This is a genomic window from Brevibacterium casei CIP 102111, from assembly GCF_900169275.1.
Classification (GTDB): Bacteria; Actinomycetota; Actinomycetes; order Actinomycetales; family Brevibacteriaceae; genus Brevibacterium; species Brevibacterium casei.
Genome location: NZ_FXZC01000004.1, coordinates 1 through 113,837, shown reverse-complemented (window position 1 = coordinate 113,837; position 113,837 = coordinate 1). Strand labels below are relative to the sequence as shown.

General features: G+C 69.0%; 99 protein-coding genes and 1 tRNA gene (1 of these 100 running past the window's edge). 41 read left to right on the top strand and 59 right to left on the bottom strand.

Going from position 1 to position 113,837, the window contains the following annotated elements; all coding sequences use genetic code 11:
- A protein-coding gene (gene paaZ, locus BC102111_RS10370; RefSeq protein WP_101624268.1) for a phenylacetic acid degradation bifunctional protein PaaZ crosses the window boundary here: on the bottom strand, positions 1 to 1,991 show its 5' portion. The gene continues 43 nt to the left of window position 1, outside the view; the window shows 1,991 of its 2,034 coding nt (coding positions 1–1,991); its start codon is at positions 1,989 to 1,991; its stop codon lies off the left edge, out of view.
- 227 nt (positions 1,992 to 2,218) lie between these two features.
- A complete protein-coding gene (locus BC102111_RS10365; RefSeq protein ID WP_101624267.1) occupies positions 2,219 to 2,749 on the bottom strand; it encodes a P-loop nucleotide/nucleoside kinase family protein in 531 nt (176 codons plus the stop codon).
- 331 nt (positions 2,750 to 3,080) lie between these two features.
- On the opposite strand from BC102111_RS10365, the gene BC102111_RS10360 reads away from it, so the two are divergent.
- The 3 genes from BC102111_RS10360 to BC102111_RS10350 all read left to right on the top strand — a co-directional run bounded on the left by BC102111_RS10360 (position 3,081) and on the right by BC102111_RS10350 (position 6,278).
- Positions 3,081 to 4,421 carry an MFS transporter gene (locus BC102111_RS10360; RefSeq protein ID WP_101624266.1) on the top strand — a complete coding sequence of 447 codons (1,341 nt, stop codon included), beginning with the start codon at positions 3,081 to 3,083 and terminating at the stop codon, positions 4,419 to 4,421.
- A gap of 121 nt (positions 4,422 to 4,542) precedes the next feature.
- Positions 4,543 to 5,268, top strand: a complete 726-nt coding sequence (locus BC102111_RS10355; RefSeq protein ID WP_101624265.1) for a class I SAM-dependent DNA methyltransferase — start codon at positions 4,543 to 4,545, stop codon at positions 5,266 to 5,268.
- Positions 5,265 to 6,278, top strand: coding sequence for a serine/threonine dehydratase (locus BC102111_RS10350; RefSeq protein ID WP_101624264.1), 1,014 nt, complete (start codon positions 5,265 to 5,267; stop codon positions 6,276 to 6,278). Before BC102111_RS10355 ends, BC102111_RS10350 begins: the two co-directional genes overlap by 4 nt.
- On the opposite strand, the gene BC102111_RS10345 is transcribed toward BC102111_RS10350, so the two are convergent.
- From BC102111_RS10345 to BC102111_RS10325, 5 genes are all read right to left on the bottom strand, one after another.
- Complete coding sequence (locus BC102111_RS10345) at positions 6,271 to 6,684, bottom strand: NUDIX domain-containing protein (RefSeq protein WP_101624263.1); 414 nt, start codon at positions 6,682 to 6,684, stop codon at positions 6,271 to 6,273. The genes BC102111_RS10350 and BC102111_RS10345 overlap by 8 nt on opposite strands.
- Positions 6,681 to 6,875, bottom strand: a complete 195-nt coding sequence (locus BC102111_RS10340) for a hypothetical protein (RefSeq protein ID WP_101624262.1) — start codon at positions 6,873 to 6,875, stop codon at positions 6,681 to 6,683. Before BC102111_RS10340 ends, BC102111_RS10345 begins: the two co-directional genes overlap by 4 nt.
- 101 nt (positions 6,876 to 6,976) lie before the next feature.
- Positions 6,977 to 7,159: a hypothetical protein gene (locus tag BC102111_RS10335; protein WP_009379686.1), complete on the bottom strand. Its 183-nt coding sequence runs from the start codon at positions 7,157 to 7,159 to the stop codon at positions 6,977 to 6,979.
- A gap of 182 nt (positions 7,160 to 7,341) precedes the next feature.
- The gene (locus BC102111_RS10330) at positions 7,342 to 8,157 is read right to left on the bottom strand and encodes an ABC transporter ATP-binding protein (protein WP_101624261.1); all 816 of its coding nucleotides are present in this window, start codon (positions 8,155 to 8,157) and stop codon (positions 7,342 to 7,344) included.
- 193 nt (positions 8,158 to 8,350) lie between these two features.
- Positions 8,351 to 8,932: a dihydrofolate reductase family protein gene (locus BC102111_RS10325; protein WP_101624260.1), complete on the bottom strand. Its 582-nt coding sequence runs from the start codon at positions 8,930 to 8,932 to the stop codon at positions 8,351 to 8,353.
- Positions 8,933 to 9,111: 179 nt separating this feature from the next.
- Here BC102111_RS10325 and BC102111_RS10320 point away from each other — a divergent pair, with 179 nt between their 5' ends.
- Positions 9,112 to 10,056, top strand: a complete 945-nt coding sequence (locus BC102111_RS10320; RefSeq protein ID WP_101624259.1) for an IclR family transcriptional regulator — start codon at positions 9,112 to 9,114, stop codon at positions 10,054 to 10,056.
- 137 nt (positions 10,057 to 10,193) lie between these two features.
- On the opposite strand, the gene BC102111_RS10315 is transcribed toward BC102111_RS10320, so the two are convergent.
- Entirely contained in the window at positions 10,194 to 10,448 is a 255-nt protein-coding gene (locus tag BC102111_RS10315; protein ID WP_101624258.1) for a glutaredoxin family protein, read from the bottom strand.
- 251 nt (positions 10,449 to 10,699) lie between these two features.
- Between BC102111_RS10315 and BC102111_RS10310 the strand changes: the two genes are divergently transcribed.
- Positions 10,700 to 11,272 carry a TetR/AcrR family transcriptional regulator gene (locus BC102111_RS10310; protein WP_231882139.1) on the top strand — a complete coding sequence of 191 codons (573 nt, stop codon included), beginning with the start codon at positions 10,700 to 10,702 and terminating at the stop codon, positions 11,270 to 11,272.
- Positions 11,269 to 12,651, top strand: a complete 1,383-nt coding sequence (locus BC102111_RS10305; RefSeq protein ID WP_101624257.1) for an MFS transporter — start codon at positions 11,269 to 11,271, stop codon at positions 12,649 to 12,651. The genes BC102111_RS10310 and BC102111_RS10305 overlap by 4 nt, the downstream gene beginning before the upstream one ends.
- Positions 12,652 to 12,805: 154 nt before the next feature.
- Here BC102111_RS10305 and purU read toward each other — a convergent pair whose 3' ends face one another.
- From purU to BC102111_RS10280, 5 genes are read right to left on the bottom strand one after another with little or no spacing between them, the layout of a single operon-like run.
- Entirely contained in the window at positions 12,806 to 13,651 is an 846-nt protein-coding gene (gene purU, locus BC102111_RS10300) for a formyltetrahydrofolate deformylase (protein WP_009379701.1), read from the bottom strand.
- Between the two features lie 2 nt (positions 13,652 to 13,653).
- On the bottom strand, positions 13,654 to 14,406 hold the full coding sequence (locus BC102111_RS10295) for a sarcosine oxidase subunit gamma (RefSeq protein WP_308297885.1): 753 nt from the start codon (positions 14,404 to 14,406) through the stop codon (positions 13,654 to 13,656).
- Between the two features lie 10 nt (positions 14,407 to 14,416).
- Positions 14,417 to 17,341 (bottom strand): glycine cleavage T C-terminal barrel domain-containing protein, encoded by a 2,925-nt coding sequence (locus BC102111_RS10290; RefSeq protein WP_180960617.1) that lies wholly within the window; start codon positions 17,339 to 17,341, stop codon positions 14,417 to 14,419.
- Positions 17,338 to 17,634, bottom strand: coding sequence for a sarcosine oxidase subunit delta (locus BC102111_RS10285; protein ID WP_101624255.1), 297 nt, complete (start codon positions 17,632 to 17,634; stop codon positions 17,338 to 17,340). Before BC102111_RS10285 ends, BC102111_RS10290 begins: the two co-directional genes overlap by 4 nt.
- A 19-nt stretch (positions 17,635 to 17,653) precedes the next feature.
- A complete protein-coding gene (locus BC102111_RS10280) occupies positions 17,654 to 18,871 on the bottom strand; it encodes a sarcosine oxidase subunit beta family protein (RefSeq protein ID WP_063248741.1) in 1,218 nt (405 codons plus the stop codon).
- A gap of 162 nt (positions 18,872 to 19,033) precedes the next feature.
- Here BC102111_RS10280 and BC102111_RS10275 point away from each other — a divergent pair, with 162 nt between their 5' ends.
- On the top strand, positions 19,034 to 19,696 hold the full coding sequence (locus BC102111_RS10275) for a GntR family transcriptional regulator (RefSeq protein ID WP_095376644.1): 663 nt from the start codon (positions 19,034 to 19,036) through the stop codon (positions 19,694 to 19,696).
- A gap of 67 nt (positions 19,697 to 19,763) precedes the next feature.
- Here BC102111_RS10275 and BC102111_RS10270 read toward each other — a convergent pair whose 3' ends face one another.
- On the bottom strand, positions 19,764 to 20,342 hold the full coding sequence (locus tag BC102111_RS10270) for a TetR family transcriptional regulator (RefSeq protein ID WP_131248212.1): 579 nt from the start codon (positions 20,340 to 20,342) through the stop codon (positions 19,764 to 19,766).
- Between the two features lie 84 nt (positions 20,343 to 20,426).
- Here BC102111_RS10270 and BC102111_RS10265 point away from each other — a divergent pair, with 84 nt between their 5' ends.
- Positions 20,427 to 21,404, top strand: coding sequence for an alpha/beta hydrolase (locus tag BC102111_RS10265; RefSeq protein ID WP_095376593.1), 978 nt, complete (start codon positions 20,427 to 20,429; stop codon positions 21,402 to 21,404).
- A gap of 195 nt (positions 21,405 to 21,599) precedes the next feature.
- Here the strand turns inward: BC102111_RS10265 and BC102111_RS10260 are convergent, their stop codons facing one another.
- From BC102111_RS10260 to BC102111_RS10250, 3 genes are read right to left on the bottom strand one after another with little or no spacing between them, the layout of a single operon-like run.
- The gene (locus tag BC102111_RS10260) at positions 21,600 to 24,407 is read right to left on the bottom strand and encodes a cytochrome b/b6 domain-containing protein (RefSeq protein ID WP_095376594.1); all 2,808 of its coding nucleotides are present in this window, start codon (positions 24,405 to 24,407) and stop codon (positions 21,600 to 21,602) included.
- 1 nt (position 24,408) lies between these two features.
- A complete protein-coding gene (locus BC102111_RS10255) occupies positions 24,409 to 25,395 on the bottom strand; it encodes an electron transfer flavoprotein subunit alpha/FixB family protein (RefSeq protein ID WP_009379716.1) in 987 nt (328 codons plus the stop codon).
- Positions 25,396 to 25,406: 11 nt separating this feature from the next.
- The gene (locus BC102111_RS10250; protein WP_009379718.1) at positions 25,407 to 26,183 is read right to left on the bottom strand and encodes an electron transfer flavoprotein subunit beta/FixA family protein; all 777 of its coding nucleotides are present in this window, start codon (positions 26,181 to 26,183) and stop codon (positions 25,407 to 25,409) included.
- A gap of 328 nt (positions 26,184 to 26,511) precedes the next feature.
- Between BC102111_RS10250 and BC102111_RS10245 the strand changes: the two genes are divergently transcribed.
- Entirely contained in the window at positions 26,512 to 26,970 is a 459-nt protein-coding gene (locus BC102111_RS10245) for an Lrp/AsnC family transcriptional regulator (protein WP_101624254.1), read from the top strand.
- Positions 26,971 to 27,360: 390 nt separating this feature from the next.
- Here the strand turns inward: BC102111_RS10245 and BC102111_RS10240 are convergent, their stop codons facing one another.
- Positions 27,361 to 28,095: a TetR/AcrR family transcriptional regulator gene (locus BC102111_RS10240; RefSeq protein WP_101624253.1), complete on the bottom strand. Its 735-nt coding sequence runs from the start codon at positions 28,093 to 28,095 to the stop codon at positions 27,361 to 27,363.
- Between the two features lie 231 nt (positions 28,096 to 28,326).
- Here BC102111_RS10240 and BC102111_RS10235 point away from each other — a divergent pair, with 231 nt between their 5' ends.
- The 4 genes from BC102111_RS10235 (at position 28,327) to BC102111_RS10220 (ending at position 32,689) form a co-directional block, all read left to right on the top strand.
- Positions 28,327 to 28,836, top strand: a complete 510-nt coding sequence (locus tag BC102111_RS10235) for a YqeB family protein (RefSeq protein ID WP_009379724.1) — start codon at positions 28,327 to 28,329, stop codon at positions 28,834 to 28,836.
- 168 nt (positions 28,837 to 29,004) lie between these two features.
- On the top strand, positions 29,005 to 30,108 hold the full coding sequence (pdhA, locus tag BC102111_RS10230; RefSeq protein ID WP_101624252.1) for a pyruvate dehydrogenase (acetyl-transferring) E1 component subunit alpha: 1,104 nt from the start codon (positions 29,005 to 29,007) through the stop codon (positions 30,106 to 30,108).
- Positions 30,105 to 31,130, top strand: a complete 1,026-nt coding sequence (locus BC102111_RS10225) for an alpha-ketoacid dehydrogenase subunit beta (RefSeq protein WP_095376595.1) — start codon at positions 30,105 to 30,107, stop codon at positions 31,128 to 31,130. The genes pdhA and BC102111_RS10225 overlap by 4 nt, the downstream gene beginning before the upstream one ends.
- Entirely contained in the window at positions 31,130 to 32,689 is a 1,560-nt protein-coding gene (locus tag BC102111_RS10220; RefSeq protein WP_101624251.1) for a dihydrolipoamide acetyltransferase family protein, read from the top strand. The genes BC102111_RS10225 and BC102111_RS10220 overlap by 1 nt, the downstream gene beginning before the upstream one ends.
- A gap of 178 nt (positions 32,690 to 32,867) precedes the next feature.
- Here the strand turns inward: BC102111_RS10220 and BC102111_RS10215 are convergent, their stop codons facing one another.
- The 8 genes from BC102111_RS10215 to BC102111_RS10180 all read right to left on the bottom strand — a co-directional run bounded on the left by BC102111_RS10215 (position 32,868) and on the right by BC102111_RS10180 (position 45,294).
- Entirely contained in the window at positions 32,868 to 34,907 is a 2,040-nt protein-coding gene (locus BC102111_RS10215; protein WP_101624250.1) for a heavy metal translocating P-type ATPase, read from the bottom strand.
- A gap of 137 nt (positions 34,908 to 35,044) precedes the next feature.
- Positions 35,045 to 36,250 (bottom strand): acyl-CoA dehydrogenase family protein, encoded by a 1,206-nt coding sequence (locus tag BC102111_RS10210; protein WP_101624249.1) that lies wholly within the window; start codon positions 36,248 to 36,250, stop codon positions 35,045 to 35,047.
- Positions 36,247 to 37,557 (bottom strand): beta-ketoacyl-[acyl-carrier-protein] synthase family protein, encoded by a 1,311-nt coding sequence (locus BC102111_RS10205; protein WP_101624248.1) that lies wholly within the window; start codon positions 37,555 to 37,557, stop codon positions 36,247 to 36,249. The genes BC102111_RS10210 and BC102111_RS10205 overlap by 4 nt, the downstream gene beginning before the upstream one ends.
- Positions 37,554 to 39,149, bottom strand: coding sequence for a class I adenylate-forming enzyme family protein (locus BC102111_RS10200; protein WP_101624247.1), 1,596 nt, complete (start codon positions 39,147 to 39,149; stop codon positions 37,554 to 37,556). The genes BC102111_RS10205 and BC102111_RS10200 overlap by 4 nt, the downstream gene beginning before the upstream one ends.
- Positions 39,149 to 39,643, bottom strand: a complete 495-nt coding sequence (locus BC102111_RS10195; protein WP_095376599.1) for a monovalent cation/H(+) antiporter subunit G — start codon at positions 39,641 to 39,643, stop codon at positions 39,149 to 39,151. Before BC102111_RS10195 ends, BC102111_RS10200 begins: the two co-directional genes overlap by 1 nt.
- A 396-nt stretch (positions 39,644 to 40,039) precedes the next feature.
- Positions 40,040 to 41,434: an NAD-dependent succinate-semialdehyde dehydrogenase gene (locus BC102111_RS10190; RefSeq protein WP_095376600.1), complete on the bottom strand. Its 1,395-nt coding sequence runs from the start codon at positions 41,432 to 41,434 to the stop codon at positions 40,040 to 40,042.
- A 336-nt stretch (positions 41,435 to 41,770) separates the two neighbouring features.
- A complete protein-coding gene (locus tag BC102111_RS10185; protein ID WP_095376601.1) occupies positions 41,771 to 44,221 on the bottom strand; it encodes a thiamine pyrophosphate-binding protein in 2,451 nt (816 codons plus the stop codon).
- A gap of 26 nt (positions 44,222 to 44,247) precedes the next feature.
- Positions 44,248 to 45,294 (bottom strand): 1-aminocyclopropane-1-carboxylate deaminase, encoded by a 1,047-nt coding sequence (locus BC102111_RS10180; RefSeq protein WP_095376602.1) that lies wholly within the window; start codon positions 45,292 to 45,294, stop codon positions 44,248 to 44,250.
- A gap of 268 nt (positions 45,295 to 45,562) precedes the next feature.
- Between BC102111_RS10180 and BC102111_RS10175 the strand changes: the two genes are divergently transcribed.
- From BC102111_RS10175 to BC102111_RS10155, 5 genes are all read left to right on the top strand, one after another.
- Positions 45,563 to 46,204, top strand: a complete 642-nt coding sequence (locus tag BC102111_RS10175; RefSeq protein WP_095376603.1) for a GntR family transcriptional regulator — start codon at positions 45,563 to 45,565, stop codon at positions 46,202 to 46,204.
- Between the two features lie 14 nt (positions 46,205 to 46,218).
- A complete protein-coding gene (locus BC102111_RS10170; RefSeq protein ID WP_232252531.1) occupies positions 46,219 to 46,734 on the top strand; it encodes a tetratricopeptide repeat protein in 516 nt (171 codons plus the stop codon).
- A 238-nt stretch (positions 46,735 to 46,972) separates the two neighbouring features.
- Positions 46,973 to 47,587 (top strand): DUF6230 family protein, encoded by a 615-nt coding sequence (locus tag BC102111_RS10165; protein WP_101624246.1) that lies wholly within the window; start codon positions 46,973 to 46,975, stop codon positions 47,585 to 47,587.
- Positions 47,588 to 47,691: 104 nt separating this feature from the next.
- Complete coding sequence (locus tag BC102111_RS17880) at positions 47,692 to 48,084, top strand: DUF6114 domain-containing protein (RefSeq protein WP_219618474.1); 393 nt, start codon at positions 47,692 to 47,694, stop codon at positions 48,082 to 48,084.
- Complete coding sequence (locus BC102111_RS10155; protein ID WP_063248758.1) at positions 48,081 to 48,809, top strand: hypothetical protein; 729 nt, start codon at positions 48,081 to 48,083, stop codon at positions 48,807 to 48,809. Before BC102111_RS17880 ends, BC102111_RS10155 begins: the two co-directional genes overlap by 4 nt.
- 42 nt (positions 48,810 to 48,851) lie before the next feature.
- On the opposite strand, the gene BC102111_RS10150 is transcribed toward BC102111_RS10155, so the two are convergent.
- From BC102111_RS10150 to eat, 7 genes are all read right to left on the bottom strand, one after another.
- A complete protein-coding gene (locus tag BC102111_RS10150) occupies positions 48,852 to 50,534 on the bottom strand; it encodes an alanine/glycine:cation symporter family protein (protein ID WP_232252530.1) in 1,683 nt (560 codons plus the stop codon).
- Positions 50,535 to 50,609: 75 nt separating this feature from the next.
- Complete coding sequence (locus tag BC102111_RS10145) at positions 50,610 to 51,368, bottom strand: type 1 glutamine amidotransferase (RefSeq protein ID WP_009379763.1); 759 nt, start codon at positions 51,366 to 51,368, stop codon at positions 50,610 to 50,612.
- 111 nt (positions 51,369 to 51,479) lie between these two features.
- Positions 51,480 to 52,256 (bottom strand): 3-oxoacyl-ACP reductase, encoded by a 777-nt coding sequence (locus tag BC102111_RS10140; RefSeq protein ID WP_101624244.1) that lies wholly within the window; start codon positions 52,254 to 52,256, stop codon positions 51,480 to 51,482.
- A gap of 103 nt (positions 52,257 to 52,359) precedes the next feature.
- Complete coding sequence (locus BC102111_RS10135) at positions 52,360 to 53,727, bottom strand: aldehyde dehydrogenase family protein (protein WP_101624475.1); 1,368 nt, start codon at positions 53,725 to 53,727, stop codon at positions 52,360 to 52,362.
- Positions 53,728 to 53,741: 14 nt separating this feature from the next.
- On the bottom strand, positions 53,742 to 54,530 hold the full coding sequence (locus BC102111_RS10130; protein WP_101624243.1) for a gamma-glutamyl-gamma-aminobutyrate hydrolase family protein: 789 nt from the start codon (positions 54,528 to 54,530) through the stop codon (positions 53,742 to 53,744).
- Positions 54,511 to 55,995, bottom strand: a complete 1,485-nt coding sequence (locus tag BC102111_RS10125) for a glutamine synthetase family protein (RefSeq protein ID WP_101624242.1) — start codon at positions 55,993 to 55,995, stop codon at positions 54,511 to 54,513. The genes BC102111_RS10130 and BC102111_RS10125 overlap by 20 nt, the downstream gene beginning before the upstream one ends.
- A 92-nt stretch (positions 55,996 to 56,087) precedes the next feature.
- The gene (gene eat / locus BC102111_RS10120; RefSeq protein ID WP_101624241.1) at positions 56,088 to 57,524 is read right to left on the bottom strand and encodes an ethanolamine permease; all 1,437 of its coding nucleotides are present in this window, start codon (positions 57,522 to 57,524) and stop codon (positions 56,088 to 56,090) included.
- Positions 57,525 to 57,676: 152 nt separating this feature from the next.
- Between eat and BC102111_RS10115 the strand changes: the two genes are divergently transcribed.
- The gene (locus BC102111_RS10115) at positions 57,677 to 58,453 is read left to right on the top strand and encodes a FadR/GntR family transcriptional regulator (RefSeq protein ID WP_232252529.1); all 777 of its coding nucleotides are present in this window, start codon (positions 57,677 to 57,679) and stop codon (positions 58,451 to 58,453) included.
- 7 nt (positions 58,454 to 58,460) lie between these two features.
- Here the strand turns inward: BC102111_RS10115 and BC102111_RS10110 are convergent, their stop codons facing one another.
- The gene (locus BC102111_RS10110) at positions 58,461 to 59,882 is read right to left on the bottom strand and encodes an 8-oxoguanine deaminase (protein ID WP_101624239.1); all 1,422 of its coding nucleotides are present in this window, start codon (positions 59,880 to 59,882) and stop codon (positions 58,461 to 58,463) included.
- A gap of 489 nt (positions 59,883 to 60,371) precedes the next feature.
- Here BC102111_RS10110 and BC102111_RS10105 point away from each other — a divergent pair, with 489 nt between their 5' ends.
- Positions 60,372 to 61,982, top strand: coding sequence for a nucleobase:cation symporter-2 family protein (locus BC102111_RS10105; protein WP_009379791.1), 1,611 nt, complete (start codon positions 60,372 to 60,374; stop codon positions 61,980 to 61,982).
- Between the two features lie 193 nt (positions 61,983 to 62,175).
- Here BC102111_RS10105 and BC102111_RS10100 read toward each other — a convergent pair whose 3' ends face one another.
- From BC102111_RS10100 to BC102111_RS10090, 3 genes are all read right to left on the bottom strand, one after another.
- On the bottom strand, positions 62,176 to 64,509 hold the full coding sequence (locus BC102111_RS10100) for an HNH endonuclease signature motif containing protein (protein WP_101624238.1): 2,334 nt from the start codon (positions 64,507 to 64,509) through the stop codon (positions 62,176 to 62,178).
- 441 nt (positions 64,510 to 64,950) lie between these two features.
- Positions 64,951 to 65,634 carry an HAD family hydrolase gene (locus BC102111_RS10095; protein WP_009379795.1) on the bottom strand — a complete coding sequence of 228 codons (684 nt, stop codon included), beginning with the start codon at positions 65,632 to 65,634 and terminating at the stop codon, positions 64,951 to 64,953.
- 374 nt (positions 65,635 to 66,008) lie between these two features.
- Positions 66,009 to 66,749, bottom strand: a complete 741-nt coding sequence (locus BC102111_RS10090; RefSeq protein ID WP_101624237.1) for a M50 family metallopeptidase — start codon at positions 66,747 to 66,749, stop codon at positions 66,009 to 66,011.
- 284 nt (positions 66,750 to 67,033) lie between these two features.
- On the opposite strand from BC102111_RS10090, the gene BC102111_RS10085 reads away from it, so the two are divergent.
- Positions 67,034 to 67,966 (top strand): PhzF family phenazine biosynthesis protein, encoded by a 933-nt coding sequence (locus BC102111_RS10085; protein WP_101624236.1) that lies wholly within the window; start codon positions 67,034 to 67,036, stop codon positions 67,964 to 67,966.
- Positions 67,967 to 67,976: 10 nt separating this feature from the next.
- On the top strand, positions 67,977 to 68,927 hold the full coding sequence (locus BC102111_RS10080; RefSeq protein ID WP_101624235.1) for a methyltransferase family protein: 951 nt from the start codon (positions 67,977 to 67,979) through the stop codon (positions 68,925 to 68,927).
- A gap of 13 nt (positions 68,928 to 68,940) precedes the next feature.
- On the opposite strand, the gene BC102111_RS10075 is transcribed toward BC102111_RS10080, so the two are convergent.
- A complete protein-coding gene (locus BC102111_RS10075; RefSeq protein ID WP_063248769.1) occupies positions 68,941 to 69,315 on the bottom strand; it encodes a VOC family protein in 375 nt (124 codons plus the stop codon).
- 100 nt (positions 69,316 to 69,415) lie between these two features.
- Here BC102111_RS10075 and BC102111_RS10070 point away from each other — a divergent pair, with 100 nt between their 5' ends.
- Complete coding sequence (locus tag BC102111_RS10070) at positions 69,416 to 69,862, top strand: MarR family winged helix-turn-helix transcriptional regulator (RefSeq protein WP_063248770.1); 447 nt, start codon at positions 69,416 to 69,418, stop codon at positions 69,860 to 69,862.
- Between the two features lie 25 nt (positions 69,863 to 69,887).
- On the opposite strand, the gene BC102111_RS10065 is transcribed toward BC102111_RS10070, so the two are convergent.
- Positions 69,888 to 70,355 carry a VanZ family protein gene (locus tag BC102111_RS10065; protein ID WP_205772186.1) on the bottom strand — a complete coding sequence of 156 codons (468 nt, stop codon included), beginning with the start codon at positions 70,353 to 70,355 and terminating at the stop codon, positions 69,888 to 69,890.
- A 91-nt stretch (positions 70,356 to 70,446) separates the two neighbouring features.
- On the bottom strand, positions 70,447 to 71,004 hold the full coding sequence (locus tag BC102111_RS10060; RefSeq protein ID WP_063248772.1) for a TetR/AcrR family transcriptional regulator: 558 nt from the start codon (positions 71,002 to 71,004) through the stop codon (positions 70,447 to 70,449).
- A gap of 199 nt (positions 71,005 to 71,203) precedes the next feature.
- Between BC102111_RS10060 and BC102111_RS10055 the strand changes: the two genes are divergently transcribed.
- Positions 71,204 to 71,656 carry an anthrone oxygenase family protein gene (locus BC102111_RS10055; protein ID WP_179952601.1) on the top strand — a complete coding sequence of 151 codons (453 nt, stop codon included), beginning with the start codon at positions 71,204 to 71,206 and terminating at the stop codon, positions 71,654 to 71,656.
- A 49-nt stretch (positions 71,657 to 71,705) separates the two neighbouring features.
- Here BC102111_RS10055 and BC102111_RS10050 read toward each other — a convergent pair whose 3' ends face one another.
- From BC102111_RS10050 to BC102111_RS10030, 5 genes are all read right to left on the bottom strand, one after another.
- A complete protein-coding gene (locus tag BC102111_RS10050; RefSeq protein ID WP_063248773.1) occupies positions 71,706 to 72,791 on the bottom strand; it encodes an NAD(P)-dependent alcohol dehydrogenase in 1,086 nt (361 codons plus the stop codon).
- Between the two features lie 94 nt (positions 72,792 to 72,885).
- On the bottom strand, positions 72,886 to 74,709 hold the full coding sequence (locus BC102111_RS10045) for a bifunctional 3'-5' exonuclease/DNA polymerase (protein ID WP_063248774.1): 1,824 nt from the start codon (positions 74,707 to 74,709) through the stop codon (positions 72,886 to 72,888).
- A 41-nt stretch (positions 74,710 to 74,750) separates the two neighbouring features.
- Entirely contained in the window at positions 74,751 to 75,980 is a 1,230-nt protein-coding gene (locus BC102111_RS10040; RefSeq protein ID WP_101624234.1) for a hypothetical protein, read from the bottom strand.
- Between the two features lie 116 nt (positions 75,981 to 76,096).
- Positions 76,097 to 76,567, bottom strand: coding sequence for an anthrone oxygenase family protein (locus tag BC102111_RS10035; RefSeq protein WP_063248776.1), 471 nt, complete (start codon positions 76,565 to 76,567; stop codon positions 76,097 to 76,099).
- On the bottom strand, positions 76,564 to 77,457 hold the full coding sequence (locus BC102111_RS10030; RefSeq protein WP_009379811.1) for an NmrA family NAD(P)-binding protein: 894 nt from the start codon (positions 77,455 to 77,457) through the stop codon (positions 76,564 to 76,566). The genes BC102111_RS10035 and BC102111_RS10030 overlap by 4 nt, the downstream gene beginning before the upstream one ends.
- Positions 77,458 to 77,660: 203 nt before the next feature.
- Between BC102111_RS10030 and BC102111_RS10025 the strand changes: the two genes are divergently transcribed.
- Positions 77,661 to 78,692, top strand: a complete 1,032-nt coding sequence (locus BC102111_RS10025) for an AraC family transcriptional regulator (protein WP_009379812.1) — start codon at positions 77,661 to 77,663, stop codon at positions 78,690 to 78,692.
- A gap of 116 nt (positions 78,693 to 78,808) precedes the next feature.
- Entirely contained in the window at positions 78,809 to 79,627 is an 819-nt protein-coding gene (locus BC102111_RS10020; protein ID WP_063248777.1) for a zinc metalloprotease, read from the top strand.
- Between the two features lie 107 nt (positions 79,628 to 79,734).
- On the opposite strand, the gene BC102111_RS10015 is transcribed toward BC102111_RS10020, so the two are convergent.
- A tRNA-Leu gene (locus BC102111_RS10015) sits at positions 79,735 to 79,821 on the bottom strand.
- 473 nt (positions 79,822 to 80,294) lie between these two features.
- Between BC102111_RS10015 and BC102111_RS10010 the strand changes: the two genes are divergently transcribed.
- The 7 genes from BC102111_RS10010 (at position 80,295) to pknB (ending at position 89,927) form a co-directional block, all read left to right on the top strand.
- A complete protein-coding gene (locus tag BC102111_RS10010; protein ID WP_009379815.1) occupies positions 80,295 to 81,137 on the top strand; it encodes an FHA domain-containing protein in 843 nt (280 codons plus the stop codon).
- A complete protein-coding gene (locus tag BC102111_RS10005; RefSeq protein WP_009379817.1) occupies positions 81,134 to 81,649 on the top strand; it encodes an FHA domain-containing protein FhaB/FipA in 516 nt (171 codons plus the stop codon). Before BC102111_RS10010 ends, BC102111_RS10005 begins: the two co-directional genes overlap by 4 nt.
- Entirely contained in the window at positions 81,646 to 83,100 is a 1,455-nt protein-coding gene (locus BC102111_RS10000; protein WP_009379819.1) for a protein phosphatase 2C domain-containing protein, read from the top strand. Before BC102111_RS10005 ends, BC102111_RS10000 begins: the two co-directional genes overlap by 4 nt.
- Positions 83,097 to 84,647 carry an FtsW/RodA/SpoVE family cell cycle protein gene (locus BC102111_RS09995; protein WP_009379820.1) on the top strand — a complete coding sequence of 517 codons (1,551 nt, stop codon included), beginning with the start codon at positions 83,097 to 83,099 and terminating at the stop codon, positions 84,645 to 84,647. Before BC102111_RS10000 ends, BC102111_RS09995 begins: the two co-directional genes overlap by 4 nt.
- On the top strand, positions 84,644 to 86,113 hold the full coding sequence (locus BC102111_RS09990) for a peptidoglycan D,D-transpeptidase FtsI family protein (RefSeq protein WP_009379822.1): 1,470 nt from the start codon (positions 84,644 to 84,646) through the stop codon (positions 86,111 to 86,113). The genes BC102111_RS09995 and BC102111_RS09990 overlap by 4 nt, the downstream gene beginning before the upstream one ends.
- Positions 86,110 to 87,900, top strand: a complete 1,791-nt coding sequence (locus tag BC102111_RS09985; RefSeq protein ID WP_101624233.1) for a protein kinase domain-containing protein — start codon at positions 86,110 to 86,112, stop codon at positions 87,898 to 87,900. Before BC102111_RS09990 ends, BC102111_RS09985 begins: the two co-directional genes overlap by 4 nt.
- An 83-nt stretch (positions 87,901 to 87,983) precedes the next feature.
- The gene (pknB, locus tag BC102111_RS09980; RefSeq protein ID WP_101624232.1) at positions 87,984 to 89,927 is read left to right on the top strand and encodes a Stk1 family PASTA domain-containing Ser/Thr kinase; all 1,944 of its coding nucleotides are present in this window, start codon (positions 87,984 to 87,986) and stop codon (positions 89,925 to 89,927) included.
- Between the two features lie 3 nt (positions 89,928 to 89,930).
- Here pknB and BC102111_RS09975 read toward each other — a convergent pair whose 3' ends face one another.
- From BC102111_RS09975 to BC102111_RS09960, 4 genes are read right to left on the bottom strand one after another with little or no spacing between them, the layout of a single operon-like run.
- A complete protein-coding gene (locus tag BC102111_RS09975) occupies positions 89,931 to 90,443 on the bottom strand; it encodes a GyrI-like domain-containing protein (protein WP_009379827.1) in 513 nt (170 codons plus the stop codon).
- Positions 90,444 to 90,501: 58 nt separating this feature from the next.
- Positions 90,502 to 91,188 carry an anthranilate synthase component II gene (locus BC102111_RS09970; RefSeq protein WP_101624231.1) on the bottom strand — a complete coding sequence of 229 codons (687 nt, stop codon included), beginning with the start codon at positions 91,186 to 91,188 and terminating at the stop codon, positions 90,502 to 90,504.
- Complete coding sequence (locus BC102111_RS17790) at positions 91,188 to 91,355, bottom strand: hypothetical protein (RefSeq protein ID WP_040342208.1); 168 nt, start codon at positions 91,353 to 91,355, stop codon at positions 91,188 to 91,190. The genes BC102111_RS09970 and BC102111_RS17790 overlap by 1 nt, the downstream gene beginning before the upstream one ends.
- Before the next feature lies 1 nt (position 91,356).
- Positions 91,357 to 92,496 (bottom strand): class E sortase, encoded by a 1,140-nt coding sequence (locus BC102111_RS09960; RefSeq protein ID WP_101624230.1) that lies wholly within the window; start codon positions 92,494 to 92,496, stop codon positions 91,357 to 91,359.
- Between the two features lie 420 nt (positions 92,497 to 92,916).
- Here BC102111_RS09960 and BC102111_RS09955 point away from each other — a divergent pair, with 420 nt between their 5' ends.
- Positions 92,917 to 93,564, top strand: coding sequence for a cell division protein CrgA (locus BC102111_RS09955; protein WP_101624229.1), 648 nt, complete (start codon positions 92,917 to 92,919; stop codon positions 93,562 to 93,564).
- Positions 93,565 to 93,858: 294 nt separating this feature from the next.
- On the opposite strand, the gene BC102111_RS09950 is transcribed toward BC102111_RS09955, so the two are convergent.
- Together BC102111_RS09950 and BC102111_RS09945 are read right to left on the bottom strand one after the other, a co-directional pair.
- Complete coding sequence (locus BC102111_RS09950) at positions 93,859 to 94,566, bottom strand: rhomboid family intramembrane serine protease (protein ID WP_227006994.1); 708 nt, start codon at positions 94,564 to 94,566, stop codon at positions 93,859 to 93,861.
- A 19-nt stretch (positions 94,567 to 94,585) separates the two neighbouring features.
- Complete coding sequence (locus BC102111_RS09945; RefSeq protein WP_009379838.1) at positions 94,586 to 95,128, bottom strand: peptidylprolyl isomerase; 543 nt, start codon at positions 95,126 to 95,128, stop codon at positions 94,586 to 94,588.
- A 174-nt stretch (positions 95,129 to 95,302) separates the two neighbouring features.
- On the opposite strand from BC102111_RS09945, the gene BC102111_RS09940 reads away from it, so the two are divergent.
- On the top strand, positions 95,303 to 96,046 hold the full coding sequence (locus BC102111_RS09940; RefSeq protein ID WP_227006995.1) for a hypothetical protein: 744 nt from the start codon (positions 95,303 to 95,305) through the stop codon (positions 96,044 to 96,046).
- A gap of 110 nt (positions 96,047 to 96,156) precedes the next feature.
- Here the strand turns inward: BC102111_RS09940 and BC102111_RS09935 are convergent, their stop codons facing one another.
- From BC102111_RS09935 to argS, 3 genes are all read right to left on the bottom strand, one after another.
- The gene (locus BC102111_RS09935) at positions 96,157 to 97,524 is read right to left on the bottom strand and encodes an FAD-binding oxidoreductase (RefSeq protein WP_101624227.1); all 1,368 of its coding nucleotides are present in this window, start codon (positions 97,522 to 97,524) and stop codon (positions 96,157 to 96,159) included.
- A 104-nt stretch (positions 97,525 to 97,628) separates the two neighbouring features.
- Positions 97,629 to 98,888: an MFS transporter gene (locus BC102111_RS09930; RefSeq protein WP_308297884.1), complete on the bottom strand. Its 1,260-nt coding sequence runs from the start codon at positions 98,886 to 98,888 to the stop codon at positions 97,629 to 97,631.
- Entirely contained in the window at positions 98,885 to 100,615 is a 1,731-nt protein-coding gene (gene argS / locus BC102111_RS09925) for an arginine--tRNA ligase (protein ID WP_101624226.1), read from the bottom strand. Before argS ends, BC102111_RS09930 begins: the two co-directional genes overlap by 4 nt.
- Positions 100,616 to 100,692: 77 nt before the next feature.
- Between argS and BC102111_RS09920 the strand changes: the two genes are divergently transcribed.
- On the top strand, positions 100,693 to 103,977 hold the full coding sequence (locus BC102111_RS09920; protein ID WP_101624225.1) for a S41 family peptidase: 3,285 nt from the start codon (positions 100,693 to 100,695) through the stop codon (positions 103,975 to 103,977).
- 41 nt (positions 103,978 to 104,018) lie between these two features.
- On the opposite strand, the gene BC102111_RS09915 is transcribed toward BC102111_RS09920, so the two are convergent.
- The 3 genes from BC102111_RS09915 to BC102111_RS09905 are packed head-to-tail and all read right to left on the bottom strand — an operon-like array spanning position 104,019 to position 106,504.
- Positions 104,019 to 104,636 carry a hypothetical protein gene (locus BC102111_RS09915; RefSeq protein ID WP_009379850.1) on the bottom strand — a complete coding sequence of 206 codons (618 nt, stop codon included), beginning with the start codon at positions 104,634 to 104,636 and terminating at the stop codon, positions 104,019 to 104,021.
- 2 nt (positions 104,637 to 104,638) lie between these two features.
- Positions 104,639 to 105,424 carry a pyrimidine reductase family protein gene (locus BC102111_RS09910; RefSeq protein ID WP_101624224.1) on the bottom strand — a complete coding sequence of 262 codons (786 nt, stop codon included), beginning with the start codon at positions 105,422 to 105,424 and terminating at the stop codon, positions 104,639 to 104,641.
- Between the two features lie 42 nt (positions 105,425 to 105,466).
- Positions 105,467 to 106,504: a Dyp-type peroxidase gene (locus BC102111_RS09905; RefSeq protein WP_101624223.1), complete on the bottom strand. Its 1,038-nt coding sequence runs from the start codon at positions 106,502 to 106,504 to the stop codon at positions 105,467 to 105,469.
- 449 nt (positions 106,505 to 106,953) lie between these two features.
- Between BC102111_RS09905 and BC102111_RS09900 the strand changes: the two genes are divergently transcribed.
- Together BC102111_RS09900 and BC102111_RS09895 are read left to right on the top strand one after the other, a co-directional pair.
- Complete coding sequence (locus BC102111_RS09900) at positions 106,954 to 107,319, top strand: DUF488 domain-containing protein (protein ID WP_009379853.1); 366 nt, start codon at positions 106,954 to 106,956, stop codon at positions 107,317 to 107,319.
- Positions 107,320 to 107,346: 27 nt separating this feature from the next.
- Positions 107,347 to 107,700, top strand: coding sequence for a VOC family protein (locus BC102111_RS09895; protein ID WP_009379854.1), 354 nt, complete (start codon positions 107,347 to 107,349; stop codon positions 107,698 to 107,700).
- 61 nt (positions 107,701 to 107,761) lie between these two features.
- Here BC102111_RS09895 and BC102111_RS09890 read toward each other — a convergent pair whose 3' ends face one another.
- Positions 107,762 to 107,971 (bottom strand): DUF5808 domain-containing protein, encoded by a 210-nt coding sequence (locus BC102111_RS09890; RefSeq protein WP_009379855.1) that lies wholly within the window; start codon positions 107,969 to 107,971, stop codon positions 107,762 to 107,764.
- Between the two features lie 306 nt (positions 107,972 to 108,277).
- Between BC102111_RS09890 and BC102111_RS09885 the strand changes: the two genes are divergently transcribed.
- The 3 genes from BC102111_RS09885 (at position 108,278) to BC102111_RS09875 (ending at position 113,729) form a co-directional block, all read left to right on the top strand.
- On the top strand, positions 108,278 to 108,880 hold the full coding sequence (locus BC102111_RS09885) for a TetR/AcrR family transcriptional regulator (protein WP_009379856.1): 603 nt from the start codon (positions 108,278 to 108,280) through the stop codon (positions 108,878 to 108,880).
- 141 nt (positions 108,881 to 109,021) lie between these two features.
- Entirely contained in the window at positions 109,022 to 110,374 is a 1,353-nt protein-coding gene (locus BC102111_RS09880) for a Cmx/CmrA family chloramphenicol efflux MFS transporter (RefSeq protein WP_101624222.1), read from the top strand.
- Between the two features lie 577 nt (positions 110,375 to 110,951).
- A complete protein-coding gene (locus BC102111_RS09875) occupies positions 110,952 to 113,729 on the top strand; it encodes an HNH endonuclease signature motif containing protein (protein WP_101624221.1) in 2,778 nt (925 codons plus the stop codon).
- Positions 113,730 to 113,837: the final 108 nt, after the last annotated feature.

Here is a 113,837-nt window from a genome sequence, read left to right as displayed (position 1 = left end):
GGTTCGCCGTCCTGATTGACGACCTCGGCGTCCCAGCGGACCTCGCCGTACTCGTCGGTCTCGCGCGGGGTGATGCGCTTCGCAGTGAGCGTCACCTTGAGCTTGTCCCCTGGTGAGACGGGCGTGACGAAGCGCAGCCCCTCGAGGCCGTAGTTCGCGAGCACCGGCCCGGGATCCGGCTGGACGAAGAGTCCCGCGGCGAAGGAGACGATGAGGTACCCGTGGGCGACGCGGCCGGGGAAGAACGGGTTCGCCGCTGCCGCCTCCTCGTCGGTGTGGGCGTAGAACGTGTCGCCGGTGAACTCGGCGAAGTGCGCGATGTCCTCGAGGGTGACCTCGCGCCACTCCGACTCCAGGGCATCCCCGATCTTGAGATCGGCCAGAGACTTCGTGAACGGATGCTCGCCGAGGTGGCGCTCGGCTCCCGCGACCCACTCCCCGCCGATCGCGGTGAGCATGTCCGGAGAGGCCTGGATCGCGGTGCGCTGCATGAAGTGTGTGATGCCCCGCAGCCCGCCCATCTCCTCGCCGCCTCCGGCCCGGCCGGGACCGCCGTGGACGAGGGTGGGCAGCGGGGAGCCGTGCCCCGTCGACTCGTCGGCGTCGTCGCGGTCGAGGACGAGGATGCGCCCGTGCCAGGGAGCGACGGCGCGGACGAACTCCGCGGCGAACGCCGGGTCGTGGGTGACGACCGAGCCGACGAGGGACCCGCGCCCGCGAGCGGCGAGGTCGACCGCCTCGGCGAGGGTGGAGTACGTGATGAGTGTGGTCACGGGACCGAAGGCCTCGACGTCGTGGACGGCGTCGACCCACGGATCGTCGGCCTGGAGGACGGTCGGGGCGACGAACGCCCCACCGAGGGAGGACGCGAGATCGTCCGAGGCCTCGCGGCCGCCGGTGAGGAGGTGGGCACCGCCGGCGATGATCTCATCGACGGCGTCGAGGACGTCATCACGCTGCTTCGTCGAGATGACCGGGCCGAGTCGGGTCGACTTCTCCCGCGGGTCGCCAGCGGTCACGGTCGCGAGCTTCGCGGTCAGGGCCTCCCCGACGGCCTCGGCGTGCTCGGCGGGAACGAAGGTGCGCCGGATCGCGGTGCACTTCTGACCGGCCTTGACGGTCATCTCGGCGACGACGCCGTCGACGAAGAGGTCGAACTCGGGCGTGCCGGGGGCGGCATCGGGACCGAGGAGGGAGAAGTTGAGGGAGTCCGCCTCGGCGAAGAAGCGGGTGCCGCGTTCGGTCACGCAGTCAAGGGACGCGAGTCGGCGGGCGGTGCCGGCTGACCCGGTGAAGGCGATCGTGTCCTGCTCGGCGAGCAGATCGAAGAGCGGGGTGATATCGCCGGTGACGAGCTGGATCGCGCCTTCGGGCAGGAGTCCGGAGGCGAGCATGTCGGCGACGACGGCGCGGGTGAGGTGCGCGGAGTCGGTGGCGGGCTTGACGACGACGGGGACGCCGGCGACGAACATCGGGGCGAACTTCTCGAGCATGCCCCACACGGGGAAGTTGAAGGCGTTGATCTGCAGGGCGAGGCCCTGCCGGGAGGTGAGGATGTGGCGGCCGACGAAGGTGCCGTTCTTCGACAGGCGCTCGACCCCGCCGTCGAGGAGGACGGTCGAGTTCGGCATCTGCCGCCTCGCGACGCCGGAGTACGTGAAGAGGGTGCCGATGCCGCCTTCGATGTCGACGAAGGCGTCGCGCTTCGTCGTGCCCGTGGTGAAGGAGATCTCGTGGTAGTCCTTCGCCCGTTCCATGAGGTACGCGCCGAGCTGCTTGAGGATGACCCCGCGCTGGTGGAACGTCAGCTTCCCGAGCTCCCGGCCCCCGACCTCACGGGCGAAGTCGGCAACCGCGGTGAAGTCGATGCCGGCCGAGGAGACGCGGTGGAGGAGGTCCCCGGTCGTCGAGTCGCGGACGTCGCGCGCGTCGGCGGCCTCGCTCGGGGTGTGCCAGGCACCGGCCGCGTAGGAGCTGAGGGTCTCGGTCATGGGGGGCCTCCCGTTGTCGGTTGGTCGCTCGAAGCCGCTCAGCCTCGTCGCCGCTGTCCTGCTGCGGCCCGGACGCATCCGGGCTCGCCGATCAGTCCATATACTAACCAATTGGTCGGTAATTGTCATCGGGTGCTGAGGGCGGTTGCACCCGCCTGCCACGACGCCATCACGACCCTGATCCGCGGAATGCCATCGCAGAGCTTCCAATGCGACGACAATGGGCCCTACGCCACGGGAATCCCAAGCGCGTCTCGCACCTGCGCGAGCACCTCGGGACCCGACACTGCATCGGAAGTGCTGCTCGTGTCGACTCGCACGATCGGACCCAACGCGAGCGGAGCGCTGCGTCGCCACAGATCCACGTCGTTCGGATCGTCTTCGTGGATGCCGTGGCGGTCGCGGTTCTCGTACCGCTCGACGGCCTCGTCGACCGGAGCATCGCACCACACCTCGACCACCGTCTCAGCTCCGGCGACCCTCAGCCCGTCCCTGACGGTCTCGAGATCGCGCTCACGGGCCCAGAACGACTCGACCACCACCGTGTCGTCGACCAGGGCGGCCAGTCGCCATGTCACCGTGTTCGCCAGCTCATGGACCGGTCCCCTGGGGAAGCGGTAGTCAACGGAATCGACGAGGCGTTCGAGCACTTCGTCCACGGACAGGAACGGAACACCTGCCGCCTCGGCGAGTTCGGCACCAAGCGTTGACTTGCCCGATGCGGGGATCCCATTCACCAGGATCACTGCTGTTGCCATTGTCCATCCTCTCCACTGCCCGCGGTCACACTCTCGGTGACGGTCCCGGTCACGACAACCCTACGGAGCGAACGCAGGAAAACTGCGCATTCGACCGTCTGCAATCGGCGCGCCCCGCCAGTGGCGCGGGTCACCCTCGTCGGCTATGATCAAGCGCATTAACTGACCAAACAGTCACCAAAGGTCGACCCGAGGACACACGGCGGGCACAGCCGCCCGCCGGAGAGCACCCACCCAAGCTCGCTGGAGAGCACAGCCGCTCCCCGCACAGCACCCGCACTCGCCCCAGCGTCGACCTGACGGACTTCGGATTTCGACGGAGAGATCAGCCATGTCCACCGCCTCACCCACGTCCTCGACGATCACGCGCGAGGAGCGCAAAGTCCTTGCGGGCACCCTCGTCGGCACCACGATCGAGTGGTATGACTTCTTCATCTACGCCCAGGCAGCGGGCCTCATCCTCTCGGTGCAGTACTTCGGCCCGCTCGCCGCAGACAACCCGGCGCTCGGCCAGATCATGGCGTGGGCGTCGCTGGGCATCTCATTCCTCTTCCGACCGCTCGGCGCGATCATCGCCGGCCACCTCGGTGATCGGATCGGGCGCAAGCGGATGCTCGTCCTCACGCTCATCCTCATGGGGGCGGCGACCTCGCTCATCGGCCTGCTGCCGACCTACGCGGCCATCGGCGTGGCCGCGCCGATCCTCCTCACCCTGCTGCGCATCCTCCAGGGCTTCTCGGCCGGCGGCGAATGGGGCGGCGCGGCACTGCTCTCCGTCGAACACGCCCCCGACGACAAACGCGGCATCTTCGGGGCCTACCCGCAGATCGGCGTCCCCGTGGGCATGATCCTCGCGACCGGCGTCATCTGGATCCTCACCACCGTGCTCACTCCGGAGCAGTTCGCGAGCTTCGGCTGGAGGATCCCGTTCCTCTTCTCCGTCGTCCTCGTCATCGTGGGCTACTACATCCGCAAGCAGGTCGAGGAGAGCCCGGTCTTCGCCGAGCTCGCCGAACGCCGCGCCGAGTCCTCGGCTCCGCTGGGCACCCTGTTCCGGAAGAACACGAAGGAGGTCGTGCTCGCCGCGGTCATCTTCATCGGCAACAACGCCGTCGGCTACATGATCATCGCGTTCTTCGCCGCGTACGCCTCCCGTCCCCTCGCCGAGGGCGGCATGGTCGGCCTCGACCGCGCCCCCGTGCTGCTCGCGACGACGCTCGCGAGCTTCGGCTGGCTGATCTTCACGATGTGGGGCGGGGCGCTCTCCGACCGACTCGGTCGCGTCCGCACCTTCCAGATCGGCTACATCCTCCTCATCCTCTGGCTCATCCCGACGTTCCTCATGATCGATTCCAAGAGCATCTGGATGTACGGCATCGGCATCTTCGTCCTCACCGTCGGCATGGGGCTCAGCTACGGCCCGATGTCGGCGATGTACGCGGAGATGTTCCCGCCGCAGGTCCGCTACTCTGGAGTGTCGATCGGGTATGCGCTCGGCGCGATCCTCGGCGGGGCGTTCGCCCCGACCATCGCCGAGACCCTGCTCGCGAAGACCGGCAACTCCCTGTCGATCGCGATCTACCTCATCATCGTCTGCGTCATCTCCCTCATCGGCGTCAGCCTCGTCAAGGAGACGAAGGGAAACCCCCTCGGCGTGCCCAAGCACCACTGAGTCATTGGACTCATCCCCTCGCCGAGGCGGCCGACCGTAACCGCGCAGCCTCGGTGAGGGTGATCGCCCACCTCGCCGAGGCGGGCAGGCGTCGTCACGCCCCCTTTGCTAGCCTGAGCGCATGGTCGACAGCGATGTCTGGACACGTGAGCAGGCGCAGAACTACGACGATGCCGAGGATCCGATGTTCGCCCCGGCGCTCCTCGCGGCGACGACGGCCTTCCTCGCCGAGGCGGCGGCCTGGGGAAGCGCCGTCGAGTTCGCGATCGGGACCGGGCGGGTCGCGATCCCCCTGCGCGAGCGCGGAGTCCCGGTCACCGGCATCGAGCTCTCGGAGCCGATGGCCGAACGCCTCCGGCAGAAGGCGCCCGGCATCCCGGTGACGATCGGCGACATGACGACGACGCGCGTGTCCGAAGGGAACTCGCTCGTCTACCTCGTCTACAACACGATCGGCAATCTCGTCACCCAGGACGCGCAGGTCGCCTGCTTCGCCAACGCCGCCTCCCATCTGCGTCCGGGCGGACGCTTCGTCGTCGAGAACACCGTCCCGCCCCTGCGACGGCTGCCGCCGGGCCAGACCGCTGTCCCCTTCGACGTCACCGACGAGCACGTCGGCTTCGACACCCTCGACCCCGTCACGCAGCGGGCGACCTCGCACCATCTCACGAGGGACGGCGCAACCTTCCGCTATTCGCCGCACCATTTCCGCTACGTGTGGCCCTCCGAACTCGACCTCATGGCCCGCCTCGCCGGACTCGAACCCGAAGGGCGCTTCGCCGACTGGGAGAGGACGCCGTTCACCGCCGAGAGCCCCTCACACGTCTCCGTCTGGAGGAAGCCGTGACGCACCCTGACCCGCTCACCTACCCCGACATCGAAGCGGCCGCCGAACGGATCACCGGTCGCGTCCGCCCCCTCGCGGTCGCCTCGGCGCAGCCAGGACGCCGCCCGCACGCGGAGACGGACACGGGCGCGACGTGGGTCGCTCCCCCGACGAGCGACCCCGAGGCCTCGGGTCTCTACTTCGCGCTCGAGTTCATGCAGTACACGGGGACGTTCAAGGCGCGCGGGGCGCAGAACTTCATCCGCGCCCACCTCGCCGAGGGGACGTTCCCCGATGCGGGCGTGACGATCGCCTCCGGCGGGAACGCGGGGCTCGCCTGCGCATGGGCCGCTGCGGAGGCCGGGGTCCCGGCGACGGTGTTCGTCCCCGCGAACGCCCCGACCGTCAAGGTCGATCGGCTGCGCTCGTACGGTGCCGAGGTCCGGCAGGTCGGAGCCGAGTACGCCGAGGCGGCGCTGGCGTGTGCGGAGTTCGCGGAGTCCTCGGGGGCTCTGTCCTCGCACGCATACGACTACCCGCTCATCGCCGCAGGGGCGGGGACCGTGTTCACGGAGCTGCTCGCGCAGGTGCCCGATCTCGACACCGTCGTCGTCTCCGTCGGCGGGGGCGGACTCTTCGCGGGTGTCGCGACGGCGGCGACGTTCCACGGGGTGCGAACGGTCGCCGTCGAACCCGTCGGCAGCCGCGCCTTCAATGCCGGACTCGAGGCCGGCCAGCCCGTCGACGTCGCCGTCGACTCGGTGGCGGCGGATTCCCTCGGGGCGCGGCGGGCCACTCCCCTGGCGCTGGACGCCGCGCAGACCGATCTCGTCACCTCGGTGCTCGTGGATGATGAGGAGATCATCGCGGCACGCCGACATCTGTGGGCCGACCATCGTCTCGTCGTCGAACATGCCGCGGCAGCCGCGCTCGCGGGGATCCGCAGTGCGGAGGGCTATGTGCCCGAGCCCGGTGAGAAGGTCGGTGTCGTCCTCTGCGGGGCGAACACGGGCTTCGACGGGCTCACCTAGCCGCGGTGCCGGGCCCGAAGACCTCGGCTCGGCGGAGGTAGCCGGCAAGGTCGTGGGTGAGGTCGAGGGCATCGAGTTCGGCCTCGGCGAACCAGCGCGCCTCGGCGGCGTCGTCGCCGGCGGAGAGCTCACCGCCGGTGACGGTGGCTGCGAAGTCGTGGACGTCGTACTCGACTCCGTCGCCGATCGGGATCGTCAGCGACCAGAGCTCGCGGCCGATCTCGACGCGCAGCCCGGTCTCTTCGTACGCTTCCCGGGCGGCCGCCTCGGCGAAGGACTCACCGGGTTCGCACTTGCCTCCGGGCACGGACCATCGTCCCTTGTCGGGGTTCCTGCCGCGCTGGACGAGGAGCACGCGCGACCGATCGTCGACGATGACGACGCTGGCCGCGCGGATCGTCGTCACGGAGTCGGGCGCTGCCGATCCTGCGAACGGAAGGCGCCCTTGATGAAGCCGAAGACGATCGCGGCGACGGCGATGACGATGACCGCCTTGACGAGGAACCACGCGATCGAGAACACGGCGCTGACGATCCACCACGCGATGATGATCGCGAGGATCGCGCCGAGGGCGCTCCAGACTGTGCTCATCTTCATGGCTCCAGCCTAGGTCTCGGCTGCACCGATCTGCAACGGAGCCGCCCGCAATGAGCCGACCCGCACTGCGGCGGTCGGGTCACCGCACTGAGGCGGCCCGCTCACTCCTCCTCGTCGGCGCGGGAGGCCGGGTCGAGCCCGTCCTTGCGCCGTTCGTCCTGCGAGCCCTGGTCGTCGACGTCGCCGTCGGTGTCGGCGAAGACCTCGTCGCGCATCTCCTGGCGGGCCTTGTCCTGCTCGAAGCGGTCCTCGCGCAGTTCGTCGTTGTCCTTGTGATGTCCCATCGGGTCCTCACTTCCCTCGACCGGCGGGCGACGCTCGCCCGTCCCCACAGTCTGCCCGTCTCTGGGCGTCCGCACCAGACCCCCTTGTCGGGGAATCACGACCCTGTGTCGGCGATCCCCGTGTCAGACAACGGCGGTGTCCCCGGCAGACCACGGCGGCGTCCGCTCGCCTGAAGGCGACTCTAGACCACGGCACTGCCCGCGGCCGGCATCGTCCGCACCGCTCGCGCCGACCAGCGGCCGTCTGCGTGGCCGACCTCGATCGGGTGCTCGAAGGCGGCGGAGACGGCCTCTGTGGTGAGCACCTCGGCGATCGGGCCGTTGGCGGTGAGCCGACCGCGGGAGATGAGCACGGCGTGCGTGGTCGTCTCGGGGATCTCCTCAAGGTGATGGGTGACGAGCAGCGTCGTCAGCTCCGGCGAGCTCACCGACAGGGCGTCGATGGTCTCGAGCAGCTGCTCGCGGGCGGCGACGTCGAGGCCCGTCGTCGGTTCGTCGAAGAGGAGGAGTTCGGGCGCCGAGACGAGAGCGCGGGCGACGAGCACGCGACCCCGCTCGCCCTGGGAGAGGATCCGCCACCCGGCGTCGGCCCGGGAGGCCAGACCCACCTCGGCGATCATCGCTTCGGCACGCGCGATCTCCTCAGGGTTCGCCTCCCACCGCAGAGGCCGCTCGATCGTCCCGGTCACCCCGGTGAGGACAACGTCGCGGACGGTGAGGTTCGACCGCAGCGGATGCCGGGGATTGACGTGCCCGATGTGCCGTCGCAGGGCCGCGAGCTCGACCCTGCCCATCCGCCTGCCGAGGACGTCGACCGTGCCCGAGGTCGGGAACACCTGCGCCGAGGCGAAGCTGAGCAGCGTCGACTTCCCCGCCCCGTTCGGTCCGAGGAGGACCCAGTGCTCGCCGCGGTCGATCCGCAGGTCGATGCCGTGGAGGATCTGCGTCTGCCCGCGTCGGAACGTCACCTCGCTGAGGTCGAGGACCGCCTCACCCACGTCGTCTCCTTCGCATCGTCGGGATCGCCGCGACCCGGATGGGGCCGCGTTCGTCCGGGCAGTGGCACCCGGGACCGGACGATGCGAGTCTAGGACGGAACCGCGCCGAGGCGGCCGGACCACCCGGACGCTGAGTTCCACATCATGGATCGGATGGGGTCGGTCCCGCCGAGGCAGCCCACGATTCCCGTCGTCAGTGCAGGTGAGGACGGTAGATGAGTTCCTGTGTGCGCCCGTCGAGGGTGCGGGAGTAGAGGAGTTCGAGGTCGAAGTCCTCGGTCCCGTCGAAGATCGGCTCGGTGCCGGTGCGGCCGGTGAGCGCCGGGAAGATCGTCACCTGGAGACGGTCGACGAGTCCGGCCGCCATGAGGGAGCGGTTCATCGACAGACTCCCGTGCGAGCGCAGCGGGACATCGGACTGCTCTTTGAGCCGGGCGACGACGTCGACGGCATCGCCGCGCACGAGAGTGGCCTCCGGCCAGTCCAGGGGCTCCTCCAGCGTGTTCGAGATGACCGTCGTCGGCAGGTTCCGCATCTCTGTGACCCACGGGTCGAAGACGTCGTCGCCCTCGCCGGCTGACGCGACCATCGCCGCGAACGCCCGGTACGTGTTCGCGCCGAGAACGAGCCGCTGGTCGCCGGAGTACTCGCCGAGGCGCTCCTCGAGGAGTTCGGGTCCCTGCTTGCCCCAATAGCCGCCCCAGTCCGCGTCCTCGGTGACGCTCGCCCGCGAGTCGAGGCTGCTGAAGACATCGAACGTGTACGTGACGGTCATGGTTCCTCCCGAATCCGCGGTGGTTCGAGAATAGTCCTCGAACCGGCACAAAGACAGGGTGGCCTGATATTGATCGGTCCCCGCTCACCATGCGGCCTCCGTGCTGCCGGATGCGGAGGCACGGTTCCACATCATGGATTCCGTGCGGTGCGCTGAGGGCCGCGCGCGATAATCGGAGCATGGGCAGCGGCGTGGACCCGGACGACCTGGGGCGGATGAGGATGCGCGGGAAGATCCTGCGCCGATCGGCGTCGTTCAACGTCGCCCACGCCGTCGATGATCTCGAGCCGGGCACCGGAGCGCAGAGCATCCAGCGGGCGCTGTCGCTGCTGGGCCTCGTCGGCCTCCTCGCCAGCGAACGCACGGGCGGCGCGGGCCTGTCCGAGATCGCGACGATCAGCGGACGTCCGAAGGCGAGTGTCCACCGCATGCTCCAGGCCCTCATCGCGATGGGCTACGTCGAACGCCTCGAGGAGGGCGGGTACCGCCTCGGCGTACAGTCGCAGATCCTCGGTCAGCTCGCGCAGAAGTCCGTCGACCCGCTCGTCATCGAATCGGAGTCGAGCCTGCTGCGGCTGGCCGAGATCACCCAGGACACCGCGTTCCTCACCCTGCGCACCGGCAGCTTTGCGATCTGCGCACGGCGCGAGGAGGGCTTCGGCGACATCTTCAACAATGCCCTCGCCGTCGGCGACCGGCATCCGCTCGGCATCGGCGCGGGCAGTCTCGCGATCATGTCCGAACTCCCGCCCGCCGAGGTGGACGCCCTGTTCGAGGCCAACGAGCAGATCCTCGCCGAGCGGTACCCGAAGGTCCGCATCGATCAGCTGCGCGACATCATCGACCAGGCCCGCATCGACGGCTTCGTCCACAATCCCGGGCTCTTCGCTCAGGGATCGTGGGCCGTCGGCGTCGCGCTCAGGGTCCGTGGGGGCCGTCCCCGCGCGGCCCTGTCGATCGCGTCGATCGCCGACCGCGTCACCGGTCAGCGGGTCGAACACCTCGTCGCCCTGCTGCGGCGCGAGGCGAAGATCATCGCCGAGGCGCTCGCCGCCGATGCAGAGCCTGCGAGCTCAGAAGCTTCCGCCGAGACGGACACTTCGCGCCGAGACCGACAGTTCTGAGTGTCGGTCTCGGCGCGAAGTGTCCGTCTCGATGCCTCTCCCGTGGTCGAAGGGACCGTTGAGCGGCGAGCGCGCGCCTCCCAGCTGACTCCCTCGCTATCAGGTGGTCCCCTCGGCGGGCGAGCGCAACGAGAGGGTCAGACGAAGGAGAGGTACTTCAGCTTCGCGAGCACCTCGGGGTTCGTCGGCTCGACTTGGTGGGAGCCGTCGGGGTAGACGACGACGGGGATGTTCGTCCTACCCGAGATCTCCTTCGCCTCATCGGCCTTCTCCGGCTCGACGACGAGGTCGATGTAGTCGAAGTCGACGCCGAGTTCGGTCAGCTGCTTCTTCGTGCGCCGGCAGTCGCCGCACCACTCCGCCCCGTACATCGTGATGGTGTTCTCAGCCATGGCCGTCCTTTCGCTCGGGCGCTCCAACGCGCGGTATCGCCGGAGTCGACCGGCGCATTCATTCGAACCGTGCGCACGCGCTCCCTATTCCGTGCGCCCGGAAGTTGAGACCGGCGCCCCCACGCGGACCGGCCGATCCCCAGCGAGGAGGATCCAGTGCGAAAACCGGCCGGATCTCGCACCGGATCCTCCTCCGGGAGCGCGCGGACGCAACTCTTTGATTAGTAGTTACTAACTGCTAATTTAAAGACATGGCACAACGAATGAGCGGCGAGGAGCGCCGCAGACAGGTTCTCGGGATCGCCGCCGAGGAGTTCGCGGAGCACGGCCTGCACGGCGCGTCCACGGAGGCGATCGCGCGTTCGGCGGGCATCACCCAGGCCTACATCTTTCGTCTGTTCGGGACGAAGAAGGCGCTGTTCATCGAGCTCGTCACTTCGGCCTTCGAACGGACGAGCAGTGGGATGCTCACAGCGGGCTCAGGACGCACCGGGATCCGTTCGCTGGAGAGGATGGGAACCGAATACTACGACCTCCTTGCCGACCGGACCGCCCTGCTGCTGCAGCTGCAGGGACTGGCCGCATGCGGAGACGCCGAGGTGAAGGAAGCAGTGCGCGAACGGTTCGCCCGCATGTGGCAGGTCGTCTCGGAGACGACCTCGCTCGATCCGGTGACGGTCAAGACCTTCCTCGCATTCGGAATGCTCCTCAACGTCGGAGCAGCACTCGACCTGGAACAGATCGACGAGACGTGGGCTGGGGGAATGCGCACACGGATCCGTCCCGGCCTGTTCGCCCACATCAGCGACGAGACCAACCGGTGACAACGCGGGAATCCGACCTCAACGCCCGAGGTCTCGGCCGCGCCATCGTCGCCGTGGCACTGCTCGGCTCCGTGGTCGGAGGCGTCGGCGCCCCACTCATCACCGCAGTCGCACTCGATCTCGACATCGCACTCGACGAAGCACAGTGGACCCTGACCATCACTCTGTTCACTGGGGCGGTCACAGCCCCGGTCCTCGGCCGACTGGGCGCCGGTTCGCAGCGACAGGAGACGATACTCGGCACCCTCGCCCTGGTCGCGCTCGGCGGCCTTCTCACCGCAGTGCCGGCGCCCTTCGGCGTGCTCCTTGCAGGACGGGGCCTGCAGGGACTCGGTCTCGGGGTGATTCCGCTGCTCATGAGCCTCGCCCGTGACACCTTGCCCGCCGACCGGGCGAGGAAGACCATCGCCACAGTATCGGTCGCGTCCACTGTCGGCATCGGAGTGGCCTATCCGCTGATGGGATTCATCAGCGAGGCCGCCGGACTCCGCGCGGCGTACGGCTGCGGCTTCCTGCTCTCGCTGACTGCGTTCATCGTCGCCTGGCGAGCGTTCCCCCGATCAGTCCCGACCGAAGGCACCCCTGTTGACGCCCTCGGCGCCGTTCTGCTCGGCCTCGGGGTCCTCGGCGTGCTGCTGACGGTGTCGCAACCCTCGGTCTGGAACCCTCTATGGGCCGGGGCCGCGATACTCCTCATCGCCTGCGCTGCGTTCGGCTGCTGGCTGCATGTCGAGCGTCGAAGCCAGGCACCCTTGGTGGATCTCAGGCTCTTCTCCACCAGGAACATCCTGCTGGCAAATATTGCGATGTTCGGTTCAGCCATCGCCATGTACCTGCTGTTCTCTCTGCTCACCCGATTCGTGCAGACGCCCGTCCAAGCAGGATACGGCTTCGACCTGTCGAACACCGCTGCCGGTGCCGCTCTCATCCCGTTCTCAGTCCTCGGGTTCGCTGCCGGCAGACTGACACCGTGGCTGGTCGACAGACTCTCGGCAAAGCCGACGTTCATCGTCTACACCGCCTTCACCGCATCCACGGTCGTCGTCGTCCTGCTGCTCGATTCGCTCGCAGCCGTGCTTGCGGCGATGAGCGTGCTCGGTCTCGGCGTGGGCGGCATATCCGCCATCATGCCGCAGCTCGTCCTCACCGGCGTCCCGAAGTCAGAGACGGCAAGCGTCCTCTCGATCAACCAGATCGTCAGGGCCAGCGGTTTCAGCATCGGCAGCGCACTCGCGGGGCTCCTGCTCGTCGTGGCGACTGCCCCTGGGACACTCTTCCCAGCTCAGCTCGGGTATGTCACAGCCGCTCTCTGGGCCCTGCCGCTGCTCGCCCTCAGCGTCATCGCCGTCCTGCTCATCCCCAGAGAGGGGCGTGACTGAGCAGAATGCTCGCGCGTCGCGGCAGCACCTCAGCGATTCTCAGCCCCACGCGGACCGGCCGATCCCCAGCGAGGAGGATCCAGTGCGAAACCGAGCCCGATTTCGAACTGGATCCTCCTCCGGGAGCGCGAGCGCCGACGGCCGAACCCGCCGCTCACCTCAGGACGACGGTGCGCTTCCCGTTGAGAAACACCCGGCCCTCGCAGTGCCACTTCACGGCGTTCGACAGCGCCTTGCATTCGGTGTCGCGGCCGGCGGCGACGAGGTCCTGCGGGCCGAAGGCGTGGTCGACCTCGGTGACGGCCTGCGCGATGATCGGCCCCTCGTCGAGCTCGCTGTTGACGAAGTGGGCGGTCGCCCCGACGGTCTTCACACCCCGCTCGTACGCCTGGTGGTAGGGCTTGGCGCCCTTGAACGAGGGGAGGAACGAGTGGTGGATGTTGATCGCCTTGCCCGTCAGCTCGCGTGCGAGATCGTCGGAGAGCACCTGCATGTACCGGGCGAGGACGACGAGGTCGATCTCGAACCGGTCGACGAGGTCGAGGAGCTTGCCCTCGGCCTCGGGCTTCGTCTCCGGGGTGACCGGGATCCGGAAGAACGGCACGTGATGCCATTCGACGAGCTCCCGGTGGTCGGGATGGTTCGACACGACCGCGGCGATGTCGACGGGCAGCTCTCCGATGCGCGCCCGGAAGAGGAGGTCGTTGAGGCAGTGCTCGAACTTCGAGACCATGACGAGCACGCGCCGCTTCTCCCCTTTCGGCCAGAGGTTCCACTTCGCGTCGAGGTCCGCGCCGAGCCGCTCGATCTCAGCCCGCAGGTCCTCGAGGGCCTCGGGTTCGAGCTCGAACTCGACCCGGAGGAAGAACCGCCTGCTCAGCGCGTCGTCGAACTGCTTGAGCTCCCTGATGTCGCCGCCGTGGTCGAGCAGCGCCCCCGTGAGCGAGTGGACGATGCCCCGACGTTCATCGCATTCGAGGGAGAGGACGTATTCCGGCATTGTCAGCCCTTCCGATCGTTGTCTGCTGTGTGCGAGGCGGCCTCGCGCGCCGCGCCGCCGTGCCCCGCGCTGCCGTGCCCCGCCGACCCGTCGTCGTGCGCGTGCCCGACGACGTCGTCGAACGCGTCGATGCCCTCCCCGGTGAACTCGGCCATCCCGTCGATGAGCCAGCGGACCATGAAGTCCGCGAAGCTCGACCGCGGCAGGATCCGGAACTCCTCGCCGCCGGAGCGGTGGAGGATGACGGGGACGGGCCCGAGCTGCGTGACGATCGCCGTCCCCACCGGAAACGCCCGTGGGTGGAGGTCGGCCCGGCAGCTCTTCTCGAGCACCTCCCGGGCCTTCGACCCGGTGAGTTCGAGGATCGTCCGGTTCGCCGAGAGTTCGACGACCTGCCCGGGCAGCCCCTCGAGCGCGGCCTCCGCCTCGTCGGTCTCCCCCGGGCGCTGCGGCCGGGAGACGTCGATGACGAGGAACTCGTCCGGACTCAGCCACACCGTGTGCCGGCCGTCCGCCTCCCCCGTCACCTCGCCGACGACCGTGGGCAGAGTGATCCCCAGTACTCCTTCGATCGCCCTCGCCGAGGCGGTCCCCGGCTCCGCGCGCACCCCGATCTGCACCGCGAAAGGACGCTCCCGCAGTCCCACGGCACCCCCGCCTCCCGCGCTGGCCTCAGCCATCGCCTCGGCGAGGTGGGCCGCCGGGGACACCCGCAGCCCCTCGAGCACGGTCGTGGACTCCTCAGTCTCAGCCATCGCGTCAGTCTCAGCCATCACGGCGCTTCCCTTCGGGATCGTAGAACACGGGTGAGGTGATCTCGACGTCGATCACCTGGTCACCGAGCGGTGACTGGACGACCTCGCCGAGGCGGTTGCGGCCGTTCTCGACGAGCGCGAGCCCGAACGGCCGGTTCAGTGTCGGGGAGAGATAGGACGAGGTGACGTGCCCGATCATCGGCACCGGCCCGTCCTCCGGGGCGATCGGGGTGCCGGCCGCGACGAGCTGCGCCCCCTCGATGAGTCGGGTCTCCCCGTCGACGGGGAGGACCCCGACGAGGTGCTTGCGGTCCTCCCGGGCCGTGTCGAGGCGCGAGAACGAGCGCTTGCCGATGAAGTCCTTGACCTTCGAGATGATCCACTCCATGCCCGCGTCGGCGGGAGTGACGGTGCCGTCGGTGTCCTGTCCGACGATGATGAACCCCTTCTCCGCGCGGAGCACGTGCATCGTCTCCGTCCCGTACGGGGTGATGTCGAACTCGGCTCCCGCCTCGGCGACCATCTCCCAGACGGCGAGTCCGTAGAAGGCTTCGACGTTGATCTCGAACGCGAGTTCCCCGGAGAACGAGATCCGGCAGATCCGCGCGGGGATTCCGTTCGCGAGCGTCGTGTGCCGGAACTCCATGAAGCCGAACGCCTCGTTCGACACGTCGAGATCGGGGGCGACCTTCGCGATGACCTCCCGCGACTTCGGGCCGGCGACGGCGACCGTCGCCCATTCCTCCGTCACCGAGGTGAAGGCGACGTCGAGGTCGGGCCATTCCGTCTGGTGCCATTCCTCGAGCCATTCGAGGACCTTCGCGGCCCCACCGGTCGTCGTCGTCATGTAGTAGCGGTCCTCGGCGACCCGCAGGGTCACGCCGTCGTCGAAGATCATCCCGTCGGGGGTGCACATGAGACCGTAGCGGGCCTTGCCGACGCCGAGCTTGGAGAACCCGTTCGTGTAGATCCGTCCGAGGAACTTCCCGGCATCGGCACCGCGGATCTCGATCTTGCCGAGTGTCGAGGCGTCCTGGAACCCGACGGACTCCCGCACGGCCCGGCATTCGCGCAGCACCGCCGCATCCATGTCCTCCCCGGCCTGCGGGTAGTACCACGGCCGCTTCCACTGCCCGACGTCCTCGAACTCGGCGCCGTGGGCGACGTGCCACGGGTGGATCGACGTGACCCGGGCGGGGTCGAAGAGCTCCCCCTTCCGCCGTCCGGCGAGCGCGGCGAAAGCGACGGGGGTGAAGGGCGCCCGGAAGGTCGTGTGCCCGACCTCGCCGAGGTCGTCCTCCCCGAGGACGGCGGCGATCGTCCCGATCGTGTTGACCGCACTCGTCTTGCCCTGGTCGGCGGCCGTCGAGATCGACGTGTAGCGCTTGATGTGCTCGACCGAGCGCATGCCTGCGTTCATCGCCCGGAGGATGTCGGCGACGGTCTGATCGCGCTGGAAGTCGACGAAATGCGAGGTCAGGGCCTCGGGGTCGTCGTCGTCCGAGGTGACGACCCAGAGCGGGCGCTGGGGTGCGTCCGTGCCCTCCTCGGTCGTCGTCGGCACTGTGGGCTCGGCGTCGAACCCGGCCCGCTCGGCTGCCTCACTCCCGGCTTCCGCTCCCTGCCGCAGGGCCGTGGCCAGTGCGTACTCCCCGGTCATCGCGCCGACCGTGAACTGGTCGCGGACCGGTCCGGCGGGGACGAACGCGGCGATGTCCGCGTCCCACTCGATGGGTCCGCGGCGCTGCCCGTGGAGGTGGATGACGGGAGAGAACCCCCCGGAGACGGCGAGGAGGTCGAGGGCGATGTCCTCCCCCGCCGAGGCGGCCACCCCGTCCTCATCGAGGGAGGCGACCGTGATCCCGGAGACCCGTCCCCCCGGGCCCTCCCCGGCCGTGCCGGTGACGGCGGAGCCGAGGATGAGCCGCACCCCGGTATCGGAGGCGACTTGAGACGCCCTCGCCGAGGCGGTCGGGCGGGAGTCGACGACCGCGGCGACGTCGACGCCGGCAGCGACGAGATCAGCGACGAGCGCATAGGCGGAGTCATTCGTCGTCGCGATCGCGACCCGCTCACCGGCGAGAACGCCGTACCGGCCGAGGTAGGTCCGCACGGCGGAGGCGAGCATGATGCCGGGACGGTCGTTGTCGGCGAAGACGATGGGACGCTCATGCGCACCGGTGGCGAGGACGACCTGCCCGGCCCGGATGTGCCACACCCGCTGCCTCGGTCCCGCCTCGGCGCCGGTCCGGTCCTCGAGGGCGACGAAGTAGTTCGAGTCGTAGCTGCCGAAGACGGTCGTGCGCGGGGCGTACGTGAACTCCTCGGCGGCGGCCGCCTCGGCGAGCGTCGTCTCGATCCACTCCGGGGCCAGGATCCCGTCGATGACGGCATGCGGGTCCGAGAGCAGGGACCCGCCGGGGATGACGCCGTCGTCGAGGAGGAGGACGCGGGCCCCGGACTGTGCGGCCTCACGGGCGGCGGCGAGCCCGGCGGGACCGGCGCCGACGACGAGGACGTCGGTGTGGGTGTGCCGGTGCTCGTAGGTGGCGTCGTCGCGGCCGGGGTCGAGGATGCCGAGGCCCGAGAGGAACTCGGCGGTCAGGCCCTCGCGGATGAGGACCCGGGTGGCCAGGAGCATCGACTCGGCCACCTCGGCGGAATCAGGGGCATGGACGCGGACGAGGGCGTTGGGCTCTTCGACTCCGGCGGCCAGAATCCCCCGGGGCCGGTCGAGGTAGGTCGACGGTCCGCAGTCGAGGCGTCCGGCGGCGATGAGGGCGCTCGCGATCGTGTCCCCGGCGAACCCCGAGTAGGCGACGCCGTCGACGGTGAAGCCGATCGGTCGGCTGCGGTCGATGCCGGTCGCGGTCTCGAGCCGATCTACCTCAGGGCGCGGGGTCGCACCGGTCCGGTGCGATTCGGTCGTCGTCATCGTCGTGTCGCTCCTTCGAAGGTCGCGGGCCGGGGCTGACCCATCGGGTAGACCCCGGCGAAGTCGTAGGTCACGGTGTCGCGCACGGCGTTGAACCACTTGCGACAGCCGAGGCTGTGGCACCAGCGTTCGGCGAAGAGCCCGCGGTCGTTGTCGCGATAGAAGAGGTACTCGGCCCATTCGCGGTCGGTGAGCGCGTACGGATCCTCGGGGTAGGGCACATGCGCCTGGCCTCCGTAGGTGAATTCGGATTCGTCGCGGGATCCGCAGTTCGGGCAGATGATGAGCAGCATGGCGGTCCTCTCTGGTCGGTCAGTGGGCGACGGCGGCCGCGCCGTGCTCGTCGATGAGGTGGCCGGTCTCGAAGCGTTCGAGCGCGAACGGCGCGTTGAGCGGGTGCGGTTCGTCGGTGGCGATCGTGTGCGCGTAGGTGAATCCCGCACCGGGGGTTCCCTTGAAGCCGCCGGTGCCCCACCCGCAGTTGACGTAGAGTCCCTGGACTTCCGTCTTCGACACGATCGGGGAGGCGTCGAGGGTGACGTCGACGATGCCGCCCCAGGTCCGCAGGACGTGGGCGCGGGCGAAGATCGGGAAGAGCTCGACCGCGGCGGCGAGCTGCTCCTCGATGATGTGGAAGCCCCCGCGCTGCCCGTAGCCGTTGTACGAGTCGACGCCGGCGCCCATGACGAGTTCGCCCTTGTGCGCCTGGGAGACGTAGACGTGGACGTGGTTGGACATGACGACGGTCGGGTGGACGGGTTCGAAGAGCTCGGAGACGAGCGCCTGGAGCGGGTGGGACTGGATGGGCACGCGGATGCCCGCCATGTCCGCCACCACCGAGGTGTGCCCGGCGACGGCGACCGCGACCTTCTCCGTGGCGATCCGTCCGAGGGTCGTCTCGACTCCGGTGACCTGGTCGCCGTCGCGGTGGATGTCGGTGACCTCGCAGTTCTGGATGATGTCGACGCCCATCTCGTCGGCCTTCCGGGCGAACGCCCATGCGACGTGGTCGTGCTTGGCGATGCCGGCCCGCGGCTGGAAGGTCGCGCCCATGACGGGGTAGCGGAGGTCGTCGCCGATGTTGATGATCGGGCAGACCTCCTTGACCTGCTGGGGATCGAGCCATTCGGCGTCGACGCCGTTGAGGACGTTGGCGTTGACCCGCCTGCGCGATTCCCGGACGTCGCCGAGGGTGTGGGCCAAGTTGAGGACACCGCGCTGGGAGAAGAGGAAGTCGTAGTCGAGCTCCTCGGGCAGCTGCTCCCAGAGCTTCAGCGAATGCTCGTAGATCGCCGCCGACTCGTCCCAGAGGTAGTTCGAGCGGATGATCGTCGTGTTCCGGGCCATGTTGCCACCGGCCAGCCACCCGCGTTCGAGGATCGCGATGTCCGTCATCCCATGGTTCTTCGCCAGGTAGTAGGCGGTCGCGAGTCCGTGCCCGCCGCCGCCGATGATGACGGCTTCGTAGGACTTCTTCGGCTCCGGGTTGCGCCAGAGGAAGTCGGGATGTTCGGGAAGCTGCTCAGCCATGCGATCTCCCTCGATCGTTAATCGTCAACTAATATATCAGCTGTGTTCCTGTAGTCTAGGCCCAGATTCCCGGCGCTGGCAATGGTTCGCGCGAAGCGATTTCCGAGCGGGCAGGAACGCCCCGGAATTCCGCTGGGACGCATGACGAGGACGGAGGGCGAGATGACATCGGTGACGGACACCTCGGCGAGCAGCACCTCGCTGGCCGACCGCGCGTACGAGGCGCTGCGGCACCGGCTCATCATGCTCGACATCGCCCCCGGCGATGTCATCAACGAGGCGGCGCTGAGCGCGGAGCTCGGGGTCGGGAGGACGCCGATCCGGGAGGCCCTCAAACGGCTCGAGGGTGCGCACCTCGTCGTCTCGTTCCCCAGGCGCGGGACGTTCGCCTCCAACGTCGACATCACCGACCTCGCGGCGATCACGGAGATGCGTGAGGCGCTCGAGCCGATCGCGGCCCGGCGCGCGGCGCGGAACATCGGCCCCGAGCTGCGGGAGGAGTTCACGGCGACGATCGCCGAGCTCAGCTCTCTCGAGGCGGGGATGGACGCCCGCACCCTCATCGAACGCGACCTCGAGGTCCACCGGCTCATCTACGGCGCGGTCGACAACCTCCACCTGCAGGAGACGCTCGTGCGCCTCGACGACCTCGCGACGCGGATCTGGTGCCTCGTGCTCCCGAAGATCCCCGATCTCCTCGGGCACATCCGCGAACACATCGCTCTGCTCGAGGGCATCCTCGCCGGTGACGAGGATGCGGTGGGCCGGGTGGCCGGTGAGCATGTCCGCGAGTTCGAGGCGACCGTCCGCATGGCACTGGCGTAGCCGCACCGCGTCACCGACACCGCCGCGCCACCTCGACCGGGGGGCGCCTGCCCCCTGCTCGCGCGGATCACAGCCCCGAGGCGAACTCCCTCATCGCACGGTCGAGATCCTCGCCGATGCCCTCGGCTCCCCGTGCGCGTGACTCGCGCATCGCGATCGTCAGCGCCGCCCCGCACGCCCTGCCGATGACCTGGGCACGGAAGGGCTCGACGCCGCGTTTGCCGAGGACGGCGGCGACCGCCTCGGCGAGGATGTCGACCTTCGCGATGAACGCCGCCCGCAGTGACGGGGTGGAGTCGATGACCTCGTCGAGGGCGAAGCTGTCGGCCCGCCGGTCGGGGTCGGCGTAGTGGTCGACGATCCCCGACATCGACGCGCGCACGGACGTCCACGGATCCTCGTCACCGGGGCGGGCGAGGAGCCGGGCGATCATGTCCTCCCCCATCCCCACCCACTTGCCCGAGATGACGTCCTCCTTGGACGGGAAGTAGCGGAAGAACGTCCGCCGCGACATCCCCGAGGCTGCGGCGAGATCGTCGACGGTGGTCTCGGAATAGCCCCGCTCGCGGAACAGCCTCAGGGCGATCGCGGTGATCTCGGCCTGCATGAGTCGGCGCTTGCGCTCACGGAGGTTCGGGGTGCTCATCTGAGCATTGTAGGCGAAGGACAATGATGGCACTGAGTGTCATTCCTGACTTATAGTGTTCCTGTGACTGCGCGAGGAGGATCCATGACAGCACCGCTCTACCGCGACCAGCAGGCCTGGCAGGATCTCCAGGAGTTTCTGCCGGAACGACTGCGGCTCGACGAATCGACGGCTCCGCAGGAGGAGATCTGGCGCTGGCGCGGCCACCGTATCCATCTCGACCGCTATTCGCAGCCGGAGGCTTCGGCACGTGTCGTCCTCCATCACGGGGTCGGGACGAACGGGCGCCAGATGTCGCTCATCCTCGGCGCTCCTTTGGCGCGCCGCGGGTATGACGTCGTCTCCCTCGACAATCTCGGCTTCGGAATGACCGAGATGAGGTCCGGGTTCACGCCGTCGTACTCCGACTGGGTCGAACTCGTCGTCGACTTCCTCAGCGCCGAGCAGGCGAGGGATCCGAAGCCGACCGTCCTCTACGGGCTCTCCGCCGGGGGCATGCTCGCCTTTCACGTCGCGGCGACAGCCCCCGCGGGCGTCCTCCATGGAATCGTCGGCATGACCTTCCTCGACCAGCGATGCCCGGAGGTCCTCGAGCGCACGGCGCGCAGCCGTGCCACCGCACGCGTCGGCGCACCAATCATGGCGGCGCTCGCGAGGACCCCGCTCGGGCGTCTGCGCTATCCGATGCGCCTGGCCTCGAAGATGTCGGCACTTGCCAACGACCGCGGGGCGATGGAGGTCCTCCTCTGCGACCCCACCTCGGCGGGGAATGCGATGCCGCTGAGATTCCTTGCGGACTACCTCGCCTACGCCCCTGCGATCGAACCGGCGCGCTTCCGCGCCTGCCCGGTCCTGCTCACCCAGCCGGCTGCAGACCGGTGGTCGCCGCGCGAGCTCTCCGACCCGGTCGTCTCCCGCCTCGACCCCGCACTGTTCGAGGAGGTGAGCCTGCAGGGAGCGGGCCACCTCCCGCTCGAGGACCCGGGCCTGCGTCAGCTCGAGCTCGCCGTCGCCGAGTTCGTCGACCGGGTGACGAACTGGACGCGGAGTCCTGCGCGGTGAGCGCCGGGCATCGTCGCTGAGCGCGAGGGCACGCAACGCACGGCCGCAGCTGCAGCCTCCCGAGCCATCCGATCGCAGACGACCCCGGCCTGAGCGACTCGAGACCGGGCAACCTGCGTGAATCGCAACGGCCCGACCGCAGCCTGAGAGGGCTGCGATCGGGCCGTGTGCTGTCCGCTGCTGACGGAGCCGGGGCTACCTGCTCGAGACGCGCCCGAAGAGGTTGGCGATCGGAGCGAGCAGCAGCGGCCTCGCCGCGAACCAGCCCGCCACGACGACGGCCATCGCCACGAGGAACCAGATGACTCCCGCCCAGCCGAGCACGTTCGTCCCGGCGAACATGTAGCCGAGGTTCTGCCGCAGTCCGGTCGCGAAGACGAGGAACACGTGGACGGCGATGAAGAACACGAAGAAGAGCATCGTCGGGAAGTGGATCGCCCGCGCCAGCGGCGCCGGGTAGATCTTGTTCAGCGTCGCCGCGTCCTTCGGCCACCACTCGCTCATCCGCACGCCGGTGATCGCAGCCAGGGGGGCGGCGATGAAGACGACGATGAAGTACATGAGCTGCTGGAGCGCGTTGTAGTTGACCCACGCGTCTTCCATCGGCCACTCGAGCGTCGCGTACTGAAGCATCGCCGACAGCGCATTCGGGAAGACCTCCCAACTCGTGGGCACGATCCTCGCCCAGTGCCCGGAGGCGAAGAGGAGGACGACGAAGACGACGCCGTTGATCAGCCACAGCACATCGAGGCTGGTGTGCAGCCACAGGTTGATGCTGATCTTCTTCCCGCCCTTCTTCGGCGTGTAGAACGCCGGCGGCTTCTGCTGGTGACGCACCTGCAGACCCGTGCGGATGATGAGGACCATGAAGAAGAGGTTGAGGAAGTGCGTCCACCGCGCCCACGCCGGGAATCCCGGCTCGACGAAGTCGGGCAGGTGGTACTCGCCCGGATAGCGCTCGAGGAACTCGGGCACACCGGGCAGGGTCGTGACGCCGCGCGCGGCGAGGATGAGGATTCCGCCGACGACGATGAGTCCGCCGAGGCCGAGGCTCACGAGCTTGCCCCACTGGCCGAGCGACTTCGACCCGATCATGATCGGTTCGCGTGCCGGTTGGGCCTTCGCCTTCTCGGCTGTCTTCGGCTTCTCCGCCGTCTTGGTCGAGGCCGTCGATGCCTTCGCCGTCGTTCCCGCCGAGGCGGCCGATGCCTTCGCGGGTTCCGTCGGCTTCGCGTCGGTCTGCTTCGCCGAGGCGGTCCCGGCCGAGGTCGCCGCCGCAGGCTTCTGCGCAGCGGGCTTCTCGGCCGGCTTCGAAGCCGGGCCTGCAGTCTTCGGCAGACCGGTACGGGCTGCGGGCTTGGCACCGGGCTTGCCCGTGTCCGGTCCGGTCGACTTCGGCAGCCCCGTCCGGGTCTTCGGCAGACCCGAGCGTGCCGCCGGCTTCGCGGCCGTGTCAGCGGCGTCCGCGTCCTTGTCTGCTGCTGCTTCCGTGCCTGCGGCATCGTCGGCCGTCGCCGAGGCGGCGGCAGACCCAGCGGCGGTTCCGGCCGCAGCGGTGTCGGTTGCGGAGGTGTCGGCTGTCGCAGCTTCGCTCGAGGCAGCGGGCGCCTGCTCGGCGGCAGGCTCTGCAACCGGGACAGCCGTCGAGGCAGCGGCGGTGACCGGCGCGAAGCCTTCGGGCGGCCAGGGGTCGCCGCCGGAGGCGCGCGGCAGTCCGCGGCGCAGGGGAACGTCGCTGAGTTCAGAGGCGCCGGCGGGCCGGCTTGCCGTTGCGGCCGCGCCAGCGCCCGCTGTGACAGCACTGCCCGCAACAGGTGTCGCACTCGTCTCAGCGGCGGGAGTCGTCTCGGGCTCCGCTGCCGAGTCAGCAGCCGGCGTAGACGCGCCAGCGGCTGCCGCCGGGGCGCCCGACTCTGCGGGAGCACCGGTCTCGGCCGACGCACCGTCTGCCGAAGTGGACGGTGCCTGTGCGCCGGCGCTCTTCACACCGGCGGGAGCGAAACCTTCCGGCGGCCACGGGTCGCCGCCCGACTGCCTGGGCAGTCCGCGGCGCAGCGGAACCGAGGCGTCCTCGCCCACAGTTCCCCCACTCGAGGCGGCAGCGATCCCCGCTCCGGCGACGCCGGCACCGGCGGCCACTCCCGCAGCAGCACCGGCAGCCGGCTGTGTCGCCTCGGCCGCGACAACGTCGGTCGGCGCCTCTTCATCCTGTGCAACCCCATCGGCCTGCGCGCTATCGACATCGCTCGCACTCGACACGACCTCGGATTCGGAGACAGCGACCTGCTCCGACGAAACTGGCTCTGACGAGACCTGCTCCGACGCTTCGGCTGCGGGCACGCCCGGCTCAGGCGCGGCCGTGGGCGCACCATCGGCCGCCGGCTGCGCCGAGCCAGCGGCGGGACTGCCGGCCGAGGACCTCGCGCGGACGGAGGCCACACCCTCGGGCGGCCACGAATCTCCTCCGCTCACGCGCGGCAGACCGCGGCGAAGCGGTACGTCGATGACTTCGGTGGCAACGGCTGCCGCCACCCCTCCTCCAACTGCCGCACCGGCACCGGCCACAGCGACACCATCGGACGACTCGGCACCCTGCTCTGCGCCGAACTCATCGGCTCCGCGATCCTCGATCCCGAGGCCCGAATCACCGAGATCCTCAGCACCGGGTTCAGCGGCACCGTGATCGTCGGCACCGACGGCCGACACGTCGCCGGGGCCAGCCTCAGGGACCGACGAACCGGCATCGTCCGAGGTCACCGGGGCACCCACCTCGGCGGCACCGGATTCGATGACATCCGCCTCGGTGGGCTCATCGACGATCCCAGCCGAATCGGACACTGCCGACTCGGACGCAGAGGGAGCGGCTCCGGAAGCACCCTCGGCGCTCACCCATTCGCGGGACTCCCATTCGACGGCCTGACCGACGGTCCCCTCCGGGGGCCACGGATCACCGCCGGAGACCCGGGGCAGGCCGGCACGCAGCGTGGTGGAGAAGGTGGACATATCAGGACTGTTTCGCTTTCAAGGTCTCGACGGCCTGGGGCACGACCTTGAACAGGTCACCGACGACGCCGTAGTCGGCGATGTCGAAGATCGGCGCCTCGCCGTCCTTGTTCACCGCGACGATCGTCTTCGAGGTCTGCATACCCGCCTTGTGCTGGATCGCACCCGAGATGCCGAGCGCGACGTAGAGCTGCGGGGACACGGACACACCGGTCTGACCGACCTGGTGCGACTGGGCGATGAAGCCGGCGTCGACAGCGGCGCGCGAGGCGCCGACAGCGGCACCGAGAACGTCGGCGAACTCGCCGACGAGCTCGAAGGACTCCTCGGAGCCGACACCGCGGCCACCGGAGACGACCTTCTGGGCACCGCGCAGCTCGGGACGCGACGAGGTCTCGACGATCGGCTCGAACGCCGTCACCTGGGCTGCGCGCTTGCCGGAGTCGGCGACCTCGAGGACCTGCGAGTTCGCGGGCTGGGCCTCACCGCGGTTCTCGATCGAGCCGAGGCGGATCGTGATGACCGGGGCACCGAAGGTCGGGGCGGACTGAGCGGTGTAGCCGCCGCCGTAGACCGAGTGGTCGGCGACGATGCCCTCGGAGTCGCGGTCGACGCCGATCGCGTCGACCGACAGCGCCGATCCCGAGCGCACGGCGAAGCGACCGGCGAGGTCACGGCCGTCGATCGTGTTCGGGATGAGGACGGCATCGGGGGCCGTCAGCTCAGCGGCTGCGGTGAGAGCGTCGACGGCGAAGGACCCGAGCGCGGTGTTGCCTTCGGGCACCTCGGCGACGAGGGTCTGCACGGCGCCGAGAGACGAGGCCGTCTCCGCGGCGGCGTCACCGCTGCCGGAGGGCGCGATGACGAGGGCGACGGGGCTGCCGATGACACCGGCTCCGCCGAGGAGTTCGGCGGCCGGCTTCTCGAGTGCGCCTTCGGGGTCGACCGTCAGGGCGACGAGGATGGTGTCCTGGGGGAATTCAGACATGGGCGTTCTCCTTAGGCCAGACGGTTCTTGATGAGGAATTCGGCGAGTTCGACGCCGCCGTTGCCTTCGTCGACGACCTTCTCACCGGCTTCGCGCGGGGGCTTCTCGGCGACGGAGACCATGATCGAGCGCGCCGTCGACTGATCGGCGGCATCGACGTCGAGGTCGGCCAGACCGATGACCTCGAACGGCTTCTTCTTCGCGGCCATGATGCCCTTGAAGTTGGGGAACCGGGCCTCGGGCAGCGCCTCGGTGATCGAGATGACGGCGGGCAGCTCGGCGGTCACCTGCTGCTGGCCGCCGTCGACGGCGCGGGTGCCCGAGACGGAGCCGTCGGCGATCTCGACGGCCGAGAGGTTCGTCAGATGCGGCAGATCGAGATGCTCGGCGAGCATCGCCGGCAGCATGCCGGCATTGCCGTCGGTGGAGATGTTGCCGGTGATGACGAGGTCGTAGCCGCCTCGGCGCACGGCTGCGGCGAGGACTTCGGCGGTGAGGCCGAGGTCGGCGCCGAGGAGTTCCTCATCCGCGATGTGCACGGCGTCGCCGGCTCCCATCGCCAGGCCCTTGCGGATCGTCGCCGTGGCACCCGAGGGCGCCATCGAGACGACGGTGATCTCGGTGCCGTCGTGGCTGTCGGCATAGGACAGGGCGACTTCGAGTGCGCGTTCGCCGATCTCGTCGAGCACGGCCTCGGAGGCGGCACGATCCGCCAGACCGGTCTCGAGATCGAGCTTGCGATCCCCGTACGTGTCCGGGACCTCTTTGACCAACACAGCGATCTTCAACGTGGCTCCTTATCAATGACGCAGGTCCGCCGTCGAGCAGTCAGGCCTGCTGCGAGTCGTCTCCGACCATAATCTACAGTCGGGAAACAGCCGTCCGTCAGTGGGGTCGCGGCTCGACCCCACCGTTCCTCCGCCCCATGCTACGTGGTGGAGGACACATCGGCGTCACCGGGGCGTCCGATCGGTCACAGCGGCCATGATACTTAACGAACGTTTACTTAAGTGTAGGTCGAATCCCCGGTGCTCGCATCCCCGCCGAGGCGGCCGACCGTGATCGCACCCCGTCCGACCTAGAATGGGGGCACCGACCCGCACCAAGGAGATCCCCGTGTCCTTCGACCTCGACGACATCGACCGCAGCATCGTCGCCGCCCTCGTCGAGAACTCGCGCCTGAGCGTCCGCCAGCTCGCCGAACGTGTCCATATCTCCCGGTCAGCCGCCCACAAACGCTTCACTGCGCTCATCGAATCCGGGGCGATCAAGGGCTTCACCGCCGAGGTGGACCGCAGTGCGCTCGGCATGACCGTGACCGCGGTGGTCGTCGTGAGGATCGGCGATCGGCCGTGGCCCGAAGTGCGCGACGATCTCGCCGCGCTGCCGTTCGTCGAGAAGGTCCAGGCCGTCAGCGGTGACATCGACGCTCTCGTCACCGTCAATGCGCCTGACAACACGGCGCTCTCCCAGGTCATCCTCCGCAGGATCCACGAGGTCCCCGGCGTCACATCGTCGCGGTCGCTGCTCATCCTCGACGAGGCCGACGGGCACAGACCCGGAGCACAGGGCTGAAGCGCGCTGAAACCCTCGGAGCGACCACCGTCGCCTCCGCCTGGCGCAGTGAATCGGCAACATCTGCATCGGTCGGGAAACGCGGCGCATATCGTCGGCTCCGAGGGTTCCTGGCGAATGAAACAGTGAGACATCGGGCCCGCAACTCCAAGCAGGTGTGTCAACTGCCTTAGGCAACAGGAACGTGCCCTATATCTCATAGGTCAGCCTAACCTAAGGATTCGGCGAGCACAATCCCCCGCTGAGACTCGCGGGGAGGCCCCGCCGAAACCTGCATCCCGGTCGCCCGCGATCGCCCGATCGCAGCGAAGCCGCTGGCGGCGGGGGACTCCCGCGGCGAGGGGCGCTCCCGAGGGGCGCTCTCGAGGCGGCGCATGATGTCAGGGCGACTCAGGTGCCCGGCGCCTCGAGTGTGCGCCGGACCGCACGAATCGTCAGGGCGAGCGCCTGAGCACGGGCATCGCGATCGGCGATCCCGGCGCTGACGGAGAACAGATGCCCGGAGCCGATGGTGAGGAAGACGTACATCGCCGCCCACCCGACGGGCACGTCAGCCGTGATCGACCCGTCGGCCTGGCCGCGCGCGATGACCGCCTCAAGCTGGTCGTCGTCGGACTCGGTCGTCGCACCCCCGGGACCGAGGCCGTCTGCGGCGCCGTCGCTCTCCGCACCCGAGGGGCCCGGCGACGCCTCGGCGCGGTCACTGCGCTCGCGCTCCGCCACGGCACGTTCACGCTCCGCCATGGCCCGTTCGCGCTCCGCTTCGACCCGTTCGCGTGCCACCTCGGCGAAGGTGTCGTCGGTGATGATCGGGTTGTCCGCGAAGAGGAGGGTGAGCACGTCGGGGACGGTGAAGAGCTGGGTGCAGATCCGCTCGACGGCATCGAGCCCGGTTCCGACCTCGGGACGGGCGCTGAGGAACGCGTCCCCGAACATCCGCGCACCGAGGCGGGCCACCTCGGCGATCATCGCCTCGCGATCCCCGAAGTGCCGATACAGGGTAGTCCGTCCGACACCGAGACCATCGGCGAGGTCGGCCATCGACGCGGTCGAATCGGCCGCGAGCAGCGGCAGCGCCCCGTCGATGAGGGCCGTCCTGCCCAGCCGCCCCATTCCCTTGGCCATATGCACCTTCCGTCGTCGTTCGCACTCATGCGCGCCTTCCCATCCTCGCCGATCACCGCGCGCGGATCGACTCCGTCCGGCGTCGACCCTCCGCCTGCACCATCAACCGGCCATTCCCCCACCCTTCCCTAGTGGAACATCATTGTTCCACTTTGGTACACTTATGTTCCAGTACGCGAGCTGACGCGCTCGGACCGCGCCCAGAACGCAGACCCAGACCAGGGAGGAACGATGCCCACCACGCCAGACGCCGACTCCGGACACGTCCGCGGCGAATCGGAGGTCTTCGAGCTCAAACGATCGGACGCCGTCATCATCGGTCTCGTCTGCGTGGCGGCAGGCATCGCGCTCGGCTTCTTCCTCCCCGCGCTCGGTTCCGTCGCGGCACGCTTCCCCATCCCCTTCGGCGATGCCATCGAGAAGCTCAGCGGATTCGACGAGCAGTGGGTGGTCATCGCCCGGCCGTTCGTCGGCGCCGTGCTCGGGGCCGTCGCCGCCCTCGTCATCTCCGCCTCGGTGCCGCGGCTGCGCATCGACGACGACGCGATCACGGTGGACACACGCAACGGCCATCCGGTGCGGATCTCGCGGGAGTCGTTCTCGACCGCCTACTTCGACGGCGGCAAGCTGACGATCCTCACCGCCGGCGGGCATCAGGCGTTCCATGGCAGTGTCGAAGGGAAGAAGGACCGGGTCGCCGCGGCGTTCACCGCTCGAGGTTACCGCTGGGGCGAGATCTGAGCGGCGCCCGAGAGCCCCTCCCGCACCCTCGAAACCCCGGTGCCAAACGTCCACCGAGACCGCCTCCGATCGCTCACAACGTCCACCTTTGCCGACACGATCGGCACCCCCGTCCGTGACCGATCTCAGAGCCTGGATCGGTGATGCGGCTCACGTCATCATGAGGGTATGACCATCGACGTTCCCACCACCGGCCGCTCGCTGCCGCAGCTGCAGCCCATCAGCTTCATCGGCCCCGACGGACAGCCCACCGACACCGACACCGACGGCCTCGAGATCCCGAGCGACCGGACGCTGGCCGGCCTCTACCGGCAGATGGTCCTCGTGCGCCGCTTCGAGGCCCAGGTGACCCACCTGACCAGGCAGGGACGCCTGGCCACGTACCCGTCCGCCGCCGGACAGGAGGCGTGCGAGGTGGGGGCGACGACCGCGCTCGCACCGGGCGACTGGCTCTTCCCCACCTACCGCGACTCGGCCGCGCTGCTCACCCGCGGTGTGCCCGTCGGAGAGATCCTCGCGGCCTTCCGCGGCGACTGGCACTGTGGCTTCGACCCGCAGGAGTACCACACCTCACCAGCGGCGACACCGCTGGCCACCCAGACCCTCCACGCCGCCGGTTTCGCGATGGCGTCGAAGCTCAAGGGCCGGGAGGCGTGCACGCTCACCTTCCTCGGCGACGGCGCGAGCAGCGAGGGCGACACCCACGAGGCCTTCAACTTCGCCTCGGTGTGGCAGACCCCGACCGTCTTCGTCCTCCAGAACAACCAGTACGCGATCTCGACCCCGCTGCGCGAGCAGTCGAATGCGACGATGCTCGCCGACCGCGCGGCCGGCTACGGGATGCCGGGCATCCGCGTCGACGGCAACGACGTCGCCGCGGTCTTCGCCGCCGTCTCTGCGGCCCTCGAGCGCGGACGCGAAGGCGACGGCCCGACCCTCATCGAGTGCCTCACCTACCGGATGGAGTCGCACACGAACTCCGACGATCCGACGAAGTACCGCGACTCCGAGGAGGTCGAGCATTGGAAGCAGTTCGACCCGATCACGCGCCTCGAGGCGTTCCTCCGCGCCCGCGGAGTCCTCGACGACGAGGCCGTGGCGACAGTCGCCGACGAGGCTGAGACCCTCGCCGCATCGGTGCGCGACGCGATGAACACCGAGGCCGAGATCGACCCGACCGAGCTCTTCGCCTACGTCTACGCGAACCCGCGCCCCGCACTGCGCGAGCAGCAGGCCCAGTGTGAAGCCGAACTCGCAGGTGCCCGCGCATGACCGCGACGACGGACGCACCGACGACCGAGGACACGACTCCGGCACCGACCTCGGTGACGATGACGAAGGCGCTCAACCAGGCCCTGCGCGATTCCCTGGCCGAGGACGAGAACGTCGTCGTCTACGGCGAGGACGTCGGCCGCCTCGGCGGGGTCTTCCGCGTCACCGAAGGCCTGCGGAAGGAGTTCGGACCCGAGCGCGTCTGGGACTCCCCGCTCGCCGAGTCCGGCATCGCCGGAACCGCGATCGGCATGGCGATGGCGGGCATGCGCCCGGTCATCGAGATGCAGTTCGACGCGTACGCCTACCCCGCGTTCGAGCAGATCGTCTCCCACATCGCGAAGATGCGGAACCGGACGAAGGGCCGCATCAGCCTGCCCATCACCATCCGCATCCCCTACGCCGGCGACATCGGCGGCGTCGAACACCATTCGGACTCCTCCGAGGCGTACTGGACGTCGACGCCGGGGCTGACCGTCGTCACCCCGTCGAACCCGGCCGATGCCTACTCGCTGCTGCGCGAGTCGATCGCCTCCGACGATCCCGTGATCTTCATGGAGCCGAAGTCCCGGTACTGGATGAAGGACAAGCTCAGCCTCCCGGTGACCACGGCCCCGATGAACCGCGCCGAGGTGATCCGCGAGGGCACCGACGCCACCCTCCTCGCGTACGGTCCGACCGTGCGCACGGCCCTCGAGGCCGCCGAGGCGGGAGCCGAGCACGGCCTGTCCATCGAGGTCATCGACCTGCGCACACTCTCCCCGTTCGACGATGAGACCGTGTCCGCCTCGGTCCGCAAGACCGGCCGCGCCGCCGTCATCCACGAGGCCGCCCAATTCGGCGGATACGGCGCCGAGGTGGCCGCTCGGGTCACCGAACGCAACTTCACCTACCTCGCCGCCCCGATCCTCCGGGTCACCGGCTTCGACGTCCCCTACCCGTCCCCCAAGCTCGAGGAGTACTACTTGCCGACCGCCGAACGCGTTCTCGACGCCCTCGAATCGTGGGATTGGGATCTGTGATGAGTGCCGTGACGAGCGCGGGTGCCCGCGACTTCATCCTCCCTGACCTGGGAGAGGGCCTCACCGAGGCGGAGCTCATCAGCTGGAAGGTCGCCGTCGGCGACACCGTCCACGTCGACCAGATGGTCGTCGAGGTCGAGTCGGCCAAGAGCGTCGTCGAACTCCCCTGCCCCTTCGCGGGCACGGTCGTCGCCCTCCATGCCGAGGCCGGAGACACGGTCGAGGCCGGGCAGGCTCTGCTCTCCGTCGCCGAGGCGGGGGCTGAGGCCGGAGGTTCGCCCGCCGACCCGGGTGACGCGGCTGCCGTTGCAGGCACCGGCGCCGAGGAGGATCCGACCGAGCCGCCGGCCGCCGATGATGCTGAGGATCCCGTCGGCGTCGAAGGCGGCGGTGCGAACCTCATCGGCTACGGCGCTTCGGAGCCCAAGGCCCGCTCGGGCAAGAAGCGGACGTTCGGCGGCAAGCGCAGTGCCGGGAGCGGCAGCAGTGCTGAGACCAGCAATGCTGGAAACATCAGCGCTGCGGCGACTGCCCCGGAAACGGCTACGACGCCCGCCCAGCCGACAGCGACACAGCCGGCGGCGGCGAAGGCCGCCCCGGCACAGTCCGCATCCGCAGCCGCCCAGCCCGCTGCACCGGCAGCACCGTCGTCGCCCACAACCTCGCCGGTCACCTCGCCGATCGTGCGCCGCCTCGCCCAGGAGCATGGGCTGAGCGCGAAGCACCTCACGGGCACGGGTCCCGGCGGAGTCGTGACGAGGGCCGATGTCCTCGCGGCGATCGAGACCGGCACGACCACCGACCTCACCAGCAGCACCGCCGGACAGCCGGCCGCCTCGGCGACGGCTTCGACGGTCGAAAGCACCGACCGTGACACCCGGACTCCGATCACGGGTCTGCGGAAGGTCGTGTCGGAGAGGCTCACGCAGTCGCGGAATGAGATTCCCGAGGCGACGATCTGGCTCGACGTCGACGCCACCGAGCTGCTGCGGACGAAGAAGGCCCTCGAGGCGCGCACGGGTGAGAAGTACTCGCTGCTCGCACTCGTCGCGCGGTTCGTCATCGCCGGGCTCAAGCAGTACCCGATCCTCAACTCGTCGATCGACACGGCGGCGAACGAGATCGTCACCCACGGCGACATCAACCTCGGGCTCGCCGCGCAGACCCCGCGCGGGCTCATGGTTCCCGTCGTCCACGGAGCCGGCGAGATGAATCTGCGGCAGCTGCGCGACTCGATCGTCGACACCGTCGGCAAGGCGTCGACCGGCAAGTTCGCGGCCTCGGAGCTCTCCGGCGGCACGTTCACGCTCAACAATTACGGGGTGTTCGGCGTCGACGGGTCGGCACCGATCATCAACCTGCCCGAGGTCGCCATGCTCGGCCTCGGCCGGATCAAGGACCGGCCGTGGGTCGTCGACGGCGAGCTCACCGTCCGCAAGGTGATGTACCTGAGCTTCGTCTTCGACCATCGCGCATGCGACGGTGCGGAGCCGAGCGAGTTCCTCACCTTCGTCGCCGACTGCATCGAGAACCCGATCTCCCTCCTCCCGGAGGTCTGAGCACCCACCCCGGACGCGCGTTGAGGACGCGCGGTGTCGATTCCCGAACGAGAAATCGACACTGCGCGTCCTCGATTCGCGCCGGGCGTCCTTCCCGCACAGCGTTCGGTCCGCGCACAGCTGTCGGGCTGTGCGCGGACCGAACCGGGGATCGGCCGGCTTCGAGGGGAGAGCCGGTCTACTCGGGCCTGGCCTCGTGAGCGATGCCCGAGTGCTCGTCGCCGTTGCCGAAGCGCAGCAGCCGCAGTGCATTGAGCACGACGAGGAAGGTCGAACCCTCATGGATGAAGACGACCGGCCCCATCTGCAGGCCGAGCAGGCTTGCGGGAACGAGGAAGGCGACGATGACGAGGGAGGCGATGAGGTTCTGCCGGATGATCGCCGAGGAGGCCCGGCTGAGCCGGATGAGGAACGGGACCTTGCCGATGTCGTCGCTCATCAGCGCCACGTCGGCGGTCTCGAGCGCCACCGCGGAGCTCGCCGCGCCCATGGCCACGCCCACCGAGGCGTTGGCCATCGCCGGTGCGTCGTTGACGCCGTCGCCGACCATCGCGGTGTCGCCCTGCGAGGCGAGGCGGCGGATCGTCGACACCTTGTCCTCGGGCATGAGGTCGCCGGCGGCGGTGTCGACACCGACCTCGGAGCCGATCGCATCCGCGACGCGCTGGTTGTCCCCGGAGATCATCACGAGCTCGTCGACGCCGGAGGTCCGCAGTGAGCTGATGACGGCCTTCGCCTCGGATCGGGGGGCGTCCATGACGCCGAGGGCGCCGAGGAACCGTCCGCCCCACCGCACGACCATGATCGTCCGTCCCTCGTCCTGCAGCTGAGTGACGAGACCGTCGATCTCCGGGGTGAGGTCGCCGGCGAACATCCGCAGGCTGCCGAGTTCCGCCGGTTCGCCCGCGATCATTGCGGTCACACCCTGTCCCGTGACCGATTCGACGTCGCCGGCCTCGAGGCGATCCGCGGCCGGAATCCGGGGTTCGAGGCCGGCGACGATCGCCGTGGCCAGGGGGTGGTCGACGGAGGATTCGAGGGCGAGCGCGACGCGGGAGAGTTCGGCGGCGTCGACGCCCTCGGCGGGTCGGATGTCGGTGAGCCGGGGCAGACCCCACGTCAGGGTGCCGGTCTTGTCGAAGGCGATCGAGCGCACCTTGCCGAGCGTCTCCAGCGGTCCGCCGCCCTTGATGAGCAGGCCCGCGCGGGCCGCCCGGGCGACACCCGAGAGCACGGCGGCGGGAGTGGCGATCGCGAGCGCACAAGGGCTCGCGGCGACGAGGACGAGCATCGCCCGGTAGAAGCTGTCGGCGAACGATTCGTCGAGGAAGAGCCACCCGAAGGCGAGGACGGCGACGACGAGCGCGATGACCGCGGGCACGTACCAGCGCTGGAACCGGTCGATGAATCGCTGGGTCGCGCTCTTCGTGTCGTCGGCCTCGCGGACCATCGTGACGACGTGGGAGAGCGTCGAATCGGCGGCCACAGCGAGGACGACGATGTCGAGGGAGCCCGAGCCGTTGACGGTGCCGGCGAAGACCCGCGAGGCCGTGTCGATCCGACCCGGGTTGTCGAGGGCGTCGCCGGGGTCGGCGACCGGCGACTTCTCGGCGGGAATGCTCTCACCGGTGATCGCCGCCTGGTCGACGGCCGAAGTGCCGACGGCGACGAAGCCGTCCGCGGGGATCCGGGCATGAGGTCGGACGACGACGACATCGCCGATCACGAGGTCCTCTGTGGGCCGCTCGACGACGTCGTCGCCGACGCGGACCAGCGCTGTGGCCGGGGCCAGTTCGGCGAGCGCTTCGATCGACTTCTTCGCTCGGCCCATCGCATACTCCTCGAGCGCATGCCCGAGCGAGAAGAGGAAGAGGAGGACGGCGCCCTCGGCGAAGCGACCGACGCTTGCGGCACCGATCGCGGCGACGAGCATGAGGAAGTCGACCTCGAACCGGCCGTGTCGCACGGAGTTGATCGCGGTCGCGAAGGTGAAGAACCCGCCGAAGAAGTACGTGGCGAGGAAGAGGGGGATGGCGATCTGCGTCAGAGGTGCCCCGGGGACGAAGTACTCGAAGATCGCCCCGGCGATGTACGTGACACCGGAGGTGATCGCGAACCCGAGTTCCCAGGCGGGCCCGCCGAGGCGACCGTGACCGTGTCCGTCATCCTTCGATCGAGTGGTCGTCGGTGTCCCGTCCTTGCGTGCTGCCGTGTCCATAGTTCCATCGTATGCACGTATGTTTATACGTCAATATGTTTCCGCGGACACATCGGAAGTGCACAGAGGGCTGCCAGAGAGGATCGACGTCGGCGGTCGACCTGGAGATCGAGGAGGCCTCAGATGTCGAGGATGCCTCAGTCGTCGAGGAGAGCGGCTGCGTACATCGGGCGCGCGGCATCGGCGCTCGGCGGGTGGAAGAGACCCGCGGTCGCATCCCGGTAGAGGCGGGAGGCCTCATGCGCGTTGTCGAAGCCGCTGCCGCCGGTGCTCATCAAGGCGATCTCCGCCGCCGAGCGGGCCACCTCGGCGGCCGTGATCCGGGCGGCCACGAGACGCAGCGGCCACCCTGCACCGTGGTCGACGAGGTCGTCGAAGTCCCGGGCGTACGCGTCGATCATCGCGGGCACGGCCTGGTAGTCGAGGTGGGCGTCGGCGAGCCGGGCACGGGTCTCGGGCACCTCGGCGAAGGACGTTCCCGCCTTCGCCGACCTCCGCTTCTTCAGCGCCGCCGCCCCGATCTCGAGGGCGCGGGCGGCGACCCCGGCGTAGACGGCGGCGATGAGGAGCTGGAAGTTGCTCGTGATCGCGAAGGTGAGGAGGTCCGGGTGACGGCCGGCCGGGATGATGCGGGAGACGCGGTCGGGGCGCATCGGCACGTGGTCGAGGATCGTCGCCCGCGATTGTGAGGCCCGCATCCCGAGGACGTCCCACTGGTCGGAGACCGTGATCCCCGGGGCCCTGCGGTCGATGAAGCCGTAGACGAGCTCCCCTTCGGCGGGGGCGTCCGCGTCGGGGCCGGCGATCCCGTCGTCGTCCGGGGTGATCGCACCGTGGACGATGAGCCGAGTCCACACCGGGGAGAGCGAGGTGAAGATCTTCACGCCGGTGAGCTCGTATCCGCCGTCGGGTGTCGGCACCGCCTCGGTGGTCGAGCCTTGGAGGACCCAGTCGTTGCCGGGCTCCGAGATGCCGAAGGCGAAGATCTCCCCGGCCATGGTCTCGTCGAAGACCCAGGTCAGGGAGTCATCCCCGCGGTCGGCGAGCGCTGTGGCCACACCCGTGGTCATGAGGTGCATATTGACCGCCAGTGCCGTCGCCGGGGCCGCCGCGGCGAGGCGCTGCTGGAGGCGGGCGACCTCGAAAAGACTGAGCCCGGGACCGCCGTGGGATTCGGGGACGAAGAGCGTGAGGTAGCCGAGGGCGCGCAGCTCCTCGAGGTCCTCGTCGAAGAACGTGTTCTCCCGGTCGTAGACGGCCGCGCGCTCGCGGAAGCGCTCGAGCGCATCGTCGGGAAGGTACCGATCGCCGAGTTCGGCGATGCGGGTCTCACGGTCGCTCATCGATTCTCCTCTGTGGGGTGCTCTGTGCTCACGGGGCGCTGCCGAGCCGGCCGCTCGGGGTTCCGCAGGATGATCGCGCCGTTGTGCCCGCCGAAGCCGAACGACGTCGAGAGGACGCTGTTGATTCTGCCGTCAGCGATCTTCCGGGCCCGGCCTGCGACGATGTCCCAGTCGGGGAACTCGGGGGTCTCGAGGTTGAGCGTCGGCGGCAGGATCAGGTCGCGCAGGGTCATCACCGCGATGATCGCCTCGACGATCCCGGAGGCGCCGAGGAGGTGGCCGGTGCTCGACTTCGTCGCGCTCATCGGGATCCGGTGGGCCGCCTGTCCGAGGGCTGACTCGAAGGCGGCGAGTTCCGCCCTGTCGCCGGCCGGGGTGCCGGTGGCGTGGGCGTTGATGTGGTCGATGTCGGCGGGGTCGAGGCCGGCGTCGGCGAGGGCCTCGCGCACGGCAGCGGCGGCACCCCTGCCCTCGGGATGCGGGTTCGTCGGGTGGTGGGCGTCGCTCGCGGCACCGAACCCGGCGAGTTCGGCCATCACCTCGGCGCCTCGCGCGGCGGCGGAGTCGGCGGATTCGAGGAGGATCGCCCCGGCGCCCTGGCTCATGACGAAGCCGTTCCGGGCGGTGTCGAAGGGTCGGCTCGCGGCGGTGGGGTCGTCCTCGAAGCCTGCGGCGAGTGCCCGCATATTCGCGTTCGAGGCGAGGTTGACCGGCCCGAGGCAGTCCTCCATGCCGACGACGAGCACGGCCTCGGCGTAGCCGTGGCGGATGCGGCGCAGCCCCTCGCCGAGGCCGATCGCCCCGGACGCGCATGTGGCCGAGACTCCCTGTGCGGGACCCCGGAGGTCGTGTCGCTGGCTGATGAGCGCGGCCGCGGAGTCGGGGGCGCCGTGGATGGCGAGGGTGAGCGGGACCCCGCGCGGCCCCGATGTCTCGAGGGCGCGGGTGGCCTCCTGCATTGCGTCGACAGGACCCGATCCCGTGGCGGCGATGACGGCGACTCGGCGGCGTTCCCACGGCAGGTCCTCGGACGGGGTGGGGATGCCCGCCTGGGTGAGGGCTTCGTCGGCGGCGGCGATCGCCCAATGCTGGACGGGGCTGAGCCTGCGGGCGAGCGCTCGGGGTAAGACCGCCTCGGCGTCGAAGTCCCTGATCCGGCCGCCGATGCGTACGGCGAGGTCGGCGAACTGCTCCCCGTCGAGGACGTCGATGGCGCTGCGTCCTTCGCGCACCGATTCCCACAGTGCGCCGGCGTCGAGCCCGCTCGGGGTGATCGCACCTATGCCGGTGATGACGACGCGGTTCACAGTCTCGTTCCCTCTCCGCTCACGATGAGGTCAACGGTCTCGGTGCGTCGGATCTTCCCGCCGACGGTCCGCGGCAGCCGGGGCAGTGCGTAGAACCGACGCGGGACGAACTGCGGTGCGAGATGTGACCGGGCGTGGGCGAGCAGGGCCGACTTGTCGGGGTGCTCGGGACCGTGGTCCCCGGCGCCGAGCTTGTCGGCGCCGGTGTCGCCGTCGTCGACGACACCCGCGTCTTCGACGACGAGGGCGAGGAGGCTGCCGAGCGTGGAGTCGGGCAGAGCGATCGCGACAGCCTCGCCGAGGCGCGGCAGGGTCGCGAAGGCCCGTTCGACCTCGGGGAGGGCGACCTTGTGTCCGCCGGTGACGGCGATGTCGCCGGCGCGTCCGGCGAGCTGGAGGCGACCGTCGACCATGCGACCCTGGTCGTCGACGCTCGCCCAGCCGTCGGGTCCGCGCAGGACGGCGTCGGTCGTGCCTGCGAGGTAGCCGTCGGAGCATGCGGCGGCGAGGATCCACAGGGTGCCGAGCTCGCCCTCGGGCACGGGGTCGCCGGTCTCGTCGCGGATCTCTGCGGCGATCGTCGGGTAGATCTCGATCCACGTCCCGTCGCCGTCCCGGCTGTCGCCGATGAATCCGATCTCCGCGGCACCGTAGTAGCTGATGAGCCGGGTGTCCAGGAGCACCTCGGCGAGGCGGTCGCGGATGGCTGCGGGGAGGTTCGCTCCCCCGGTGACGACGAGGTCGAGACCTACGAAGCGGTCGGGATCACGGTCGGCCGCCTCGGCGAGGGCCGCGACGACAGCGGGAACGGCGACGATCCGGGTGACGGACTCCTCGGCGATGCGGCGTCCGAGGGGAAGCGGTGCGAACTCGTCGGCGACGTGGATCGTCCCGCCGGTCGCGAGGCTCTCGATGACGGCATAGAGGGTGAGGCTGTAGGAGACGGGGCCGGGGGCGAGCGTGACGACGCCGGGCAGGGGTTCGAGGTGCGCCGAGGAGACGGCGACGTTGGCGCGGTACTGCTCGCGGGTCTTGAGGAACGCCTTGGGGTCGCTCGTCGTGCCGGAGGAGAAGAGCATGAGGAACGCCTCGTCGGGGCCGCGGACGGACGGCGACGGGAGATCGGGACCCAGGGCATGAGCACGGTCGCAGCGGCGCTCCTGCTCGGCGGCGAGTTCGGCGGCGGTGACGACGGTGCCGGTCCAGCCGGAGCCGGCGAGCGCCTCGGCGAGGGACGGGGAATCGCTGATGACGAGCCCGATGCCGGTCGCGGTGATGACGCCTACCTGGTGGTTCAGCGGCCATCGAGGGTCGATCGTCGCCGAGACGGCGCGGAAGCCGGCGAGCCCGGCGACGATGCGGGCGGTCGTGAACGCCGAGGCGAGGCTCACCGCGGTGATCGGGATGCCCGCAGTCTCCGGGGCCGGGCGCGGCGGGTGCGACTGAGCGCGGTGGAGGGCGTCTACGGCGGCGGCGAGGCTGCGGGAGTCGGCGACGAGCCCGGCGTAGCTGAGGCGGGCATCCTCACCGACGATCGCGGGTCGGTCGGGGTGGGTCCGGGCGGTCTCGAGGACCGCCTCGGTGATGGGCATCAGGGAGCCTTGGCGGCGACCGGTTCGCTCGTCTCGATGCCGGAGCGGGCGACGAGGACTTCGCCCTCGGCGACGGGGATGACGGTGCCCGTCGCGTCGGGGATGCCGGCCTCGGCGTAGAGGCGGGTGACCTCGGTGCGCAGGCGCCGCATGATGAAGATCGCGACGATGGGGATGAGGACGATGATCGCCACCGAGGTGATCCCGACGGTCAGGGACACCGAGTTCGCGACTCCGTACATCGGGAGGCCGAAGAGGCCGAGGACGACCCCAAGGGTCGCGAGCACTCCGAGTGCGACGAAGACGATCGACATCCGGCTCCACAGGCTGTCGAAGCGTCCGATGTGCTCATCGAGGGTGATGAGGTTCTGCAGTGAGGGTCGGCTGGTCGTCTGGTAGCGGCGATACGCCTGCTGACCGTCCTCGTGCGACCACTGCCGGATGACCTCGTTCTTCCCGGTGATGTGCCACCGCGATGTCCACTCTTCCGTCATACTCCGCAGTCTAGACGGCGAAGGTTGCGCAGTGGCTGAACATGATCCCCGCCGAGGTGGTCGTCACCGCAGCCGTCGCACGTCGGTGCGTCGGACGCCGGCGCTGCGCTTCCCGAGGAGGATCCGGTTCGAATCTGGCACCAAAATCGAACCGGATCCTCCTCGGGGGCGCGGCAGGGGGCACGGCAGGGGGCGCAGTGGCGTGCGCGGGGCCACCGGGCGCGCCCGTGAGACGAGCCCGGGCACGCGAAGCGGGCGCCGCACCCAGCCCGGGAGGACTCTCCCGCACCGGACGCGACGCCCGCTCACGTGCAACCGAACGTGCAACCGACCGACCGTGCCCCGCCGTCTGAGTCAGCGACAAGCACTGCTCAGCGGCGCACCCCGGTCAGGGTGTCACTCGGCGACGTAGTACATGCGCTTGTTGACGAACTCGTCCATGCCGTAGGGGCCGAGCTCGCGGCCGAAGCCCGAGCGCTTCGTGCCGCCGAACGGGATCTCCGCGCCCTCACCGGCAGGGGTGTTGACGTTCGACATGCCGACGTCGAGCTGCTGGGCGATCTTCGCCGCACGCGCCTCGTCCTTCGAGAACACGGCACCGCCGAGGCCGAAGTCCGTGTCGTTGGCGAGTTCGAGGGCCTCGTCGTCGCTCGAGACCTTGTAGACCGTGGCCACGGGTCCGAAGAGCTCCTCGCGGAACGCATCCATGTCCGAAGTCACGCCGGTGAGCACGGCCGGGGTGATGTAGGCCGAACCGTCGTCGGCGAGTTCGCCGCCGACGAGGGTGGCGCCCTGCTCGACCGCGCGCTCGAGCTGCTTGCGGAGGTTCTCCGCGGCAGACCGCGAGGACAGGGGCGAGTATCCGCCTTCGACGGGCTCGGACGGGTTCGACTTCTCCGAGGACTTCGCGCGCTCGGTGATCCCGGCGACGAAGTCGTCGTAGATGTCGTCCATGACGATCATGCGCTTGTTCGCGTTGCAGACCTGGCCGGTGTTGTACAGGCGGGTGCCCCATGCGGTGTCGACGGCCTCGTCGAGGTTGTCGGTGTCGAGGATGATGTACGGATCGGATCCGCCGAGCTCGAGCACGGCCTTCTTGAGGTACTTGCCGGCGAGTGCGCCGACGATCGACCCGGCACGCTCGGAGCCGGTGAGCGAGACACCTTGGACGCGGCGATCGGCGATGATCGTCTCGATCTGGTCGTGCGAGGCGTAGACGTTGTTGTACACGCCCTTGGGCACACCGGCGTCATCCATGATCTGCTGGATCGCGGCCGCCGAACGCGGGCAGATCTCAGCGTGCTTGAGGATGATCGTGTTGCCGAGCACGAGGTTCGGCGCGGCGAAGCGGGCCACCTGGTAGTACGGGAAGTTCCACGGCATGATGCCAAGAATCACGCCGACGGGACGGCGCTGGATGTAGGCCTTGCCGCCGGAGAAGGACTTGATCTCCTCGTCCTTGGAGAACTCGGGTCCGTTGTCGGCGTAGTAGTTGAAGATCGCCTCGCAGAACTCGGCTTCCTCGATGCCCTCGGGGATGGGCTTGCCCATCTCCTCGGCGATGATCTTCGCGAGCTCTTCCTTGCGCTCACCGAAGAGGGCTGCGACCTTGTTGACGATCGCGGCACGATCCTCGATGCTCTTCTCACGCCACTTCAGGTAAGCAGCCTGAGCTTCGTCGATGACCTGACCGATCTGCTCGTCGGTGGCGGTGTCGAACCGCTCGACGATCTCGCCCGTGGCCGGGTTCTCGACCCGGTAGCCGGTCGCGGCGCTGACTGAACTGCTCATTCCAGACTCCTTTGACTCATGGCACCCTGGGTGATTCCAGGGAAGCGGTTGCCTACTGCGACGCCGCCCGAATCGACGGATCGCGTATGCCTGACTCTCACGCTATCAACACGTGACCTGAGCAACAAGTGCCGGAACCTGGGGGTATCATCAGCACTCCGAGCCTCCCGATGCCCCCGCCGAGGTTGTGCGGATTCCGCGCATCAATCGACGGATTCCGTAGGTGAGGACTACGGCTGTCACGGTTTCGGCAGGCCGGTTCGAGGACCCCCGCACCTGCCGAACCAGGGGTCCGCACCCGCCGAGGCGGGGGACCCACCTCGGCGCCGGTGACGCTCACCTCCCGAGCAGGTCGAGGGCATTCGAGACGATCGAGACCGTGTCGATGCCGTGGATCTCGTGGGCCTCGGAGACCGAGGAGGCCTGCCCGAAGTCGCTGACGCCGAGGTTGCGCGTCCGGTCTCCGCGGATGCCGGCGAGGAACGACAGCGTGTGCGGGTGACCGTCGAGGACGGTGACGAGCGGTGCCGGGTGCGCGGCGGGGAAGAGCTCGTCGGCGATGGCTGAGCGCGGGCTCGGACTCACCCGGGTCCGCTCCTGGATGGCCCGGAAGATCTTCGACGGCGAGGTCAGGCACACGACACCGGCGCGGATGCCAAGACTCTCGAGCCTTTCTGCGGCGTCGAGGACCTCGGTCATCATCGCCCCGACGCCGACGAGCGTCACTGCGTCCTCACTCGCCGGATGGTCGCTCAGCCGGTAGCCGCCGGCGATGACCTGCTGCCTGCGGCGCTCCCGCAGGAGCGGATCGGTGGGGACGGCGGCACGCTCCTGGGCCACCGGCCGGGTCGTCAGGCGGAAGTACGCGGAGTCGCCGTCGGGATCGGCGAGGTCGCGCAGCGCTTCGAGCAGCGTCCATTCGAGGTCCTGCGCGAACGCCGGCTCCCAGCTGGTGAGCTTCGGGATCTCGAGGGTGACCGACGGAGTGTTGAACGACTGGTGCGCGCCGCCTTCGGGGGCGAGGGTCACACCCGAAGGAGTGCCGACCATGATCGAGCGTCCGCCCGCGTAGAGCCCGAACGTCCACGGTTCGAGTGCGCGGTTGATGAACGGATCGTAGATCGTCGCGATCGGCAGCAGCGGCTGACCCCACCGCTGCCCGGTGGTGCCGAGCTCACCGGCGAGGGAGACGAGGTTGATCTCGGCGATGCCCATCTCGATGTGCTGGCCGCTCGAGTCCTCGTGCCACTTGAGCACCCGCTCCCGGTCGTCGGAGAACCAGTCCTCGCGTCCGGCCGGTGACCACACGCCGGTCTTGTTGATCCATCCGCCGAGGTTGGTCGACGTCGCGACGTCGGGTGAGACGGTGACGACGCGGCGGGCGACCTCGGGGGCGACGTTCTTGAGATCGGCGAGGAACCGGCCGAGGGCGGCCTGCGTCGAGACGACGGCCTTCGGGGTGAACCCGAGCTCCGCGGGCACCTCGGCGACGGCATGGGTGGTGATCGGCTCCCGGCGCAGGCGCTCGGCGGTCTCCGCGCAGAGCCGACCGGCCGGGGTGTCCGCGTCGAAGGTCTGCCATGGGTTCTCGAGGTCCATCCCCGAGGCGGCGGCGAGGTCGCGCATCTGGTCTTCGGTGAGCTGCGCGGCGTGGTTGCCGGGGTGGCCTTCGGTCGCGAGGCCACGACCCTTGATCGTGTAGGCGAAGATGACGGTCGGACGCGTGTCATCGATCTGGTCGAACGTGTCGACGAGCTGGCCGAGGTCGTGGCCGCCGAGGTCGCGGATGAGGGAGGCGAGGTCGTCGGGGGCGAAGCGGTCGGTGACGGTGCGCAGGGAGGCGGCGTCCGCCTCGGCGAGGCCGGCGAGCAGACGGTCGTGGACTTCGGTGGGATGGGCACGCAGGAGACGCTGGTACTCGGGGTTGGGCATCGAGACGAGCCGCTGCCGCAGCGCCTCACCTCCCTCACCGGCGAAGACGGTCTCGAGCCTGCGCCCCCACTGACACGTGAGCACCTGCCAGCCGGCAGCGGCGAACATGCCCTGGAGGCGCTGGATCTGGACGTCGGGGATGACCCGGTCGAGGGACTGGCGGTTGAGATCGACGATCCACGTGACTTCGCCGAGCGCGCGGACTTCCGGGTCGATGATCGCCTCCCACACCGCGCCTTCGTCCATCTCCGCGTCGCCGAGGAGGGAGTAGAAACGACCGGCTGAGGGGGTGTCGGGGAAGCGGTCGGAGACGTACCGGTGGGCCAGGGCCGCCCAGATCGGGGCGGTCGCGCCGATGCCGACGGATCCCGTCGAGAAGTCGACGGTGTCGGGGTCCTTCGTCCGCGAGGGGTACGGCTGGAGGCCGCCGCGGGAGCGCAGGGTGTCGAGGTAGGAGACGTCGAGGTCGCCGAGGAGGTAGTTGATCGCGTGGAGGACCGGGGAGGCGTGCGGTTTGACGGAGACGCGGTCGACAGAGCGCAGCGTCGTGAACCACAGTGCGGTCATGATGCCGGCCATCGACGCCGAGGACGCCTGATGTCCGCCGACCTTGACGCCGTCGCTGTTGGCCCGCCCGCGGTTGGCGCGGTCGATGATCGAGGTGGCGAGCCAGAGCACGCGCTGGGCGATCTCGTCGAGGACCTCGTCCTCTCCCGACGCCGAGGCGGTCAGCGGCCTGTCGTTCGTGCCGGGCGGGCTGACCTGCATCGACGTCTCGAACTGGTGGAGTTCGTCGGCGTCGCGCTGGTCGGTGCTCGGCGTGTTCACGGTGCTCTGCTGGTCGTTCGCGGCCATGGTCGTGTGCCTTTCGAGAAGGGGGATCAGCGGGTCGTGGCGGGGGTCGGAGTCTCGGAGAAGATCGAGCTGTACGCGTTGAGGGCGAGCTGTCCGCCGAGGTGGGCGTAGAGGACGGTCGAATCCGCGCCGATCGTCCCGTCCCCGACGAGGTCGATGAGTCCGGCCATCGACTTGCCCTCGTAGACGGGGTCGAGGATGACGCCTTCGAGTTCGGCGGTCGTGCGGATCGCGGCGACCGTCGTCTCGTCGGGGATGCCGTAGGCGGGTCCCTGCCAGCCGGAGCGGATGTCGACCTCGGCGGGCGTGATCTCGCGGCCGAGCCCGATGAGGTCGGCGGTGCGGTTCGCGATCCGCGTGACCTGCTCGCGGGTCTTGTCCAGCGTCGCCGAGGCGTCGATGCCGATGATCGTCCGGGGCCGGCCCCCGGCGGCTTCGAGGGCGGCGAAGCCGGCGATCATGCCGGCGTGCGTCGATCCGGTGACCGTGCAGACGACGATGGTGTCGAAGAAGACCCCGAGCTCGGCCTCCTGTCCGGCGACCTCGTACGCCCAGTTCGCGAACCCGAGTCCGCCGAGGGGATGCTCGGAGGCCCCGGCCGGGATCGGGTACGGGGTGCCGCCGGCGGCCTCCACCTCGGCGATCGCGTCCTCCCAGCTCGAGCGGATGCCGATGTCGAAACCGGAGTCGTCGAGGCGGACGTCGGCGCCGATGATCCGTGAGATCTCGATGTTGCCGACCCGGTCGTTGACCGCGTCGTCCCAGTCGACCCAGCGCTCCTGGACGAGGCGGGACTTCAGTCCGAGGTGCGCGGCGACGGCGGCGACCTGGCGGGTGTGGTTGGACTGGTAGCCGCCGATCGAGACGAGGGTGTCCGCGCCCGAGGCGAGGATGTCGGGGACGATGTACTCGAGTTTGCGGGTCTTGTTCCCGCCGAACGCGAGACCCGAGTTGACGTCTTCGCGCTTCGCCCAGATCGTCGCCCCGCCGAGGTGGTCGCTCAGTCGGCGCAGCTCGTGCACGGGGCTCGGGCCGAAGGTCAGGGGGTAGCGCTCGAAGTCGGTGATGGCCATGGCGTCCTCGTCTCTGGGGGCGGTGATGGGACTGTGTCGCTGTCGGTCAGGTCACGGGCGGTCGGGTCACGGGCAGTGGTGGATGGGCCTCGTCGTTGAGACCCACCTCACGATATGCAATATATTGCATTCCGAGCGTCGCTACAATGAGGAGCAACCGACCATCCCACATGTCAGGATTCACAGGGGCTGGCCAACCAGCCGTCACCGCACAGATCAGCTGTCACCGTACAGACCAACCGTCACCGCATAGACAGGGAGAGCAGCCGTGCCGATACCCGAGGCGTCACCGATCCCGCACCGGACGCTGCTGCGCGACGACGTCTACCGGTCGATACGCGATGCCATCATCCGCGGTCAGCTCGCACCGGGAGAGCAGCTGCGCGATCAGGAGCTCGGGTCGTGGCTGCGGGTCTCCCGCACCCCGGTGCGCGAGGCCCTGCAACGCCTCGCCCAGGCCGGCCTCGTCGTCGCGGAGCCGGGGAAGATGACCCGCGTTGCCCCGGAGAACCCTGCGGCGATCATCAACGCCCGCCAGGTCGCCGCCGAACTCCATGCGCTGGGGATGAAGCTCGCACTGCCGCACCTCGACGCCGACGACGTCGCCGAGATGGATGAGGCGAACGCACGCCTCCAGGCCGCGCTCGAGGCCGCGGACAGCGAGGCCGCCATCGCCGCCGACGACGACTTCCACGCGGTGGCGCTCACGCGCAGCGGCAACCCGCTCATCCTCGACCATCTCGAGGTCGTCACCGCGACGCTGCGCCGTGCGGAATACCTCCACTTCGATTCGGAGAAGGGGTCGGCCTCGCCGGAGCAGCACATCGAGATCCTCGCCGCGATCCGCGCCGGCGACCACGACCTCGCCGTCACCCTGACCAGGGAGAACTGGTCCGTCCTCGAGGGGTGAACGCGATGTCGGAGATGGCAGAGCAACCGCCTGAGAGCGAAGCGCCGCCGACGGAGATCGCAAACGTCGTCGGCGGTCAGGGGTGGATCCTGCGGGGCAGCGATCTGCGACCGGCGATCGTCGACCTGCAGGCGTTCCGGGCGGGACTCGCCGAGGATCCGTTGTGTCCGGTCCTCGAGCGACTGTGGTCCGATGAACCTGCCGCAGCTCTGCGCATGCTCGACGACCATCCCCCAACGCTGCGCACCCGCGCGCTCAGAGCCGACTGCCTGCGCGAACTCGGCGCACCCGGCGAGGCCGCGGACGTCTACGATCGCCTCGTCGCGGAGACCGCCGGAACCCCGCTGGAGGCCACGATGCGACAGCACCGGGGAAAGGCGCTCCTGGCAGCTGGTCGCGTCGACGACGCGATCGACGATTTCCGCATCGCGGTCTCGATGCGACTCTCCGGCGACCCCGCACTTCTCGAATCGGCCGAGCAGGCGCTCGCCTTCGCTCTGCGCCGCCGCGCAGTCGACCCCGAGCGCTGAGGGGCCCGGTTCCCCACCCGCATTGATCGCGACCTGCCCGCACGACTCGGTGCGCAGAGCCGCCCGATCCCGCAGCCCCTCTTGGCGCACCGCGGGCAAGAAAACCTCCCCCATCGACGACCTCGGAGGGGGTGTTGCGTCTGAAAGGACGATCGATATACTCGCCAGTAACACCCCGTAGTAACTTACGTCACATATTGAGGCGCCGACGCAGTCGTCGGCGTCGGGAAGAGGATCGATGAAGTTCCCGAAGTTCCGCCACATCAGCAAGCTCACCTCGTCATACGCCGGACGGATCGCCCTCGTCGCGATTCCCGCCGGCGTCGTCTCCGCCGGTCTCATGGGAGGTGTCGCGCAGGGTGCCGTGCCGGTCTCGTTCTCGGTGTCGGGAAGCCAGTTCCAGATCAGCGCCTCCCAGCTCGAGGGCACGGGGTTCTCCCAGTACGGCGGCACCGCCGAGGACAGCGAGGGCGGCAAGCACACGGTCGCGATCGCGAACATCAAGAGCGCCGAGCTCAGCGATCTCTGCCAATCCGCGGTCACCGACACGCCGCTCGGCAAGGCCGGAGTGCTCATCACCGCCGGCGGCGGCGACGAACCAGCGACGGCGAGCGATCTGCAGATCGGGATGACCGGACTCAAGGGCGACGCCGAGTTCTCGAACATCCGCATCGGCGTCGACGCCTCCGGCGTCAACACCAAGGCCAAGGGCACTGCGGGCGACTTCGCCCAGGATTCGGACACCATCTCGATCTCGGGACTCGAGCAGACGGCGTGGAGCACTCAGGCGTCAGTCTTCACCCTCAAGGGGATGAAGCTCGAGCTCACCGACGGATCGAAGACGTGCTTCTGATGGCGAGCGCACAGACACGACGAGCGAACACACAGTAACGCCGCGGTCGCCACCGGACGGAGCGGACCGGAGGCTTCCGGCGCTGGCGTCGACAGCGGCCGTTCATCGGCGGACTCCTCGTCATCCTCGGCGGGATCGAGCTCTTCTTCTCCGGTCAGCTCGACACGGGCAATCTCCACATCCAGCTCGGCATCGAGGGGCTCCAGGCGACGATCATCCCGATCACCCTCGTCGTCCTCGGCGCCCTCGCGATGGCGATGCCCGTCCACCACGTGTTCTACGGGATCCTCGCGCTCATCATCGCGGTCTACTCGCTCGTCGGGGTCAATCTCGGCGGCTTCATCCTCGGGATGCTGCTCGCGAGCATCGGCGCCGTGCTCGTCGTCGCGTGGATGGGCCCCCGCGAACCGAGCGATGAATCGAGCGCAGAGTCCGTCGGATCGGGGGACGAACGGAGGGACGTCGCGGAGACCGCGAGCCGGGAAGGCATCGTATGAGGGCGCCCGTCCGCAGCGCCGCGCTGGCTCTCTCGGCACTCGCCCTCACCGTTCCCGCGACGGTGCTCACGTCGATGGGGGCCTCCGCCGCCGAGGTGGGGCCCGGTTCCGGGGCGCTGTGCAGTCCGCAGTCCCCGTGCGGGGATCCGGCCGAGCCGGGACCGAGCGTGGGTCCCACCCCGACGGAGTCGCCCACCGAGTCTCCGTCACCCGGTCCGACCGAGTCGCCGACAGAGTCCCCGGAGCCCACGGAGTCCCCGTCACCGACGGAGTCGCCGGAACCCGTCGAGGCGACGGAGGACGACGATGCGCCGATCTTCGCGAAGACCCCGGCGTCGCTGGGCTCGGAGAAGCTCTCGTTCACGGGGCTGAGCGGCGTCTCGATCGTCTCGGTGCCCACCGCGGACGGCGGGTCGATCCGGGCGCTGAAGATCACCGCTGATTCGATCACGATCACCGGCTTCTCGCTCACGGTCCGCCCGCCCGGTGAGCCGGGCCTCGTGACCAAGGCGGACGAGATGACGCTCAAGGGGGATGTAAGCGTCTACATCGGGTCGATCACCGCGACGACGAAGGACGGGAAGTCGCTGACCATCGGCACCGACACCCCGCCCCCGCTCGACGACGTCGAACCGGGACTGGTGCGGGTGACGATGGGCCTCGTCGGCTCGATGGCCGATTCGATCAGCTACTCGAACACCGATCAGAAGATCGTCAAGCCCTGAGCCGCGGAGTGAGGTGGCCGACCGGACAGCCGGTCGGCCGCTTCACTCGCCCTTCTTCGCGCGGGCGAGCTTCTTCTCCCTGAGCGTGCTGCGCACCTCGCGGAGCCGGTCGCGTTTGCGCCGGCGTCCCGCCTCGGCGGCGGCGACCTGCTCCGACGTGGGCTCATGGTCGCCCATGCCCACCTGGAGCTCCGGCGGGCTGATCTCGGTGACCACCCCGACGTCGATCTTCTTCCGCAGCCGGAGGATCTCGAGGCGGAGGATGCGGCAGAGGAAGTAGATGCCGAGCAGGTTGGGAAGGGCCATGAGGAAGAAGATCGCATCCGAGAAGGCGATGACCGACTCGAGCGACATCGAGGCGCCGACGATGACGGCGAGGATCCAGAAGATCTGGTACGCCTTGTCCGCCTTCTTCGAGTTCCCCGTCAGGTAGCCCAGGGCCTGCTGCCCGTAGTATCCGTAGGCGAGGATCGTCGAGAACGCGAAGAGGACGACGGCGACGGTGAGCAGGATCGGGAACCAGCTGCTCACAGTGCCGAATGCCTCGGCGGTCAGCCCGATGCCGTCCTCGGTGCTCGTCGTGTAGAGCCCGGTGGTGATGATCGCGAGCGCGGTGAGCGTGCAGACGATGACGGAGTCGATGAGCGGCTCCCACATCGCGACGAAGCCCTCGGTCGCCGGCTTCGTCGTCTTCGACGCGGCATGGGCCATCGCGGCCGAGCCGATGCCCGCGGCGTTGGAGAACAGCGCCCGCTGAATGCCGACGATCGCGACGCCGACGATGCCCCCGGCGATGCCGTCGGGGCTGAACGCGCCCTCGACCATGAGGACGAACGCGCCGGGGATGGCGCCCGCGTTGACGATGAGGATGACGATGACGGAGAGGAAGTAGAGGATCGCCATCATCGGCGGGAGCTTCGACGTCCACTGCCCGATCTTCCGGATCCCGCCGAGGATGACGAGCGCGGTGAGGACGGCGATGACGACGCCGATGAGCCAGAGCTTGTCGGCGAGGAAGCTGTCCTCGCCCCCGGTGGCGCCGACGAGGATCGACGCCGCCTGGTTCGCCTGGAACAGGTTGCCGGCACCGATGACGCCGATGACCGCGGTGAGGGCGTAGAACGCGGCTAAGAACTTCCCGAGCTTCGGGCCTCCGATCTCGGCGAGTCCGTCGCGGAGGTAGTACATCGGCCCGCCGGCGACCGTGCCGTCGTCGTTGATGCGCCGGTACTTCACACCCAGCGTCGCCTCGGCCATCTTCACCGTCATCGCGAAGAAGCCGAAGATGATGATCCACAGCGCAGCGCCCGGTCCGCCGACCGTGATCGCCACGGCCACACCCGCGATGTTGCCCAGGCCCACGGTGCCCGAGAGCTCGGTGGCGAGCGCCTGGAAGCTCGAGACCTGACCGGGGTCGGTTTTGCGGGTGAAGCGTCCGCGGATGATGCCGAGCGAGTACTTCAGACCTGTGACCGGCTGGAAGCGGAGGTAGATCGTGAGGAAGACCGCGGCGGCCATGAGCCAGACGACGATGAGCGGGATGCCGAGGTCGCCGATGCGCAGCTCGAAGAAGACGATGCTGCTGAAGGTCTGCGCGATCGGCCCGAGGAAGGACTCGATCGCCTGGTCGATTCCGGCGGCCTGCACTGTGTCGGCGGCCTGGAGTGTGCCGGTCGGGGCCTCGACGGCCGAGAGCTGGGACAGGTGTTCAGTTATGGAATTCATGCGCACGGGTGCGAGTGAGGGATTCGTCCGGAGGATCGGTCCGGGACCGGCACCCAGCATCAACCTAACAAGCGCTCAGCTCGTTGTCAGGTTGACGTCATCCGCCCCAGCGCCGTTTCGGCCCTCTCGCCTGCGCAGATACTCGACGAATCTCTGCGCGAGCTCGCGGCCCCACGCGATGAGCTCCGCGTCGGCGGCGCGGACCTCCTCGACGATCGACTCGGCCGTCTTCCCCTCGGGCAGCGGGACCGAGTCCGAGGACAGCCAGCGGGCGATCTGCACGGCGTCGGTCTCCGGGTGGAACTGCGTCCCCCACGCGAACTCGCCGACCCGGAACCCCTGCACAGGCGCGTCCGAGCCGGTGACGAGGAGTTCCGCACCCTCCGGCAGGCTCATCTCCTCCTGATGGAAGAGCACCGAGGGCAGCGTCCGTCCGGCGAGTGCGGCGAAGACCGGGTCCGACTCCCCCGCCGAGGTGGTGCGGAGATCGTAGATCCCGATCTGCGGGCGCTCCCGCCGGGAGATCCGCGCGTCCGTGGCCGCGGCGAGCAGCTCCCCGCCGAGGCAGACGTTGAAGCTCGGGAACTCACCGCCAGCAGAGCGCTGCAGCAGCTCCCTCACCTGCGGAAACCACGGATTCGCCGTGTCCTCGAGGGGACCTGCGGCGCCGCCGAGGACGAGGAGCGCAGCGTAGTCGCCGGGGGCCGGGATCGCCTCGCCGAGGTACGGACGGACGACGACCACCTCGGCGCCGGCCTCCTCGAGCCACTGCCCGAAGCGTTCAGGACCGGTGCCTTTCTCGTGTTCGATGACGAGAATCCTCACGTCTGCCATGGCCTCATTCTCCTCGGTCAAGCCGGCGAGCACTTTGCGATGCGAGGAACGCCCGAAAAGTGCGCTCCGGCTTGACCGAGAGCCCCGCACGCCCCAACTCAGCCGCCGCCCTCACTCCGCAGTGACGTACGCCGAGGTGATGCCGCCGTCGACGGTGAACGTGGAGGCGTTGACGAACGTCGAATCGTCGCTGGCGAGAAACGCCACGGCCGCGGCGATCTCCTCGGGCTCACCGAAGCGGCCGCTGGGCACGTGGACGAGGCGGCGCTGAGCCTGCACGGGGTCGGCGGCGAAGAGCTCCTGGAGCAGCGGCGTGTTCACCGGTCCGGGACACAGGGCGTTGACGCGGATGCCGTCCTTGGCGAACTGGACCCCGAGTTCTCGGCTCATCGAGAGCACCCCGCCCTTCGAGGCCGAGTAGGAGATCTGCGAGGTGGCGGCCCCCATGAGGGCGACGAACGATGCGGTGTTGATGACCGATCCCGACCCCTGCCTGACCATGTGGGTGAGCGCGTACTTGCAGCAGAGGAAGACCGAGGTGAGGTTGACCGTCTGGACCTTCTGCCACGCGGCGAGGTCGGTCGTGAGGATCGAATTGTCCTCGGTGGGGTTGATGCCGGCGTTGTTGAACGCGACGTCGACCCGGCCGTAGTGCTCGACGGTGGTGTCGAAGAGGTTCTTCACATCCTCCTCGTCGGCGACGTTGACGCGGACGAAGAGCCCGCCGAGTTCCTCGGCGACCTCCTGGCCGCGAGCCTCGTCGAGGTCGGCGATGACGACCTTCGCGCCCTCTTCGGCGAGCCGCTTCGCGCTCGCCAGCCCGATGCCCGAGGCACCGCCGGTGATGACGCAGACCTTGTCCTTGAGTCGGGTTGCCGCTGTGGTCATGGTTCTCCTTGGTGATGTGTCTGAGTTGGTGGATCAGATGATGCGGTGGGTCAGTTGGGCTCGGAGTGTGCCGGACGCACGAGCCTCACTCGCCGAGCCCGGCTCACTCCCCCGGCCGGGTCGCGAAGAAGACGTTCTTGACTTCCGTGAATGACGCGACCGCGTCGGGGCCGAGCTCGCGGCCGAGCCCGGACTGCTTGAACCCGCCGAACGGCGTCCAGTACCGGACCGAGGCGTGCGAGTTCACCGAGAGGTTCCCGGCCTCGACCCCGCGGGAGACCCGCATCGCCCGGTCGAGGCTGTTCGTCCAGATCGAGCCCGAGAGCCCGTACTCGGTGTCGTTGGCGATCCGCAGGGCGTCGGCCTCGGTGTCGAAGGGCACGACCGAGAGGACGGGACCGAAGATCTCCTCCGTGAAGTCAGCGGTGGAGGTCGAAGCCGGGGTGAGCACGGTCGGCGGGAACCAGAACCCCGGTCCCTCCGGTGCCGTTCCCCGGAACGCGACCTCGCCGGCGGCGACGTAGGAGGCGACCTTGTCCCGGTGCGCCGCGGTGACCAGCGGTCCCATCGCCGTGTCCGGAAGCGTCGGATCGGCGGCGGCGAAGTCTCCGACGGACTCCTCGAGGGCGGCCATGAACTCGTCATAGATCCCCCTTTGGACGAGCAGCCGCGAGCGAGAGCAGCAGTCCTGTCCCGAGTTGTCGAAGACGCCCCCGGGGGCCGCGGCCGCAGCGGCGGCGATGTCGGCGTCGTCGAAGACGATGTTCGAGTTCTTGCCGCCGAGTTCGAGGGTGAGGTTCTTCACCTGCGCCGCACAGCCGGCCATGATCCGCTTGCCCACCTCGGTGGAGCCGGTGAAGACGATCTTCCGCACGGCCGGATGGGTGACGAAGCGTTCGCCGACGACAGATCCCTTGCCGGGGATGATGGTGAGCACACCCTCGGGGATCCCGGCTTCGCGGGCGAGTTCGCCGATGCGGATCGCCGTGAGCGGGGTGATCTCGGCCGGTTTGAGGACGACGGTGTTGCCGGCGGCGAGCGCGGGGGCGAACCCCCACGAGGCGATCGGCATCGGGAAGTTCCACGGCACGATGACCCCGACGACCCCGAGCGGTTCGGCGAAGGTGATGTTCACTCCCCCGTCGACGGGGATCTGCCGGCCGAAGAGGCGTTCGGGCATCGCCGCGAAGTACTCGATGACGTCACGGACGTTGCCCGCCTCCCACGTCGCGTTCGAGATCGTGTGCCCGGCGTTGGCGACCTCGAGGGCGGCGAGTTCGTCGATCGCCCCGTCGACAGCGTCGGCGAAGCGCCGCAGCAGCCGCGCCCGGTCACCGGGGGCGACCTTCCGCCACTCGTCGAAGGCCGTCTGCGCCTTCGCGATTGCGGCGTCGGTGGCGTCGACATCGGCGAGCTCCACCTCGGCGATCGCCTCCTCATTGGCCGGGTTGACGACGGTGAACGTACTCACGTCACTGCTCTCCTTCACGTTGTGATCCTCTCGCCGAGGCGGACCCCGGTCCCGCTCATCCGCTCCCTCGCCGCGTCGACGAGGGCTGAGACGACGCGGGCGTCGTCCGGGTTGTGCTCGGGGTGCCACTGCACCGCGAACAGCCACCCGTCCTCGCCGGTCTCCGCAGAGTCGGCAGGGTCGGGTTCGATGGCCTCGATGAGTCCCTCGGGACTGCGGGCGGTGACGACGAATCCCTCGCCGAGGCGGTCGACGGCCTGATGGTGATAGCAGGGTGCCGTCGCCGACTCCCCGAGGATGGCCCGGGCGAGGGTGCCCGGCTCCGTCGTCACTGCGACCTCGCCGTAGACGCCGGGGCTCGGCTGGTAGTCGGAGTGCCCGACGACCTCGGGCAGGTGCTGGATGAGGGTGCCCCCGGTGGCCACGGTGATGACCTGGAGGCCCCGGCAGATGCCGAGGACGGGCAGCCCGCGCTCCCGCGCCCCGCGGAAGAGGAGGAACTCGGACTCGTCGCGGAAGGGCTGGGAGCCGGTGCGCTCGTGCGGGGTCTGCCCGTACGCCTCGGCGGCGACATCGGCACCGCCTGCGATGAGGAGGCCGTCGACGCGGTCGAGGACCTCGGGCGTCTGCCCGTGCGGGGGCAGGAGGACGGGGATCGCCCCGCACCCCGCGACCATCCGGACGTAGTCGGCGGGGATGAGGGCCGCCTCGGCGTCCCAGACTCCCCACTGGGCCTGCTGCATGTACGAGGTGATCGCGATGACCGGGGCGGCGCCTGCCCTCTCAGAGTCGTTCGAAGCCACGGATCCTCTCCCAGTCGGTCACGGTCGCATTGTAGGCGTCGAGTTCGACATCGGCGGCATGGACGTAGTGGCGCACGACGTCGTCTCCGAAGGCCGCCTTGGCGATCTCGGAGGTTTCGAGCAGGTCGCGGGCCCCGGTGAGCGTCGTCGGCAGGCGCTTCGCATCGGTCGTGTACGCGTTGCCTTCAGTGATCGGCGGGAGTTCGAGTTCGTTCTCGATCCCGTGGAGGCCGGCGGCGATGAGGGCGGCCGCGGCGAGGTAGGGGTTGAGGTCGGCGCCGCCGACCCGGCATTCGACGCGCAGGGACGGCCCCGAGCCGACGACGCGGAACGCGCACGTGCGGTTGTCGAAGCCCCAGGCCACGGCGGTGGGGGCGAACGAGCCCTCGACGAAGCGCTTGTAGGAGTTGATGTTCGGGGCGAAGAAGTACGTGAAGTCCTCGATGCAGGCGAGCTGGCCGGCGATGAAGTGCTCCATGAGTGGGGAGAAGCCGTGCTCACCGTCGCCGGCCATGACCATGTCGCCGTCAGCGGATCGGAAGCTTAAGTGGATGTGGCACGACGATCCCTCCTTCTGGTCGTACTTCGCCATGAAGGTGATCGACTTGCCGTGCTGGGCGGCGATCTCCTTCGCCCCGTTCTTGTAGACCGCGTGGTCGTCGCAGGCCTTGAGCGCCTGCTGATAGCGGAAGGTGATCTCGTGCTGACCGAAGTTGCACTCGCCCTTCGCTCCCTCGACGTAGAGGCCGGCACCGGCCATCGAGTTGCGGATGTCGCGCAGCAGCGGTTCGATCCTAGCGGTGCCGAGGAGGGAGTAGTCGACGTTGTACTGGTTCGCCGGGGTCATCCCCTGGTACTTCGAGGCGAACGCGTCCTCGTAGCTCGTATCGAAGGTGATGAACTCGAGTTCGGTGCCGACGTGAGCGCTCATCCCCGCCTCGGCGAGGCGGTCGAGCTGCTTCTTGAGTATCTGCCGGGGGGAGGCGGTCACCTCGGCGCCGGTGGTCCAGAAGAGATCGCAGTTGACCATGGCCGTGCCCGGCTGCCATGGGATGAGGCGCAGGGTCGCGAGGTCGGGCTGCATGACCATGTCGCCGTACCCGGTCTCCCACGAGGACATCTCGTAGCCGTCGACGGTGTTCATGTCGACGTCGACGGCGAGCAGGTAGTTGCAGGCCTCGGAGCCGTGCCCGGCGACGTCGTCGAGGAAGAACTGTGCGCCCAGCCGTTTGCCCTGGAGGCGTCCCTGGGCGTCGGTGACGGCGACGACGACGGTGTCGATCTCTCCGGCCTCGGTGAGTCGGCGCAGTTCGTCGAGGGTGAGCGGCTTCGCCTGGAGGGATCCGCGGGTGGTCCGCTGCGGGGCGTGTGCCGTCGTGGGCGCCGAGGCGGCTGCCGGGGCGACATCGGCAGGGGCTGCCGCCTCGGCGGGGGTGGCCTCGGAGGGCGTGGTCAGGTGTGTCATCGGTGGTACCTCAGTTCTCTGTGCGTGCTGTCTCGTCGGTCGTTGAGGTGGTCAGGATCTGTCTGAGTCCGCTGTCTGTCCGAGTCCGCTGTCTATTTGAGTTCGCTCTCGGCGGCCTCGATTTGGGCGAACTCCTCTTCGGGTGCGCTCGCGACGAGGTGGTGGCGGGAGTAGAACCAGAAGTAGGCGAGCGCGATGAGGAAGACGCCGGCGGCGATCGCGGCGGCGAGGATGTCGACGAAGAAGGTCGCGACGACGGCCACCGAGGCAAGCACGAGTGCGATGCCCGTCGTCACCACACCGCCGGGGGTGCGGTAGCCGCGAGGCAGGTCCGGCTCCTTGAAGCGCAGCCGGATGTGGGAGAGGTTGAGCAGGACGTAGGAGACGGTGGCGCCGAAGACGGCGACGTTGAGGAGGACTCCGCCGTTGCCGCCGGAGAGGACGGCGATGAGGAAGCCGATCGTGCCGGGGACGATGAGCGCGAGGACCGGGGTCTTGCGCTTGCCGGTCAGGGAGAGCCATTTGGGCAGGTAACCGGCGCGGGAGAGGGCGAAGAGCTGGCGGGAGTAGGCGAAGATGATCGAGAAGAAACTCGCGATGAGACCCGCGAGGCCTGCCCAGTTGACGAAGGTCGCCAGCCACGAGTTCTCGCCGTAGACGAAGCGCAGCGCTTCGGGCAGCGGGTTGTCGGATTCGCCCATGGCCGCCGAGCCCCCGATGCCGGGTACGAGAAGGAGCATGAGGGCGCCGAAGACGACGAGGATCGCCATCGCGGTGATGATGCCGCGGGGCATGTCGCGCTTCGGGTCGGCGGATTCCTCGGCGGCCAGGGGCACGCCCTCGATCGCGAGGAAGAACCAGATGCCGAAGACGAGCGAGGCGAGCAGACCGCTGAAGCCCATCGGCAGGAACGCGCTCGAGCCGAGAGCGGTCGTCGGTTCGATGTCGAAGAGGTTCGCGGCATCGAAGTGGCCGACCGCGGCGACGACGAAGACGATGAGGGCGATGACGGCGATCGCGGTGATGACGAACATCAGCCGCAGCGCCTCGCCGACGCCCCAGAGGTGGACGCCGACGAAGATCGCGTACGCGGCGAGGTAGATCGTCCACGTGGGGACGGATTCGGGGAGGATGCCGAGGGCTTGGACGTAGCCGGCGATGAACGTCGAGATCGCCGCCGGAGCCATCGTGTACTCGATGAGGATCGCCATGCCTGTGGCGAAGCCGCCGAGCGGGCCGAGCGCGCGGCGGGCGAATCCGTAGCCGGCGCCCGCGGTCGGCAGGGTCGAGGAGAGCTCGGCGAGGCCGAAGACCATGCACACGTACATGAGCCCCATGAGGAGGAAGGCGATGAGGAGACCGCCCCAGCCGCCTTCGGCGAGGCCGAGGTTCCAGCCGGAGAAGTCACCGGAGATGACGTAGGCGACGCCGAGGCCGGCGAGCAGGATCCACCCGGCCGCGCCCTTCTTCAGCTGCCGCTTCTCGAGGTAGTTCTCGTCGACGTTGCCGTACTCGATGTTCTTGCTCATATCCGCCCCATCACGTTCAATGGATCACAATCAGACCATTGGCTGGGGTCGAATGTAGTATGACCCAGATCACGGTGTCAAGGATCTGCCGAAGGTCGAGACGAGCTCCGTCGAGGCCGCAGAGGGAAGTCGAGGTGAGAGGAGGTTTGAGCGTGGAACGGACTGCCGATGACGGGGACGAGGAGCCCAGCGCCGCTGACTCCCCCACTCGCCCTGCCCGGATGCGCGGGGGCAACGTCTTCGAACACACGATCGCCGAGCTGCTGCGCGCGATCCGCCTCGGCCAATACCTCGTCGGGGACAAGCTGCCGCCCGAGCGGGAGCTCGCCGCGCGGATCGACGTCTCACGGGCCACCCTGCGCCAGGCGCTGAGCGAACTGCAGACGGCCGGCGTCGTCGACGTCCGCCGGGGCCGGTACGGAGGTGCCTTCGTCACCCGGCTGCCGAGCGCGGACACGGGAGCCGGGGTCGACCTCGGCGAGCTCGATGATGCGGTGCGGTTCCGGCACATCCTCGAGACCTCGGCGGCACGGATCGTGGCCGAGCGCGAACTCGGCGCCGAGGAGCGGGAGAGGCTCATCTCCGCGGAGCGGAGCTGCTGGATGCCGTTGGGGTCCTCGGCCGAGGACATCGAGCAGTTCCGCGCCCTCGATGCCCGCTTCCATCTGACGATCGCCGAGCTCACGGGCATCCCGTCGCTCGCGCATGCCGCGGCGACGACGCGGGACCGGATCAATGCGCTGCTCGATCGGATTCCGTTCATCCACACGAACGTCGAGCATTCGTGCACGCAGCATCAGCAGCTCGTCGCAGCGATCCTCGACCATGACGCCGAGGCGGCGGCGACGCTGGCGGCCCAGCACGCCGAGGGCACCGAGCAGCTCCTGCGCGGATTCCTCGAGGGGAACGGCTCGACAAAGGAGCGGTGAGCAGGACTCACCCGCTGACGAGCCGGCGTGCCTCCTCCCGGTGGGCGGCGATGAGGGCCTCCTTGTCGAGCGCCTGCCCGTCCGCGCCGATCGCGTGACCGTCGATCACGCGCCACTGCCCGCCGACCATGACGCGGTCGGCCTTCTCCGCGCCGCAGAGGACGAGGGCGGGGATCGGGTCATGGGAGCCGGAGAACGCGAGGCCGTCGAGGCGGAACAGCGCGAGGTCGGCCTGCCTGCCGACCGCGATGGTGCCGATGTCGTCGCGGCCCAGCGCTGCCGCCGAACCCGCGGTCGCCCAGTCGAGGACGCGCTCGCACGTGACCGCCTCGGCGCCGTAGCGCAGACGCTGGAGGTAGAGGGCCTGCCGGACCTCCCGGATGAGGTTCGAGGCGTCGTTCGAGGCAGAGCCGTCGACGCCGAGGCCGACGTGGACGCCCGCGTCCTCGAGTTCGACGGCGCGGGCGATGCCCGAGGCCAGGCGCATGTTCGAGGTCGGACAGTGGGCGACGGAGACGCCGGCCGCGCCGAGGCGGGCGATCTCCTCGTCGTCGAAGTGGATTCCGTGGGCGAGCCACGTGCGATCGCCGAGCCAGCCGACCGAGTCGAGGTAGTCGACGGTGCGCAGACCGAAGCGCTCGCGGCAGAAGTCCTCCTCGTCGAGGGTCTCGGCGAGGTGGGTGTGGAGGCGGACGTCGAGGTCGGCGGCGAGCGCCGCGGACTCGCGCATGAGCTCGGTGGTCACCGAGAACGGGGAACACGGGGCGAGGCCGATCTGCACCTGCGCGCCGGCACCGCGCTCGTGGTAGGTTTCGACGAGGCGGCGGGAGTCGGCGAGGATGACCTCGGGGTCCTGGACGGTCCGCTGCGGCGGAAGGCCTCCGTCCTCCTCGCCGAGGGACATCGATCCGCGGGTGAGCATCGCGCGCATGCCGAGGCGGCGGACGGCCTCGACCTCGATGTCGATCGCGTCGTCCATGCCCGTAGGGAAGAGGTAGTGGTGGTCGGCGGCAGTCGTGCAGCCGGATTCGAGGAGTTCGGCCAGGGCGACGGTGGTCGCGAGCTCGAGGGCCTGCGGAGTCAGACGCGCCCACACGGGGTAGAGGTTCGTCAGCCAGCCGAAGAGCGGGAAGTCGGCGACGGGAGCCCACGCGCGGGTGAGCGTCTGATAGAAGTGGTGATGGGTGTTGATGAGCCCCGGGGTGATGACGTGATCGCTGACGTCGATGATCTCGTCGAAGGCTCCGGCGGGGCCGCTGCTCGATGCCCCATCGTCCACGGGCCTACCGCCCACAGGCTCGCGGCCGGCCGGCACGAGCTCGACGATCGTCCCGGTCTCAGTGTCGATGACGATCCCACCGTCGGCGGTCGCGTCAGTATTGCGGCCGAGGTGGACGGCTTTGGGATTGCGCAGCCAGATTCTGGACATCTGCGTCGCCTCTCGTGCGTGTGCTCTCAGGTGGGCCACGGCCCGCCCGCAGTCGCGGCGACTGCGCTGGGGCGATCGCCGCCAGCTCAGGTTTCACGGCGTCTGCTGCTCCGCCGGTCGGTGCGCAGTCCCTCTTCGCAGGCCTCGATCCGAGTCCGAACGGGAGTCCGAACCGCGTGCGATTTGTGCCCGCGGGGCACACCGACAAGACTGCACTCTAGCATGTGTTCCGGATCACGAATTCGAGTTGCCATCGCCGTTCACTTCGCCTAGTGTTCTGCGATAAGGAAACTTTCTTTCACATCTTGGAAGTTGTTCCCGAGAATCGAATGATGATGAGCAGAGGTGCCGACCCCTCGCAGGTGAGGTCTCGGCTCCGTGGAAGCCGCTGGCGAGCTCATGGAGGTCGGACTGACATCCGACCGCTCCGGTTCGAGTCCGGATACTCAGGCTCGCGTCCGGGGGCCCGGATCAGCGGGCAGGAATTCAATGGAGAAGCAGATGTCGGTGTCCAAGCAGTCACAGCAGAAGCAGCGTCGCCCCGAGGACGAGCGACTTCCCGTCGGGACGTCGTTCGCCTACGGGTTCCAACACGTCCTCACGATGTACGGCGGGATCATCGCCGTGCCGCTCATCATCGGCAAGGCCGCCGGACTCGACGACAGCGGCATCAGCGTGCTCATCGCCTCGTGTCTGTTCATGGGCGGCCTCGCGACGATCCTCCAGTCGTGGGGCGTGCCGTTCTTCGGGTCGCAGCTGCCGCTCGTCCAGGGCGTGTCGTTCGCCGGCGTCGCGACGATGACGGCGATCCTCGCGGGAGGCGACGGTCTGCCGGAGGTCTTCGGAGCGGTCATCGTCGCCTCGGCGATCGGCCTCATCGTCGCCCCGGGATTCGCGCTCATCGTCAAGTTCTTCCCACCGGTGGTCACGGGAACGGTGATCACGACGATCGGTCTCTCGCTCATGCCGGTGGCCGCGGGTTGGGCGATGGGAGGCAACGCCGAGGCCCCCGACTACGGGAGCATGCGCAACATCCTCATCGCCGTCGGCACCCTCGCCGTCGTCCTCCTGCTCAGCAGGATCCCGGTCGCCATGATCTCGCGGCTGTCGATCCTCCTCGCGATCGTCGTCGGCACGATCGTCTGCCTGATCTTCGGCTGGGCGGACTTCTCGAACGTGCTCGATCGCGGCGTCTTCGCCTTCCCCGAGCCCTTCGCGTTCGGCATGCCCACATTCTCCGCGGCGGCGATCATCTCGATGTTCATCGTCATCATCGTCACCTTCGCTGAGACCACCGCCGACATCATCGCCGTCGGCGAGATCGTGAAGACGAAGGTCGACTCGAAGCGCATCGCCAACGGCCTGCGCGCCGACATGCTCTCCTCCGCCGTGTCCCCGGTCTTCAACTCGTTCACCCAGTCGGCGTTCGCACAGAACGTCGGTCTCGTGGCGATCACGGGCGTGAAGTCGCGGTTCGTCGTCACGGCCGGCGGCGTCATCCTCGTCGTCCTCGGTCTGCTGCCCGTCATGGGCGGGGTCGTCGCGGCGATCCCCTCCCCTGTCCTCGGCGGCGCCGGCATCGTCCTCTTCGGAACCGTGGCTGCGTCGGGTATCCGCACCCTGTCGAAGGTCGAGTACGAGGGCAACCTCAACATGATCATCGTCGCGGTGTCGCTCGCGTTCGGCATCATCCCGGTCGTTGCGCCGGAGTTCTACAACGCCTTCCCGTCGTGGGTCGGCATCATCCTCCACTCGGGCATCTCGTCCGCGACGATCATGGCCGTCCTCCTCAACCTCATCTTCAACCACATCGGCGCGAAGTCGAAGGACCGCTCCGATCGCTCGGTGTTCGTCGCCGGCACCGGTCGCGTGGTCCGCAGGGAGGACCTGCAGCGCCTGCTCGATCACGAGGCCATCCTCGCCGAGGGCGACACCATCAAGGACGGCCGCATCGTCGACTGCAACGGTGAGGAGGTCCCGGTCGTCACCGACGACCAGCACGAGAAGATCGCCGAGGCGGTCCGCAACGGCGAGGTCAAGACCCGTGACGATGTCCGCCGGGTGATCGAGGAGACGGGAACGGAGACGCCCGACCGCTGACAGACCGGGTCGGTGAGCCTGTCGAAGGTGGAGAGCGGTGCAGAGAAGGACGGCCCAGTCAGTCTGACTGGGCCATCCTCTGTTGAGTGGTCTTGGGGGTCGTGCGGTCATGCGGTTATCTGACCCGGTTATCGAGTAGTCGTGGGAGTGGGTGGCCAAGCGGACCTGGTCGAAAGACTGAGGAACAGGCCGGTCAGAACGGCGGGGGTTCGCCGTTGTCCCAGACCCAGCGCCGTACCTTCGAGTTCTGTGGGTTCGACTTTCGAGCGCCCGGATTCTTGGGGCCAGGATTCCGGGAGTTTCGCTCCTGGGAGTTCGTGTGCGCCATGGTCGGATCGTCTGAGTCCTCACCCTCACGGCACCGGAGCAGCCACGGGGAGATTTCCGGCGCGCTCACCCAGCCTGGAGAGCCGACGCTTCCTTCGGGCCCAGGGCACTCCTCAGCGAACATGATGTCACCCGGTTCCGGCACAGGAGTGACTGCATCGCTATGCGAGCCACTGTCGCGCTCCGAGCCACCGTCGCCGCCCGTATTGCTGCCTCGTTCCGAAAAAGTGCCCGCGCCATCGTCTGTCGCTGGAGCGTCTCCCACGTTCCCGCTCACGCTCTGAGCCCCGTCGCCCATCAACCGAGCCGCGTCACCCATCAGCCGAGCGTTCTCGATGTTGACAGGGTTGTCCCCTGCAGCCACCGTCGCCCTGATTCCGTGCGGGAATCGGTACTCCAGCACGCCGTTCTCGTCCATGCTCACCGAGTACTTCCCGTCGGTCTTCGCCTGGTGGTCCTTCTTGCACAGCGGGTGGAGGTTGCCGAACACGGTGAGTCCGCCCGTGGCCGGATCGTCGTGGTTGTAGGGGATGATGTGATCGACTTCGGAGGACTCCGCTCGCCGTCGACAGCCGGGCATCGTGCATCTCTGCCATTTCGTCACCAGCGTCTGTCGCACCGACTGCGGGATGTAGTAGCTCTTGGCCTTGGCGTCGATGGGAGTACCGGTGGCAGGATCGGTGAGGATCCTGGTCCAGGTCGAGCACTGGCCAGCGATCGCCCTCGCCGTCTCCGCCGGGATCGGCGACCCATCGGAGAAGGCGCCGGGCAGGTCGGACTGTCCGAGAAGAGTCATACAGGGCACGGTGGTGATCATCTTCGCCTGCAGGCCGAACCAGTACGGACCCGTCGGCATCGACACGAGCACTTTGATGCGACTGCGACCCTGTTCGTCGCGATCGACGACCGAACCGGAGTCCAGCTCGTAATCCTCGGCGACGATGCCATCGGACTCGGCAAGTCTGCCGGAACCGTCATGGGGAAGTCCGTCAGCGCGGAGTCCGTCAGCGCCGGCCCGGGCGTCGTCCTCGGCCCCGTCCCCGGTTCCGCCGCCGACCGAAGCGGTGCTCTTGCCGGCCGGGATGCTCGTGGCGGTGTCGACCGCCTCGGCGATGGAATCATCGATGTCGTCGACGCTGCGGACGTGCTCGAGGTCGAGCGGGATCTGCCGAGTCGTCGTCGCCCCAGTTTCGGTGTCTTCCGCGAGGACTTCGATGCGGACCTGGGGACGGGTGCATGTGGCGATGTCGAACATCAGCGCGTCGATCGCACGATCGTCTTCGATGACGGCACCCTCGGGCAGCTGGTCGGCGAAACAGGCCGTGTTGCCGTTGCGGATCGCCTTCGCGAATGCCTCGATCCGCAGATAGTAGGCCTGCAGGTCGGCCGAGGGTCCGACGAGGGAGACGCTGGCAGTCCCGTCGGGATACGTCGTAATGGACACCCGTCGTTTCTCGTGCGCCGTCTTCGTGCGATCGGGTTCGGGCTGGATCGCATTGATCCGTGTGCCCAGGGACTTCGCGAACGTCTCCGGGGTGATGTCGGCACGCCTCCCGGCAAGGTAGTCGTCGATGTTCGGCAGCAGTGCGAAGCGCACGTCCTGGCACAGCCGCGTCGCGACGTTGACGTGTTCGATGGTGAACTCGCCGTCGAGGCAGCGCTGATAGAACTGCGGCAGCCCGTGAACAAGGATCATCGACGCGGTCACGTGGCTGTAGGTGCGCGAGGTCGTCGCGCCGAGGACGGTGGCGAATTCGGCAAGGTCCTCGGTGTGGGAGTACATGTGCACCCAGTTGTAGAACGTCGAGTCCGGCCGAAACCGCGGGAACCCCGGCAGATGCTCGGGTTCCGGGGAATCTGCGCCGAGTCCTGCTCCACCGAGTCCTGCTGCAGAGACTGCTGCTTCGCCGGCAGCGCCGACAGCTGCTTCGTCGGGGGAGGCATCGGTGGGTCTGTCCGCGTTCGAGGACTCCGCTTCGTCGGTACGGACATCGGAGTTCGCGGACTCACCCTCGTCGGTCACAGCCTCCGCAGACGCACCACTGTTCGAAGGGCCTTCGAGCTCGTCGCTCTCGGGAACCTCATACCTGTGGGCGGTGTCGATGAACGACGCATGTGCATAGGGCTCATCGGGCCGGGGATTGAGGAGGCGGAGGTGCTCGATGACTTCGTCGAGGAACAGCCCGGCAGTGGTCCGCATCGCGTCGAAATGCGCGCGGTCACAGGCGGTGTAGACAGAAAGGGCGTCGGCGAACGGGGAATCGGGGTCGACATCGAAACGAGGAGTGCGCGGCTGATTCGGCTGGTCACCACCAGCGGCATCGCAAGCGGCCCCATCAGGGTTCGAAGGGTCCTCCACTGCCGGTCACCTGCCTTTCCACTTCAGTGTGGATCGTTGATTCCAGTGTAGGTCACGTCACAAATCGTGTCAATCCTTTTTTCGAAATCTCTTCGAACGTCGAATTCATTGAATTTCGGAAGCTCAGTGATTTTCGGCTGCCAATCGGCAGGCTGGGGCAACCTATCGGCAGGCTGAAAGGACGGGCCGACTGCACGGCCGAGCAGGCTGAATCGGCAGCCCAGAGTGCAATTCGCCGTTCTGGAATCAGAGGCGGACAGGTGGGAAACCCAGTCCCCGCCCTCACCCCTCGCGCGTGACCAGCCCCGGCAGCTCCGCCATCGAGTCGAAGGTCGCGTCGGCGCCGGCGGCGAGCAGGGTCTCGGGCGTCTGGTGCACGGGCGACGGCGGGCAGAAGCCGAAGACGTAGGATCCGGCGGCCCGCCCCGCGATGACGCCGGTCGGGGAGTCTTCGATGACGGCCGCCTCGGCGGGGTCGACTCCGAGCGCATGCGCGGCGGCGAGGTAGACGTCGGGGGCGGGCTTCGACCGCGGCAGCTCCATGCCGGAGAAGATCCGTCCTTTGAAGACGTCGTAGAGGCCGATCTTCTTCAGCTGCAGTTCGATCTTGGGCCGGTCGGCGCTCGAGGCGCACGCGAGCCTGCCGGGGTAGGCCTTCTCGATGATGTGCACGGCGTCGACGACGCCGGGGATCGCCTCGAGGCGGGCCTCGAGCTCGACGTTGCGTCGCTGTCGGAAGTCGGCGAGCCAGTCGGCGTCGATCCGCACGCCCGTGTGCTCCTCGATGACGTCGGCCTCGTCGCGGAGCATCTTGCCGACGAACCGGGCGACGGCCTCCTCCTGGGTCAGGTCCCATCCCATGTCCGCGAGCATCCCGCGCAGCACCTCGTTCGTGATGCTCTCGGAATCGACGAGGACGCCGTCACAGTCGAACAGCACGGCAGCGAACTTCGGGCTCAGATCCATAGTCCGATTCTGTCATCCCACCGTGGGCGCCGTACGCGGGGGTTCCGTGCACCGGTCCCTGCCGACCGTCCAGGCGGGGAGGTGGAGCATCCCCTCGCCGAGGCGGCTGTGCCCGCCCGCACGAATCGTGCACCGCCGTTGGGGTGGCCCGGTCCCCAGTGACTGCGGTCGCCCGGTCGCCCTGTAATCTTCGGCGGCCCTGGGACCTCCGGCCACCCGCGGAACCCCGGTCCTAGGGAACGAGGGCTCCTTGGGAACTCCGGCGCCTGAGGAAACTCGGATCACCGGGAAGATCCAGTCCGGTGGAACCCCGGTTGACCAGGGATCCCGACGACGGTCGGGATTCGGGGGCAAGCCCCGCCTCGGCGAGGGGATCAGACGACGAACGCCGAGTAGAGGAGGAGTCCAGACCCGATCGCGCACCCGACGATGACGAGGGCGAACAGGGTGAGCCAGCCGCCCGCGGGGATCGCGGAGCCGCGGCTGAGGATGAACGCGTCGGACTGCTGGACGTTCCGACGGCGGGTGTGGACGCGGATGACCTTGACGAGGTCCTTGAGCGAGCCGAGGGCGAGCGCGACGCCGAGCCCGGCGACGAAGACCGCGATCCACTCGGGCGGCAGGAAGACGACGAGGAACTGCGCGGCCACGGCCGTGCACACGGCGATGACGACGCCGGCGACGTTGCGGATGAAGATGAGCGCGATGAGGAGGACGAGTGCCCCGAGTGAGAGCGCGAGCGGTGCCCAGCCGTAGATCGCCGAGATGATGAGGACCAATCCGAGCACCGCCGGTGCCGGATATCCCCAGAATCCCGCCCATGTCGCGGAGAAGCCGACCCGACCGAACGAGTTCATCTGCCCCGAGTGGTCGAAGTTGAGCGAGATCCCGCGCACGACCCGTCCGGTCGTCAGCGCCGCGAAGGCGTGACCGAGCTCGTGGACGAAGGTGACGAAGAGCCCGAAGAACCGCCAGATCGCCGGCGTCATCGTGATGATCAGAGGCACGCCGAGGATGATGAGCAGCTGCGTCGGCCCGAGCTCGAGTCCGTCCCCGCGCCCGAATCCGGACGTGATGGCCTCCCACCACGTCTCCACGCCCTGCCTGAGATCCATCGTCACCTCGTCGATCCTCGCTCGCCCCGTCCCGGCCCAGTCCTGAGCGCCGAGTCCGGGCCCAGTCCTGAGCGCCCAAGTCTAGGAACGGAGTCTGAGTGGCGCGCTCAGCTCGGTGGGAGGCTGTCCACAGGTCGGGCGGGCAGCTCTGTCGGCGAGGCCGAAACGAGCAGATCTGACCGACAAGTCCCCTTTCTGCGTCGGAGCCTCGGGGGTTGTGTGAGAACGCGGAGCTTGCCCCACTACGATGGGAACAGGTCAGCCATGACGATGAGGAGTCCCCCATGCCCCGCAGTCGCGCGTTCGCCCAGGTCGATGTCTTCTCCCGCGAGCCCTTCCGAGGCAATCCTGTCGCCGTGATCCTCGACGCCGAGGGACTCACCGACGACGAGATGGCACAGATCGCGAACTGGACGAACCTCTCGGAGACGACGTTCGTCCTCCCGCCCACCGATGAGCGGGCCGACTACCGCCTGCGGATCTTCACCCCCTCCCGCGAACTGCCCTTCGCCGGACACCCCACGCTCGGCTCGGCCGCGGCATGGCTGGCCGCCGGCGGCACCCCGCACAGCGAGACGACGGTCGTCCAGGAGTGCGGCGTCGGCCTCGTCGACCTCCGCCGCAGCGGCCCCGACAGCAGCACGACCACCACCGCCGACCTCTCCTTCGCCGCTCCCGAGCTCCTCCGCTCCGGACCGCTCGCCGACGACGACGTCGCAGCCATCGCCTCGGCGCTCGGCATCGACCGGACCGAGATCCTCGACCACGCGTGGGTCGACAACGGTCCCGGCTGGGCGGCGGTGCGCCTCGACTCCGCGGAGAGGGTCCTTTCCCTCACCCCCGACTTCTCGGCGATCCCGGACACGAAGCTCGGCGTCGTCGGCGCCCACCCGGCAGGCTCCGAACACGCCTACGAGGTCCGCGCCTTCGTCCCCGGCGTCGGCGTTGCCGAGGATCCCGTCACGGGCAGCCTCAATGCCTCGGTCGCGCAGTGGCTCATCGGGCAGGGCCTCGTCCCCGATTCCTACACCGCCACCCAGGGCACCGCGATCGGCCGCGCCGGGGTCATCAGCATCAGGTCCGAGCGCCCGACCCCGGGCGACTCAGACCCGAACCCCGACGAGGCAGCCCCCACCGAAACAGCCCCCACCCCCGCCCCGTCGATCTGGGTCGGCGGCCCGACGACGGTGCGCATCACCGGCACGATCGAGGCGTGAGGAGCTGACGATGCCGCACACCCGCCCCTCCACGGACCTGCCGCTCACCCGTACCCATGCCCGGATCTGGTTCGCCCTCCAGGCCCTCGCCGGGGCCGCATGGTGGTTCGGCGTCTTCACCGTCCCCGGCATCCGCACCGCGACGCTCGGGTCCCTCGAGCCGGTCGTCGTCGCCGTCTTCGACATCCCACTCTTCGTTCTCGCCTCCGCGGCCGTGGCCCTCGGCGTCCGCCTGGCCGTGTGGGTCGTCGTCCCCTGGACGATCCTCGTCGCGCTCGGCATGACCGTCTACGCGACGGTGACCACCGAGGCGGGCCTCGGTGCCGTGGCCATGATCGCCGCCTCTGTCGCGAGCACGATCGCCGGTGCCCTCATGCTCGCCGGCCGCGTCCCGACCGAGCGGCTCCTCTTCGGTCCGTTCGCGTTCTCGAGCTCCCGGACCGAGGACGAGCGCTCCCTGCTCATGCGCACCGGCATCCAGCTCGTGTGCTTCTGGGGCGTCTTCCTCGTCATCCTCCCGTGGATCATCTCCGCGCTCGGGGAGCGCTGGGGCCTCGAGGTGAAGTTCCCCGTCCTCGTCGTCCTCGCCGGCTTCGCCCTCCTCGTCCTCGCGAGCGCACTCGGCATCTGGGCGGCGGTGACGATGGCGCGCTACGGCGGCGGCACGCCCCTGCCCGCGGAGATGCCCAACCGTCTCGTCGACGACGGCCCCTACCGCTTCCTCCGCAACCCGATGGCCGTCGCCGGGGTCGCCCAGGGCGTGGCGATCGGCATGTTCATCGACTCATGGCTCGTCATCGCCTACGCCCTGGCCGGGTCCCTGCTGTGGAACTGGATGGTCCGCCCCCTCGAGGAGGCCGACCTCCGCGACCGCTTCGGTGCCGACTTCGACGACTACTCCGCCGAGGTGGCCTGCTGGGTCCCGAAGCCCCGATCGACCGCGCGCAGCGAGTCCGACTGAGTCCTACCTCCCCTCACCGAGGTGACGCCTCGTGGACGGTGACCGCGTAGCCGTCAGGGTCGGCGAAGGTGAAGGTGAGCCCGAACGGGCTCGGGGCCGGTTCCCGGAGGATCGGCACCCCCGCCTCGGCGAGGGAGTCATGCAACCCTGCAGCGTCCTCGCAGGCCAGCCACAGCGCCACCCCGACTCCTGGCCGCTCGACCGCGTCGAGATCGACCCCCGGCAGGGGCTCGCGCACGGCGAAGGGGATCGGCGTCGTCTGGAAGACGACGGCCCCGGGCGGGCTGGCGTCGGCGCGCTCGAGGCCGAGCCGGCCGGTGTAGAACTCTGCCGACGCCTCGACGTCGCGGACCTGCAGGGCGACGAAATCAACTCCTGTGACATCCATGGTCTCTGTCCTCTCTCGTGTCTCGAACGGCTCCGTTCTCGCACCGACTCGATTCCTATGTCAGGTTTCTGACACTGCGAATGTATGTCAGAATATTGACATGAGTCAAGAGTCTCCGCGCCTCGAATCGAAGATCGGGTATCAGCTCAAGCACCTGCAGTCTCTGCTGCGCGCGCACATGGACGACGTCCTGCGTCCGCTTGAGCTCTCCATTCCCCAGTACGCGTGTCTCGAACTGCTCCAGCGGACTCCGGGGGCGTCGAACTCGGATCTCGCCCGCGGCGCGTTCGTCACCCGGCAGGCGATGAATACGCTCCTGCGCGGGCTCCAGGACCGCGGGCTCGTCACCCGTCCGGAGACGGTCGACACGGGACGGTCGCGTCCGACGACGCTGACCCCCGCGGGCGAGGACCTCCTCGCTCAGGCGGTCGTGCGCGTCGAGGAGGTCGAAGCGCTCATGGTCAGCGGACTCGATCCGCAGGCCAGGCGACGCCTCGGCGAGGCTCTCGATCGGTGCATCGATTCGTTCGAGGGCGCCAAGGGCTGACCTCTGCGACATGAGTCAGCTCGGCTCACCGCACCGCGAATTCGGCGGGCTCCCTTTCGACGCGCTTGGGCAGGAGGAGCATGACGAGGAGCGCGAGCGCGGCTCCGAGCCCGGCGCCGAGCGTGTTCGTCACGAGGTCGCTGATCGTTCCGAAGCGCGTCGGGGAGAGCAGGGTGAGCTGCGTGGCCTCGATGAGGCAGGTGAACGCGGCACCGGCCACCCAGCCGATCCACCAGCGCCGCACGCCGAGCTGGAATGCGAGCAGAAACCCGAAGGGCACGAAGAGTCCGACATTCGCAAGCATCTCCACCCGCTCGTAGCTCAGCCACTCCGTCGCCTCATGGGAGGCGAAGAAGGCGAGCAGGCGGGCGATCGGTGACCCCGGCGACGTGTCGAGCTGCTGCGGGGTGAGGGTGATGAGGGCGATAAACGCGGTGTAGAGGATGAGCAGGCCCATAGGAACCGTGCGCACGCGCTGCCTATAGCCTCTCATCCCCGTCAGAGTACGGGCCGATCCTGAGACGGACCGGTGACCGGGCGGGCCTCTGGGTCCGGTCCGCCCCGGCGCATAACGGCACGAGGCCTCACGCGAAGCGCGCGCTGAGGTCGGCGACCCGCCGAGCCCGGTCCGCGGTCTTCATCCGTCCGGCGCGCTCGAGCAGGCTCATCCCATGCAGGGCACCCCAGAAGACCTCGGTCGCGGTGTCCTCGCCGATGACGTCGGCAAGCACCGTGAAGGTGTCCCTGAGCTCGGGTTCGTTGTCCGCTTCGGCGAAGCGCGCGCCGATCGGCTCGGCGAACATCGCCTCGTAGACGGCGGGGTGCGCGTCGGCGAAATCGAGGTAGGCGTGGGCGAGCGCCTCGACGACCCCACGCGAATCGGGTCTAGCTTCAGCGCCCGCCGTCTCGATCGCCGCCTGGCACCGCTGCCGCAGGTCGGTGAACCCGTCGAGGGCGACGGTGCGCATGATCTCGGCCTTGCCTCCGGGGAAGTGGCCGTAGAGGACGGGCTGCGAATAGCCGATCGCCTCGGCGAGGCGCCGAGTCGTCACCGCCGACCAGCCTGAGGAGTCCGCGCTTGTGCGGGCGGCCGCGAGGATCGCGGCACGCCGCTCGTCGAGTCGTGTCTGTCTGTCCGTCACCGCCAGCCTCCCTCGATTCCCTTGCGCCGCTGTCCGTCCCGCCCTACTCTAGCAATGATAGAATTCCTAGCATTGCTAGATTGTGAGCATGGCTCGGTCGAAGGCGCCGAAGAACACTCGAGGCAGCACACGAGCGCGAACCCGAACCAGCACACGCGATCACACCAGCACCAGCACATGTCACTGGAAGGACCGCACCGTGGACGTCATTCTCGGAATCCTCGCGACGACGATCGTCGGCATCATGGTCGGCGTCGAGCTCGCCGTCGCCGTCGTCGTCAATCCGATCACCCTGCGCCTGCCCGCCGGCCCGTCGCTGACGGCCCGAGCCGACGGTGCCCGCATGCTCGGGGCGGTGATGCCCGTGTGGTACATCGCCTCGCTCGTGCTCACGGGCGCGTTCGCGGCGCTGACCTGGGGCTCGGCATCGGCGGGGACGGCCGGTATTGCCGCCGTGCTGCTCGCCGGCAGCGTCATCATGTCTGTGGCCCTGCTCGTCCCGATCAACAACCGCACCCGGACGTGGAGCGCCGAGTCCCATCCCGCGGACTGGCGAGAGCAGATCGGGCGGTGGGACCGGCTCCACATCGTCCGCGTCGCCGTCATCGTCGCCGCCTTCGCCCTCCTCGCGTCGGCGGCGACGCTGCTCTAATCGGCGCTGAAGGCTCTGACCGGCACTCCGGCGCCGAAGCGCCCCAGCCTCAGAGTGCGGGTTCCACCTCGGCGTCGTTCAGGGTCGCGATGTCGATGACGGCGCGGAAGTAGACCTCACCGGCGACGACCCGGTCGTAGGTCGAATCCGCCTCGGTGATCCCGATCGTCTCGATCTGGGCGGCGATGCCGTGCTCGGCACAGAAGTCGAGCATCTCCTGGGTCTCGGCGATGCCGCCGATGTTCGACCCGGCGAGCACCTTGCCGCCGCCGATGAGCGAACCGAAGGAGAGCTCCTGCTTCTCCGGCGGGAGGCCGACGACGGCCATGACCCCGCGCGGAGCGAGGAGCCGCAGGTACTTATCGACGGGGATGTCCGCGCTGATCGTGTTGAGGATGAGGTCGAACTCGCCGCGGTGGTCGGAAAAGAAGTCCTCCTCCGCTGTCGAGAGCATCCGCGTGGCCCCGAGGTCGATCGCGAGCTGCTCCTTCTTCAGACTCCGGGAGAGCACGGTGACCTCGGCGCCCATTGCCGCGGCGATCTGCACACCCATGTGCCCGAGCCCGCCGAGCCCGAGGACCGCGACCTTCTTCGGCGCCCCGTCCTTGAGCTCGCCGGCACCCCAGCGGTGGAGCGGCGAGTAGGTCGTGATGCCCGCGCACAGCAGCGGGGCGGCGACGTCGAAGTCGAGGCCGTCGGGGATGCGGAGGACGAAGCGCTCGTTGACGACGACCTTCTCCGCGTAGCCGCCCTGCGTGATCGTGCCGTCGACGTCGGTCGAGTTGTACGTGCCGACATTGCCGCGCAGGCAGTTCTGTTCCTGATCGGCGAGGCATTCGGCGCATTCGCCGCACGAGTTGACGAGGCAACCCACGCCGACGCGGTCGCCGACCTTCCACTCGGTGACCTCGGATCCGACAGCGGAGACGACGCCGGCGATCTCGTGGCCGACGGTGAGCGGGAAGCTCGCCTCGCCCCACTCGTTGCGGATCGTGTGGATGTCGCTGTGGCAGATGCCCGCGGCCTTGATGTCGATGACGACATCGTCGGGGCGCGGGTCGCGGCGGTCGATCTCGGCGACGCGGAACGGCTGATCAGGTCCGGTCTTCTGCAGTGCCTTGACGGTGATCGACATGGGTTCCTCCAGTGCTCGAGACAGGGATGAGTGCGGACTCCGCACACACTACATCCTGCCGCTGACATGTCCCCCTGCGTCAAGGCCCGTGTCCCTACTTCGCCGCCGCCCGTTCCCCGATCGTGAGGTCGAGGGGGAAATCGACGGGGGCACCGGAGAAGAGGAGCCTGCCCGCCGAGGCGGCCGCCTCCCGGATCGCGTCCGCTGCGGCGTCCGCGTGCGCCTCCGGGGCATGGACGATGACCTCGTCGTGGAGGAAGAAGACGAGGTGGGCGCGCCGCGAGAAGGCCGGACCCGAGGCGGTCGCGGGCGAGTCCTCGACCGTAGGCAGCCGGGCCAGGCGCTGCCGGAGGTCGGCCAGCCACGCGAGCGCCCATTCAGCCGCGGTGCCCTGGACGACGAAGTTGCGGGTGAAGCGCCCCTGGTCGCCGGCGGCCCGGCGCGCGCGGTTCTCATCGGCGGTGGTCGCATCGACCTGGTCAGCCCGGGACTGGACCCGGCGCCAGCCTTCACCGGGCTCCGGGGAGGTCCGCCCGAGCCACGTCGTCACCACTCCCCCGGTCCGTCCCGCCTCGGCGGCGGAGTCGACGAGATGCATCGCCGCGGGGAAGGACTGGCGCAGTCGGGGCACGAGGCGCCCGGCTTCCCCGGTCGTCGACCCGTACATCGCGCCGAGGACGGCGATCTTCGCCTCCTGCCGCGTGGCGACGATGCCCCCGTCGACGAGACCGGAGTAGAGGTCGCGGCCGGACCCGGCCTCGGCCATCGCCCGGTCGCCGGACATCGCGGCGAGCGCCCGGGGTTCGAGCTGGGCGACGTCGGCGGAGATGAGCCGCCACCCGGGATCGGCGCGCAGCGCAGGGCGCAGCTGGCGCGGGATCTGCAGTGCCCCGCCGCCGCTCGCCGCCCACCGGCCGGTGACGACGCCGCCGGGGACGTAGACGGGACGGTAGCGGCCCTCGGCCACCCACTCGGCGAGCCAGTGCCAGCCGTTGGCCGAGAGCAGCCGCGCCATCCGCTTGTATCTGAGCAGCGGTTCGATCGCCGGGTGGTCGGATTCAGCGAGCTCCCACTTCGCCGTCGAGGACACGTTGATCCCTGCGTTGCGCAGGGCGGTGAGCAGTCGGGTCGGGGAGTCGAGGCTCACCCGCGGGTCGTCGAGGGCGGCGCGGACCTCCTCGGCGGCGGCGAGCATCTTCGCAGGCTTCGCCCCGGCGGCGGGCCTCGGCCCGAGAAGGTCCTCGAGGATCCGCTCGTGCTCGGTCACGTCCCACGGCACGCCGGCCGCGTGCATCTCCGCGGCGACGAGGCCGCCCGCGGACTCCGCGGCGAGGAGGAGCCGCAGCCGCCCTGGGTCGGTCGCCGTCTCGAGCGCCGCCTGCTGGCGGGCGAATTCGGTGAGCGCGGCGTCGATGCCGTGCGGGACCTCCTTCGGACGTCCGCGTCCTCCCGCGACGTCGAAGAGGGTCTCGGCCTGCCCGACGGCGGGTGCCGTGACGGGCCCCGCGTCCCATTCGTCTGCCGCGGTGAGTGCCGAGCGGTCGGTGACGAGGGAGGATCGGGCGAGGATCGCATGGGCGAGCCGGAGGTCATGGGCGCGGTCGATGCGCACCCCTGCCGCGAGGAGCGCCGGATACCACTTCGGGGTGTCGCTGACGACCCACCTCGGCGGTGGCGTCGACCGTCCGTCTGACAAGGAGGCCGCCCCCTCGGGGGCTCCCGACCCAGCACCGCCCTCACGGTCGCGGACGAGGTCGGGCAGGGCCGCCTCGGCGAGGGTCGTCCTCCCGATCTCCTCACCGTCCGGTCCGAGGTCGACGACCGTGACCCGGTGGTCGCGCATCATGGGCGCGTCCGCCTCCGATTCCGCGCGCCCGAGTACCGTCCACGCAGGCGTCGGCGCGGACTCGGAGGGCATGGACCCACCCTACTGCGCGGCCCTGACGCGGCGAGACCGTCTCAGGCTGACGGCAGGAGCACCGCGGTCCCCGAGGTGCCAGAGACGATGATGAGGCCGGACTCGATCCGCAGCTCCGAGTACCCCAGCGGCCATTCACCGACCTCGGCACCCGTCTCGTCGAGGAGGACGAGGCCGTCGGGTCCCCGGTCGAAGAGGAGCAGCGAGCCGTCGGCGCTCACTCCCAGAAGTCCGATGATGCTGCCCGGAAGGTCCTCGATCTCACCGGCCTGCGTGAAGTCGCGCTGCCGTTCGTCCTGGAAGAGGGCGGGCGTCCCGGCGGCGCTCACGCCGACGACGGTGCCCGCCTTCCGATGGTCGGCGATGGGGAAGGTCACCCCGTCGCGGGGAGACGGGACGAACGGGTACTGCGAGACGCCCTTCGTCCGGTCGATCTCGTTGCCGCGCAGGTCGAAGTACGCGTACTCGGGGTCGGTCTCCTGGACGTTCTCCACATATCCGTCGCTTGCCCACGTGATCTCTGAGGCGTCGGGCACCGGCTTCGAGAGGACGTTCTCCCCGGCCGCCATGTCGATGACCGACACCCGGTTCACCGACACCTGGGTGACGCCGAGGTGATCGTCGCCGAGCACGGTCACCTCGGCGCCCGAGGCGATGGGCTGACGCCAGACCTCGTCGCCGCGCTCCCCGCCGGTGCCCATTTCGAGGCCGACGACGTCGTTGCTATCCGTCTGGACGACGACGCCGGCACCCGCCCAAGCCAGCGGGCGGACGCTCGAGACCGCGGCCCCCAATCCGAGTGCCTGCCGTTCGGTTCCCGTCGCCGGGTCGTAGAGGCTCCAGGCTCGCTTCGCGCTCAGCCACTGCGTCCCGACGACGACACTCGCCGAGGCGGCGGCCGGGACCGTCGACTCCGGATTCTCCGGCAGCAGAGCTCCCCGCCCGCAGGTCGCATCGTCGATCTCCCAGAGGATCCCCCCGCCGCGCAGCTGTCTGCCCATCACCGTCGCGCGACCGCCGATGCCTCGTTCGACTTCGACGACCACATCGTCGGTCACGGCGCAGACCTCGTTCGGCGTCGCGTACTGGTCAACGAACCCGGCCGCGTACGCATCGTCGAGCCACGTGCCCGCATCGCCGTGCGGGGTCAGCTGCAGATCCGCCTCGGGCGGCAGGTCCGGATCATTCGGATCGGGAGTGCAGGCGGAGAGCACGAGGAGTGCGACGGCAAGCGCGGTGATCGTGCAGACAGTGGGACGACTCGAGGACATGGAAGCGAATCTATCCCCGAATCCGCTCTCAGAGCTTCCGGCGCTGTTCCGATTCCGGCACAGAGCGGGTTCCGGCACAGGTCCGGGTCCGGAACAGCGCTGCTTCCGGCGCAGCCTCACCCGAGTGCGAGGGCGAGCGCGAACCCGAGTGCGGCGACGACGCTGGCCCAGCACCGGATGAGGTTCCAGCGGTTCCACCTCGCCTCGAAGCCCGTGCGCGCAGCCGCGCAGTCAGCGGCGGTCTCGATCCTCGCTCGGACGAGTCGGGTGTTGAGCGGGACGTTGACCGTCATCGTGATGATGAGGGAGCCCAGCGACCCGGCAGCCCCGACCCAGAGGAGCGGCACGGTGCCCGTTTCGACCGAGCCGACCACCGCGGCGGCGAGCGCCGTGAGCGGGGCCCCGAAGAAGACGACGAGGAACGAGGGCCCGAGGATCGCCTCGTTGACGGCGCGGAATCCGCGGACGAACTCCTCGTCGCTCAGCCGGCGGTAGGCCGGGGAGACCGCGCAGACGAACGCGAAGAGGAGTCCCGCGAGGAGTCCGTTGAGGACGACCGCCGAGGCGGCGAGCAGTGCCGTGGTCATGACCGTTCCCCTGCCCCGGGATCCGTCCCGCCCGCGCCGAGGAGTCCCGCGATCGTCTCCTCGATCGTCGTGGTCACCGTGACCGACCGGTCCCCGCGCGGGGCGAGGAGTCCCGCCTCGTCGGCGCGGTAGAGCTCAGCGAGGCTCTCGGCGACGTGCGGACGGAAGCCTGCCTCGGTCAGGGCACCCGCCCACGCGGGGGCGGGAACGAGGTCGACGGTGAGCTCACGGCCGAGACCGCGCCCGAGCACCTCGGCGACCTCCTGTTCGGACCGGGTGGGCCCGATGACGTCGACGGTCTCGCTCGTCTCCGGCGGCTCGAGCAGCGCCCGGGCGGCGGCCGCACCGAGGTCGCGGGTCGCGACCATGGGCACGGGCACCTCGGCGGAGGAGGCGAAGACGGGGTAGAGCCCGGTGGCCCGGGCGAGGTCGATGACGTCGGCGACCTTCTCCTGGAAGTGCCCCGAGCGCAGTGCGGTGAGCCTCGTTCCGGTCGCCCGCAGCGCCTCCTCGAGGCGGTGGAGTCCCGTGATCGGGCCCGTGCCCGTCGTCAGGTCAGCGCCTCCTGAGGAGAGCATGACGACATGGGGCACGGCTGCCCGGGCCACGGCTGCGGCGATGGAGGCGATGAGCCGGTCGGCGTGGGCGTCGAGGTCGTCGGCACCGAGGTCGAACGGGAGCAGGGCGAAGAACCCCGCGGCTCCGTTCAGCGCAGCAGCCAGACCCTCCTCGTCGTCGAGGGCGGTGACGACCGCCTCGGCGCCGGCCTCCTCCCACACGGCCGCGTCGGTGTCCTGGCGGACGATGACGCGGACCTCGGCCCCTGCCGCGAGCAGGGCCCTCGCGGTGGCCGATCCGACGCGTCCCGTTGCTCCTGCGATGACGTACATGGTCTCTCCCCTTCTGCTCTGTGGCTGCTCCGTGGCTGCTCGTCCGCTCTGCGAACCGTTCAGCCTGCACCTCTGACGCTACTGAGCACCTCTCGGTCGATCCATGCCCGAACGACCGCACTTCTTGCTCGATCGTCCGAGAACCGCAGACGATCGGTGGGATCGTGTGCGACGATGCGGTCATGGCGACAGGCCCCAGCAGAATGGACACAGTCCCCCGGAGCACCGGCACCGTGCCCACGCCGGGAGGTGCGGACGACCGGCTCGCGCGCGTGCTCGCGAACCTGCGGATGCGGTCGACGTTCTACTGCCATGCCGAGTTCGGGGACCCGTGGTCGCTCGAGATGCCCGCGATCCCCGATTCGCTGAGCTTCCACGTCCTCATCGCCGGCACATGCTGGCTCCGTCTGCCGGGGGCAGGCTCCAACGGATCCACCCTCGTCGAACTCGCCGCCGGTGATCTCGCCCTTGTCCCGCACGGGGCCGGCCATGACCTCCTCAGCGACCCCGATTCCCCGCGCGGACCCCGCGTCGACCTGCTCCCCCAGGACTACCTCAGTGAGAGCTACTCCCGCCTGCGCTACGGCGGACCGGGGAGGACCACGACGCTCATCTGCGGGGTCGTCGCCTTCGACGATCCGGCCGCACGCGAACTCATGCGGGCCCTTCCGCCCGTCCTCCACGTCGGCGGGGACTCGGCCGCCGTCGCCTCCTCGGTGCGCGAGACCCTGCGACTCATCGCTGCCGAACTCGCCCACCCGCAGCCGGGCGCGGAGACCGTGGCGACCCGGCTCGCCGACGTCCTCGTCGTCCAGGCGATCCGCTCGTGGATGAACTCCGACGCCGAGGCGAGCGCCGGGTGGCTGCGCTCCCTCCAGGACGAGCGCATCGGCCGGGTCATCGAGGCCATCCATGCATGCCCGGGCCACGAGTGGACGCTCGAGCGGCTCGCCAGGGTCGCCGGGATGTCCCGGTCGTCGCTGTCAGCGCGGTTCGCCGAGCTCGTCGGCGAGGCCCCGATCGCCTACCTCACCCGCTGGCGGATGAGCATCGCCGAGTCCCGCCTGCGCGAGACCGACGTCACCGCGGCCCGCCTCGCCGGAGAGCTCGGCTACCGTTCGGAGGCCGCGTTCAGCCGCGCCTTCACCCGCGCGAACGGCCGCACCCCCGGTTCCGTGCGGAGGGAGAGCGCTGCGCACAGGCGGAGCGCTGAGCAGAACGCGAGGCCCCGGTGACCTGAGCCGAGCGCCCGGTGACCTGAGCCGCAGAACCGCAGCCGAATGACCCGAACCGCTGCGAATTCACCGAATCGTAGCATTTGCGCAGGCCGGAGCGGTGCGAAGATGCAGGCATGGACACTTCGCAGCAACGACCCACTGCGAGTCACCGCAGCCGACTGATCCTCGGCGCGAGCCTCGCCTTCGTCATCGGCGCGACGATCATGATCCTCCTCCACGAGACCGGTCACGCGGTCATGGGTGCCCTGCTCGGCTACCACCCGCAGCAGCTGCCGTTCGGAGTCGACTACACCCCGGCGCCGCCGCCGGAGCCCCACGTCCTCACCCTCCTCGCCGGCCCCGTCTTCAGCTTCGTCACCGGTGTCATCGGGGTCATCGTCGATCGCGCACTGACACCGTTCCGGAACCGTCCGTTCTGGCGTCTCGTGTGGCTGTGGACGATCTTCACGAGCATCCAGGAGGGTCTCGGCTACCTCCAGGTCACCGCCCTCATGCCCGCCGGCGACACCGCGCAGGCCTTCACCCTGCTCGGTCTGCCTCCCGGCGCCTTCATCGCCGCCACGGTCATCGGCTGGCTGGGCCTGCCGCTCACGGCGTGGGCGTTCGCCGCCCCGATCCGCGAGCTCGCCGCCAGCGACCGTGATCGCACGGCGATGGCCGTGTGGGCGTGGCTGCTCGGCACCGGCGTGCTGCTCGCCCTCATGGCGCTCTACGTCGTCCTCAGCCCCATCGACGACTCCGGCGCCGTCACCGCGGTCCTCGCCGGGGCCGCGGCGATCGGCGTGTTCGCGCCGGTGTCGATGATGTTCCGTCCCGGGGCCGGTGCGGAGACCGCCCCGCAGTTCCGGTGGCCCCACCTCGGCGGGTTCGTCCTCCTCGCGGTCCTCGTCGCCGTCAACCTCGTTCTCACCCGCGGGTGGTTCTGGCCCTGATTCGGCCGGCACTGATCCCGGCGGCCCGGACCGTGTGCCCCTGGCCCGGGTGATCCGGACACGCGAAGAGCCCCTCACCGGAATCCCGATGAGGGGCTCTCGTCCGCTGGTGCGCGAGGGGGGACTTGAACCCCCACGACCTTGCGATCACTGGCACCTGAAGCCAGCGCGTCTACCAATTCCGCCACTCGCGCGAACAAGAGAAGACTCTATCATCGCGGGCGACCGATCCGGAAACCCGCAGAGGCTCGGAACGGGCCGAACGTGGCGACCTTCACATTTCACTCCCTCCGTGAGACCCCACAGGAGCCCGGCCCGACCCCTGCATTCCGCGCACCGGCGGGTGAGCGCGGGTCCCTGTGACCTCCTCGGCGGGCGTCGCATCCTTCCTCATCGACCGATCAGTCACCTCGGTGCTCTCAGGTGCCGTCCCGCCCGTCCTGCCAGGCTGAACGCACACGGTGAATCCTCGCCGAGGTGGGTCCCTCTCGCGCTTCGAACGTGAGTTGAGGCCGCCTCCGCGTTAGGATTGGGTGTTGGTGTACCCGAAACGGCGCCCGCCGTCGGAGCAGGGCACGCCCGTACAGAAGCGCAGGACAGACCATGTGCCCGGGTTCGACCGCGAACCCGACCACGACAACGACGGACTTGGACTTGAGGAGGTGCCATGGGGATTCTCGATCGCTTCGAGAGGGGACTGGAGAACGTCGTCAACGGCGCCTTCGCGAAGGCCTTCCGCTCGCAGGTCGAACCCGTCGAACTCGGCGGAGCACTGCGCCGCGAGGCCGACAACAAGGCCGCCGTCGTCTCCCGCGGCCGCACACTCACGGCCAACCACTACACGATCGAACTCTCGCCCGCCGACTTCGAGCGCCTCTCCGGCATCGAGACCGAGCTGCGCGCCGACCTGCGCCAGGTCATCGGCGATCACGCGATCGAGCAGGCCTACAGCTTCGTCGGACCCGTCTCCGTCGACTTCGTCGAGGCCGACGACCTCGACACCGGAATGTACCGCGTCGTCTCCTCGACGCAGCGCCCCGACGGCTCCCCGGCCGCGCAGCCGGCCAACCGCGGCGGCTACGACCCGGCCTCCCGGTCCCACAGCATCGTCGAACCCGCGCCGAGCTCCGGCCCGCGCCCCGTCGCCCAGCGGCACCGCACTCCCGAGCCGGCACGCTCCTCGACGCCGATCCGCCCGGCCGCTCCGGCCCGGTCGCGGACCATCGAGGCGAGTGTGACGATCGACGGGCGGACGTACCCGCTGCGCCAGGGGGCGAACGTCTTCGGCCGCTCGTCGAACAGCTCGGACTTCGTCATCGACGATCCCGGCGTCTCCCGGCGCCACTTCGAGATCGTCGTCGAGGGCGACCACGCCGTGGCCAACGACCTCGGCTCGACCAACGGCACGCTGCTCCACGGACGCAAACTCACCTCGGCCAACCTCACCAACGGTGACGTGCTCACGGCGGGAGACGCCGAGGTGCGCTACACCGAACAGGACTCTCTGTGAGCGAATTCACCGTCACCGTCTTCCGGTTCGCCTTCTTCGTCATCCTCTGGCTCTTCGTCTTCGGGGTGGCGGGCGTGCTGCGACGGGACATCTTCGGAGCCAAGCGCGGCACACACAAGCCCCGAAAGGCCAAGAACTCGCAGGACTCCGCGCGGCAGTCGGCCCCTGCCCCGAGCCGGCCCGCCCCGCAGCCGCGACCGACCCCCGCTCCGCCGCGGGCCAACCCCGGCTCGATCCGGGTCACCGCGGGACCGCTCGCCGGCACCTCGCTCATCCTCTCCGGCGCACCGGTGACCTTCGGCCGCGCCCCTGACAACACGATCGTCATAGGCGACGACTTCGCTTCGAGCCATCACGCCCGCATCATCGCCCGGGGCGGCGCATGGGTGCTCGAGGACCTCAGCTCGACGAACGGCACCTTCGTCGACGGCTCGAAGATCACCGCGCCCTTCGATCTCGGCATCGGCAACCAGATCACCATCGGCCATACGACGTTGGAGACCCAATCGTGACGACCGACGGAACGATCACCCTCCGCTCCGCCGCTCGGTCGCACACCGGGCTCGTGCGCAAGAACAACCAGGACTCCGGCTACGCGGGTCCGAACTTCCTCCTCATTGCGGACGGAATGGGCGGTCACGCCGGCGGCGACGTCGCCTCGGCGATCACCGTGGCCCGGCTCGCCGAACTCGACGACGGCGTCGCCGGCGACGACGCCCTCGAACTCCTGCGCGCCTCGATCCTCGACGCCAACGACCGCATCTGCCGCGGCGTCGCCGAACAGCCGGAGCTCGCGGGGATGGGCACGACCGTCACCGCGCTCCTGCGGGCGCCCGGCAACCGGTTCGCGCTGGCCCACATCGGCGATTCGCGCGGCTACGTCTACCGCGACGGCGAACTCCACCCCGTCACCCACGACCACACGTTCGTCCAGATGCTCGTCGACGAAGGCCGCATCACCGCCGACGAAGCCGACACCCACCCGCAGCGCTCCGTGGTCATGAAGGTCCTCGGCGACGTCGGCACCTCCCCCGACCTCGACCTCTCCCTGCGCGAGGCCTACGTCGGCGACCGCTGGCTGCTCTGCTCCGACGGGCTCACCGGGTTCGCCGACCTCGGCGACATCACCCGTGTCCTCGCCGAGGTGGCCGACCCCGACGAGGCGTGCCGTCAGCTCATCGACCTCGCCCTCGCCGGCGGGGGCGCCGACAACGTCACCGTCGTCATCGGCGATGTCATCGAGGGCAGCGTCGACGTCCCGCAGGGCATCGCGGTCGGCTCCGTCCACGTCAACCCCCAGTATGCGACGATCGGCACCCGCCCCGAGGGCGAGGCCACCACCGCCCAGCACGACTTCGGCGGCGGCGACGTCCCCACCGACACCGTTCCCCTGCAGACCGTCACCGACGCCTCCGGCCCCGGTGAGACCGGTCAGGAGCCCACCGCCGAGGTGCCCGCCGGGTCCGTGCGCACCGCCGTCGACACCGAGACCGAGACGAGCGAAGGAGATGACCTCGACGGCGACGACGAGGGTGAGAAACGCTCGTACCTCGGATGGATCATCGCCGGCATCGTCATCATCGCCCTCGCCGTCGGCGGCTTCTTCGCGTACAACTACATCAGCAACCACTACTACCTGACGAACGACGGCGGCCGCGTCACCCTCTACCGGGGCCTCGACACGACGCTCGGTCCCATCGCACTCAGCCGCCTCGAGGACACGACCGACATCCAGGTCGAAGCGCTCAACACGTTCTCCCAGGACCGCCTGCGCGGATCGATCCAGGCCGATTCGCGGGAGGAGGCCGACCGGATCATCGACAACCTCCGCCAGGAGGCCGCGAACTCCGGCACCGTCTCCGGCAACGCCGAGGATGCGACGAACCCGAGCGACCCTGCGCCCTCTCCGCCGGACGGACAGAGCGCGGAGCCCAGCGACGCGATCACCCAGGAGTCGCAGTGACCTCGGACTCCGTCTCCCAGGCAGCCCGGCCCAGGCCCTACCGCCTGGCCGAGCTCGGTCTGCTCATCCTCGCGATCGCCGCCTCGTCGAGCGCCTACGCGCTCGTCGGCCTCGGCGTCGACGACGAGGTCCCCACCGACATCTACCAGTACATGGCGTGGCTGGCGGCCCTGGCCGTCATCCTCCACGTCGTCGTGTGGTGGAAGGCGAAGTACGCCGACCCCGTCCTCGTCCCCATCGCCGTCCTCCTCAACGGACTCGGACTCGCGATGATCCATCGGGTCGACCTCGGCCGCAGCGAGTTCCTCGACAGCGCCACCCAGCAGCTCATCTGGATGACCCTCGGAGTGGGCCTGGCCGTGGCCGTCCTCGTCCTCCTCCGCGACCACCGCTGGCTGCGCCGATACACGTACGTCTCCGGCTTCCTCGCACTCTTCTTCCTCCTCCTCCCCCTGGTCCCGGGACTCGGACGGACGATCAACGGCGCACGGATCTGGATCGGCATCGGGCCGCTGTCGTTCCAGCCCGGAGAGATCGCGAAGATCCTCCTGGCGATCTTCTTCGCCGGCTACCTCGTGAGCTTCCGCGACCAGCTCGTCCTCGCGGGACCGAAGATCCTCGGCATCCGCTTCCCGCGCCTGCGCGACTTCGGCCCGATCATCATCGCCTGGGTCGCCAGCGTCGGCATCCTCGTCTTCGAGCGCGACCTCGGCACCTCGCTGCTCTTCTTCGGCCTCTTCGTCGCCATGCTCTACGTCGCGACGTCGAAGGTCTCGTGGATCATCCTCGGCCTCGGCTTCTTCGCCGCCGGCGCCGTCATCGCCACCCTCCTCTTCTCCCACGTCCAGCAGCGCATCGACGGCTGGCTGGGCGCACTCACCCCGGAGGAGTTCAACAAGACCCCCGGCGGCTCCTACCAGCTCGTCCAAGGGCTCTTCGGGATGGCCAACGGCGGCCTCGTCGGCACCGGGCTCGGCGAAGGACGACCGAACATGGTCCCCTACGCGGAATCCGACTTCATCTACGCGAGCTTCGGCGAGGAGCTCGGCATGGCCGGTCTCTTCGTCATCCTGCTCTGCTACCTCCTCATCTTCGAACGCGGCATCCGGACCGCGCAGAAGCTGCGGGACGGCTTCGGCACCCTGCTCGCCACGGGACTGGCCTTCACGATCGCCCTCCAGGTCTTCGTCGTCGTCGGCGGTGTCACCCGCCTCATCCCGCTCACGGGCCTGACCACGCCGTTCCTCGCCCAGGGCGGATCCTCACTGGTGGCGAACTGGGTGATCATCGCCCTCCTGCTCCGGATGTCCGACAACGCCCGCCGCCCGGTCGAGGAGTTTCACACCGGCGTCCTCCGGATCACCGAGGACCCCGACGCCCCGCCTCGGCGGAGGAAGAAGGCGGACGAGGGACCGGAGGACCCCGCCGACAACAGCCCTGTCGGCAACGGCCCTGCCGACAACAGCCCCACTGACAACGGCCCCGCCGACGAAGCCGTGACGACGAACCTCAGCACCCGCGAGCGCACCCAGGGAGGTGAACGATGAAGAAGTCACTCACACACATCGGCGTCGTCGGATTCGTCATGTTCGCCCTGCTCTTCGCGTCGACGAGCTGGGTGCAGTTCATCACGGCGGAGTCGCTCAACACCAACCCGCTCAACACGCGGCAGATCCTCGACCAGCTCTCCCGCGACCGGGGACCGATCCTCGTCGACGGCACCCCCATCGCGTACTCGGAACCCGTCGACGACAAGTACAAGTTCCAGCGCAAGTACGGCTCCGACGGGCTCGACCCGCGCGCCTACGCGGCGGTCACCGGCTACTACTCGATCGTCTCCGGGGCCTCCGGCATGGAGCGCGCGGCCGGAGAGTACCTCTCCGGCGAGTCCGATGCCCTCTTCTACGACAAGGTCGGCAGCATCTTCACCGGCGAGCAGCCCCGCGGTGCGGCCGTCGAGCTCACCATCGACCCCAAGGTCCAGGAAGCCGCGTGGAACGGCCTCGGGAACCAGACCGGCGCCGCCGTGGCCCTCGACCCGAAGACCGGCAAGATCCTCGCGATGGCCTCGACCCCGGGGTGGAATCCCAACCCGATAGCCAGCCACGACCCCAAGAAGGCCAGGGCCGCGTTCGAGAAGCTCGACAACGCCCCCGACAACCCCGCCTACAACCGCGCGATCGGCGGCAACCTCTACCCGCCCGGATCGACCTTCAAGGTCCTCGTCGCCGCTGCCGCCCTCGAGTCCGGGGACTACACCCCCGATTCGAAGCTCAACGGCCCCGCGACCCTCGATCTGCCGCAGACGACGGCGACGATCAGCAACTCGCACGCCGGTGCATGCCGCGGCGGTGGGCGACCCACGCTCGCGCAGTCGCTCGCCGAATCGTGCAACACCTCGTTCGCCTCGCTCGGCATGGACCTCGGTGAGGACACGATCGCCGAGCAGGCGAGCAAGTTCGGCTTCGGCAAGGACCTCGAGATCCCGCTCAGCGTGACCCCCTCGACGTTCCCCTCCGACCTCAACCCGCCCCAGCTCGCGCAGTCCTCGCTCGGACAGTACGAGGTCCGGTCGACGCCGCTGCAGATGGCGATGATGACCGCAGGGATCGCGAACGGCGGATCGATGATGAAGCCCCAGCTCGTCAACCGCGTGCTCAACGCCGACACCCTCGAACCGATCACGGAGACCCGCCCCACCGAGCTCTCACGGCCGGTCTCCGGACAGACGGCGGACGAGCTGACGACGATGATGGAGGGCGTCGTCACCGACGGCACCGCCTCGGTGGCGAAGATCCCCGGCACCAAGGTCGCAGCGAAGACGGGCACCGCCCAGCATCAGCAGGGCGCGGCGCCCCACGCCTGGTTCATCTCCTTCGCCCCCGCCGACGATCCGAAGATCGCCGTCGCGGTCGTCGTCGAGAACGGCGGAAACGCGGGCAGTGAAGCATACGGAGCGACGGTCGCGGGACCGATCGCCAAGGACATGATGGAAGCGGTGGTCGACAAATGAGGCCGAGCGAAGGCACCCAGCTGGGCAACCGGTACACCCTGACCTCACGCATCGCCGTGGGCGGCATGGGCGAGGTCTGGAAGGGCGTCGACTCGGTGCTCGGCCGCGAGGTCGCGGCGAAGATCCTCAAGGAGGAGTACCTCTCGGACTCGACGTTCCTCGCCCGCTTCCGCGCCGAAGCGCAGAACATGGGCCGGGTCTCCGATCCCGGCATCGCCGGTGTCTACGACTACGGCGACGAGGACGGTTCGCCCTACCTCGTCATGGAGTACGTGCCCGGGGAGCCCCTGTCGACGATCATCGAACGCAGCGCCCCTCTCTCCGAAGAGGATACGCTGAGCATCGTCGCGCAGGCAGCACAGGCGCTCGGCGCCGCCCACAAGGCCGGCGTCGTCCACCGCGACATCAAACCGGGCAACATCCTCATGACCCCGGACTTCCGGGTGAAGATCACCGACTTCGGCATCGCCCGCGTCACCGACCAGGCGCCGCTGACGAAGACCGGCCAGGTCATGGGCACCGCCCAGTACCTCGCTCCCGAACAGGCCACCGGCAAGGGCTCGGGTCCCGGCTCCGACCTCTACGCGCTCGGCATCATCGCCTACGAGGCACTCGCGGGCCAGCGTCCCTTCACCGGCGACTCGCAGGTCTCGATCGCGATCGCCCAGGTCAACCAGCAGCATCCGCCGCTGCCGACGACCGTGTCCGAACCGGTCCGCCGCTTCGTCGACTCTCTGCTCGAGAAGAAGCCGGAGCGTCGTCCCGATGACGCGATGGCCGTGTCCAAGGCGGCCGGACTCATCGCCGCAGGCGACATCGCCGGGGCCGAAGCCGTCCTGCCGCAGATGCGTCACGGCAATGCCGCCTCCGAAGCGCTCACCCAGGTCTTCAACGACCCCGAGCCCGTGCCCTCGACGCAGGTGCTGCCTGCGACCTCGAGCAACGACGCCACCCGCGTCTACAGTGCCGACGGTCCGTCCGGGCCAAGCGGACCCGGCACGGGCTACGGTGCCGCGGTCGACCCCAACGATCCAGGCGGTCGGGACGACGAGGTCGACGATCGGAAGTCGAAGCGCGGGAAGATCCTCATCTGGGTCCTCGCGATCGCAGCCCTCATCGCCGTCGGCGCCCTCCTCTGGTTCTTCCTCGGGGGCCGCGGGGAGCCGACGCCGACTCCGAGCACGAGCGCTCCGACGACCTCGCAGGCCCCGCAGGAGATCGAGATCGACCGCAGCGACTACATCGGCCAGTCCGAGTCGTCGGCGACAGCGAACCTCGAACGCCTCGGCCTCCAGGTCGACACGGAGACGATCGATTCGAATCGCGCTGCGGGCACCGTCGCCGATGTCGGCGAGGCCGACGGCGGCGGGTACACCTTCACCGAGGGCGACACCGTCACCCTCTACATCTCGAGCGGTCCCGCCGAGGAGCCGGCACCCCGCCCGACGCGGACGTCCGGGTCCGACTCGGGGTCGGACTCCGGCTCGTCCTCCGGTTCCGATACGGGCTCGAACTCGGGCTCCGGGAGCGGGTCGAACTCGGGCTCGAACTCCGGGTCGAGCAGCGACTCGAACTCCGGTTCCGATTCGAACTCGGGCTCCGAGTCGGGGTCGGATTCGGGCTCAGAGTCGGGCGCGAACACGGACAGCGGCTCGTCCTCGGACTCGGAGTCGTCGACGGGCTCGAACGCGAACGCCACCACCGGCAGCGGTGCGAACGCCAACGGCAACTCGGGCCGGGGCGGCGGACAGGGCGGTACCACCGAGGCGAACGGGAACGAGGGTTGAGAACCGTTCGGACGGACCAACAGTAGACTTGAGGAATTGCTGAGCAACCACCTCGAACGGGGTGAATCACGCGGAGGAAGTAAATGACTGAGCCCAAAGTGCTGTCGGAGAGGTACGAAGTCCGTACCCTCCTCGGCCGTGGGGGCATGGCAGAGGTGCACGAGGGCGTCGACACCCGTCTGGGGCGGCGCATCGCGATCAAGCTTCTGCGGTCCGATCTTGCGCGCGATCCGTCGTTCCACACCCGCCTCAAGCGCGAGGCGCAGTCCGCTGCCGGTCTCAACCATCCCGGCATCGTCGCCGTCTACGACTCCGGGGAGGAGGAGTTCGTCGAATCCGGCGGCTCGAGCGTCTCCGTTCCCTTCATCGTCATGGAGTACGTCGAGGGCCAGACCCTGCGAGAGGTCCTCAACGAGCACGGCACCCTCACCGTCGACGAGGCGCTCAACGTCGTCGCCGGAGTCCTCGCCCCGCTCGAGTACTCGCACCGCAACGGCATCGTCCACCGCGACATCAAACCGGCGAACGTCATGCTCACCCCCGAAGGCGACATCAAGGTCATGGACTTCGGGATCGCCAGGGCGCTCAAGGACAACAGCGGGCTGACGCAGACGCAGTCCGTCGTCGGCACCGCACAGTACCTCTCCCCCGAGCAGGCGCGCGGCGAGGTCGTCGACGCCCGCTCCGACCTCTACTCGACCGCGTGCCTCCTCTACGAGCTCCTCGCCGGTCGACCCCCGTTCGTCGGCGACTCCCAGCTCGCCGTGGCCTACCAGCACGTCGGGGAGACCCCGCAGCCCCCGAGCTTCTACAACCCCACCATCCCGCCCGAGGTCGACCGCCTCGTCCTCCATGCCCTGCAGAAGGACCGCGACGAGCGCTACCAGGACGCCTACACCTTCCGTGAGGACGTGCTGGCCGCCCGCGACGGCCGACCGCTGAGCATCGACGGCGGTGACGAGGACCGCACCCAGGCCTTCGCCGCCGCCGGAGCAGGTGCCGGAGCCGGGATGATGGGGCCTCCCACGGGCACTCAGGTCTACCCCGCGGACTACGAGTCGGCCCCCGAGACGGGTCCGGTCTCGACGATCATGAACCGGCAGGAGGAGCGCCCCCCGCAGAAGCGGTCGAAGGCATGGATCTGGATCGGCAGCATCTTCGTCCTCCTCGCTCTCGCCGCACTCGCCCTGTGGGTGTACGAGATCAACAAGCCACCGGAGATCGTCCAGGTCCAGGTGGCCGATGTCGCCGGGCTCGACGCCGACGCCGCCGAGGCGCAGCTGCGCAATCAGGGATTCCAAGTCACCCCGGAGGAGCAGTACAGCACCGAGGTCGACGAGGGCAAGGCGATCTCGACCGATCCCGCCGCCGGACAGTCCATCCCGGAGAACAGCCAGGTCAAACTCCTCGTCTCCCTCGGTCCGGAGAGCGTCTCGATCCCCGAGGTCGCCGGCAAGACCGAGGAGGAGGCCCGCCAGATCCTCAAGGACGCCAAACTCCAGGCCGGCACGCACATCACCCAGAACTCCCCGGACGTCAAGAAGGGCGTCGTCATCGAGACGAAGCCCGGCGAGGGCGAGAAGGTCGATGTCGACTCGAACGTCGACCTCGTCGTCTCCTCCGGCATGGTCAAGGTCCCCGACGTCACCGGTCAGACCGCCGACGAAGCGTGCAACACGCTCAAGGGCGACGACTACAAACTCGGTTGCAAGGTCGAGGAGGTCGAGACAGCTGACCAGGAGGAGGGCAAGGTCTACGAGCAGTCGACGCCCGGCGGCACCGACGTGGCGCAGGGGTCGGAGATCACCGTGACCGTGGCGAAGAAGCCCCCGGAGCCCACCCCGACGATCCCGTCGGTCCCCGGCGGCATCCCGACCTCACCGTCCGATGACGCCGGCGGCGACGGCAACGACAACGGCAGCGGCGGCACCGAGACCGACGGCGCCGTCGGCGGCGGGGAGTCGTGGTTCGACGGCTGGTCCGACGGCCGTCGCGGCAACAACGGCAACGGCAACGGCCGCGACTGAGTCTCAGCCGAGAGTGACGAAGAGGTCGGTGCGCAGATCCGCCGGGTCCATCTCCGGATTCGGCTCGGTCACGTAGACCTCGAAGAACGGCATGTCCGGATGGTGTCCGGCGGCCACCAGGGCCTGCATGTGCGCGTTCCACGCCTCGGCGAGACCGTCGAACCCGCCGAGGTGGGAGATCGCCCCGATCGACCCGCCGGGCAGTTCGGCGGGAATCGCGGTGAGGTCGTCCCCGAGATCGAGCGCCTGGCTCAGCCCCGTGGCCACGGGAACCCCGACCTGGATGTCGACGGTGTCCGTGGGCGGGCGCGTGTAGAGCGAGAACGCCGGCCCGGCAGGCTCCACGCCCGCCTCGGCGAGGGCGGGGAAGAGGCGCGAGAAGACGGCGTCGAAGAGGGCGGGGAGCTCGTCCATCGGATGGCCCTGCGCCTCGACGACGACCGTGGGCACCGGCTGAGCCTCGAACACGGTGAGTTCGCGATACGGCTCGGTCGGGATGTAGCTGGGTTCGGGCATGGGGATTCCTCTCGCTGGCGACCGCCGGTGGACGGTCTGGATGAGTGTGGAACCGATCCTAAGCGCTCGGCCGGTGACGGGAAAGCTCTCCCGGTGACGGAGACGTCATCGCGCTGGCCAGCGGCGACATCGACGCAGCACGCTCGGCGGCGCCGGCGAGCCCACAGACTTCGAGCCAGTTGCCGAGCATGAGGTACCCGGATTCGGTGAGCACCGATTCGGGGTGGAACTGGACGCCGTGGAGCGGGACGGTGCGGTGCTCGATGGCCATGACGACGCCGTCGGCGGTGCGCGCGGTCACGGCGAAGGTCTCGAGGTCGATCGTCTCATCGACGATCGCCAGCGAATGGTAGCGGGTGACCGTGAGCGGAGACGGGCATCCGGCGAAGACGCCCTGACCCTCATGGGTGATGACCGAGGTCTTGCCGTGCATGAGGACCGGCGAATGCGTCACGGTCGCCCCGAACACCTCGCCGAGGGCCTGATGGCCGAGGCACACGCCGAACAGGGGCTTGCCCGCCTCGGCGGCCCAGCGGATGAGGTCGGGGCACACGCCGGATTCGGCGGGCACACCGGGACCCGGAGACAGCAGGATCCCGTCGTATCCGCGCGCCAGCTCCACGGCCGCCTCGGCGCCCAGATCGTCGTTGCGGATGACGTCCGCGCTCGCACCGAGCTCACGGACGTAGGAGACGAGGGTGTAGACGAAGCTGTCGTAGTTGTCGACGACGAGGATCGAGGTCATCACGCGCCTTCGTCGGTGACGGTCGCGTTGTTGAACGGCATGTAGGGCGCGACGGCCGGGAAGACGTACTGCATGAGGAGGAGGACGACCGCGGCGATGAGGATGAGCGCGAAGACGAGCTTGACGAACCACGGTCCGGGCAGGAGCCGCCAGATGAATGCGTACATGTCAGGCACCACCGTTCTTGCTGACCTTTTCGTAGGCCTTCGAGTCCTTGATCGAGTCGGGCGCACCCTCGGAGGCCGGGGTCCACTCCGTGAGTTCGGCGTAGGCGATGTAGCGCTCGCGGGCGGAGAACATCGGGTTGCACGCGGTGAGCGTGAGGATCCTGTCCTTGCCCTTGTACTCGGGCTGGTCGGGCACGGGGGCGAGGACCTCGACGGCGTCGGGGAGGATGATGTCGAAGTTGCGGAACGTGTACGTGTAGAACCCGTCCTTCGTCTGGACGACGATCTCATCGCCGGGCCGCAGCTTCGCGATCTGGTTGAACGGCTTGCCGTACGTGACGCGGTGGCCGGCGACGGAGAAGTTGCCGACCTCCCCGGGCATCGCCGAGTTCGGGTAGCGGCCCACGCCCATCCGGTTGAGGACGGGTTCGAGGTCGACGCCCTCGGCGAGAGTGCGGTAGTAGTCGTCGCCGAAGCGCGGGATGTAGAAGATCCCGAACGCCGTGTTCTTCTCCACCGGTTCCGCGACGACGGGTTCGTCGGGGTCCGCGGGCAGCTTGTTCGGGTCCTGGTTCGCCCAGTCCTTCGTCAGCTGGTCCGCGAGGACCTCGTTGTCGCGGTCGGCTTCGATGTCCGTCCACCACAGCTGCCACGCGACGAAGAGGATGAGGACGAGACCGGCGGTGATGCAGAGTTCGCCGAAGGTGCGGATCGTTCCGCGGATCGGGCCGAGCGGCTGACGCTGCGGCGGCTGCTTCCTCCGGCCCCCTCCGCCCCGTCCGGAGCCGCCTCCCCCGCCGAGGTGGGGCTCGCCTGCCGCGACCGCGCCCTGTGCCGCTGTGGCCGGGACGCCCTCCGCATAGCCGGTCTGGGGCCGGGGGTGCTGGGGCTGGCTGTACTGGGGAGCGGTGTACTGGGCGGCCGTGTACTGCGCCGGCATCGCCTGGGTCGCAGGGCCGTCGCCGAGGGGCGGGGCATCGGAGTAGGACGCGGGGGCGGCACCGGCGGCTTCGGCTTCCCGACGGCGCAGTTCGCGGCGGCTCGGCAGGGGCGCGTCGTAGCCACCCGCTGCGGCGGTGTCTCCCGGTCCGCGGGAGGCGCTCTCACCCTGGCCGGAGGAGGCGATCGCATCGGTGCGCATCGGCTCCGTCGCCGGGCCCGGGTCGATGGGCTGCGGGGCGGGCTGGCGTCGCTGCGCCGCGCGAATGGTGGGTCTCGAAGACGATTCGCTATCCGAGGAGAGACTGTTCACCACTTCTGCACCGTGCCTATGACCTTTGCAATCCGGGGCTCGACCAGTGATCGAGCGGGGACACCCTACAGAACTTTATCGCATGAACGTGACGCGGTGTCCCCTTCACAGCTCGTCTCGGCTTCGCACACAGCTGACTCTGAGCCTCCCGCGCGCAGTGCCGAAGCCGCTGACTCCGGGCGCCGTCGTGGCGTCGCCGAGGCGCGGGCGAGGTTTTTCGCGCATGCTCGCCTCCCGAGTAGACTGGGTGCGATCATCCCCGACCAGAGCATCGGCGACCCGCCCGGGTTCGCTGTCGAAGGAGTTCACGTGGCCAAGTCCAAAGGACGGACCTCGCGCCCTCAGCGCACCTCGCGCACCACGGCGAAGCCCGAGTCGACGACCGACGACGCGGCCGTCGTCGAGGAGACCGACGTCGAGGTCACCGAGACCGACGCCACGGGAGGCACCGAGACGGTCGAGGTCACGGAGATCGAGGTCACCGAGACCGACGCGGACGAGGACACCGACGCTGAAGAGACGGACGCTGACGACGATGCAGCCGCCTCGGCGAAGGACGAGAAGAAGTCCGAGAGCACGGCGAAGGACTCGAAGGACAGGGTCTCCAAGGACAAGGACTCCAAGGACGCGAAGGCTGACTCCGCGAAGACCAAGGATTCAAAGGGCGGGAAGAAGGCCGCGACGAAGCGGACCTCGCGCTCGGGGAATCCCGCCAAGCGCTCGCAGGGCCGGAAGACGGCGAGCTACACCTCCGAGGCCGGTCAGCAGACGATCAAGCCGAACCCGCGCTGGTTCCTCCCCGTCCTCATCGGCCTCCTCCTCGTCGGCCTCATCTGGCTCGTGACGTTCTACATCACCCAGGGCGCGTTCCCCGTCGAGGCCTGGGGCAACTGGAACATCCTCATCGGCTTCGCGTTCTTCGTCGCGGGCCTCATCATGTCCACCCGCTGGCGATAGCGCCGCGCCGCTGCGCAGCCGCCACGCTGTCGCTCACCACGCAACCCTCCACTCGCCCCGATCACACGGGCAGGTGGAGGGTTTCGTCGACTTCTGAGTTATACCCAAGCAACGACTCTGTCCTGTGCATAACTTTTTTCACCCCTGTGACCTGGGGAAACACACGCGTGTAAGTTTTCCACCGTGTGGATAACCCCTGTGGACAAAGCACAGATGCAGTGCCGGGAGGCACATCGCCTGCGGTTCTCGGAGCCCCGGAGAACGTCCCCGACCCAGCTCTCAGGTGCCCGCCTCTCAGAGCCCCGGTGCCGGGCCGGCGGCGAGCGTCTTGACGACGGCGGCGACGGCCATGAGGACGACGAGGCCGGCGGCAACGAGCCAGAACACGAGGGTTGAGCGCTGAGGCTTGACGAGCAGCGCCGCGCAACCGAGGACGAAGCCGGTGAGCAGCCCGCCGAGGTGGGCCTCCCACGAGACACCCTCGACGAGGAACCCGTAGCCGAAGTTGAGGACGACGAAGAGGACGACACCGGTGATGTTGCGGTCGAGGCGCTTCGTCGGGACGAGGAGGACGCCGATGATCGCGAACACGGCACCCGAGGCGCCGATGTTGTTCGTCACCCAGTCCCGGCTCCACGGTTCGGCGAGGAGGAGGACCATGACGGAGCCGCCGATCGCGCCGAGGAGGTAGACCGCGAGGAAGCGCCACCGCCCGAGCGCCCGCTCGACGAACGAGCCGAAGAAGAAGAGCCCGATCATGTTCGCGAGCAGATGGATGGGAGAGGGCTGCTCGTGGACAAGGGCGACGGTGAGCAGGCGCCACGGCTGGTCGAGGGTGAGAGCGGGGACGAAGCTCAGCCGGTGGATGAGGTCGAGTCCCGGCAGCAGCTGGAGGAGGAACGACAGTCCCGTGACGATCATGATCGTCCGTGTCACCAGGGGGATGGACACGGACAGGGCCCGGCCTGATTCCCTGGCCGGGCCCTGTTCTGGTGTGCTCATGGCACCATCGTACTGGTGCTCAGGCGTCCTTGATCTCGACGGATTCGATGACGACCGGCTCGACGGGCTTGTCCATCGCACCCGTGCGCACGCCTTCGATCTCGTCGACGACCTTCTGCGAGGCCTCGTCGGCGACCTCGCCGAAGATCGTGTGCTTGCCGTTGAGCCACGGGGTCTCAGCGGTGGTGATGAAGAACTGCGAGCCGTTGGTGCCGCGGCCCATCTGCTTGCCGGCATTGGCCATCGCGAGCAGGTACTTCTTGTCGAACTGGAGTTCGGGGTGGATCTCGTCGTCGAAGACGTATCCGGGACCGCCGGTGCCGGTGCCGAGCGGGTCACCGCCCTGGATCATGAAGTTCGAGATGATGCGGTGGAAGCCGACGCCGTCGTAGAAGGGGCGCTTCGTCGGCTCACCGGTCTGGGGATCGGTGAACTCGCGCTCACCCGTGGCCAGCTCGACGAAGTTGGCGACCGTCTTCGGAGCATGGTTGCCGAAGAGGTTGATCGTGATGTCGCCGTGGTTGGTGTGCAGGACCGCTGTGTTCGTTGCAACTGTAGACATGCCCTCATTCTTCCATGCCGCACACAGGTCTGCGGTTCCATCAAGGTGGGTTTGTACGACTCTGCCAGCGTATCCGCAGGCAAATTCCTGGCCCTGAGGTGGCGTGCGCCCCCGGGCCAGGCCGTAGACTGGGGAGTGATCAGTTGCCCCTGACCCGGAGGATTGGGAATGTTCATGTCGAAGAAACCAGCTCGGAAGCCGCTCGCGTCGAAGCTCGATTCCGCGAAGAAGACGTCGCTCCGGTTCCTGGCCGACGCGTCGGATGCGGCGGCGCCCAAGCTCCGCGAGGCAGCCGACAGGGCGAATGAGCAGGTCGGTGTCTTCACGGAGAAGGCCCGTCCGCAGGTCGAGGCTCTGGCCGAGAAGGCCAACCGTCAGGTCCACGACATCGCCGACCGGATCGAGGCGTACCGCCCCGAAGCCACGGAGAGGGCCGGGAAGGTCGCCGGAACGGCTGCCGCCTCGCTCGCGGCGATGGAGACCCCGCAGCTCATCGACAACCTCGCTGTGCGCCTCACCGGTGACAAGAAGGCGATGAAGAAGGCCCGCAAGGCCCTCGCCAATGCCGGCAAGCGGATCCAGAAGGAGACCGCACAGAAGTCGAACACGAGCAAGAAGGCCCTCGTGTGGACGCTCGTCATCGGCTCGGCCGCCGGCATCGGCTACTACGTGTGGAAGAAGGCCCAGCCGGTCGAGGATCCCTGGTCGACCCCGCTGCCGAACAACCGTCCCGCTGACGCCCGCCCCGTCGGCTCGACCCCGGCCTCGCGCCAGGGCACGACGCCCACGGTCTCGCAGGCTCCGGTGCCCGAGTCGAAGACGGATGCCACCCCGGCTCCGAAGCCGACGACCGCGCCGAAGCCCGCGACTCCGAACCCCGCGGCCGGCGACCCGAAGGACACCAACGCCAAGCACTGAGACGCACCGACCGTCGCCGGTGACGACCGAGGCGGCCACCCGTTCGGGTGGCCGCCTCTGTGCTGTCCGGCAGCAGCCGGGGAACGCCCCGGCCCCAGCCGGGGCACGCCTCAGTACACGGCGCCCGGATTGAGGATGTTGTCCGGGTCGAGCGCGGCCTTGATCCGGTGGTTGAGCTCCATGACATCGGCGCCGAGGTAGTCGGCCAGCCACGGCTTCTTCAGCCGTCCCACCCCGTGCTCGCCGGTGATCGTCCCGCCGAGTGAGGTCGCCAAGTCCATCACCTCGCCGTAGGCGATGTCGGCCCGCGCTCGCTGTTCGGCGTCCGTGGGGTCGACGATGAGCAGCGGATGGGTGTTGCCGTCCCCGGCGTGGGCGATGACGGAGATGAGGACGTCGCGGTCCTCGGCGATCCGCTCGATCCCGACGACGAGATCGCCGAGGCGGGGCAGCGGCACGCCGACGTCCTCGAGCAGGAGGGTGCCCTTCTTCTCGACCGCGGGGATCGCCATCCGCCGGGCGGTGACGAAGGCCTCCCCCTCGTCGGCGTCGTCGGTCGCATAGACCTCGCTCGCCCCGTTCTTCGCACAGAGCTCCTCGACGGTCGCGATCTGTCCGGACGCATACTCGCCGGGTTCGTCGGACTGGATGACGAGCATGCCTGCGGCCTCCCGGTCGAGGCCCATCCGCAGCTCGTCCTCGACGGCATTGATCGAGGCGCGATCCATGAACTCGAGCATCGACAGGCGCATCTGCGCACAGATGTCGAGGACGGTCTGGGTCGCTCCCTCGAGGGTGGGGAACGTGGCGACGAGGGTCGTCGGCGGCAGCTGGGCGGGGATGAGGCGCAGGGTCACCTCGGTGATGATGCCGAGAGTGCCCTCGCTGCCGACGAAGAGCTTCGTCAGGGACAGCCCCGCGACGTCCTTGACGCGGGGCCCGCCGAGCTCGACGGCGCGGCCGTCGGCGAGCACGACCGTCATCCCGAGCACGTAGTCCGTCGTCACCCCGTACTTGACGCAGCAGAGCCCGCCCGCGTTCGTCGCGACGTTGCCGCCGATCGAGCAGAACTCGTACGACGAGGGGTCCGGCGGGTACCACAGGCCGTGCTCGGCGGCCGCGGCCTTGACCTCGGCGTTGAAGGCCCCCGGTTGGACGACGGCGATGCGGGTCGCAGGGTCGACGGCGATCTCCCGCATCCGGTCGAGGCAGACGATGATGCCGCCCTCGACCGCGGAGCTGCCGCCCGAGAGGCCGGAGCCGGCGCCGCGGGGGACGACGGGGATCTTTGCGGCCGCGGCGATGCGGACGACGGTCTGGACGTCCTCGGTCGAGGTCGCGCGGACGATGGCCAGCGGCATGCCCGCATCAGGGTCGTTCGCGCGATCCCACCGATAGGCGTCCATCGAATCGGGGTCGGTGACGATCGCCTCGGCGGGCAGGGCTGCGGACAGGGCGGATAGGACCTCGGCTGACATCATTCTCCTCGGATCAGGGCGACGTGGGTCTCACTCTACGTGAGCCGTGTCACAGTGACGAGGGCGGGGTGCGCAGCGACCTCGATGCTCAGCGCGGACAGCGCTCAGGCGAGCCGGCGCGGACCCATCCGCCCGGCGATCCGGGCCGCGAGGAGACCGGCGACGGTGAAGGACAGCGTCGCTGCCAGCACGAGGAGCTGCGGGACGACCCAGCCGTGGGTGACCGTGGCGAGCCAGCCCGCGAACGGCGGGGCCAGGGTCGCGGCGAGGTAGCCGCCGCCCTGCACCCGCGCCGAGCCGGATGCCGTCTCCCTGTCGCTGCCGGCGGTGCGGGCGATGATCGAGAGGATCGCGGTGAACCCGCCGCCCTGGGCGATGCCGCCGGTGACCGCCCAGACGACGTACGCATCGGGGGCTGTGAGCATGCCGAGAGGCAGGGAGAGCCAGAGGGCGGCGACGATCGCCACGGGCACCCACGGCCGCGACCGCGCGGCGAGCAGGGGCACGCCGAAGGCGCCGACGATGGCCGAGACCTGGAAGAGGGAGGCGGTGCCGCCGGCGAGCGCCGGGTCGAGGCGTGCGGTGTCGGCGAGGATCGAGGGCAGCCACGTCGTCGTCGTGTAGTACGCGATCGACTGCCCGGAGAAGGTGATGACGAGGAGGACGACGATGCGCCGGAACTCCGGGGAGACCTCCCGCCACGGCCGTTTCGCCTCCGCTGTCCGTGAGACGGCCGGGGCACCCGCCTCGGCGCCGGCAGTGTCCCCGGCAGCGCCGTCGATCGGGGTGCGGCGGATCCGGGTGCGGATGAGGATCATCCAGTAACCGAGGCCGAGGAGCGCGAGGACCGCCCACAGACCGATCGCCCACCGCCAGCCGACGAGGGCCGCGAGCGGCCCGGTGCCGATGAGGGTGACCATCGAGCCGACGTTCATCATCGCCGAGTAGAGCCCGGTGACCATGCCGACCTGGTTCCACGGGACCTCGCGGCGGATGATCACGGGCACGACGATGTTGCCGAGGGTGATCGCGAGTCCGATGACGCCGGTGCCGAGCAGGATGAGCCAGGTCGGCCCGACCGAACGCAGCACCGTGCCGACGAGGACCCCGGACAGGCACATGAGCACCGTCGTCTCCGCGCCGAGGCGGCGGATCGTCTTACTCGCCAGCGGCGTGGCGAGGGCGAAGAGGAGGACGGGCAGACCCGTGAGGAGGCCCGCCCCGGCCGCACTCAGCCCCGTGTCCGCACGGATGTCGCCGAGCACCGCGGTCGGGGCGATGATCGGGGTGCGCAGGTTGAGCGCGAGGACGACGATGCCCGCGACGATCCACGGGAGCATCGCGGGTCGCAGCGTGCCCGTCACATCCTCTCGGGCACGCGGATGCCGAGGACGCTCAGGCCCGCCTCGAGGACGGAGAGCACGGTCGCGCTCAGCCGCAAGCGGGAGGCCCGCAGCTCAGGCGTCGCCGCCGTGAGCACGGGGCACTGCTCGTAGAACGTCGTGAACGCCTGCGCGAGGTCGAAGAGGTACGTCGCCATCCGGTGCGGCTGGGAGCCGGCGGCCACCTCGGCGAGGACATCGGGGAACCCGAGGATCGCGAGCGCCAGTTCACGTTCGGACTGCTCGCCGAGGTGGATCGGGGAGTCGGCGAACGTGATGTCCTCAGCGGCAGCCTTGCGCAGGATCGAGCGGATCCGGGCGCCGGCGTACTGGAGGTAGGGCGCGGTGTTGCCGATGGGCGCGAGCATCCGGTCGAGGTCGAAGGTGTACGAGGTGTCGTGGGCGACGGAGAGGTCGGCGTACTTGACCGCGCCGATGCCGACGATGCGGGCGACCTCGTCGGCCTCCTCGGGGCTGAACTCGACGTTCGACTCCTCGAGGGTGGCCTTGGCGCGGGCGATCGCCTCGTCGAGGAGTTCGGCCAGGCGCAGCGGCTTGCCCGAGCGGGTCCGGAGGATCTTGCCGTCGGAGCCGAGGACGTTGCCGATCTTCACGTGTTCGAGGACCATGGTCTCCGGCACCCAGCCGGCGGCCCGGGCGGTCGCGAAGACCATCTCGAGGTGGAGCGACTGCGGGGCGCCGATGACGTAGAGGACGCGGTCGGCGTGGAGCACCCGGGCGCGGCGGCGGACGGCGGCGAGGTCGGTCGTCGCATAGCCGTAGCCGCCGTCGGACTTGCGGACGATGAGCGGCAGTGGCTGCCCGTCCCGGCCGGTGTAGCCCTCGGGGAACACGCACAGCGCCCCGTCGCTCATCCGGGCCAAGCCCTGGGCCTCGAGGTCGTCGCAGACCGCTTCGAGGTCGTCGTTGTAGATGCTCTCGCCGGCGAGGTCGGCATCTCGGAGGGTGACGTCGAGGAGGGAGTAGATGTGGTTGAAGTACTCCCGGGAGTAGCCGACGAGTCGCTCCCAGAGTTCGAGGGTCTGTGCGTCCCCACCCTGGAGGGCGACGACCCGGGTGCGGGCGCGGGTCGCGAAGTCCTCATCCGCGTCGAACTTCGCCCGGGCGGCCTGGTAGAAGGCGTTGGGGTCCTCGGCGATCGTCTGCGCGGTCTCCGAGTCGATGCCGACGTCGAGGAGGTGCTCGATGAGCATGCCGAAGGGGGTGCCCCAGTCGCCGATGTGGTTCTGCCGGATGACGGTGTTGCCGAGGTATTCGTGGGTGCGGGCGAGCGCATCGCCGACGACGGTGGTGCGCAGGTGCCCGACGTGCATCTCCTTCGCGACGTTCGGCGCCGAGTAGTCGATGACGATCCGCTGCGGGTCCGAAGGTGCGTCGACGGCGGTCGCGTCCTCGGCCTCGAGGACGCCTGCGAGGAACTCGGGGAGGAACGTGAGGTTGATGAACCCGGGACCGGAGATCTCCGGGGGCCGGCAGACGCCGTCGAGATCGAGGTGCTCGACGATCTGCCCGGCGACCTCCCGCGGCTTGGCCCCGAGCTCCTTCGCCAGCGGGAGGGCGACGTTGGCCTGGAAGTCGGCGAACTGCGAGCTCCTGATGACGGGATCGCGGTCGGCGAAGTCCTCCCCGAAGGCGGCAGAGAGGGCAGCGGCGAACCGGTCGGTGAGCAGAGAGGTGAGCGTCGGCATGTCCTCATTCTATTCGCGCCGACCCGACCCGCGGCACCGGTCCGTGCACGCCGCTCATCGGCTGTAATGTGGATCACGTGACTTATCTCAGGTACCCCCACATCAGCGGCGATCTCATCGCCTTCATCGCCGACGACGACGTCTGGCTCGTGCCGACTGCAGGCGGCCGGGCATGGCGGCTCACCGCCGATCGTGCTCCGGCCCGCAGTCCGCGATTCTCCCCGGACGGCTCCCACGTCGCGTACGTCTCCCACCGCGACGGTCATCCCGAGCTCATGCTCGCCGAGGTGGCGACCGGTGCCCTGCGCCGGCTCACCTGGCTCGGCGGGACCGCGACGACGATGCTCGGTTGGGAGGACGATTCCCACATCCTCATCGGTTCGAACGCGGGCGAAGCCGAGGTCCGCGACCATGTCGTCAAGCGCGTGGGCCTGGGTGGTGAGGTCGAGCGCCTCACGTGGGGTCGCGCATCCGGGTTCGCCCGGCACCCTTCCGGTGCCACGGCGCTCTCGACGCCGTACAGTCGTCCCCCGGCCCATTGGAAGCGCTACCGCGGAGGCACCGCGCCGAGGCTGTGGCTCGATCGGGCCGGCGACGCCGACGGGGCGGGGACGCAGTGGCAGCGGCTGCTGCGCGACGAGGCCGCCTCGCTCACCGATCCCCTCTGGGTCGGCGACTCACTCGTCTTCACCTCCGACCGGGCCGCGACGTTCCCCGACGATGCCGACGAGCAGGCGAACCTGTGGATCTGGGACGGACTGGCCACGGCTGCCGGCGACCGCCTCGGCGAACCCCGGCAGCTCACCCATCAGACGGAGGCCGACGGCTACGTACGCGACGCGACGACCGACGGCAGAAGGATCGTGTGGCACTCCCGCGGCGAGATCAAGGTCCTCGACTCCCTCGACGGGCCGGTCCGCACCCTCGACGTCACCCTTCCGGGCACGCAGGTGCAGCCGCGCTCGCTCACAGCCGATTCCGGGGTCGGTGCCATCGCCCCTGACCACGGCGGCAATGCCTCGGCGATCGAATGGCGGGGGAAGGCGTTCTGGCTCGCCCACCGCGAGGGTCCGGCCAGGGCGCTGGCGGCCGAGTCGGCCGTGCGGGTGCGTGAACCCGTCGTCCTCGGGCAGACCGGCGCGGTCGCCTACGTCACCGACGTCGACGGCGAGGATGCGATCGAGGTCCGGGAGACCTCCGGGTCGAAACCGCCTCGGCGGATCGGGGCCGGGGCTCTCGGACGCGTCCTCCACATGTCCGCCGATCCCGCGGGACGGATCCTCGCGACGATCTCCCACGACGGGACGGTCCGCCTCGTCGAGGTCGCCGGCGGCGGCAGCCGTGTCGTCGGCCATTCCGGCTTCGGAGAGGCGACGAGTCCGCGCTTCTCCCCCGACGGGAAGTACCTCGTCTGGGCGCAGCCGACGCAGGGCGAGGGGGATCTCAACCGGCTGATGATCACCGAGGTGCGCTCTGATGAGGAGGGCAGGCCGCTGACGACGGGACGGTTCAACGACTTCTCCCCCGCGTTCACCCGCGACGGGAAGTACGTCGCGTTCCTCTCCGACCGGACCTTCGATCCCGCGTACAACCAGCATTCCTTCGACCTCTCCTTCAACGGGGTGACCCGGCCGTGGCTGCTGCCGCTCTCGGCCACCGACCCCGCACCCTTCGGGCCGAGCACCGCCGGATGGGCGATCAGCGAGCTCACCGAGGAGCGCGAGAAGGGCCAGAAGAAGTCCGGAAAGGACACCGTGAGCACGGTCGAGCCCGACCTCGACGGTGCCGAGGAGCGGATCGTCCCGTTCCCCGTCTCCTCCGGAGTCTTCCGGGACCTCGAGTCCGCCGACGGCGGAGTGCTGTGGATGCGCAAGGGCGATGCCGAGGACGGCGAGCTCGGCGACCGGTACGCGGGTGTCACGGGGGACAAGCCGCGCGAGCAGGTCCAGTACTTCGACTTCGCCAAGCGCAAGCTCGTCACCGTCGTCGACAAGGCCGACGACTATCGGGTGAGCGGCGACGGAAAGCTCATCGTCGTCACCGACGGCGACGACGTCACCGTGCGCCCCGCGAACCGGAAGGTCGAGGCCGATGACGACGAGTCCGTGACCGTCGACCTCTCTCGGCTGCGCTTCGAGCTCGACCAGCGGGCCGAGTGGCTGCAGATGTTCGAGGAGAACGCCCGGATCATGCGCGACCACTACTGGCGGGCCGACATGAACGGCGTCGACTGGCAGGGGGTGACCCTGCGGTGGCGCCAGGTCGCGGCGAAGGCGCTCACCCACGACGACCTCGTCGACATCCTCTGGGAGACCGTGGGCGAGCTCAACACCTCCCACGCCTACGTCACCCCGCCCGAGCCGCTCGGCGATGAGTCGAAACGGCTCGGCTTCCTCGGCGCTGATCTCGCCCGCACCGACAAGGGCTGGGAGATCGTCCGCATCCTCCCCGGTGAGACGAGTGAGCCGGCGGCGAGGTCGCCGCTGCGTCAGGCCGGTGTCGGGGCGCAGCCCGGGGACGTCATCGTCGCCGTGGGCGGGCAGAGCGTCGATGAGGACCTCGGTCCCGCGCCGCTGCTCGTCGGGGCAGCCGACCAGATCGTCGAACTCACGCTGCGCACCGGGCGCAGGGAGCGCACGGTCGCGGTCGTGCCGGTGAAGTCCGAGGAGAAGCTGCGCTATCAGGACTGGGTGCGCTCGCGGCGCGAGTACGTCAGGGAGGCGACGGGCGGCAGGCTCGGCTACGTCCACATCCCCGACATGATGGCCGGCGGCTGGGCACAGCTGCACCGCGACATCCGGCAGGCGATGGCCGCCGACGGCGTCATCGCCGACGTCCGGTTCAACCGGGGCGGGCACACGAGCGCCCTCGTCGCCGAGCGCCTCGCCGACCGCGTCATCGCGTGGAGCGCCACCCGGTCGTACGACGAGATGGTCCCGGATCCGGAGAACACGCGCCGCGGGCCGGTCGTCTTCCTCGCCAACGAGTTCTCCGGCTCCGACGGGGACATCATCAACGCCCGGGTCCAGGCGAAGGGCATCGGACCGGTCATCGGGGTGCGCACGTGGGGCGGGGTCGTCGGCATCGACGGCCGCTATGAGCTCGTCGACGGGACGAAGGTCACCCAGCCGCGGTATGCGTTCTGGCTCGAGGGCAAGGAGTGGGAGGTGGAGAACCACGGCGTCGACCCGGACATCGAGGTCGAGCACGATCCCTCGCAGCTCTTCGCCGAGGCCGATCCGCAGCTCGACCGGGCGATCGCCGAGGTGCTCGCCCGCCTCGAGGAGACCCCCGCGGTCACCGCACCCGAGATGCCCGAACCCCGTGTCCGCATCCGCCGCCGAGGTGGTGCTGGGGAGTAGCGGCTGGCTCAGGTGGGGCCGGGGAGCGGGTTTCCCCGGCCTCAGCCTTGCGCGTCGACCGGGGCGAGCGCCCAGAGGCCGAAGGCGAGGAGGACGAATCCGGGGATGACCCCGGCGAGCACCGGGATGAAGGCGGGTGCCGGGATGAAGAACGCGATGAACCCGGCGATCCCGCAGAGCGTGACGACCCCGGCGAGGAGATGGAAGCGGCGGAGTCCGAACACGTGGCCGAGGGCGAAGAAGTGGGACCCGACGACGACCGAGACCCACGCGACGCCGAGCTCCGGGTACCCGAGCCCTGCGAGCAGCTTCGTCCCGCCGAAGAGCGCGAGGGCTTCGACGGCGACGATGATCCAGAAGCTCGTGCCGAACGCCTTCGCGGTTCCGGCCTGCGGGGATCCCCGCCTGCGACCATAGCTGCGGAAGGCGAGGAAGAGGATCGCTGCGAAGGCGAGGATCCCGACGACGAGGACCATGATCCGACCGACCGTCGAGAAGCCTGAGCTGTTGACGACGAGGAAGACGAGGCCGAACGCCCCGCCGATGAGCGCACCGATCTCCGCGCCGCGCGCCGGTTGGGGACGGACGGTGTCCGCGACGTCGTCCGGCGGGGGCGAGGCTGGAGGGTCGGTCGGCGGGACGTCGGGGATCTGCGTCATCGTCAGCTCCGTTCGAAGCGGTAGAGGAGGTAGAGGTACCCGTCGTCGGTGGCGAGCACCTCGGCGAGGTCGAGGGGGACCGGGGGATCGAGGGCCGGGCCGTGGACGATGCGGGTGCCCTGACCGCCGACGATCTCGGGCGAACGGGTGAGGCAGAGCTCGTCGGCGCAGCCGGCGCGGACGAGTTCGGCGAAGACGCTCGGTCCGCCCTCGCAGACGATGCGTTCGAAGCCCCGTTCCCGCAGTGCGGCGAGCGCGAGCGTGAGGTCGACGGTGTCGGCTCCGGCGACGATCACCTCGGCGACTTCAGCGGCCTTCGCCCTCGCCTCGGCGGGGGAGGATTCGCTCGTGAGGACGATCGTGCGCGCCCATGCGGGGGCGTCGACGAAGAGCGGGGAGGAGAAGTCGAGGGCGAGGCTGTCGGTGACGACGGCGATGGGCGCGGTCGGGCTGCGGCCCTCCCTGAGCCCGCGCCAGCGGGAGTCGTCCTCGGCCGGACCGTACTCCTCGGTGCGGGCGGTGCCGGCTCCGACGAGGATGACGTCGGCAAGCGCACGGTTGAGCGCGAAGACCGCGCGGTCGACGGCGTTGCCGAGCCCGCCGGCGCGCCCGGAGACGGTCGCGGCACCGTCGACCGAGGCGACGAAGACGGCGCGGACCCACGACTGCGCGTCGGCGGGTGACCGGGCGTCGGCGGGGAACGCGAAGGCCTCGGGCAGGCTGAGGTCCGGGGTTCCGCCGTCAGTCGCTCCGGGGAGGAGCCGGCGGACGGTGGGGATCTCGGTCATCGCCGATCACGCTCCTTGCCGCTGGATCCGAGGATCCGAGCCTCAGCCCTGCGCGTTCGTGTTCTCCGGGCTCGAACCCTGTGCGCTCGAGCTCTGCGTGGTCGCGCCCCGCGAGTTCGAACCGAGCACCGAGGTCGGATCGTCGAGGAAGTCCTGCGTCGGGACGAAGAACAGGCCGCCGGTCAGGGCTGTCGAGAAGTCGAGGATCCGGTCGTGGGTGGCGTCGCCGTGGCCCAAGAACATGTGTTCGAGCATCGTCTCCGTGACCTCGGGGTCGGCGGCGTAGCCGATGAAGTACGTGCCGAAGTCCCCGGATTCGACGGAGCCGAAGACCATGTTGTCGCGCACGATCTTGCGTTCCCTGCCATCGGGCCCGGTGATCGTGTTGAGGACGATATGCGAGTCGGGGGCCTTGTCCTTGTCGGGGAACTCCATGTCGGAGAGCTTGTGGCGACCGAACGCCGCCTGCTGATCCTCGACGGTGATCGAGTTCCACTTCGGGAGGTCGTGGATGTACTTCTGGACGATGACGTAGCTGCTGCCGGCGAAGTCGGGGTCCTCGTCGCCGACGAAGACCGAGTCGACGGCGAGCTGGTCCTCGGGGTTCGCGGTGCCGTCGACGAAGCCGAGGATGTCGCGCTGGTCGAAGTAGCGGAAGGCGTGGACCTCGTCGACGACGTCGACGGACTCGGAGATCTGGTTGATGAGCTGCCGGGCGAGCTCGAAGCTCATGTCGGTGCGCTGGGAGCGGATGTGGAAGAGAAGGTCACCGGGCGTCGAGGGTGCGACGTGGGTGCCGCCGCGCAGCTCTTTGAATGGGTGGAGCTTGGCCGGTCGCTTCTCGGGGTAGAGACGATCCCAGAGATCGGCGCCGATGCCGGTGACACACGAGAGGTTCGCGGCCTTCGCGCGGAAGCCGACGGCGCGGATGACCCCGCCGATCCCGCCGAGGAACTCGCGGATGGCGTCCTCGGCACCCGGTTTGACGGTGACGACGACGAAGACGGCCGACGGTGCCGGCGGTTCGAGGACGTGCTGGGGGCTGACTGCGCTCGGGGGTGATGCGTACTGGAAAGTCACTGATCCGTCTCCTGTTCCGCGGCCCACGGAGGAGTGTGAGCCGAACGACAATCGTCCTTGGTCGGTCAGTATACGCGGAGAACACGGCTTCGACGTTGCCACCGGCTGAAGTCATCCGCGCGCAGTTGATCTGCGCACCGACGATCGCCGACGACGGCATCGTCGCAGGTGGACGCCGGTCCCGGGTTGGGGCGCTCTCGTCTCCGGCCCAGTGGTGGATGGATCCCATTGCCGGTGGCTAGACTGACCAGCACCAGCGTTGACGAACCTGCATCGATGACGGCCGACCTGTACCGACGACGAACCGGCACCGACGACGAATCTGCCAGTCCAAGAAATCCTGGCAGACTCAGAAACCCCGGCAGACGCAGCAGTCCTGCCAGACACAGAAGCCCCGGCAGACCCAGAAGCCCCGGCAGACCCAGAAACCGACGAGAGCGAGGAGCGCCATGACCGAGACGAGCGCGATCCGCGTCAAGCGGATCTACGAGGATCCGAGTCCCGACGACGGCGCACGCGTCCTCGTCGATCGTCTGTGGCCGCGCGGGGTGAGCAAGGAGCGCGCCGACCTCACCGAGTGGCTCAAGGGCGTCGCCCCCTCGACGGACCTGCGGAAGTGGTACGGCCACGATCCCGCGAAGTTCGACGAGTTCTCCCGCCGCTACCGTGATGAACTCGACGACGACGAACACGCCGAGGCGTTCGCGACCCTCCGCGACTTCGCACGGAAGGGCACGCTCACCCTGCTCACCGCCTCGAAGGACGTCGGGATCAGCGAGGCCGCCGTCCTCGAGCACGTCCTCACCGGCGGCTAGTCCCGGTTCGTCGCCTACGCTGTGACCATGGACCTGACGTGGGAGCAGATCGTCGTCGATGCCGCTGATCCGCACGCTCTCGGCCGGTGGTGGGCCGAGGCGCTCGGCTGGGTCGTCGTCGATGAGAGCAAGGACGAGATCGAGATCAGGGAGAGCCCCGATAGCCTGCCCGGCCTGCTGTTCGGGCGCAACCCGAACGCGAAGTCCGTGAAGAACCGCCTCCATCCGGACTTCCGTCCCGTCGATCAGGCCGCCGAGGTGGCCCGCCTCCTCGACCTCGGAGCGCGCCGGGTCGAAGTCGGGCAGTCCGGGGACGAACCGTGGGTCGTCCTTGCCGATCCCGAGGGCAACGAGTTCTGCCTCCTCTCCTCGCGGCGCTGACAGGGCGCGCTCGATGCGCACACGGGTGCCGCAGAACACGGGTGCCGCAGAACACGACGACTCAGAACACGACGCCCCAGACGATCACGGCGATGAGGACGACGAGGACGACGAGCGTCCACACGCTGCCGAAGTTGACCGTCCACCCGATGCCGACGCGCTTGGGGACGAGGAATCCGGGATCGCGCGGACAGAAATAGAGGAGTCCGAACTTCCAGTTCGCATCATCGTCTCGCAGCTGCTGCTTCTCCGCCTCGCTGAGCGAACTCATCGTCGAATCTCCTCCTCGTGTCTCGGCCTGCTTCGTAAGAGCCATCTCTGGTCTGGCCACGGTCCCGGACCTCTGTCCTCGACCGTTCCATCTCGGTGTCGCCCCGACCTGGGCCCGCTCTGTCCCGGACCGGCCTGCTCTGTCCCGGACCGGCCCGGTCGTGTGGACCCAGCCGTCCCGGACCCGTTGTCAGGCCCTCTTCGCCGTCGACGACGCCTGCTGTCAGGCTACGCCCCATACCCCTGTGACGAAAACTCACTGAAATTTTATTGGACACATCTGTCCAATATGCCTTAGGGTCGAAGTATGGGCAGGAAGAAGACGTTCGACGAACAGGCGGTGATCGACGCCGCGATCGCCGTGTTCAGCGAACACGGGTACACGGGCACCGATGTCGGTCTCGTGTGCGAGCGGGCGAACATCGGCCGCTCGAGCTTCTACAACACCTTTGACAGCCTCGACGCGGTCTTCCTCCGGGCCCTGCGGGACTACACGGCGACCGGCATCCCGGCGCGCGAGCACCTGCTCACCAGCGACCGGCCCGCTCCCGCGCTCCTCTTCGAGCGCCTCGGCGGGGAGCTGGCGCAACAGTGCGCGGACGAGAAGCGGATCGGCTGCCTGTCGGCGAACACGGCCGCCGAGCTCGGACGCGAGGTCGACGCCGTCTGCACGATCCTTGATCCCGACCGGGCCGCGTGGCTCGAGACCTACCGGACCCTCGTCGTCCGCGGTCAGGCGGAAGGTCACCTGCGCTCGGAGCTCGACCCGAAGTCGACGGGCGAACTCGTCCAGAGCGTCCTCGCGGGACTCCGGGTCTCCGCCCGCGTCATGCCCGCCGAAGATGTCGACGCCCAAGCCCGCACCTTCGTCGCCGCTCTGTGCACCCCGGCCGGCGCCGAAACGTTCTGAGGTCCCGAACCCACCACGCACGGCACCAACAGCACACACGCTTCCGCAGCCACCGCGCACGCTTTCGCCACCGTCCGCACGACAACCACCCACACGAGACAACCCACACGCGACACCACCCAGACGAGGGGACCTGAGCTCATGACGTCATCGACCACCGGCACGACCACCTCGGCGACCGACGATTCATCCACCCGACCCCGAGTCCCGGCCCAGGTCTACCTGCTCGCTGCCGCGATCTTCTGCCTCGGCACCTCGGAGTTCATGATCGCCGGCCTCCTCGAGCCGATCAGCGCCGACCTCGGCATCTCGATCCCCCAAGCAGGCCTCCTCATCACGGGATTCGCCGTCGGCATGATCGTCGGGGCACCGGCGATGGCTCTGCTGACCCTGCGACTGCCCAGGCGGGCGACGATGATCATCACGATCGTCGCGTTCTCCGCCCTCCACATCCTCGGCGCGCTGGCCCCGAACTATCCGATCCTCATGCTCAGCCGCGTCCTCTCCGCCGTCGCGTGCGGCGGATTCTGGGCGGTCGCCGCCGTCCACACGACCCGCATCGCCCCAGTTCAGGTCCGCGGCCGAGCCCTCGCGAGCCTCGTCGGTGGCCTCACCGTCGCCAACCTCGTCGGCGTGCCCATGGGGGCGTGGATCGGTGCGCAGTTCGGCTGGCGGGCCACCTTCTGGGCGATCGCGATCGTCACCGCGGCTGCCGCCGTCCTCATCGCCGTGATGACCCGGCCGAGTGCGGATCGGGACTCCGCCGCCGAGGCGGCCGACCGTTCCGCAGTCCACCTCCCGACCCTGGTGCGGGCCGAACTCGCGGCGTTCCGGGGACCGCGGATCTGGCTCGCGCTGTCCACGACGGCGCTCTTCCAGGCGTCCGTGTTCGCGGCGTTCTCCTACTTCTCCCCGCTGCTCACGCAGATCGCCGGAATCCCACACGACTTCGTCCCAGGCGTGCTCGCCGCCTTCGGCATCGGAGCCTTCATCGGGGTCGTCGTCGGGGGACGGCTGGCCGACCGCACCGTCTTCGGCAACATAGTCGGCAGCCTCACGGCGCTCGCGCTCAGTCTCTTCGCCCTGTGGCTCGTCGCCGGTATCGGATGGGCGGCGATCGTCGTCATCGTCCTCATCGGAGCGAGCGGCTTCTCGATCGCCGGTGCCCTCAATGCCCGAGTGTTCCAGATCGCGACCGAGGCGCCGACCTTGGCGGCGAGCGTGAATACCTCCGCGTTCAATGTCGGCAACGCCCTCGGTCCTGCCGCCGGGGCCGCGGTCATCGCGCTCGGGTGGGGCTTCCGCGCCCCGGTCGTCGTCGCAATCGTCCTCGCCGTCGCCGCCCTCGGCGTCGCCGCCGTGGCCATCCGCGGGGAGCGGGCGTGGCGACAGCGTCAGATCGCCGAAGTGGGGGCCGAGACCGCGCCGAACCCGACGGACGGTGACCCCGACCGAAACACCTCCTCCTGCGGGGCGGCCGGCAAGGCCGAGTGACCACGGTCCGGGCGGTGCACGTGCCGGTTAATGCTCAGAATGTGTGTACAGGATCGGCCTCTTTCCCAGTAGGCAGAAGGGCAAGACCGGGTTGAACATGCTCGGTAGAAGTTGAACATGCTCGGTTGAACGGCAGCGCCTTGCCGAGTACGTGCTCCTGGTTGCACGAGGGCGACCTCGTCGCTGAGGCGGTGGGAGGTGCGCGCAATGCGCTCCGAAGTCAGGACTGCCCGAAGTCAGGAGTGTCCCCGAGCCAGCACTGCCCCCGAACCTGTGCTGCCCTCGCATCTGTGCTGCCCGCGCATCTGTGCTGCCCGCGAACCTGTACTGACGGTCGATACCGCCGACCGACGCCGATCGAGGCGGACGACAGCGGATATCGGCCCATGTCCGAATGTCGTGTCAGTGCCGTCTGCCACCATAGAAACACAACAACACACAGACCACCACCACCGACCAGGAGACCACCCACACACCCCCTCACACCCACAACCACAACCGCCATTCCCATTCCGTACGACCCGATCCCCCTGCACCGCTCTTCCCCGACAACGACGTCAGAGACAGGTGACACACCATGCGCGACACCACCGCTGATCTCAGCGGACCCGACGACCCCGGCACGGGCACCCCCGGCCCGGTCGCCTCGTCGCGCTACACCCTGTACCTGGGATCGAACCTCACCGACCTCGCCACCGCCTCCACCACCGTCGACCTCGCCCAACTCCACGTCTTCGAACTCACCGCCGGCCACATCCTCGCCGAGATCATCCACGACCACGACCACCCCACCCCCACCGACGGAACCCCCTACCGGTTCGCCACCATCGCCGAAACCCTCAACCGACACAACGGACAACCGGACTCCAGCCACGTCGCAAACGATGCCCCTACCCGACCTGAATCAGCCGACGCCACATCGAACACTGCCCCTTCCGCACCCGCAGATTCCGGTCACGTCCCCGTCCCCGCTGACGAATCAGGATCACCCCGGCTTTCAGCACCGGCAGACTCGACGATCGAACACCCCACAATCCAGGACCTGCCCGACTTCCCCGGATTTACCCCCGACACGACCTTCTCAGCGTGGGTCCATGACCACGTGGCCACCGAACACCTCGGGGCGATCTCCACGATCCTCGGCACCACCACCGCCCGCACCTACCGCCACCTCACCCAAGCTGTGACCCTCATCCACGGACTCCCCCGCTTCACCGCCCGTGCCCGCTCCGGCGAGTTCACCCTCGCCCACATGATCACCGCCGCCGACCTCTGCCAAACCGTGGCCTTTCAACACCTCCCCCGCCTCGACCAGCACCTAGCCACCAGACGTGCCGATGTCACCAGTGACACCCTGCGCACCGGGCTGCGCAAACTCATCCACCTCCTCCAAACCCCCGACGACCGGTCCCACATCGCCGCCCAGCGCCGCCGCGTCGACGTCGACACCTTCGGCAACGGCACCGCCTGCCTGTCCATCACCGCCCCCGCCGATGAAATCCATGCCGCCTACGCCCGCGTGAACGCCATGGCCAGAGCCATCCACAACGGCCAAACCACCACCCTCAACCTCCCCGCCGGGGTCGAGATCATCGACGAGCGCACCATCAGCGCCCTCATGTGCGACATGTTCCTCCGCCCCCACCCGAAACTGGCCATCCGAGTCCGCGAACTCGACCCCATCACCGGCATCCAAACCCACCGGCAGACACCCCTGCTCGATGAGAACGGGGAACCCCGGTTTCACTATGACGACACCACCATCACCGGACTCACCGACCTCCTCACCCCCGGGGCCGCACCCGATGGGACGAGTCACCGCCCGAACCCGGCCGGACTCGAATCGGCCGGCACCTGCACGATCGGGAACAGTCCGTCGGGAACCGGCCGGTCACAAGCACCACCAACAGGAACCGGATCAGCCCGGACCGGAACAGCCCCAGCTGGAACACCCCCGGCAGGCACAAGATCCTCGGAAACTGGGAAGACAGAACCCACAGATTCCACGTCGCGTCATGCGCCTGGGGCATCGTTCTTCCCCCACGGCCGCCCCCAACCGGTAGTACTCGAGTACGCCATCCTCGTGGACATGGAGTCCGGGCCTGAGGCGATGCGCAACCAAGCCGGTGTCATCGTCACCGTCCCCTTCCTCACCCTCACCGGCGACGCCAACCTCCCCGGTGTCCTCGCCGACGGATCCCCCATCCCGGCAGAGACCGCCCGTCGCATCGCCGCCGGTGCCCCGACACTGACCCGGATCCTCACCGACCCGGCCACCGGCACCCCACTCAACGCCCAAGCACTGACCTACGCGATCCCGAAACCCGTGCGGCGGACCCTGATCAACCAATGGGCCACCTGCACCTTCCCCGGCTGCACCAGAACCGCGGAGAAGACCGAGATCGATCATGTCGACCCGTTCAACCACACCGACCCCATCCAGGGTGGGCTCACCCAGTTCGGCAACCTCCACCCCTTATGCAAGAAACACCACGCGGTGAAGACCGCACGCCGATACGCCGTGGACATGAACGACCGGGGCAGTGGAACGAGTCGGATCGCCTACGAGTTCCCCCACGGGCTGATGACCACGATCGAGGCCCCCGACCAACCCATCGACATCGACCACGCCCTCAGATTCGCCGACCTGGCCCGGATGCGACCATGCCGGAGGGTGACCCCAGACCATGACGTCCCGGACGAACCCGCAATCATTGAAGTTCCACCCACGAGAGAACACGTCAAGGAGCACAGAGCACAACAGCGACGGATCGCGGAAGTCGCTGCCCGTGACCAAGCGCTGCGGGAGGCTACCGAGGCATCGAATGCGGCACGGGCACGTCTGCGTCTCGAACACGCCCTGGATTGGGAACACGCCGTCTTCCCAGCCTGTCTGCCTCCCGGGCATGACCCGGTGAGGATGAAGGCCCTGCCACCAGGAACGAGTGACCCGTTCGCTGCCGCTGACGCCGAGCGCGGCTGGTCCTCACAACGGTCGTCGTCGCTGGTGTGGTGTACGGGGAGGAGTCTGTGTGAGACGGATCCCCCTGTCGGGCATCACCCGTTGGGGCCGGTCGAACCGATCACCGGACACCGGTCCCTGGCCCAACAGCGCAAGCACGCAATCGCCCAGCGTGCGAAACGACTGCGGGCAGCCGCCGAGGCCAAACGCCAACCAGGCCGACGGCGGAAAGCGGGTGGGCGGAAACCGAAACCCCGCCGCACACCGGCAGTTCCGAACGTGTCGACGAGTCAGAACGTGTCGACGAGTCAAAGGACGCCCACAGTCCAGACTGAGTCGAGTGGCCAGGCAACGTCGACTGCCGACCGAACGCCTGAATCGCCCCGGGGATAATAGAGGCAGGGAGATTGGAAGAAGGAGATTCTCTCTTGCCAGTGAAATACACCGACGAACTCAAGGCTCGCGCCGTCGAACTCGTCATTCATGCTCAGGCCGATCCGG

What these genes read in the sequence shown, in the direction of transcription:
- BC102111_RS10255 (WP_009379716.1), bottom strand. Translation starts at nt 25,395, where the DNA reads ATGTCTGAATTCCCCCAGGACACCATCCTCGTCGCCCTGACGGTCGAC.
- BC102111_RS09950 (WP_227006994.1), bottom strand. Translation starts at nt 94,566, where the DNA reads ATGAGCACACCAGAACAGGGCCCGGCCAGGGAATCAGGCCGGGCCCTG.
- BC102111_RS10235 (WP_009379724.1), top strand. Translation starts at nt 28,327, where the DNA reads ATGCCCACCACGCCAGACGCCGACTCCGGACACGTCCGCGGCGAATCG.
- BC102111_RS09895 (WP_009379854.1), top strand. Translation starts at nt 107,347, where the DNA reads ATGGACCTGACGTGGGAGCAGATCGTCGTCGATGCCGCTGATCCGCAC.
- BC102111_RS10105 (WP_009379791.1), top strand. Translation starts at nt 60,372, where the DNA reads ATGGAGAAGCAGATGTCGGTGTCCAAGCAGTCACAGCAGAAGCAGCGT.
- BC102111_RS09960 (WP_101624230.1), bottom strand. Translation starts at nt 92,496, where the DNA reads ATGCGCACCGATGCGATCGCCTCCTCCGGCCAGGGTGAGAGCGCCTCC.
- BC102111_RS10025 (WP_009379812.1), top strand. Translation starts at nt 77,661, where the DNA reads ATGGACACAGTCCCCCGGAGCACCGGCACCGTGCCCACGCCGGGAGGT.
- BC102111_RS10155 (WP_063248758.1), top strand. Translation starts at nt 48,081, where the DNA reads ATGAGGGCGCCCGTCCGCAGCGCCGCGCTGGCTCTCTCGGCACTCGCC.
- BC102111_RS10110 (WP_101624239.1), bottom strand. Translation starts at nt 59,882, where the DNA reads ATGTCCAGAATCTGGCTGCGCAATCCCAAAGCCGTCCACCTCGGCCGC.
- BC102111_RS09910 (WP_101624224.1), bottom strand. Translation starts at nt 105,424, where the DNA reads ATGACCGAGATCCCCACCGTCCGCCGGCTCCTCCCCGGAGCGACTGAC.
- BC102111_RS10210 (WP_101624249.1), bottom strand. Translation starts at nt 36,250, where the DNA reads ATGAGCGACCGTGAGACCCGCATCGCCGAACTCGGCGATCGGTACCTT.
- BC102111_RS10215 (WP_101624250.1), bottom strand. Translation starts at nt 34,907, where the DNA reads ATGGACACGGCAGCACGCAAGGACGGGACACCGACGACCACTCGATCG.
- pknB (WP_101624232.1), top strand. Translation starts at nt 87,984, where the DNA reads ATGACTGAGCCCAAAGTGCTGTCGGAGAGGTACGAAGTCCGTACCCTC.
- BC102111_RS10295 (WP_308297885.1), bottom strand. Translation starts at nt 14,406, where the DNA reads ATGGCTGAGACTGAGGAGTCCACGACCGTGCTCGAGGGGCTGCGGGTG.
- BC102111_RS09985 (WP_101624233.1), top strand. Translation starts at nt 86,110, where the DNA reads ATGAGGCCGAGCGAAGGCACCCAGCTGGGCAACCGGTACACCCTGACC.
- BC102111_RS10320 (WP_101624259.1), top strand. Translation starts at nt 9,112, where the DNA reads ATGGGCAGCGGCGTGGACCCGGACGACCTGGGGCGGATGAGGATGCGC.
- BC102111_RS10090 (WP_101624237.1), bottom strand. Translation starts at nt 66,749, where the DNA reads ATGGATCTCAGGCAGGGCGTGGAGACGTGGTGGGAGGCCATCACGTCC.
- BC102111_RS10165 (WP_101624246.1), top strand. Translation starts at nt 46,973, where the DNA reads ATGAAGTTCCCGAAGTTCCGCCACATCAGCAAGCTCACCTCGTCATAC.
- BC102111_RS09975 (WP_009379827.1), bottom strand. Translation starts at nt 90,443, where the DNA reads ATGCCCGAACCCAGCTACATCCCGACCGAGCCGTATCGCGAACTCACC.
- BC102111_RS10070 (WP_063248770.1), top strand. Translation starts at nt 69,416, where the DNA reads ATGAGTCAAGAGTCTCCGCGCCTCGAATCGAAGATCGGGTATCAGCTC.
- BC102111_RS10100 (WP_101624238.1), bottom strand. Translation starts at nt 64,509, where the DNA reads ATGCGGACCACTGCCGGGCTGTTCCTCGACGAAGTCATCGAGCACCTC.
- BC102111_RS10095 (WP_009379795.1), bottom strand. Translation starts at nt 65,634, where the DNA reads ATGGATCTGAGCCCGAAGTTCGCTGCCGTGCTGTTCGACTGTGACGGC.
- BC102111_RS10080 (WP_101624235.1), top strand. Translation starts at nt 67,977, where the DNA reads ATGCCGCACACCCGCCCCTCCACGGACCTGCCGCTCACCCGTACCCAT.
- BC102111_RS10085 (WP_101624236.1), top strand. Translation starts at nt 67,034, where the DNA reads ATGCCCCGCAGTCGCGCGTTCGCCCAGGTCGATGTCTTCTCCCGCGAG.
- BC102111_RS10240 (WP_101624253.1), bottom strand. Translation starts at nt 28,095, where the DNA reads ATGGCCAAGGGAATGGGGCGGCTGGGCAGGACGGCCCTCATCGACGGG.
- BC102111_RS10180 (WP_095376602.1), bottom strand. Translation starts at nt 45,294, where the DNA reads ATGGCCATCACCGACTTCGAGCGCTACCCCCTGACCTTCGGCCCGAGC.
- pdhA (WP_101624252.1), top strand. Translation starts at nt 29,005, where the DNA reads ATGACCATCGACGTTCCCACCACCGGCCGCTCGCTGCCGCAGCTGCAG.
- BC102111_RS09885 (WP_009379856.1), top strand. Translation starts at nt 108,278, where the DNA reads ATGGGCAGGAAGAAGACGTTCGACGAACAGGCGGTGATCGACGCCGCG.
- BC102111_RS10365 (WP_101624267.1), bottom strand. Translation starts at nt 2,749, where the DNA reads ATGGCAACAGCAGTGATCCTGGTGAATGGGATCCCCGCATCGGGCAAG.
- BC102111_RS10145 (WP_009379763.1), bottom strand. Translation starts at nt 51,368, where the DNA reads ATGGCAGACGTGAGGATTCTCGTCATCGAACACGAGAAAGGCACCGGT.
- BC102111_RS10265 (WP_095376593.1), top strand. Translation starts at nt 20,427, where the DNA reads ATGACAGCACCGCTCTACCGCGACCAGCAGGCCTGGCAGGATCTCCAG.
- BC102111_RS09970 (WP_101624231.1), bottom strand. Translation starts at nt 91,188, where the DNA reads ATGACCTCGATCCTCGTCGTCGACAACTACGACAGCTTCGTCTACACC.
- BC102111_RS10050 (WP_063248773.1), bottom strand. Translation starts at nt 72,791, where the DNA reads ATGTCGATCACCGTCAAGGCACTGCAGAAGACCGGACCTGATCAGCCG.
- BC102111_RS10020 (WP_063248777.1), top strand. Translation starts at nt 78,809, where the DNA reads ATGGACACTTCGCAGCAACGACCCACTGCGAGTCACCGCAGCCGACTG.
- BC102111_RS10035 (WP_063248776.1), bottom strand. Translation starts at nt 76,567, where the DNA reads ATGACCACGGCACTGCTCGCCGCCTCGGCGGTCGTCCTCAACGGACTC.
- BC102111_RS09890 (WP_009379855.1), bottom strand. Translation starts at nt 107,971, where the DNA reads ATGAGTTCGCTCAGCGAGGCGGAGAAGCAGCAGCTGCGAGACGATGAT.
- BC102111_RS10220 (WP_101624251.1), top strand. Translation starts at nt 31,130, where the DNA reads ATGAGTGCCGTGACGAGCGCGGGTGCCCGCGACTTCATCCTCCCTGAC.
- BC102111_RS10270 (WP_131248212.1), bottom strand. Translation starts at nt 20,342, where the DNA reads ATGAGCACCCCGAACCTCCGTGAGCGCAAGCGCCGACTCATGCAGGCC.
- BC102111_RS10125 (WP_101624242.1), bottom strand. Translation starts at nt 55,995, where the DNA reads ATGACACACCTGACCACGCCCTCCGAGGCCACCCCCGCCGAGGCGGCA.
- BC102111_RS10065 (WP_205772186.1), bottom strand. Translation starts at nt 70,355, where the DNA reads ATGAGAGGCTATAGGCAGCGCGTGCGCACGGTTCCTATGGGCCTGCTC.
- BC102111_RS09940 (WP_227006995.1), top strand. Translation starts at nt 95,303, where the DNA reads ATGTCGAAGAAACCAGCTCGGAAGCCGCTCGCGTCGAAGCTCGATTCC.
- BC102111_RS10335 (WP_009379686.1), bottom strand. Translation starts at nt 7,159, where the DNA reads ATGGGACATCACAAGGACAACGACGAACTGCGCGAGGACCGCTTCGAG.
- BC102111_RS09945 (WP_009379838.1), bottom strand. Translation starts at nt 95,128, where the DNA reads ATGTCTACAGTTGCAACGAACACAGCGGTCCTGCACACCAACCACGGC.
- BC102111_RS10260 (WP_095376594.1), bottom strand. Translation starts at nt 24,407, where the DNA reads ATGTCCACCTTCTCCACCACGCTGCGTGCCGGCCTGCCCCGGGTCTCC.
- BC102111_RS10150 (WP_232252530.1), bottom strand. Translation starts at nt 50,534, where the DNA reads ATGAATTCCATAACTGAACACCTGTCCCAGCTCTCGGCCGTCGAGGCC.
- BC102111_RS09935 (WP_101624227.1), bottom strand. Translation starts at nt 97,524, where the DNA reads ATGTCAGCCGAGGTCCTATCCGCCCTGTCCGCAGCCCTGCCCGCCGAG.
- BC102111_RS10290 (WP_180960617.1), bottom strand. Translation starts at nt 17,341, where the DNA reads ATGACGACGACCGAATCGCACCGGACCGGTGCGACCCCGCGCCCTGAG.
- BC102111_RS10010 (WP_009379815.1), top strand. Translation starts at nt 80,295, where the DNA reads ATGGGGATTCTCGATCGCTTCGAGAGGGGACTGGAGAACGTCGTCAAC.
- BC102111_RS10040 (WP_101624234.1), bottom strand. Translation starts at nt 75,980, where the DNA reads ATGTCCTCGAGTCGTCCCACTGTCTGCACGATCACCGCGCTTGCCGTC.
- BC102111_RS10200 (WP_101624247.1), bottom strand. Translation starts at nt 39,149, where the DNA reads ATGCCCATCACCGAGGCGGTCCTCGAGACCGCCCGGACCCACCCCGAC.
- BC102111_RS10185 (WP_095376601.1), bottom strand. Translation starts at nt 44,221, where the DNA reads ATGGCCGCGAACGACCAGCAGAGCACCGTGAACACGCCGAGCACCGAC.
- BC102111_RS09915 (WP_009379850.1), bottom strand. Translation starts at nt 104,636, where the DNA reads ATGACGCAGATCCCCGACGTCCCGCCGACCGACCCTCCAGCCTCGCCC.
- BC102111_RS10360 (WP_101624266.1), top strand. Translation starts at nt 3,081, where the DNA reads ATGTCCACCGCCTCACCCACGTCCTCGACGATCACGCGCGAGGAGCGC.
- BC102111_RS10170 (WP_232252531.1), top strand. Translation starts at nt 46,219, where the DNA reads ATGGCAGAGCAACCGCCTGAGAGCGAAGCGCCGCCGACGGAGATCGCA.
- argS (WP_101624226.1), bottom strand. Translation starts at nt 100,615, where the DNA reads ATGCCGACGCTCACCTCTCTGCTCACCGACCGGTTCGCCGCTGCCCTC.
- eat (WP_101624241.1), bottom strand. Translation starts at nt 57,524, where the DNA reads ATGAGCAAGAACATCGAGTACGGCAACGTCGACGAGAACTACCTCGAG.
- BC102111_RS10310 (WP_231882139.1), top strand. Translation starts at nt 10,700, where the DNA reads ATGGCACAACGAATGAGCGGCGAGGAGCGCCGCAGACAGGTTCTCGGG.
- BC102111_RS10315 (WP_101624258.1), bottom strand. Translation starts at nt 10,448, where the DNA reads ATGGCTGAGAACACCATCACGATGTACGGGGCGGAGTGGTGCGGCGAC.
- purU (WP_009379701.1), bottom strand. Translation starts at nt 13,651, where the DNA reads ATGCCGGAATACGTCCTCTCCCTCGAATGCGATGAACGTCGGGGCATC.
- BC102111_RS09900 (WP_009379853.1), top strand. Translation starts at nt 106,954, where the DNA reads ATGACCGAGACGAGCGCGATCCGCGTCAAGCGGATCTACGAGGATCCG.
- BC102111_RS10355 (WP_101624265.1), top strand. Translation starts at nt 4,543, where the DNA reads ATGGTCGACAGCGATGTCTGGACACGTGAGCAGGCGCAGAACTACGAC.
- BC102111_RS09990 (WP_009379822.1), top strand. Translation starts at nt 84,644, where the DNA reads ATGAAGAAGTCACTCACACACATCGGCGTCGTCGGATTCGTCATGTTC.
- BC102111_RS10190 (WP_095376600.1), bottom strand. Translation starts at nt 41,434, where the DNA reads ATGAGCAGTTCAGTCAGCGCCGCGACCGGCTACCGGGTCGAGAACCCG.
- BC102111_RS10195 (WP_095376599.1), bottom strand. Translation starts at nt 39,643, where the DNA reads ATGACGGAAGAGTGGACATCGCGGTGGCACATCACCGGGAAGAACGAG.
- BC102111_RS10340 (WP_101624262.1), bottom strand. Translation starts at nt 6,875, where the DNA reads ATGAAGATGAGCACAGTCTGGAGCGCCCTCGGCGCGATCCTCGCGATC.
- BC102111_RS10045 (WP_063248774.1), bottom strand. Translation starts at nt 74,709, where the DNA reads ATGCCCTCCGAGTCCGCGCCGACGCCTGCGTGGACGGTACTCGGGCGC.
- BC102111_RS10325 (WP_101624260.1), bottom strand. Translation starts at nt 8,932, where the DNA reads ATGACCGTCACGTACACGTTCGATGTCTTCAGCAGCCTCGACTCGCGG.
- BC102111_RS17790 (WP_040342208.1), bottom strand. Translation starts at nt 91,355, where the DNA reads ATGTACGCATTCATCTGGCGGCTCCTGCCCGGACCGTGGTTCGTCAAG.
- BC102111_RS10225 (WP_095376595.1), top strand. Translation starts at nt 30,105, where the DNA reads ATGACCGCGACGACGGACGCACCGACGACCGAGGACACGACTCCGGCA.
- BC102111_RS10275 (WP_095376644.1), top strand. Translation starts at nt 19,034, where the DNA reads ATGACATCGGTGACGGACACCTCGGCGAGCAGCACCTCGCTGGCCGAC.
- BC102111_RS10280 (WP_063248741.1), bottom strand. Translation starts at nt 18,871, where the DNA reads ATGGCTGAGCAGCTTCCCGAACATCCCGACTTCCTCTGGCGCAACCCG.
- BC102111_RS10285 (WP_101624255.1), bottom strand. Translation starts at nt 17,634, where the DNA reads ATGCTGCTCATCATCTGCCCGAACTGCGGATCCCGCGACGAATCCGAA.
- BC102111_RS10140 (WP_101624244.1), bottom strand. Translation starts at nt 52,256, where the DNA reads ATGACCACAGCGGCAACCCGACTCAAGGACAAGGTCTGCGTCATCACC.
- BC102111_RS09880 (WP_101624222.1), top strand. Translation starts at nt 109,022, where the DNA reads ATGACGTCATCGACCACCGGCACGACCACCTCGGCGACCGACGATTCA.
- BC102111_RS09875 (WP_101624221.1), top strand. Translation starts at nt 110,952, where the DNA reads ATGCGCGACACCACCGCTGATCTCAGCGGACCCGACGACCCCGGCACG.
- BC102111_RS10075 (WP_063248769.1), bottom strand. Translation starts at nt 69,315, where the DNA reads ATGGATGTCACAGGAGTTGATTTCGTCGCCCTGCAGGTCCGCGACGTC.
- BC102111_RS10030 (WP_009379811.1), bottom strand. Translation starts at nt 77,457, where the DNA reads ATGTACGTCATCGCAGGAGCAACGGGACGCGTCGGATCGGCCACCGCG.